This is a genomic window from Streptomyces sp. NPDC102406, from assembly GCF_044765725.1.
GTDB lineage: Bacteria > Actinomycetota > Actinomycetes > Streptomycetales > Streptomycetaceae > Streptomyces.
The window spans coordinates 1-115343 of the sequence record NZ_JBIWKP010000003.1 but is presented as its reverse complement, the minus strand read 5'-3'; the positions used below and the strand labels follow the sequence as shown (position 1 = coordinate 115343).

Below are 115343 nucleotides of genomic sequence, written 5' to 3'. Positions count from 1 at the left end.
TACGCCGCCGAGGTCAGCGCGGTGGCGCAGGTGCGGGGCGGTCGTCTTGAGGGCCACGGGGTAGCCGAGGGTGCGCGCGGCGTCGGCGGCCCGGTCGGCGTCGGGTGCGGGCAGTGTCTGCCGCACGGCGATGCCGTAGTGGGCGAGCAGGTCGCGGGCGTCGTCCGGGGCCAGCTCGACACCGCGCGGGTCCTCGTCCTTGGCCAGCAGCTCGGTGATGAGCGCGGCGGCCCCGGGCTCGTCGATGTCCTCGTACTCGGGCACCTTGCCGGGCTCGGCCGCGTCGTGCCGCCACTGGGCGTACTTCACGACCTCGGAGAGGGCGCGGACAGCGCGCTCGGCGGCGGGGTAGGCGGGGATGAGGCGCGGGGTGGCGCCGGGGGCCTCGGGCGCCGCGGGGGTGGGGCGGGTGGCCTGGTGATCGGATGTACCGGGGGCGCCGGGAGCGTTGGGGCCCGTGCTGGCCGCCGCGGAGAGGGCTTCGGCGAGACCGCCCAGCTCGACGTGGACGACGAGCACCGGCTTCGTGGGCGCCGCCGCGGCGGCCGCGCTCAGGGCGTCGGCCAGCTCCGCGTCCTCGGTCGGGCCCTCGCCCACGGCAGGCATCGCGGTGACGACGACGGCGTCGGTCTTGTCGTCGGCCAGCGCCTCCTCCAGCGCGGCGCGGAAGTCCGCCGCGGATGCCGCCGTGGTCAGGTCGCGTGGCGGCTTGGGACGCAGGCCCTCGGCGAGGCACACGTCGTAGGTGAGCAGGCCCAGCGACTCGGAGTTGCCGAGTATGGCGACGCGCGGGCCGGACGGCAGCGGCTGACGGGCCAGCAGGAGGCCCGTGTCGACGAGTTCCGTGATCGTGTCGACGCGGATGACACCGGCCTGGCGCAGCAGCGCGGAGACGGTGGCGTAGGGCAGGCGCGTGGCGCGTACGGCGTGCCCGGTGGGCGCGATGCCGCTGTGCCGGGCGCCCTGGACGACGACGAGGGGCTTGGCCTCGGCGGTACGACGGGCGAGGCGGGTGAACTTGCGCGGATTGCCGATGGATTCGAGGTACATGAGGGCGACATCCGTGTCGGGATCGTCGTACCAGTACTGGAGGACGTCGTTCCCGGAGACGTCGGCGCGGTTGCCCGCGGAGACGAACGTCGAGATGCCCGTGGCGCCGGTGACCCCTCCGCCCCTGCGGTGCAGGCGGGCAAGGAGGGCGATACCGATGGCGCCGGACTGGGCGAACAGGCCGATGCGGCCGGAGCGTGGCATCTCGGGGGCGAGCGAGGCGTTGAGCCGTACGTCCGCGGAGGTGTTGACGACGCCGAAGGCGTTGGGGCCGATGAGGCGCATGCCGTAGGAGCGGGCCCGGCGGACCAGTTCGCGCTGGCGTTCGCGGCCCTCCGCGCCGCTCTCGGCGTATCCGGCGGAGACCACGATCAGTCCTTGGACGCCGCGCTCGCCGCACTCGGTGACGACGTCGGGCACGTCCGGCGCGGGGACGGCGACGACGGCCAGGTCGACGCGCTCGGCCGGGTCGATGTCGCGGACGCAGCGGTGGGCGGGGACACCTCCGACCTCGGTCAGGTCCTCGGGGAACGCCTTGTTCACCGCATAGAGGCGGCCCGTGTACCCCGCGTCCTTGAGGTTGTCGAGCACACTGCGGCCCACTCCCCCGGGCGCCCGGCCCACGCCGATGACGGCGACGGAGCCGGGGGCGAGGAGGCGCTGCACGGAGCGGGCCTCGGCGCGCTGCTCGCGGGCGCGCTGCACCGCGACGGACGCCTCGGTGGGCTCCAGGCCGAACTCCAGGCGGACCACGCCGTCCTCGAAGCTGCGCTTCTGGGTGTATCCGGCGTCCGTGAACACCTTGATCATTTTGGTGTTGGCGGGCAGCACCTCGGCGGCGAACCGGCGGATGCCGCGCTCGCGCGCGACGGCCGCGATGTGCTCCAACAGGGCGGAGGCCACACCGCGCCCCTGATGGGCGTCCTGGACGAGGAAGGCGACCTCGGCCTCGTCGGCGGGCGCGGAGGCGGGCCGTCCTTGCGGGTCGATCCGGTCGTAGCGGACGGTCGCGATGAACTCGCCGCCCACCGTGGCGGCGAGCCCGACGCGGTCCACGTAGTCGTGATGGGTGAAGCGGTGGACGTCCTTGGCGGACAAGCGTGGGTAGGGCGCGAAGAAGCGGTAGTACTTCGACTCGTCCGAGACCTGCTCGTAGAAGCTGGTCAGGCGCTCGGCGTCCTCGGTGGTGATGGGCCTGATCCGGGCGGTGCCGCCGTCGCGCAGCACCACGTCGGCCTCCCAGTGGGCGGGGTAGGCGTGCCGGTCCGACGGGGTGTCCATGCCGCAAGGGTAGGGCCGGGCGCCGACAGTCGTACGGGTCGCGTCCCACGCGCGTGGGAGGCAGGCTGAGGAGGCCGGGCGGCGGCACGCTCGCGGGTCTGGGTCCGCGTCCTTCGCCGTCCACCGATGTGTGAGAATGGTCTAGACAACCGTGAGACACCTGAAGGGCAGCATCACATGGCTGAGCGCCGCGTCAACGTCGGCTGGGCCGAGGGCCTCCACGCCCGCCCCGCCTCCATCTTCGTCCGCGCGGCCACGGCGGCCGGCGTCCCCGTGACGATCGCCAAGGCCGACGGCAACCCCGTCAACGCGGGCTCCATGCTCGCGGTGCTCGGCCTGGGCGCCCAGGGCGGCGAGGAGATCGTCCTGGCCTCCGACGCCGAGGGTGCGGACGCCGCGCTCGACCGTCTGGCGAAGCTGGTCTCCGAGGGCCTGGACGAGCTCCCCGAGACGGTCTGACCGCTCGGTCCGATCGGATCGGCCTCACGAAGCCGCGCGTCTCCCCCGGGAGCGCGCGGCTTCGTCGTTCCCGCATTCCGTCCCGGGCCGTCCGGAATGCACGGCGAGCGAAATGGGCAGCACAATTCCCCGCAGCCGTATATTGAGCGTCGACCGGGCAGCAGAAATGCTTGCGCCCCATTCCTGGAATGCCGCGCTTCTTTGTATACGGCCCCTCTGTTAATGCCGGAGCCCCGCCGTGTTTACTGCGTGTTGCGAAGTCCTCACACGCTCACCCGCGCGCGGCACCCGCAGCCGATGGGCGACCGAGGCGCGCTCGGCGTGCAGGGCGGTCAGGGCGCGGGCGCGCTCGGCGTCGCCGCGGACCACCGCGTCCACGATGGCGCCGTGCTCGGCCCAGGACTCGGCCGGCTGGGCCGGCGTCTCCACCGTGTACATCCAGGCGATCTTGTGCCGGAGCTGGGTGAGCAGGGTGATCAGACCGGGGCTGCCGGAGGCCTGCGCGAGGGTCTCGTGGAACCAGCCGCCCAGTGAGCGCAGGTCCTCGTTCTGACCGCGCCTGGCGCGCTCCTGACCCAGCCTGACCAGGCCTCGCAGGACTTTGAGGTGGGCCTCGGTGCGGCGCTGCGCGGCGCGCGCGGCGCTCAGCGGCTCCAGCAGCATGCGGACCTCCAGGAGGTCCGCGGCCTCCTGGCCGGTGGGCTCGGCCACGCACGCGCCCGCGTGCCGCCGCGTGACGACGAAGCCCTCGGCCTCCAGGGTGCGCAGCGCCTCGCGGACCGGGACGCGCGAGACCCCGTAGCGGCGCGCGAGCAGTTCCTCGGTGAGTCTGCCGCCGCGCTCGTAGACCCCCGCGACGATGTCGTCGCGGATCGCCGTGCATACCGAGTGCGCGGGAATACGCATGACCCGACCTCCGCCTTAATCCCCGCGAAACGCGGTCGATCGACGCTTGTGCCAGCGCGAATGACGCCTCTTCGACGCGCTCGCCCCGTGACTCTATTCCACCGTTCCCGCATTTCCGACGCCGGGCCGGAATCCATGGATATTTTTTGGCCAGGAACGCCTTGCGCACGTGAAAGCCCCGGCTCGATGAGCCGGGGCTTTCACAGGGTGCCGCGCGGGCGAAGGACGCGTATCAGACGTTCACGCCGTGCGAGCGCAGGTACGCGACGGGGTCCATGTCCGAGCCGTAGTCGGGCGACGTGCGGGCCTCGAAGTGGAGGTGCGGGCCCGTGACGTTGCCGGTGGCGCCGGAGAGGCCTATCTGCTGGCCGGGGGTGACGGCCTGGCCGATGGAGACGCCGATGGACGACAGGTGACCGTACTGGGTGTATGTACCGTCATTCATCTTGATCACGATGTTGTTGCCGTAGGCACCGCCCCAGCCGGCCTCGACGACGGTGCCCGAGCCGACGGCGTGCACGGACGTGCCGCTGGCCGCGTGGAAGTCGATGCCGGTGTGGCTGCCGGAGGACCACAGGCCGCTGCTCGCCTGGTAGCCGGTGGAGACGTAGGAGCCGGAGATCGGCGCGACGAAGCTGTTGAGGCGCTTGCGCTCGGCCTCACGGGCGGCGCGCTCCCTGGCCTCGCGCTCCTTCGCGGCCTTCGCCTCGGCCTCGCGCTTGGCCTCCTCGGCCCTCTTTTGGGCCTCGGCCTCGGCCTTCGCCTTTGCCTTCGCCTCCGCGGCGGCCTTGTCGGCGGCCTTCTTCTGCGCGGCGGCCTGGGCGTCGATCTGGTCGGCCAGGGAGTCGCCGATGGCGATGGCCTGGGTCAGGCCGTTCTGGTCGGCGGCCGCGGTGTCGGCGGCGAGCGCGGGGGCGGCGAGGCCGCCGATGACACCGGTCGTGGTGAGCGCCGCGACACCCGCGACGTGCGCGGTGGTACGCGTGAGGCGACTCGGACGACGGTGCTTCCCGGTGGCACGGGTGAACGCCATGAAGTGGCTGGTCCTTTCCTTCCCTCTCGCCTACCGGGTTAGCTGACGGGTTCGGAGCAGGAAGGTCTCCTACGGGCCCTCTCCCCCAGGGGAAGAGCGTCCGATTCACCCCAGGGACTGCGATGGGTCCCCGGCTCCCCTGGCTCGCGCCGTGGGGGACTCGGCGATGACTGTCCGATGTCGCGGGCGCGACGCGTGTCTGGCGGACAGCCGGACCGACGCTAAGCGGGACATCTTTTAATCAACAAACGGATCCCGGCTTTTGTAGCGCATGCCACAGAGCAGACAGGCAACCTCCGCCCTAATTCGGACATAAGCGCTCCATCGTCGATCAAGGACGGACGTGAGCGACACCACGAAGCCCCGGTGAGGACCGTGTCCACCGGGGCTTCGTGCGGCGTGCTTCCCGCGCCTGCGGGACGGGGTCAGCCCGTGACGACGGTCACCTCGCCGATGCCGAGGGCCTTGACGGGCTCCTCGATCTGCGCGGCGTCGCCCACCAGGATCGTCACCAGGCGGTCCGCGGGGAAGGCGTTCACGACGGCCGCGGTGGCCTCCACGGTGCCCGTCTCCGTGAGCTGCCGGTACAGGCGCGCCTGGAAGTCGTCCGGCAGGTGCTGTTCGACCTGGTCGGCGAGGGTGCCCGCGACGGCCGCCGCGGTCTCGTACTTGAGCGGGGCCACGCCCACCAGGTTCTGCACGGCGGTGTCCCGCTCGGCGTCCGTGAGGCCCTCGGCTGCCAGCGTGCGCAGCACCTTCCAGAGGTCTTCAAGGGCCGGACCGGTGTTCGGGGTGTCCACGGAGCCGCTGATGGCGAGCATCGCGGCGCCCGTCCCGTCGGGCGCCGACCGCAGCACCTGGGCGAAGGACCGCACACCGTAGGTGTAGCCCTTCTCCTCGCGCAGGACGCGGTCCAGGCGCGAGGTGAGCGTGCCGCCGAGGCAGTACGTGCCGAGGATCTGCGCGGCCCACACGCGGTCGTGCCGGTCGGGTCCGATCCGGCCGATCAGCAACTGCGTCTGGACCGCTCCGGGGCGGTCCACGACGATGACACGGCCCGTGTCGTCGGCGGTGACCGGCGGCACCGGGCGCGGCTGCGCGGTGTCGCCGGTCCAGGCGCCGAGCGTGTCCGCGAGCAGCGCGTCGAGGTCGGTGCCGGTCAGGTCGCCCACGACGACGACCGTGCCGGTGGCGGGGCGTACGTGCTTCTCGTAGAAGGCGCGTACGGCCGCCGCGTCGATGGCGGCGACCGTCTCCTCGGTGCCCTGCCGCGGGCGCGACATGCGCGAGTCGGCCGGGAAGAGCTGCCTGGACAGCTCCTTGGCGGCGCGCCGTGCCGGGTTGGCGCTCTCGTGCGGGATCTCGTCCAGACGGTTGCGCACGAGGCGCTCGATCTCGCTGTCGGAGAAGGCGGGCGCGCGCAGGGCGTCGGCGAGGAGGGCGAGGCCCTTGGGGAGCCGGGAGACGGGCACTTCGAGGGAGACGCGGACGCCGGGGTGGTCGGCGTGCGCGTCCAAGGTGGCGCCGCACCGCTCCAGTTCGGCCGCGAACTCCTCCGCCGAGTGCTTGTCGGTGCCTTCGTTGAAGGCACGCGCCATGATCGTGGCGACACCGTCCAGGCCCGCGGGCTCGGCCTCCAGCGGCGCGTCGAGGTTGACCTCCACCGCGACGACCTGCTGGCCGGGCCGGTGGCAGCGCAGCACGGTCAGACCGTTGGGCAGCTCACCGCGCTCCGGGGCGGGGAACGCCCACGGCCTGGCCGTCCCGGCCTGCGGCTTGGGGTGGAATTCCATGGTCGCGAGCTGCTCGGTCACCGGCCCGCCTCCTCGTCGCTCAGGTCGCTCTCGTCATCGATGTCGGCGGGCGCCGTCGGCTCGTACACCAGGACCGCGCGGTTGTCGGGGCGCAGGCGCGCCTTGGCGACCTCCTGGACCTCGTCGGCGGTCACCGCGAGGACCCGCTGGACGGCGGTGAGGGCGAGCTGCGGGTCGCCGAACAGCACGGCGTAACGGCACAGTTCGTCGGCGCGGCCCGCCACCGTGCTGAGCCGGTCCAGCCACTCGCGCTCCAACTGGGCCTGCGCGCGCTCCATCTCCTCGGGCGTGGGGCCCTCCTCGGCGAACCGGGCGAGCTCCTCGTCGACGGCGGCCTCGATGACCGGCACCTCGACGTCTCCCGAGGTCTTCACGTCGAGCCAGCCCAGGGAGGGGGCACCGGCCAGGCGCAGCAGTCCGAACCCGGCGGCCACCGCGGTGCGGTCACGGCGTACGAGCCTGTTGTAGAGGCGCGACGACTCGCCGCCGCCGAGGACCGTCAGGGCGAGGTCGGCGGCGTCGCACGCGCGCGTGCCGTCCTCGGGGAGCCGGTAGGCGGCCATGAGGGCGCGCGCCGGGACCTCCTCCTCGACGACCTCGCGGACCTGGGCGCCGATCACGTCGGGCAGGGAGCCGTCGCGCGGTGCGGGCTTGCCGTCGTGGGAGGCGATCGAGCCGAAGTACTTCTCGACCCAGGCGAGCGTCTGCTCGGGGTCGATGTCGCCGACGACGGAGAGCACGGCGTTGTTGGGCGCGTAGTAGGTGCGGAAGAAGCTCCGCGCGTCCTCGAGGGTGGCCGCGTCCAGGTCGGCCATGGAGCCGATGGGCGTGTGGTGGTACGGGTGGCCCTCCGGGTACATGAGGGCGGTCAGCTTCTCGAAGGCGGTGCCGTAGGGGACGTTGTCATAGCGCTGACGGCGCTCGTTCTTGACGACGTCCCGCTGGTTCTCCATCGACTCCTCGTCGAGAGCCGACAGGAGTGAGCCCATGCGGTCCGCCTCCAGCCACAGCGCGAGTTCGAGCTGGTGGGCGGGCATGGTCTCGAAGTAGTTCGTACGCTCGAAGCTCGTCGTGCCGTTCAGCGAGCCACCGGCGCCCTGTACGAGTTCGAAGTGGCCGTTGCCGTGCACCTGCTTCGAGCCCTGGAACATCAGGTGCTCGAAAAGGTGAGCCAGGCCCGTACGGCCCTTGACCTCGTGGCGCGAGCCGACGTCGTACCAGAGGCAGACCGCCGCGACCGGGGTCAGGTGATCCTCGGAGAGCACTACTCGCAGGCCGTTGGCCAGCCGGTGCTCGGTCGCTGTCAGGCCGCCGGTGCCGGCCTCGGCGGTGGCCGTGTGACCCATGGGCATGTACGTCCCTTCGATCGCGGGGGGGGAACGGAGAACATCGGAATTGCTGGGAATGCTGAGAAACGCTGCGTACGCGGACAACACTGTGGCCACGGAACCGCTGCCAGTCCTGCCACTGTATGCAAGCGTGCGGGCGCCTGGCGAAGTTCCCGCCCGGGCTACGCCGTGAGCGAGCACGGCGACCCTCCGGCGGGTCGCCGACCACCCGCTTCGGACGGGTCGCGATCAGCGTTGTCAGTGGGGCGGTCCACAATGGTCCGCGACAGTTCCCGTAGATGTTGGTGAAGGAGCCGCAGCAGCGATGGCCCGCCGCAGCACGAAGACCCCGCCGCCCGACGATTTCGAGGAGAGGATCCTCGACATCGACGTGGTCGACGAAATGCAGGGCTCCTACCTGGAGTACGCGTACTCGGTCATCTACTCGCGCGCCCTGCCCGACGCACGCGACGGGATGAAGCCCGTCCACCGTCGGATCGTCTACCAGATGAACGAGATGGGCCTGCGCCCCGACCGCGGCTATGTGAAGTGCGCCCGCGTCGTCGGCGAGGTCATGGGTAAGTTGCACCCCCATGGCGACGCGTCGATCTACGACGCGCTGGTGCGTCTGGCCCAGCCGTTCTCCATGCGCGTACCGCTGGTCGACGGGCACGGGAACTTCGGTTCGCTGGGCAACGACGACCGGCCGGCCGCCATGAGGTACACCGAGTGCCGCATGGACCCGGCGGCCGGCCTGATGACGGAGTCGATCGAGGAGAACACGGTCGACTTCGCGCCGAACTACGACGGGCAGGAGCAGGAGCCCCTGGTCCTCCCGGCGGCGTACCCGAACCTGCTGGTGAACGGCGCGTCCGGCATCGCGGTCGGCATGGCGACCAACATGGCGCCGCACAACCTGGGCGAAGTGATCGCCGCGGCCCGGCACTTGATCAAGCACCCGGGCGCCGACCTCGAAACGCTCATGAAGTTCGTGCCGGGACCTGATCTGCCGACGGGCGGCCGGATCGTCGGCCTGTCCGGGATCAGAGACGCGTACGAGAACGGCCGCGGCACCTTCAAGATCCGGGCGACGGTCACCGTGGACACCGTGACGGCGCGCCGCAAGGGCCTCGTCGTCACCGAACTGCCCTTCGCGGTGGGACCCGAGAAGGTCGTCGCGAAGATCAAGGAGCTCGTCGGCTCGAAGAAGCTCCAGGGCATCGCCGACGTGAAGGACCTGACGGACCGCGAGCACGGTCTGCGCCTGGTCATCGAGATCAAGAACGGCTTCGTCCCGGAAGCCGTCCTGGAGCAGCTCTACAAGCTGACACCGATGGAGGAGTCCTTCGGTATCAACAACGTGGCGCTCGTGGACGGCCAGCCGCTCACGCTCGGCCTCAAGGAGCTGCTCGAGGTCTATCTGGACCACCGCTTCGAGGTGGTGCGCCGCCGCAGCGAGTTCCGTCGCACCAAGAAGAAGGACCGCCTGCACCTGGTCGAGGGGCTGCTCGTCGCGCTCCTGGACATCGACGAGGTCATCCGCCTCATCCGCTCCAGCGACAACAGCGCGCAGGCCAAGGAGCGCCTCATCGGGCGCTTCTCCCTGAGCGAGATCCAGACGCAGTACATCCTGGACACGCCGCTGCGCCGCCTCACCAAGTTCGACCGCATTGAGCTGGAGTCGGAGCGCGACAAGCTGAACGGCGAGATCGACGAGCTGACCGGCATCCTCGATTCCGACGCGGAGCTGCGCAAGCTCGTCTCCGCGGAACTGGCGGCCGTGGCCAAGAAGTTCGGTACGGACCGGCGCACGGTGCTGATGGAGTCCTCGGGCCCCGCGGTGGCCTCCGTCCCGCTCCAGGTGGCGGACGACCCGTGCCGGGTGCTGCTCTCCTCGACCGGCCTGCTGGCCCGTACGGCGAACGGGGAGCCGTTCGCCGCGGACGAGGACGGCAAGCGCACCAAGCACGACGTGATCGTCTCCGCGGTCCCGGCGACGGCACGCGGGGTGATCGGTGCGGTCACCTCCGCGGGCCGGCTGCTGCGCCTGAACGTGGTGGATCTGCCGCAGCTCCCGGACACGGCGGCCGCGCCGAACCTCTCCGGGGGCGCCCCCCTCTCCGAGTTCCTCTCCTCCCTGGAGGCGGACGAGACGGTCGTCTGCCTGACGACGCTGGACGAGTCGTCGCCCGGCATCGCCATCGGCACCGAGCAGGGTGTCGTCAAGCGCGTGACGCCCGACTACCCCTCGAACAAGGAGGAGTTGGAGGTCATCACCCTCAAGGACGGTGACCGGATCGTGGGCGCCGTCGAACTGCGGACCGGTGAGGAGGACCTGGTCTTCATCACGGACGACGCCCAACTGCTGCGTTTCCAGGCCTCCGTGGTGCGGCCCCAGGGCCGTCCCGCCGGTGGCATGGCCGGTATCAAGCTGGCGACCGGAGCGAAGGTCATCTCGTTCACCGCGGTCGACCCGGCGGCCGACGCCGTCGTCTTCACGGTGGCGGGTTCGCGCGGCACGCTCGACGACTCGGTGCAGACCACGGCCAAGCTCACCCCGTTCGACCAGTACCCCCGTAAGGGCCGGGCGACCGGCGGCGTGCGCTGCCAGCGCTTCCTCAAGGGCGAGGACTGCCTGAGCCTGGCGTGGGCGGGCCCGGCGCCCGCGCGCGCGGCGCAGAAGAACGGCCTGCCGGCCGAGCTGACCGAGATGGACCCGCGTCGCGACGGCTCGGGCATCTCCCTGCCGAAGACGGTGGCGGCGGTGGCCGGCCCGTTCTAGGCGATCGCTACGGGAGGTCGCCGAGGTCTCCGGCTTCGGCGACCTCAGCGGTTGCTTCCTCGGTGGAGCCCTTGTCCTGTACGTAGCGCAGAACGCCCCACATGCCGTGCTCGTCGACGGCGTGCGGGGCGTCGCTCGTTGCCCGGCACCCTTCGAGTTCCTTGCGGAGCGCCTCGGGGTCGATCCCCGCACCGATGAGGACGAGCTGGGTGAGCCGCGCCTCGCCGGTGGGCCACGGCTCGGGGTAGAAGCGCAGGAACCGGCCGACGGCGTGCACCGCGTACCGGTGGTCCGCGTCGGCCGCGCCGAAGTCGACGTACCCCTTGATGCGATACAGCCCTTCGGGCCGACTGTCGAGGAAACCCATCAACGCGCGCGGTTCCATGGGCACTTCGGAGGTGAACGCGACGCTCTCATAGGCGGAGTGCAGGTGCGCGTTCTGTGCCCCGGTCCCGTCATGCCGATGCAGGTCGTCGAAGGAGAGCTGGCCGACGCGCTCCCGCGAAGGGCGGCAGTCGAAAAGCAGCTCGGGGTCGACGCGCCCGTACGACGCGCTGACGACGGCGGCGCTCCCGGCCGACTCCCGCACGGCGCCCAGAACCCGCCGCCGTTCGGTGTCGGGCACCCGGTCGCTCTTGTTCACCACGACGAGATCGGCCATCCCCAGGTGCCGGTCCACCTCCGGATGCTTCTCCCGGGTCGCGTCGAACTCGGCCGCGTCGACGACCTCGATCAGCCCTCCGTAGACGATCCGCGGATTCTCACTGGCCAGCACCATGCGCACCAGTTCCTGCGGCTCCGCGATGCCGCTCGCCTCGATGACGATGACGTCCATGCCACGACGTCCAGGACTGGCATCACCACCCTGACCGCTGTCCCGGTCACTGTCGTGACCACCTTGAACGTCCTGACCACCTTGAACGTCACGACCGGCATTGATCGGGCGCGTCAACTTGTCCAGGTACGCATCGAGTTCGCCGGCATCCACCGCGCAGCACAGGCATCCGTTGCCGAGAGAGACCGTCGAGTCGCCCAACTGTCCCGCGACGGCCATCGCGTCGATCTCGATGGCCCCGAAGTCATTGACGATCGCGCCGATCCGCGAGCCCCCGCTGTGGTGCAGCAGGTGATTCAGCAGGGTGGTCTTCCCCGAGCCGAGGAAGCCGGCGAGGACGACGACGGGGATCTGCGGGCTCTCTTCGCTCAACGTGACCTCACTCGAAAGATGACAGCCGTTTCAGGATAGGCGCGCGTAGAAAGGCCGCGAAGTGAACGATTGTTAGCACCACTCGCGGGGCAGACGTTCGTCATGGCGCCGGTTTTCGCGACCCGAGCATGCTTCCGTGCGCCTCCTCTCCGCCTCCCTGCCGATCAGAGCCGCTCGGCATCCTGGGAGACGGCAAGCGCGCCGCCCATCGCTCGCCGGTCCCACGCCCGTCGACCCACACCCGACGACCGGCGGACGGTCGCCTGAATCGGGGGTTGACATGGCCACACAGAGTACGCGGACGTGGCGATCAGTAGTCGCCGCAATGATCACCGGCGGGCTCGCGGGGGCCGCCACGGCGCACACGTGGCAGCACCACGGCCCGAGCCGCGCGGGGGCCGCCGCGGAGTGGCGACGGCAGGCCCGGGCCCATCAGCAACGCATGCAGTGGGAACTGCTGAGCAAGGCCATCGACGACCCCGCGCTGGCCGTAGTGATCGACAACTACGGGCTGGACCTCTCACCGGAGAAGCGGCGGCAGTACCTGTACGCCAATCTCTGGTACATCAACGCCTTCCACCTCTACGAGTCCGGCGTACTGGACCGGCGTCAGCTCCGCGGACACCTGCGCGAACTCTTCCAGAGCGCGCACATCCGGGAGTACTGGGAGGCCACTCGGCCGCACCGCGCCTCCCTCGACCCGTCGTCCACGGAGGCGGAGGTCGGGCACATCGCCGAGACGCTGCTCCAGGAACGAGACGAGTCGGATACGGACGAGTGGTGGGTCGTGGGAGAACCGCCGCCACTCTGATGTTCGAGAGGATCCCTCGTGCTGATGAATTTTTTGGTTGCGAGCGCGCGGAATTGGGCGTTCGGGTACCGTCCAGCCCCTGGGGGCGCACTACTGTGACGCCGTAACGTCGCCCTTCCAGAAGGAACCGGTTCCCTTGAAGATCGTACGCCGCATCGGGGTGCCCCCGAGCGCTCGCGGAAGTGCCTCCGGCGCCACCTGCCCCGATGTTTTCGAACTCAGCGACGGGAACTTCGCCGTGATCGGCACGGAGGCCACCGCTGAGCTCAAGAAGGAACTTCCGGCGGACGCGGGGGTCGCCGACTACGAGCGCATCGTCATCGTGAACCGGGAGACGTTGCTGCGCGCAAAGAGCGACATCCCCGACGCCTGACGTCTCCTCGCGAGATACGCGCCACGGCCGCCCACCGGGTTCTCCGGTCGGCGGCCGTGGCATGTGCTCAACCCGGCAGCGGCACCGCCACCGGCGGCTCGGCGCCCACATAGCGCGCCGCCGGGCGAATGATCTTCGAGTCCTGGGCCTGTTCCAGGATGTTGGCGCTCCAGCCGACCACGCGTGCCGCGGCGAACGTCGGTGTGAACATCGAGCGCGGCAGCCCGCACAGCTCCATGACCACGCCCGCGTAGAACTCCACGTTCGTGTGCAGTTCCCGGCCCGGCTTGAGTTCCGCCAGGATCACCTCCACCCGGCGCTCGACCTCCACGGCGAACTCCACCAGCGGCCCACCGAACCCCTCCGCGATCCCGCGCAGCATCCGCGAGCGCGGGTCCTCCGTGCGGTAGACGGGGTGTCCGAACCCCATGATCCGATCCCCGGCCAGCACCCGTTCACGGACCCAAGGGTCGATGCGGTCCGGGGTGCCGATCGCGTCCAGGGTGTCGAGTGCGCGGCTGGGTGCCCCGCCGTGCAGCGGCCCGGACAGCGCCCCGATCGCACCGACCAGACAGGCGACGACGTCCGCTCCGGTCGACGTGATCACGCGGGCCGTGAACGTCGACGCATTGAAGCCATGATCAATGGTTGAGATGAGGTACTGCTCGATGGCCCGCGCGTGTCCGGGCTCCGGTTCCGCCCCCGTCAGCATGTACAGGTAGTTGGCCGCGTACGAGAGATCCGCCCGGGGCTCCACGGGGTCGAGCCCTTCGCCGAGCCGGTGCAGCGCGGTGAGCATCGTGGGGACCACGGCGGTGGCCAGGAGCGTGTCCTCCAGGCGCCGGTTCGCGTCGATGTCGTAGACGGGGCGGAAACCGCGTGAGGCGCCGAACAGCGAGAGCGCCGTGCGCAGACCGGCGAGCGGTCCGGACACGGACCCGGCGCGGGCGATGGCGGGCAGCGCCGCTCGCACCTCGTCGGGCAGGGTACGCAGCGCCGCGGTCTCACGCACGAAGGCTGCCGACCGCACCGGGTCGGGCAGTTCGCCGTGGATCATCAGGTGCCACACGTCCTCGAAGCTGCGGGTCCGCGCGAGCTCGACGGCGGAGTACTGGCGGTAGTGGTAGAAGCCCTCGCGCCCTCTGACGTCCCCGAGAGCGGTGTCGGTGACGACGACTCCCGCGAGTCCGCGCGGTACGTCGATGACGGGGGCGGCCGTGATCCCGTTGGTCGGCATGTTTCCTCCCTGAACTTGATTCGACTGTCCATCCTTGACGAAACTCCTGTCAATATTGATTGAATCAATGGTCATGGCTTCTCGCGCCCATGGATGCGGATACGGTGACGCGCATGAGGGATCAAGAACCCGCCCCGGTCGAACGGGCCACCCGCCGGCTGAGCACCAAGGAGACCGCCGAGCTGCTCGGCGTGAAGCCCGAGACCGTCTACGCGTACGTGAGCCGTGGGCAGTTGAGCAGTCGACGCGGGCAGGGCGGGCGCGGCAGCACCTTCGACGCCGCCGAGGTGGAGGCGCTCGCACGCCGCAACAGGCGGGAGAGCACGCCCGGTTCGAGTCCCGACGAGCTGTCCGTGCGAACCCGGATCACCCTCATCGACGAGGACCGGTACTACTTCCGGGGGGTCGACGCGACCCAACTGGCGGCCCGCCACACGTACGAGGAAGTCGCGGAGTGGCTCTGGACGGGCACGCTGCGGCCCGGCGCCCGGTTCACCGCCCCCAAGGAGTCCTTGGCCGCGGCCCGGCGCGCGGTGAGCGCGCTGCCCGAGCACAGCAGTCCCGTGGACCGGCTGCGGGTGGCGGCGGTCGCTGCCGCGACCGCGGACCCGCTGCGGTACGACCTGTCCGAGCAGTCCGTCCTCGGCGCCGCGCGCGCCCTCATCCCGACGCTCGCGACCGCGCCACCCCTCCTGCGGGCGACCTACACCGACGGCGCACCCATCGCCCGACGCCTGTGGGGTCGCCTGTCCCACAAGGAACCTGACGAGGCGTCACTGCGCGTCCTGGACATGGCGCTGGCCCTGCTGGTCGACCACGACCTGGCCGCCTCGACCCTGGCCGTCCGTGTCGCATCCTCGGCCCGGGCGCACACGTACGCGGCCGTCTCCGCGGGCCTGGGCGTCCTGGAAGGGCCCTTGCACGGGGCGGCCAGCGGCCTCGCGCACCGGATGCTCGTGGACGTGCTCGACCGGGGCAGCGCCGGTCTCGTGGTGGCCGACGAGCTGCGGGCCGGCCGACGCGTCCCGGGACTCGGCCATCGCCTCTACAAGGGTGAGGACCCGCGCGCGCAGGCGCTGTTCGCCGCCCTGGAGGAGTTGCCCGCCGCGCACGCCGCGCTGGCCGCCGCCCGTGACGTCGTCGCGACGACCGCCCGCCATACGGACCTGCACGCCAACGTGGATCTGGCCCTCGCCGTCCTCACCACCTCCCACGGCATGCCCGCCGAGGCGGGCGAGACCATCTTCGCCGTCGCCCGCACGGCGGGGTGGATCGCCCACGCCCTGGAGGAGTACGGGGAACGCCCTCTCCGTATGCGGCCCACAGGGCACTACGTGGGCGTGCGTCCACCGCAGCCCCTGCCGACGCAGACCGGCCGGGAGTGAACCGAGCGGGAGCATGCCAAGGGCGGCCCGGAGGGAACCCCGCCACCGGGTTAGGCTCGCCTTCGTGAGTACGTGCGCGACCTCCTCGATCGACCTTGCCGAACCCCTCGCGGGAACCGCGGCCACCGCCAGGACCTGGCTGTTGATCGAGCAGCCGGGTCCCTGGGGAGCGAAGGCCCTGACCTCCAGCCATCTCGACCCCGCAGTGGGCCGCGCCCTGGAGACCGCCGCCGCCGGCACCGGGGTGCGTGTCGCACTCGTACGGCGTCCCGGACGGCATGCCGACTCCCCCGCCCCGGCGCGCCGCCAGGTGTACGTGGCTCACACGGTCCCCGGCGACACGTGGTTGCGCGGCGCCACCGTCGAGACACCCGAAGAGTTGCTGCGACTCGACTTCGCCGCTCTGGGAGCCGGGGAGCACGGCGGTTTCGGAGCACCCTACGAAGGCGCGCCTCTCGCGCTCGTCTGCACCAACGGGAAGCGGGACCGCTGCTGCGCGCTGCTGGGACGGCCGCTCGCCTCCGAGCTCGCCCACTCCGTCGACGGCGTCTGGGAGATCACGCACCTCGGCGGCCACCGCTTCTCCCCCACCCTTCTGGTGCTGCCGTACGGCTACGCCTATGGGAGGGCCACCGCGGCGAAGGTGAAGGAGATCCTGGAGGCGGTGCGGGCCGGGCGGATCATGACCGAGGGCTGCCGCGGCAACTCCGCCTGGGACCGTCCGGGCCAGGCCGCCGAACTGGCCGTGCGCCAGGCGGCCGACGAACACGGGGCCGGCACCCTGACCGTCGTACGTACCGAGAGCGTCACGCGGTCGCAGGTCCCCGACGTGCCGCACTGGGACGTGACCGTCGCCCATACCGACGGCCGCCGGTGGCGGGTGACGGTCGCGCAGGGCACATCGCTCCCGCCCCGTCCGGAGAGCTGCGGCGCGGCCCTGGGGTCACCTGCCCGTATGGAGGTCATGGCTGTGCGTGAGGTCCCGGCGGCGCTCGGCTGACACGACGCAGGGCGATGGAGAGATCCCCGCCACAAGGGCTTCGACCGGAGGCGGAACGGCCCGTACCGTTCGTCACCATGAGCCCGACTTCCCGCGCCCGCCGTCTGCGCTTCGGTCTGCCCCGGCGTGTGTTCGCGCAGGTCCTGCTGATGCAGGTGGCGATCGCCGCCGGGGTGACCGTGCTGGCGACCGGGCTGTTCCTGGCTCCGCTGAGCGACCAGTTGGACGACCAGGCGATGCGGCGGGCCCTCGCCATCGCGCAGACCACGGCGGCGCAGCCGCGGATCGCCGACGACCTGCGCTCCTCGCGGCCGACCGCGGACGGTCCCGTGCAGGTCGAGGCGGAGCGGATCCGGCGGGCCAGCGGCGCCGAGTACGTCGTGATCATGAACAAGGAAGGGGTGCGCTGGTCGCACACCGACCGGGGTCAGATCGGCAAGGTCGTCTCGACGGACCCCAGTGACGCGCTGGCGGGCCGTGAGGTGATGGAGATCGACGACGGGACCCTGGGCCGCTCCGCGCGCGGCAAAGTGCCCTTGAGGGCCGCTGACGGGGCCATCGTGGGCGCGGTGTCGGTCGGCATCGAGTACGACAGCGTCCGCGCCCGGCTCATCCACGCCATCCCTGGCCTGTTCGCCTACGCGGGCGGCGCGCTTGCCGTGGGGGCGCTCGCCGCGTATCTGATCGCGCGGCGCGTGCAGCGGCAGACCCGCGATCTGGCGTTCTCGGACATCTCCGCGCTCCTGGCCGAACGTGAGGCGATGCTGCACGGCATCCGCGAGGGCGTCGTCGCCCTGGACAGGGCCGGGCGCATTCGGCTGCTGAACGACGAGGCGCAACGCCTGCTGAGCCTCGACGCCGAAGCGATCGGCCGGCCCCTGGAGGACGCGCTCGGCGAGGGAAGGACGACGGACGTGCTCACGGGCCGGGTCACCGGCACCGATCTGTTGACCGTGCGCGGTCAGCGCGTCCTGGTGGCCAACCGGATGCCCACCGACGACGGAGGCGCCGTGGCGACTCTGCGCGACCGCACGGAGCTGGAACAACTGGGCCGCGAACTCGACTCGACGCGCGGCCTCATCGACGCCCTGCGCGCCCAGGACCACGAGCACGCCAATCGCATGCACACGTTGCTGGGGCTGCTGGAGCTGGAGATGTACGAGGAGGCCGCGGAGTTCGTCGGCGAGGTGGCGGGCGCCCACCGGGTCACTGCCGAGCAGATCACCGAGAAGATCGAGGACCCTCTGCTCGCGGCCCTTCTGGTCGGCAAGGCGACGGTCGCGGCGGAGCGCGGCGTCGCCCTGGGGATCTCGCGCGACACCGGGCTGCCCGACCGGCTCGTCGACCCCCGCGGCCTGGTCACCATCGTCGGCAACCTGGTCGACAACGCCGTGGACGCGGCGGCCGGCTCGGGGCGCCACGCGCGCGTGGAGGTGGTGCTGCGCGCGGAGGGCGGCACCGTCGTCCTGCGCGTACGGGACACGGGGCCGGGGGTCCCCGCGGAGCAGCGCGAGAGCGTCTTCGTGGAAGGCTGGTCCACGAAGGAGCCACCGGCGTACGGCAGGCGCGGCATCGGGCTCGCTCTGGTGCGGCGGCTCGCCGAGCGGCAAGGCGGTACGGCCGAGGTGACCGCGTCACCTGGCGGGGGCGCCGAGTTCGTCGTCGTCCTGCCGGAGGCCTTCGCCGAAACCGTTCCGAGCGCGGCCGAGGAGGTCCGATGATCGAGGTCCTGGTCGTGGACGACGACACCCGCGTCGCCGATGTCAACGCCGCCTATGTGGCGAAGGTGCCCGGGTTCCGCGTGGCCGCCACCGCGCACAGCGCCGCCGAGGCGCTGCGACGTATCGAGGAGTGCACGGTCGACCTGGTCCTCCTCGATCACTACCTGCCGGACGAGACGGGCCTCGATGTCGCCCGCATCGTGCGCGAGCGGGGCCACCAGATCGACGTGATCATGGTGACCGCGGCGCGTGACGTGGCCACTGTGCAGGCCGCGATGCGGCACGGGGCCCTGCAGTACCTGGTCAAGCCGTTCTCGTTCGCGGGCCTGCGGGGCAAGTTGGAGGCGTACGCGGCACTGCGCCGCACCCTGGACAGCGGGGGTGAGGCCGAGCAGGCGGAGGTCGACCGGATCTTCGGCGCGCTCTCGGCCACCCCGGCGCCCGAGCTGCCGAAGGGGCACTCCCCGACGACGGCCGAGCTCGTACGCCGAGCCATGATGAACGCCGAGGGCCCGCTGTCGGCACAGGAGTTGGCCGATCTGACCCGGCTCAGCCGCCAGACCGCCCAGCGCTACCTGAAGCTGCTGGAGCGCACGGGGCGGGTCAGGCTGAGTCTGCGGTACGGCGACACGGGGCGGCCCGAGCATCGGTACGAGTGGGCCGCCGGCCGCTGAACCGGCCGCCCGGCTCGCCCCGGCTCAGACCGCTCCGGCGCCGGTCAGTGCCCGTACCTCCGTCTCCGCGTGCCTGGCCTCGTCCGGGGGCTCGTCGGAGGTCACGGTGCCCAGCCAGCCCGCGAGGAAGCCGAGCGGGATGGAGATGAGCCCCGGGTTCTCCAGCGGGAAGAACTGGAAGTCCACTCCGGGGAACAGGGAGGCCGGGCTCCCCGAGACCACCGGCGACAGGACGACGAGGACGAGCGCCGGGACGAGCCCGCCGTACACCGACCACACCGCCCCGCGCGTGGTGAAGTTCCGCCAGAACAACGAGTACAGCAGCACGGGCAGGTTGGCGGACGCGGCGACGGCGAAGGCCAGGCCCACGAGGAACGCCACGTTCAGATCGCGCGCCAGCAGCCCGAGCGCGATCGCGAGGACGCCGATCCCGGCCGCGGCGACGCGTGCCACCGCGACCTCGCTGTGCTGCTTCCCGCCGCGCCGGCGCAGCGAGGCGTACAGGTCGTGGGCCACCGATGCCGAGGAGGCCAGGGTGATGCCGGCCACGACGGCGAGGATGGTGGCGAAGGCGACGGCGGCGACGACCGCGAACAGCACCGTGCCGCCCGTGGAGTCCGCGCCGCCGCCCAGGTCGAGGGCGAGCAGCGGAACCGCCGTGTTCCCCGCGGCGTTCGAGCCGCGTACGGCGTCGGAGCCCACGAGGGCGGCCGCGCCGAATCCGAGCACGATCGTCATCAGGTAGAAGCTGCCGATGAGCCCGATGGACCAGACGACCGAGCGGCGGGCGGCCCGCGCGGTCGGCACGGTGTAGAAGCGCGACAGGATGTGCGGAAGTCCCGCCGTGCCCAGGACGAGCGCGAGGCCCAGGCTGATGAAGTCGAAGCGCGCGGTCCAGCTCCCGCCGTACTTCAGGCCGGGCACGAGGAAGTCGGAGCCGTGGCCGCTGCGCGCGGCGGCGGTGCGCAGCAGTTGGTCGACGTCACCGTGGAAGCGCGCCAGGACGAGCGCGGTCAGGGTGATCGTCCCGCCCATGAGCAGGACGGCCTTCACGATCTGGATCCACGTGGTGGCCCGCATCCCTCCCAACGACACATAGATCACCATGAGGGCGCCCACGCCGACGACGGTCCATGCCTGCGCAGCCCCGCTCTTCCCGCCGAGCAGCAGCGCGACCAGGCTGCCCGCGCCCACCATCTGCGCCACCAGATAGAGAACGGACACGGTGACCGAAGAAGTTCCCGCCGCGATGCGCACCGGGCGTTCCCGCATCCGCGACGCCACGACGTCGGCCATGGTGAACCGGCCGCAGTTGCGGACGAGTTCGGCGACCAGGAACAGCACGACGAGCCAGGCGACGAGGAAGCCGACGGAGTAGAGCAGGCCGTCGTATCCGAAGAGCGCGATCAGTCCGGAGATGCCGAGGAACGAAGCGGCCGACATGTAGTCCCCGGCGATGGCGAATCCGTTCTCCATCGGCGAGAAGAGACGGCCGCCCGCGTAGAACTCCTCCGCGGAACCGTGCCGTTTGCGCCCCACCCAGGTCGTGATGGCGAGGGTGACCGCCACGAACGCGCTGAACAGGACCAGCGCCAAGGTCTGATGCGTCACAGGAGTCCGTCCTTGCTCCGCGACGAGTCGCTCCCGTGACCGGCGTCGCCCGTGGGGGCCGGTACGGTCCACCGCGCCGAACCGTTCATGCCGACGGGATCGTCGATGCCGCGGGTCATCTCCTGGGTGTCCCAGCGCAGTTCGAGCGCGAGCCGGTCCCGGCGGAGCCGGGCGTGGCGCGCGTACAACCAGGTCAGCAGGAACGTGCTGGCGAACTGGCCGAGACCGGCCACCATCGCCACGTTCACCGCGCCCGCGACCGGCCGGGCCATCAGGGCGGGCGCGGTCGTGGCGGCCACGACGTACGCGAGGTACCAGGCGAAGAAGACCACGACGGCGGGGACCACGAACCTCCGGTAGCGCCCGCGCACTTCCTGGAAGGCGGCGCTGCGCTGCACCTCCAGGTAGACCCCCGCCGTGCTCCGCTCCCGGGGCGCGGGCCGGAGGGGTACGGCGGGCGCCGGGGCGCCGGCGCCGTCCCACTGGCCCCATCCCGAGGCCAGCGCGTCGTACCAGGGATCGCCGATGCCACCGCGATCACCGGTCAGGGCGGGCGCCGTCTCGCGCCCGTCGTGCTTCTCCACCGAACTCTCCTTGTCCGCGGCCCACTACGGCCGCGTGCCCAAGGATGGACAGAACGGGAAGATCCCGGACTCTCCTCGCAAGCCCTTCACCCCATTAGGTGATGGCCCCCGGTGATCGTCGATGCTCTGCCGCCGCGCACCGCGCGCGTGGCGGCTACGCGTCGATGCGTGAGCGGTCGAGCGTCGCCGCGGAGCTGCTGATGAACTCCTTGCGCGGTGCCACGTCGTTGCCCATGAGGAGGTCGAACACCTGCTCCGCGGCGTCGAGCTCGCCGATGTTGATCCTGCGCAGGGTGCGGTGGCGCGGGTCCATCGTGGTCTCGGCCAGTTGATCGGCGTCCATCTCGCCCAGGCCCTTGTAGCGCTGGATGGAGTCCTTGTACCGCACGCCCTTGCGCTGGAGTTCCAGCATCGTCTCGCGCAGCTCACGGTCCGAGTACGTGTAGACGTACTTGTCCTGGCCCTTCTTCGGCTGGACCAGTTCGATGCGGTGCAGGGGTGGCACGGCGGCGAACACGCGGCCGGCCTCGACCATGGGCCGCATGTAGCGCTGGAACAGCGTCAGCAGCAGGCAGCGGATGTGCGCGCCGTCGACGTCGGCGTCCACGAGCAGGATGATCTTCCCGTAGCGCGCCGCGTCAAGGTCGAACGTCCGGCCGGACCCGGCTCCTATGACCTGGATGATCGCGCCGCACTCGACGTTCTTCAGCATGTCCGAGACGGACGACTTCTGAACGTTGAGGATCTTGCCGCGGATCGGCAGGAGCGCCTGGAACTCGGAGTTCCGGGCGAGCTTGGCGGTGCCGAGCGCGGAGTCGCCCTCGACGATGAACAGCTCGCTGCGCTCCACATTGTCGCTGCGGCAGTCCGCGAGCTTCGCGGGCAGGGACGACGACTCCAGGGCCGTCTTGCGACGCTGCGCGTCCTTGTGCTGACGGGCCGCGATGCGGGTGCGGGCCGCGGCGACGGCCTTCTCCATGACGGCGCGGGCCTGCGCCTTGGCGTCGCGCTTGGTGGAGGTCAGGAACCCCTTGAGCTCCTTGGCCAGGACGTTGGCGACGATGCGGTTGGCCGCCGAGGTACCGAGGACCTCCTTGGTCTGGCCCTCGAACTGCGGCTCCGCCAGGCGCACCGTGACGACGGCCGTGAGGCCCTCCAGGGCGTCGTCCTTGATGACGTCGTCCTCGGCGACCCGCAGCAGCTTCTGGGCGCGCAGGACCTCGTTCACCGTCCTCGTGAGGGAGCGCTCGAAGCCGCTCACGTGGGTGCCGCCCTTGGGCGTGGCGATGATGTTGACGAACGACTTGATGTTCGTGTCGTAGCCGGTGCCCCAGCGCATCGCGATGTCGACACCGAGTTCGCGGGTCACCTCGGTCGGCGTCATCTGGCCGTGCTCGTCGAGGACGGGCACGGTCTCCTTGAAGGTGCCCTGCCCGGTGAAGCGCAGGACGTCGCAGACGGGCTTGTCCTGCGCCAGGTACTCGCAGAACTCGCTGATCCCGCCGTCGAAGCGGAAGCTCTCCTCGCCCTTGCTGCCGCCGTCGCCGAGGCCGAACTCGTCGCGGACGACGATGGTCAGGCCCGGCACCAGGAAGGCGGTCTGGCGGGCGCGCTGGTGCAGGTTCTCCAGCGAGAGCTTCGCGTCCTTGAGGAAGATCTGCCGATCCGCCCAGTAGCGGATACGCGTACCGGTGCGGTTCTTCGGCACCTTCTTGGCCTTGCTCAGCCGAGCGGAGGAGTCGAAGGGTGCGTCGGGTCCGGGCTTGGAGAAGGCGCCGGGGACACCGCGCCGGAAGCTGATCGCGTGCGTGTGCCCGCCGCGGTCGACCTCCACGTCGAGCCGCGCCGACAGGGCGTTCACCACGGAGGCGCCCACGCCGTGCAGACCGCCGGAGGCGGCGTAGGAGCCACCTCCGAACTTTCCGCCCGCGTGGAGCTTCGTCATGACGACCTCGACGCCGGACAGGCCGGTCTTGGGCTCCACGTCCACGGGGATGCCGCGGCCGTTGTCCCGCACCTCCACGGAGGCGTCGTCGTGGAGGATCACCTCGATGTGGTCGCAGAAACCGCCCAGGGCCTCGTCGACCGCGTTGTCGATGATCTCCCAGAGGCAGTGCATCAGCCCGCGGCTGTCGGTCGAGCCGATGTACATGCCCGGACGCTTGCGTACGGCTTCGAGCCCCTCGAGGACGAGAAGGTGCCGCGCGGTGTAGTTGGAACCGTCCCGGTCTGATGCGGTCAGCAACGCTGTGGACGGCACGGACGTGTCGGCGGTCACGCGGTTCGCTCCTCGCTGAATTTCAAGTGGGGCCCTCATGGGTAAGGGGTCGGCTTCGGTCGCCCGTCAGAGGGTACCGAGGCCTGGTAGAGCCGTTGTAACGCCACCCTCACCTCCGCCCAGACTAATCCACCGTCGCATGCGTGTTCGATCCCTCGATGGAGTGAAGCACACATCACGTTCCCTTCCAGGCATGAACCATTTAGGCTCCGGGCACGTCCTCATGAACAACCGGCAAGCCAGCCGGGGAGGACCGACCTGACAGAACGTGCGAACCCGTAAGACACGCAATACGGCACATTCGCCGCCACCCGGCAACAAACAGCCGGTCTCGAAGAGGAAAAGCCGCGAGCGGGAACGTTTTCGGCCTGGTTGGATGTTGACCCTGGTACGACAGCTCGTCGAGCTAGAGAAGAGGCGACGTGACTACTGTTCTGACCCCCGCGAGCCCGCTGACGGCGGCTGATCGCTGTGACCGTTGCGGCGCCCAGGCATATCTGCGCGTCCTTCTGACCAGCGGTGGTGAACTGCTCTTCTGCGCCCACCACGGACGCAAGTTCGAGCCGGAACTCAAGAAGATCGCCGCTGAGATACAGGACGAGACGGAGCGGCTCACCGCTGTTCCGGCAAGCTCCGAGACCGAGGAACGCTGACGCCTCGCACCCACGACGAGCCAGCTCCGGCATCAGGCCGGTGAACGGGCGGTCACCCTCACCAAGGGATGGCCGCCCGTCCTCGTATGCCCGTCCGCCTGTGGCGCCGCTCCTCGTCAGCGGTGCTGTTGCAGCACCTTGACCACGTCCGAGACCCGCGTGTAGACGCCCGGGCTCCGCGGGCGCCCGCAGCCGCTCCCCCAGGAGACGAGGCCGACGAGCCGCCCCTTGGCGACCAGCGGGCCGCCGCTGTCGCCCTGACAGGCGTCCTTGCCGCCGCCCAGCTCCCCCGCGCACAGCATCGTCTTCGGCAGGTACGTCCCCTCGTCGTTGCCGGGGTACGCCTGTTCGCAGACGGCGTCGGCGAGCACGTGCACCTTCGCCGCGCGCAGCGTGTTCGCGTAGGAGCCGGAGCCGGTCGTGTCGCCCCATCCGTAGACGGCCGCGGGGGTGCCCGCCTTGTAGGCAGGATCGCCCTCCTCCGCCATCGGGATCACGTCTCCCGCGGGCAGCGGTGTGGCCAGCGTGAGGACCGCCACGTCGCCCGAGTTCGACCGGGCGTCGTAGTTCGGGTTGACCCATTCGTCGCGGAGCGGGATCTCCGCGCCCTCCGACGTCCGCAGGTCGGTCCGTCCGGCGATCACCTTGAGGTCGCTCACCCGGTTGCGCGGCACTCCGAGCACCTCTTCGCTCATGCAGTGCGCCGCGGTGACGACCGTCGACCGTTCGACGACGACACCCCCGCAGAACTGCCCCGAGCGCGTACCCCCGAACCGGTCACGGCTGCTGAGGGCCACGACCCACGGGTGGTCGGACGTCTTGACGGGGTCGCCGCCGATGACCCCTTCGTCGGCGACCGCGGGGGCCGACGAGCCCAGCGGCAGCACGGCTGCCGCGACCAGCACGGCCAGCGGCCCGGTCAGTGCCCGGGCGAATGCACGACGCATACGATCTCCTCACTCCAGGTTGCTATGGAACACCCAGAGTGATCCAGCCCCCCGTCCGACGCACCGGGAGGATGCCTCCTGGAGCGCCTACGGCGAAGGCCCGGCCGCCGCCCCCGAGTGGGGGCCCGACCGGGCCTTCGTAGGGCCGTACAGCGCCGTACAGCGCTGTGTGGTGCCTAGTCCAGGTAGTCGCGCAGGACCTGCGAGCGCGACGGGTGGCGCAGCTTCGACATCGTCTTGGACTCGATCTGACGGATGCGCTCACGCGTCACGCCGTAGACCTTGCCGATCTCGTCGAGGGTCTTCGGCTGACCGTCGGTGAGACCGAACCGCATGGAGACGACGCCCGCCTCGCGCTCGGACAGGGTGTCGAGCACGGAGTGCAACTGCTCCTGGAGGAGCGTGAAGCTGACGGCGTCGGCGGGGACCACGGCCTCGGAGTCCTCGATGAGGTCACCGAACTCGCTGTCGCCGTCCTCGCCCAGCGGGGTGTGCAGGGAGATGGGCTCGCGGCCGTACTTCTGGACCTCGATGACCTTTTCGGGGGTCATGTCGAGCTCCTTGGCCAGCTCCTCCGGGGTGGGCTCGCGGCCCAGGTCCTGGAGCATCTGGCGCTGCACGCGCGCGAGCTTGTTGATGACCTCGACCATGTGCACCGGGATACGGATGGTGCGGGCCTGGTCGGCCATCGCGCGGGTGATCGCCTGACGGATCCACCACGTGGCGTACGTGGAGAACTTGTAGCCCTTGGTGTAGTCGAACTTCTCGACCGCGCGGATGAGACCGAGGTTGCCTTCCTGGATCAGGTCCAGGAAGAGCATGCCGCGACCGGTGTACCGCTTGGCCAGGGAGACCACCAGGCGGAGGTTGGCCTCCAGGAGGTGGTTCTTGGCTCGGCGGCCGTCCTCGGCGATGATCTCCAGCTCGCGCTTGAGCTTGGGGGCGAGCTTGTCGGCGTTGGCCAGCTTGTCCTCGGCGAACAGTCCGGCCTCGATGCGCTTGGCGAGCTCCACCTCCTGCTCGGCGTTGAGCAGCGGGACCTTGCCGATCTGCTTGAGGTAGTCCTTGACGGGGTCGGCGGTGGCGCCGGCGGCCGCGACCTGCTGGGCGGGCGCGTCGTCCTCGTCGTCGTCGGACAGGACGAAGCCCTGGCCCTCCTCGGCGGGCTCGCCTTCGGCGGCCTTGCCCGCGGCGGGGGTCTCCTCCGCGGCCTCGTCCTCCAGGAGCTCGTCGTCCTTCTTGCCGCCCGCCTTCTTGGCGGTGGCCTTCTTGGCGACGGTCTTCTTGGCGGTGGCCTTCTTGGCGACCGTCTTCTTGGCGACGGTCTTCTTGGCCGACTCGGTCTCGTCGGCCTCGGTGGCCGTCGGCTCGGGAGCGGCCGTGGCGGCGACCTTCTTGGCGGTGACCGTCTTGGCCGCGACGGTCTTGGTGGCGGTGCGCTTGACCGGACTCTTGGCTGCGACGCTCTTTCGGGGACGCTTGGGTTCAGCGGCACTGACCATCAGCGTCACACCCTCTTCCTCGAGGATCTGGTTGAGGCTGCGCAGAACGTTCTTCCACTGAGTGGCCGGAATCTGGTCGGCTTCGAACGCACGGCGTACGTCATCGCCGGCGATCTGGCCATCAGCCTTTCCCCGCTCAATGAGCGCCATGACAGAGACGGACTCGGCGATCTCCGGCGGGAGCGTACGGGATGTGCTGGCCGACACGAACAACCTCTCGGAACGTTGGAAAACGGCTTCCGGCCCCTGTCCTGTGTGGACCGGAGCCGACGACCGACGACTTGGGGATGGGCCGACGGCGCGCGGGCGGAGGCCGGGGGAGAAGGACAGCGCCACGAACGGCTGCTGTATTCCCTCCTCGGCCATCACCTCTTAGGTCATCGCGTGGCCCCGAGGAGCGTTACGCCCAATCTGCGTGGCCCGAGTCACATCGCGTAAACGGTCAAAAACTGACTGACAAGGGCAGAGCGGCACATCAGGGGCGAGCGTGACGAGGCTGTCCGGCCGCGATCCACCGGCGGTCTGTGCGAGCGGCGGTCCCGAGCGAACACGCCCACACAGCCGGGTCGCCGAATGGCGCCCGCTCACACATGCCAGGGCACGTGGGGCGGACGCCGTCCGGCGACACCAGGTTCGTACTCCCCCGCTCCGCTACCGCCCCGGGGTGGTCAGTGCTCGCGCGGCGCGGGCACCACACGCTCCACCTCGGGGTGGACCAGGAGCAGGTGGCGCATGGCCGCCTCCGCGCCGGAGCTGTCGCCCGCGGCGAGCGCGTCGGCGATGCGGGCGTGGTGCGCGATGGCCGTCTCGTTGGGCCGGTCACAGCCGGTGACGGGTCCGCCGGACACGTGGAGGGCGGCGGAGACGATGCCCGCCAGGTGCTCCAGCATGCGGTTGCCCGCGAGCTGGATGAGCAGCGAGTGGAACTCGGCGTCGGCGCGGGAGAACGTGATCGAGTCTCCCTGCGCGTGCGCGTGCCCCATGATCTCGACCATGTCGACGAGGCGCTGCTGCACGTCCTCACGGCCGTGACCGGCGGCGAGGCGCGCCGCGAGCGGCTCGATCGTCCAGCGCATCTCGCTCAGCTCGCGGCGCTGGTCATCACGCTGCGGGCCGAAGGCGCGCCACTCGATGATGTCGGGGTCCAGCAGGTTCCAGTCGCTGACCGGACGCACCCGCGTGCCCACGTTCGGTCGGGCACTGACCAGGCCCTTGGCCTCCAGGACGCGGAGGGACTCGCGGACGACGGTCCGGGACACCTCGAATCGCTGGCCGATCTCCTCGGGCACCAGTGGGCGGTCCGCGCCCAGGTCGCCGGAGACGATCATCTGTCCCAACTGCTGGACGAGTTGGCCATGCAGACCGCGGCCCCGGCCGCCCGCGGCGCGTCGGCCCACACGGCCGAGGTCCTGGTCCGGGCCGTCCCAGACGGGGGCGCCGGCGCGGTCGCCGGTCGATCCCGTGTAGGGGTAGCGGTCGAGTTCGCCCGGTCCGGCGAGGCCTGAGTCGGCGGAGCGGGCGGCGGTCATCATGGTGTGCGCAAGGGTACTCACGGAATGTGTTGTCGGCTCCGTCCCCAACTCCCTTGAGGTCTTTGGTGAAAAGCACACGAAAGGGTGATCTCCCCCCTCGTGGCAATTGACGCCTTATCGGAAGGAAGCGGGCGCGACGAAGGCAGTTGCGTACAACCGAGGTCCTGAAGGCGCCGAACGGTCGTCATCGCACCCTGGGACGCAGCACTGTGAGCAGATACGCGCAGAGCAGAGCGCCGAGCGACAACGTCAGTGCGCCGCCCACCGGTTGGGCCACCATCCGCACCCCGGCGGCGACGATCCGCTCCGCGCCGAACGGCCAGTGCACCAGTGCGAGGTCTCGCAGCCTGGCGGGCAGACCCGCCGCGGTTCGCACTGACGGTCCCTCCCACGCCTTTTGTACGAGCGGCACGATGGCGACGGGGACGGCCACCACGGCGGCGAGTCCCGCCGCGGTGGACCGGAACACCCCGGACGCCAGGACTCCCGCCCAGGCGCACGCGATGACGAGCGACAACCAACTCGCCGCCGCCGAAGGCCAGTAGGCGGGAACTTTCGTGGGTCCCGATCCGTATACGAGGTGGAGCAGTGCGGCGTCGCAGACGACGACCAGGACGGCCAGGAGGGAGGCGGTCGCGGCGCTGACGAGCAGCTTGGCGGTGAGCAGGCCCAGTCGGCGCGGGACGGTGCCTCGGTCGGCGGCGAGCGCGGGGTGCCGGAATTCGTCGCCGAAGGCGAAAGCGCCCAGCAGCCCTGCGCCGAGGGCTGCGGGTGGCAGGGGCAGCTCTTCGGGCCAGGCCGCGAGCAGGCGGGGTTGCGGAGTGTGTCCCACGCGAGCGAGCAGGAGGCTCAGGAGCGCGGAGACGGCGAGGACCAGCGCGACCGTCGCGTACCCGGTGGCGATGCCGGTCGCGCGGTGCAGTTCGTAGCGCAGAGGCCGCAAGGGGCTGGGGGCCGGGCGGACGGTGATGGGGGGTGGCAGCGGAGAGAGGGCGGCTGCCCGAGTCTCGGGTGTGGCGCCTCCACGGTGGTCGTGCTCCCTGCGGATGTTCTCTGCCTGGACGCGTTCTCCGTGGGCCGGGGGCTCGGCGCTCAGAGGTGCGGCGGTCGGTGGTTCGGCCTTCGGTGGTGTGCCAGTCGCGGGACCCACGGCGGCCCGGGGACCGGCCGAGGGCAGGGGCCGGGCCGCCGTGGGTCCCGCGTCCCCGGTCTCGTCGGCGAGTTGGTGCACGAGGATGCCGTGCCGGAACGCCGTCTCCCCCACGTCCGCGCAGGTGCTGCCGTACACCGAGAGGCGGTTGCCGTCCTCCGGCACCACTTCGACCGTGCGTTTCGCGGCGCGCGCCTCCTTGGCCAGCACGGCACCGAGACGGGCGGCGTACGGGCTGCGCACGGCGACCCGGGGCCGCAGCCGGGTGCGCGCGAAGTCGGCGACCTCCTGGTCCGCCACCACCTTTCCCCCGGCGAGGGTGATGACCCGGTCCGCTGTCCGCGCCGCCTCCTTGGGGTCGCTCGTGGTGAACAGGATCGTGCCGCCGAGACCGGCGTGCGCGCGCAGAATGCCGTGCAACCACTTGCTCTCACGGTTCGACAAACCGTCCGCCGGGTCGTCGAGGACCAGCGTGTGAGGGTCGGCGAGCAGGGCGCAGGCCAGGCCGAGGCGCCGGTCCATGCCGCGGGAGAGCGTGCCGAGGCGTTGGTCGCGCAGGCTCACCAGACCGACGGCTTCGAGGACTTCGTCGGCGCGCCGGACGGGCACCCCTGCCGCCGCGCACAGCATGCGCAGTTGACCGCGGACCGTGCGGGCCGGGTGGCCGGGCACATCGCCGAGCAGGACGCCCACTTCGCGGGCGGGGTGGGGGAGGTGGTGCAGGGGTCGGCCTCTGAAGTAGGTGATGCCGCGTCCCTGTTGGAGTTCGAGCATGAGCCGCACCACGGTCGTCTTGCCCGCTTCCCGGGCCCCGAGCAGTGCCGTGACACGACCTGTCCGCGCGACGAAGGACACGTCGTCGACCGCGGGCGGGCGCTCCTTACGGGCGTTGCTGGTCAGTCCGATGGCCTGGATCATCGCTTCTCTCGCAGGATGGGCGACCGCGCGGCGGCCGGGGTCTGCCCGCCGCCCGGGCGGCGGGCAGACCCCGTCGTACCCCTGCAAGATAACGCTATATTTCCGGCTTTTCGGGCAGGAACGGACACGGATGTCCGGTGACGCGCTCAGATACGACACGCGCGCGCCGAGCGCCGCTGAGGTGCCCGGCCGAAGGAGCCGGAGCGGGATCGTCCCGCCAGGTCGGCGAGTCGGTCAGACTTCCGGTCGCAGCATCGGCGGGTTGAGCAGCGTGGCACCGCCCGCGCGGAAGAGCTGGGCGGGTCTGCCGCCCTGACGTGTGGTGGTGCCCCCGGTCGGCACCAGGAAGCCAGGTGTGCCGGTCACCTTGCGATGGAAGTTGCGCGGGTCCAGGGCGACGCCCCAGACCGCTTCGTACACGCGGCGCAGCTCACCGACGGTGAACTCCGGCGGGCAGAACGCCGTGGCGAGCGAGGAGTACTCGATCTTCGACCGGGCCCGCTCGACACCGTCCGCCAGGATCCGCGCGTGGTCGAAGGCGAGCGGTGCGGGCAGCTCGCCCTCGCGCCCGTACCCGTTCTGATTGAGCAGCGCCTCGACGGGGGCCCAGCGGGCGCTGTGCGCGTCGCCGCCCGCGCGCGGCGCGGGCAGGTCGGGTGCGAGCGCGAGGTGGGCGACGCTCACGACACGCATCCGGGGATCACGCTTCGGGTCGCCGTAGGTCCCCAACTGTTCCAGGTGCGCGCCGTTGTCCTGGGCCGGCGCGGCGGGGTCGTGGGCGCACAACCCCGTCTCCTCGACCAGCTCGCGGGCGGCGGCCGCGGTCAGGTCCTCGTCGTCCCGCACGAACCCGCCCGGCAGCGCCCATCGCCCCTGAAACGGCGGTTCACCGCGGCGCACCGCCAGCGCGCACAGCGCATGGCGGCGCACGGTGAGCACGACCAGGTCGACGGTGACAGCGAAGGGCGGGAAGGCCGACGGGTCGTAGGGCGACATGGAACGATCATAGTCGTCTGCCTGACGATAAACAGTCCCTTCGCTCGTTGCTTCCCGCGTTGCTTCCTGGTTCGTGGGGCGACACGCACCTGCTGTCCATGCGGCCGTCCCGGTGCCGGTCTCCGGCAGGTCGCGCCTCTCGTCGCACAGCCCGACGGGCCACCGGCGCCGCCCTGTTCATCCGTCGTCCCTGCTGCGCCGCCTCCCCACGCGTCGGCTGCCGGAAGGTCGCCGTGGTGCGCGCGCCCCGGCCCGGGGCGGCCTGGTGCCCGCCCGCTGACGACGCTCGCCGCGACGCCTCAGCGCGGCCTCCAGAGTGCGGGCCGCCCGGGACATCGCCGGGTCCACTGTGCCTCCCGGAGGCGTGGTGATCACGGGTGCGGAGCCTCCGGCGCCGTCCTCGCCCGCCGAGCGCTCGGCTTCGGGCTCGGCCTCACGGTCCGCCCGCCTCCCGCGCAGCGAGCGGCGCACCGGCTCCACATCGATCCCATCGGCGCGTGCCGCGTTGAGGAGCTGGGCGAACGTGTAGCGCGGGTCGACAGTGAGCGCCATCTCAAGGGCCTGGTCCGCCTCGACGGTGTCGCCGAGCGACCAGGCGATCCAGCCCGCGAGGGTCAGGGGCGCTGCGGCGTGCTCCTTGTAGGGGCCGACGCAGCGCCGCGCCAGTGCCCTCCACAGACGGAGCGCGCAGGCGGCTTCCGCTCCCTCCATCCATTCCGCCGCCCGGTCCCTCGTCACGCGGTCCTGGAGACCGAGGATGAGGCTCGCGGCCTCGTCGTGCGCCACCAGTTCGTCGTCCCTGAGGTCGGCTTCGAGGTCCGCGTCCTCGCGCGGGGCGTCCGAGAGCCTGCGCATGACACGGCGCGCCAGGTCGAGCGTCTCCGCCTCCACGTCCTCGCGCGAGACACCGGCGAGGATTCTCGGCACCAGGTCCATCGCCGCCGCGTCCAGGGCCCGCGTCTGCTCCGGGACGAGTGCCGTCTCCAGCGGGGCCAGCCGCGCCCGTACCTCCTGCACCGGCCCGCGCACGTGAATGCCCGCGTATGCCGCCGTGGCCGCCATCACCGAGGTGCCACCGGTGACGATGACGTTGCCTTCCGGCGGACAGCAGTCGGGGCGCGGACAGCAGTAGGACCAGTACCGGCCGTCCGAGAGGCACAGCGCTTCGGTGACCGGCACGTCCAGGCCGCCGCAGGCCGTGCGCAGGAGCTGGGCGAGCGGGCGCAGCCGATCCACCACCCGCTGGGCGGGAGCCGTGTCCGAGGTCGCCGACGCGTCCTGGCAGAGGAACGCGACGACGCTGTCCGGCCGCCCGTCCCGGCGCTCGCACTCGCCGATCAGGCACCCTGCCATCTGCTGAGCCACGGACGGCCAGTCCTCCGCCCGCTCCGGGATGCCCAGACGCACCCGGCCGCCGAACCGCCCTTGGTGCAGAGCGACGAGGACGACGCTGTCGTCCGGGCGGAACCCGAGCAAGTACGGCAACGCCTCGGCGAGTTCGCTCGCCGTGCGCAGGGTGATCCTCGCCTGGCCGGTCGCGCCGGCGGGCTCGATGTGATTCGTCATGGGACGACCATGCCGCGGATCGACAGACTCCGTTTCTGCCTGTGGATAACCTCGATCAGGGACACGACACGAGTTGTCCACAGGAGGTCGCCTCGTTCGCGCGATGTCAGTGCCATCGGGTTGCATAGGGGCATGAGCAACGAAGAGCTGCGAACGGCCGCCGATGCCGTGCTCGCACGTCTGGTCTCGGACCCGAGCGGGACGGCCCGCCTGCGCGAGGACCAGTGGCGTGCGATCGAGGCGCTGGTCGCCGATCACAGACGTGCCCTGGTCGTGCAGCGCACCGGCTGGGGCAAGTCCGCGGTGTACTTCGTCGCGACCGCGCTGCTGCGGGAGCGCGGCAGCGGCCCGACCGTGATCGTCTCCCCGCTGCTCGCGCTCATGCGCAACCAGGTGGAGGCCGCGGCACGCGCGGGCATCCGGGCCCGCACCATCAACTCGTCGAACGTCGAGGAGTGGGACGCCGTCCGGGCCGAGGTCGCGGCCGGTGACGTCGACGTGCTCCTGGTCAGCCCCGAGCGGTTGAACAACCCCGACTTCCGGGACAACGTTCTGCCGCAACTGGCCGCCGCGACCGGCCTGCTCGTCGTCGACGAGGCGCACTGCATCTCGGACTGGGGACACGACTTCCGTCCCGACTACCGCCGCCTGCGCACGATGCTGGCCGAGCTCCCCCAGGGCGTTCCCGTCCTGGCCACCACGGCGACGGCCAACGCGCGCGTGACGGCGGACGTCGCCGACCAGCTCGGCACCGGCGGCGGCACGGACGCCCTCGTGCTGCGCGGCCCGCTCGACCGCGAGAGCCTGAGCCTCGGAGTGCTGCAACTGCCGGACGCGGCCCACCGGTTGGCCTGGCTGGCCGGCCACCTCGACGAGCTGCCCGGCTCGGGGATCATCTACACCCTCACGGTCGCCGCCGCCGAGGAGGTCACTGCGTATCTGCGTCAGTGCGGCCACACCGTGACCTCGTACACGGGGAAGACGGAGAACGCCGATCGGCAGCAGGCCGAGGAGGACCTTCTGGCGAACCGGGTGAAGGCACTGGTCGCCACCTCCGCGCTCGGCATGGGCTTCGACAAACCGGATCTCGGGTTCGTGGTGCACCTGGGCTCGCCCTCCTCCCCGATCGCGTATTACCAGCAGGTGGGGCGCGCGGGGCGCGGGGTCGAGCACGCGGAGGTGCTGCTGCTGCCGGGCAGGGAGGACGAGGCGATCTGGCATTACTTCGCCTCCCTCGCGTTCCCGCCGGAGGAGCAGGTGCGGCGCACTCTCGACGTGCTCGCGCAGTCCGACAGGCCGGTCTCGCTCCCGGCCCTCGAACCCCTGGTGGAGCTGCGCCGTTCGCGCCTGGAGACCATGCTCAAGGTTCTGGACGTGGACGGCGCGGTGCACCGGGTGAAGGGCGGCTGGGTCGCCACGGGCAGGCCGTGGACGTACGACACCGAGCGTTACGCGTGGGTCGCCAAGCAGCGGGAGGCCGAGCAGCAGGCGATGCGCGATTACGTCACGACGACCGACTGCCGCATGGAGTTCCTGCGGCGGCAGTTGGACGACGAGGCCGCGACGCCGTGCGGGCGCTGCGACAACTGCGCGGGAGCACGTTTCGAGGCCGCCGTCTCGCCGGACGCGCTGAACGCGGCGCGGGGGGAACTCGGACGCCCAGGTGTCGAGGTGGAGCCCAGGAAGATGTGGCCGACCGGTCTGGCGGCCGTCGGCATCGACCTCAAGGGACGTATCCCGGCAGGCGAACAGATGGGCGCCGGCCGGGCCCTCGGGCGCCTTTCGGACATTGGCTGGGGCAACCGGCTGCGCCCGATGCTCACGCCCCAGGCCGCGGACGGCCCGGTGCCGGACGATGTCGCGCGGGCCGTCGTGGAGGTCCTGGCCGACTGGGCGAAGGGGCCGGGCGGATGGGCGAGCGGGGGCCCCGACGCACAGCCCCGGCCCGTGGGCGTCGTCACGCTGGCCTCTCATACGCGGCCCCAGCTCATCGAGTCGCTCGGGTCGGGCATCGCGCAGGTGGGCCGCATGCCGCTGCTCGGGCGCATCGAGTACGCCCCGGGCAGCGACACCGCGCACATCCCGCGGAGCAACAGCGCCCAGCGCCTCCGCGCCCTGGACGGCACCCTGTCGTTGCCGCCCGAGCTGGCCGAGGCTCTCGCGCGCGCGGGCGGCCCGGTTCTCCTCGTCGACGACTACACGGAGACGGGGTGGACGCTGGCGATGGCCGCGCGGCTGCTGCGCCGAGCCGGTGCCGAGGCGGTGTTGCCGCTGGTCCTGGCGGTACAGGGCTGAGCCACGCGTCGAGAGCTGCACCTTTGGGCAGGGATATAGAAGACGCATCGCCAGATACCGGCACGGGGCCGCAATTGCTCGTTGCCGTGCGCGAGCGCGACGGGAAGAATTGGCGGTGCCCCTCGCATGGCTCCGCCATGATCCCGTAGTGCCGTGCCGCGGTGCGCTCCCCCTGTCCGACCCTGCCCGCGTCCGGGCGTGTAGCCGAAGGGAGGAACGTGACCTTCGGATTCGCCTCGTCCTCGGCCGCGTCGCTGTCCACGTCGTCGACGCGCACCGACAGGTCCGCCGGTTCCGTCAACCGGCCGACCAGGCTGCTGGAGCCCGCGGAGTGGGCGGCGGCGGGCATCCCGCTGCTGCGCAACCCGCGCGAGGTCGTCAGCGGCCTGCACACGCGTCATCGGCCGACGCCGCGGACCGCTGTGGTGGCCGTCCTCGACCCGGAGGAGCGGCTGCGCGCCAGCGCCTCGTTCACCTGCCGTGAGAACGCCGCCGACGGCTGGACGTTCCGCAACGCCCTGCTCTCCCAGTTGCGCCGGATCATCCCGCACGACCTGCGTCGCCGCACTCCGGTGCGGACAGCGGTCCTGCTCCACTGCCGTGAGGGCAGCACGCGTTGGACGGAGGAGGACGGAGCGTGGATGTGGGGGCTGCGGGACGCCTGCACGTTGCACGGCCTGCGCTGCGGGGCGTACATCACGATGACGGGCGACGGCTGGCAGGTGCTCGGCGAGGGCCGTGGCGGTCGGCGCCCGAGCGTGGGCTCCGTGGCCGAGGTCCTCGGCGGCGACGAGCAGCCGGCGCCGCGGACCGGCGGCGCCGCGACCGAGATGCTGCGCCGCGCCGCGGCTCGCTGATCCGCGCCGCCGCGGTCCCGCACCGGCCTGCCGGACTCCCCGGACACCGCGAGGCGGTGCGGGCAGCCGGCAAGCGGCGCGTCAGACCCCGGCGCCGAGCAGCGCGTTGACGCGCTGCGGGTCGCCGCACACGATCAGCAGGGCGGCGGCCCGGCGAAGGGCGAGCGGCAGCACCGTCGTGGCCGTCTCGTCGGCGCCGCCGTTCACGGCGACGACGACCACCGGCCGCGCCGCGGCACGGTCGAGGGCGGAGGCATCGGCGTAGAAGACGTCGTCGCCGGCGTCGTGCTGCGCCCAGTAGGCGTTCTCGCCGAACGACAGCTCGTGAGCGGCCCACGGGTGCGGCTGACCCGTGGTGATCACCAGGATGTCGCCGGGCGCGCGGCCCGTGTCGAGCAGCAGGTCGACAGCCTCCTCCGCCGCGTCCAGCGCACCGTCGGCCGGGGCCGGGACGAGCTGGATCTGCGGCTGGGCGGCCGAAGTCGAGGGAACGGCAGGGGCCTTGGGCCCCGGCTCGGCGGCGGGGGCCGACTCGCGCGGGGTGCGCTGCACGGGCGGCGCGGGCCTTGCGGGACCTGGACGGCCGGGTCGCGGCGGCGCCGCGGGACGCGGGCCGGGTACGGGGCGAGGGGTCGGCGCGGTGCGGGGACCCTGGGCACTCTCGTGAATCTGAGGCTCCTCGGGAATGAGAGGCATGAGCTGATATCTATCAAACGCGGGTACGGCTCGCGTCAGAGGGTGGCACATTTGTGCGAACGCAAGGGTCAGAAGTCGAAGCCGAGCTGGCCCTCGATTTCCGGAACGCTTGCCTCCGCCCAACTGCGGGCCTTCTTGAGGTGCCGCCACTGGGGCAGCGCATCAAGATACGCCCACGAAAGCCGGTGGTGCGGGGTGGGCCCCCACTCCTCCAGCGCGGCGCGATGCACCGGCGACGGGTATCCGGCGTTGGCCGCAAACCCGAAGTCTGCATGGTCGATGCCCAGTTCGGCCATCATTTTGTCGCGGCGAACCTTGGCGATCACCGATGCGGCGGCGACAGCGACGCAGGAACGGTCCCCCTTGATCACCGTGCGGACCTGCCAGGGGGCGCCCAGGTAGTCGTGCTTCCCGTCCAGGATCACCGCGTCCGGCCGCACCGGCAGCGCCTCGAGAGCGCGGACGGCGGCGAGCCGCAGTGCCGCGGTCATCCCCAGGTCGTCGATCTCCTCGTGCGAGGCGTGTCCCAGGGCATGCGCGGTGACCCAGCTCTCGAGCTGCTCCGCGAGCGCCTCGCGGCGCTTGGGGCTGATCAGCTTGGAGTCGGTGAGCCCTTCCGGCGGGCGCCGCAGTCCGGTGATCGCGGCGCAGACGGTGACCGGACCCGCCCAGGCGCCGCGGCCGACTTCGTCGACACCGGCGACGATCTTGGCACCGGTGAGGGCGCGCACGGAGCGCTCGACGGCGTGGGTGGGAGGTTCGTACGGCATGGCGGAAAACAGCGTACGCCGCCCGCGTCGGGCCCCTCCACCCGGCCGGGCTCAATCCACGTGACGCCGCACGAGGGGGACCATGACCTGGTCGATCAACGCGACCAGATCCGCCTCTCCCCATTCGCTTCCGCACACCTTGGAGCGGTACATCATCATCGCGGGGATGATGTCGTACACCGCGCCGTCCGCGGCCTCGGGCCGCACCTCACCCCGCGCGATCCCCCGGCGCACGACCTCCTCGATCAGTTGGACGCTGGGCTGGACGACGCCTTCGATGATCACCGTGTGGAAGCGCTCGGCGGTGAACGTGTCGCACTCGTGAAGGACGGAGCGAAGCGCGAAGCCCGGCCGGGAGTACATCGCCTCCCGCATCTGCCGGCACAGCTCCAGCAGATCGTCGCGCACGTTGCCGAGGTCCGGGGCGGAGTCCAGTTTGGGCAGGCCCGCCTGAAGGGCGTCGACCACCAGGTCCTCCTTGGAGGGCCAGCGCCGGTACACCGCAGCCTTGCCCGTCTGGGCGCTCGCGGCCACGCCTTCCATGGTCAGCCCGTTCCAGCCGACCGTGCTGAGCTGATCGAGCGCGGCGTCCAGGATGGCCCGTTCCAGCACGGGACCGCGCCTGCGCACAGGGGTGGCCGATCGAGCGGAAGCGGCCGTCCAGCGCGAAGTAACCATCGTCATCTCTCCGTTGAGCGGGTCGAGCGGCACGAGACGCACGGCAACAAGTGCAGTGAACGGTTGCGTTCACTGTAGGGGAGTCACTACCGTTGACGCGACAGTGAACGGCTACGTTCACTAATACGCTCGTGGGGGATCCATAGTGTCAACCTCTCAGTTAACGCAAGATCGGAAGCCGGGAGCAGCCCGCCGGGAGGGGCATCCGGGCATCGCACTCGCCGTCATCGCCGCCTGCCAACTCATGGTGGTCCTCGACGCGACGATTGTGAACATCGCGCTCCCGCACATTCAGAACGCCCTCAGTTTCTCGACCACCGACCTGACATGGGTCGTCAGCGCCTACACGCTCACCTTCGGCGGGCTGCTCCTTCTCGGCGGCCGGGCCGGTGACATCCTCGGTCGCCGCCGGGTCTTCATGACCGGCATCCTGCTGTTCACCTTCGCCTCCCTGTTGGGCGGACTCGCCCAGGAACCCTGGCAGTTGCTGGCCGCGCGCGCCCTTCAGGGTGTCGGTGGCGCCATCGCGTCACCCACCTCACTGGCCCTCATCACGACCACGTTCCCCGAAGGGCCTGAGCGGAACCGCGCGTTCGGCGTCTTCGCGGCGGTCTCCGCGGGCGGCGGCGCCGTCGGTCTCCTCGCCGGCGGGATGCTCACGGAGTGGCTCGACTGGCGCTGGGTGCTGTTCGTGAACGTGCCCATCGGCGTCCTGATCGCCGTCCTCACCCCGAGGTACATCAGCGAGTCCGAGCGTCACCCGGGACGGTTCGACATATCCGGCGCGCTCACCTCCACGCTCGGTATGGCCGCCCTCGTGTACGGCTTCATCCGGGCCGCCGAGGAGGGCTGGAGCGACAAACTCACCATCGCCTCGTTCGGCTCGGCCGTCGTGCTGCTGGTGGCGTTCGTGGCCATCGAGAGCAGGGCCAAGGAGCCGATCACGCCGCTGAGGATGTTCGCCGACCGCAACCGGTCGGGGACTTACGTGATCATGCTGAGCCTCGCCGCGGCCATGTTCGGCATGTTCTTCTTCATCGTCCTGTTCGTGCAGAACGTGCTGGGCTACTCGCCGATCAAGTCCGGTCTCGCCTTCCTTCCCGTGACGGTGGCGATCGCGCTCGGCGCCGGGCTGTCGCAGCGGTTCCTGCCGGTTCTGGGGCCGAAGCCGTTCCTGGTGGCAGGATCGGCGTTCGTGGTGGTCGGGCTCGCCTGGCAGACGCTCATCAGCCCCGACAGCTCCTACACGGGCGGGGTGCTCGGCCCCATGGTGATCTTCGGCTTCGGCATGGGCCTGAACTTCGTGACGGTGACCCTCACCGCGGTCTCCGGAGTGGCACCGCACGAGGCGGGAGCGGCGTCCGGGCTGCTCAACACCACGCAGCAGGTGGGCGGTTCGCTGGGTCTCTCCATCCTGACCACGGTCTTCGGCACGGCGAGCCGTGACGAGGCGAAGAGCCAGGTGGCCGACTTCATGGCCAACGCCTCACCGGAGCAGAAGGCCACGTTCGCCAAGACCCATGAGCTGCCCAGCCCATGGAGCCATGAGGTGCTGGCACACGGCATCTCGACGGCCTTCATACCGGCGGCGGCCATGGCGGTCCTCGCCCTGGTCGTCGCCGTACTGGTGATCAGGGTGCGCAAGAGCGACCTGGAGGCCCTCTCCGGCACCGCGAGCGCAGCCGCGCCCGTAGGAGGCTGAGGACCCGGCGGGAGGACGTGGATGCCGGGCGGGCCCGCACGGTCGGGGCCCGCCCGGCATCCCCACGGCCGCGCCCCTACGTGGGCGAACTGCCCGGCGCCCAGCCGGGAAGGGCCTCCGTACGGGCCAGCCAGTCGTCCGGAGGCGCGACGTCCTTGCCGGCGGCGACGACACCGCCCACGATCGCGCAGGTCGTGTCCATGTCCCCGCCCACCTGCGCGGTGCTCCAGAAGGCCCGCTCGAAGTCGCCGAGCCCGCGCGCGGCCGACCACAGGGCGAACGGCACGGTGTCGTGCGCCGTCGTCCGGCGCCCGCTCCCGAGCACCGCGGCCACGGTGACCGGGTCCCCGTAGTCGAGCATGCCCCTGGCCCGGCGCAGCCCCGCCTCCACCGCACTGCGCGGCACGAGCGCGATCACCCCGTCCAGCAGGTCCTGCGGGCTCGGCGGTCCCGCCGGGTCGGCCACGAGCGCCGCGGCGGCGGCCACCGCCATCGCGCCGACGACGGCCTCGCGGTGCTGATGTGTCGGGTAGGCCGAGATCTCGGCCTGGTGCGTGGCCTGCTCCGGGTCGTCGGCGTAATAGGCCCCGAGCGGCGCGATCCGCATAGCCGCCCCGTTGCCCCACGAGCCATGCCCCTTGAACAGCGCGGAGGCGAGAGTCCGCCAGTCGCCGCCCTCCCGGACCTGCCGCAGCAGCCGGTCCACCGCGGGCCCGTACCCGCGGTCGACGTCGTGGTGGTGGGCGAACGAGTGCGCCAGGGCGTCCTGGTCGACGCGGCCGTGCGCGGCCAGGACGGCCACGACGGAGCACGCCATCTCGGTGTCGTCGGTCCACTGCCAGGGGGCGTCCGGAAGCTCCTGGCGCTTGAGCAGCGGATAGTTCACCGGGACGAAGAACTGCGATCCCAGCGCATCGCCCACGGAGAGTCCGCGCAGGCTGGCCAGGGCGCGGTCCAAGCGCCGGTCGGGAGAGGAATCAGCGATCATCGGCCTGCCACTCTATCCAAGGGCCCCGTAGGAGACCGGGTCGCACCAGCGTTCGAATGGCCGGTTCATCTCGTACTTCCCGTTCTCCCCGAGAACGAGCGCCCGCATCTCGCCGTTCCCGGGATTCGACAGCGACTCGAATTCCGCGACCGTCCAGTGGAACCAGCGCATGCAGAACAGCCGCATCGTCAGCCCGTGCGTCACGAGCAGGACGTTCGGCGGGTGGTCCGGGTGCTCGAAACTGCGGTACAGACTCTCCAGGAACGCCCCTACACGGTCGTACACGTCCGCCCCGGACTCGCCCTGGGCGAAGCGGTAGAAGAAGTGGCCGTAGGCGTCGCGATACGCCTTCTGGAGCCGTACGTCGTCGCGGTCCTGCCAGTTTCCCCAGTCCTGCTCCCTGAGGCGGGGCTCCTCGCGCACCCGTACGAGATCAGGGTCGAGACCGAACGCCTGGAACGTCTCGTGGGTACGCCGGTACGGCGAGACGTAGACGCTGACGCGCTCATCGCCGAACAGTTCCCGCAGCTCTCTGCCGGTCTCCTCGGCCTGCAGCCGGCCCGTCTCGGTGAGCGCCAGGGCATGGTCGGGCTCGCGCTCGTACACGGTGTCGTCGGCATTGCCTTCCGACTCGCCGTGCCGGACCAATACGATGCGCCGCGGTCGTGCCATGCCCAAACACTAGATCGGTTCGGCCGGTTTCGAGTACTCGTACGGTCTCCGTCCGGCGGACGCGGGGCGCCACGCGCGCGTGCTCACGCGTACCCTCGCTCCTTCACACCGTCCAGGTCGGCTCCAGTTGCACGATGTCGCCGCTGATGGCCTCGATGTCGTCCTCGGTCCGGGCCCGCGTGGACAACCGCTCCACCCGGTCGACCTGGTACTTCCCGTGCTCCGCGGCGGACAGCCACATCGACAGGACCAGGAACTCGTCGCCCGGGGCCCCTCCGAAGAGGCCCCGGACCATCCCGGGCGAACCGGCCATCGCCGGGTTCCACACCTTCTGCTGCATCAGGGTGAAGTGCTCCGCCCGCTCGGCCCGGACCTTGCAATGCGCGATCCGGACGACGTCCGCGTCGGTGAACCTCGGCTCGAACCCCGTCTTCAGATCGAAGAGGTGGTCGAACAGCTTCGCCCGCATGTCCTTGTAGGTCCCCGTCTGGGCCGCGGCGAGCCGATCGTGGGAGCGGGCCATGAAGGAGTCGTAGAAGGCACGACTCTCCCAGAAGCCGAAGACATGGGCCACATCGGGCCGTTTCCTGCTCCAGCCCCCGCCCTGCCCCCGGAACCCCGGCTCCCCGAGGAGCCCCGCCCATTTCCGCTGTCCCCGCTCGAACCCCCGTCGGTCCACAACGGCGCAGCGAATCCACTTGACCAGCACCGCGCCATCGTACGGCGCGGTGCGTGACGCGGGGTCACTCTCCGGCGTAGTGCGCCCGTACCAACGCGGTGAGTTCGGCCGCGCTCAACTCGATCCCGAACTCACGATCGAGCACCGAACCCAACTCCCCTGCCTCCACCTCGCGTTCGGTCCGACGGCCGTCCGCGTACTCGACGACGAACTCCGACCCCGTGAGCAGGCGACGGGCGTCCCCGATGCCGTACTGCACCACAGGACGCCGGATGAACCCGGACCTGGGATGCGTGGAGGTGTAGTGATTCAGCACTACGTAGTCGACAGGAAGGCGCTCCTCCAGCGTGAAGGCGTACACATCACGCCAACCGTCCGGCTGTCGGCTGCGCAGCACCCAGGCGCCGTCCCCTTCCCTTTCCTTCTCGACGCCGAACTCCCATGCACCCTGCGTTCCTTGCGCACCGTCCTCCAGCGGTATCGGCTCCCGCAGTCCCGACGCGCCGAAACCGACGTCGCACAGCCACTCCCGTTCACCGGCCCATACGCGCGTCAGCATGTGCGTCACCGGTCGTACGGAGCCGGCCCCTAGGCGTACGCGGGCGCCGAGTCCGCGCACGGGGAAGCCGATGCGCTCCAGCACAGCGGCGAACAGCAGGTTGTGCTCGTAGCAGTAGCCTCCGCGGCGCCTGTTCACCAACTTGTCCTGGAGAGCGGGCAGATCGAGCGGCACCGGCCTGCCCAGCATCATCTCCAGGTTCTCGAACGGGATCGCGTCCACATGAGCGCGGTGCAGGCCGCGCAGCGTCTCCGCGTCCTGCTTGAGGTCCCCCGTATAGCCGATCCGCGCCGTGTAGGCGTCCATATCCAGTTCTTCCGCGTTCCAGGTCATGGCTCAATGATCCTTTGTCGGTGGGAGGACGTAGCGTGTTCGGCAGCACGCAATACCGCGCCGTGAAGGGGGAGTTCGGTGAGCAGTCTCCGCAAGGGGATCGAGAAGATCGAGGTCGGCCTGAAGTGGGATCCGAGTCCGCTGGGTTCGCCGCCTCATGACCTGGACCTCATCGCCGCGGCGTACACCGGCGAGGACCCGCACGGGAGCCCCGCCTACGTCGTCCACTTCGACAGCCGCTCCCCCGACGGGACCATCAACCTCAACCGGGACAGCAGGACCGGCCAGGGCTTCGGTTTCGACGAGGTCATGACCCTCGAACTGGACCGGCTCGCGCCTCGCTACGCGCGCGTGGTCGTGGGCGTGGTCATCCAGCAGAGCGAGCAACAGTCGGGCGCGGCCATCGTGTTCGGCGATGTGGCGAACACGGCGGTCCGCGTCCGGGAGGGCTACACCGACCTGTCGCAGCACGACCTCGCCGCGGTGGGGGGCAGCTCGGCGGCCACGTTCGCCGAGTTCACCAGAGGCAGCGACGGCGAGTGGGCGTTCCACGAGACCGTCCGCGGCTTCGACGGCGATCTCGCGGCGTTCGCCGCCGCGATGGGCGCCCTCTAGCGGGTGCGGCCGAGGACGCCGAAGGGGCGGCGGGACCGTGCAGGTCCTACCGCCCCTCCGGGTCGGACGGTCAGCTGCAACCGCTGGTCGAGCCGCAGCCCTCGCAGATGTAGCAGGAACCGGCGCGCTGCATCTTCGTACCGCAGGAGAAGCAGAGCGGGGCGTCCGCCTGGATGCCCAACTGCATCTCGACGAGCTCGGCGCTGGTGTGCGCCTGCTGCGGCGCGGGCTGCACCGCGGCCGCCTCGGCCTTGGGCGTCTCGACGGCCTTCAGGGGCTCGGCCTGCGCCTGGACGGGCGCCGACTGCGCCAGACCCTCGACGTCGACCTCGTCGTCGGACGGCTCGTAGGAGCCCGTCTCCAGGTGGCGCTGACGCTCCTCCGCGGAGTGGATGCCGAGCGCGGAGCGCGTCTCGAAGGGCAGGAAGTCGAGCGCCAGGCGGCGGAAGATGTAGTCGACGATCGACTGCGCCATCCGCACGTCCGGGTCGTCCGTCATACCGGCCGGCTCGAAGCGCATGTTCGTGAACTTCGAGACGTACGTCTCCAGCGGCACGCCGTACTGGAGACCCACGGAGACGGCGATGGAGAAGGCGTCCATCATGCCCGCGAGGGTCGAGCCCTGCTTGGACATCTTCAGGAAGACCTCGCCGAGACCGTCGTCGGGGTAGGAGTTGGCGGTCATGTAGCCCTCGGCGCCGCCCACCGTGAAGGAGGTGGTGATGCCGGGACGGCCCTTGGGGAGGCGCTTGCGGACCGGGCGGTACTCGACGACCTTCTCGACCGCCTTGCGGATCTCCGCCTCGGTCTTCTCGGTCACCTCGACCTTCTCCTTCTCCTTGGTCTTCGCGGAGAGGGGCTGGCCGACCTTGCAGTTGTCGCGGTAGATGGCGAGCGCCTTGACGCCCATCTTCCACGCCTCGAAGTAGACCTCCTCGACGTCCTCGACCGTCGCCGTCTCCGGCAGGTTGACGGTCTTGGAGAGGGCGCCGGAGATCCACGGCTGGATCGCGGCCATCATGCGGACGTGGCCCATCGCGGAGATGGAACGCTCGCCCATGGCGCAGTCGAAGACCTCGTAGTGCTCGGTCTTCAGGCCCGGGGCGTCGATCACATTGCCGTGGTCGGCGATGTGGGCGACGATCGCCTCGATCTGCTCCTCCTGGTAGCCCAGGCGGCGCAGGGCCTGCGGGACGGTGCCGTTGACGATCTGCATCGAGCCGCCGCCGACCAGCTTCTTGAACTTGACCAGGGCGAGGTCGGGCTCGAGGCCGGTGGTGTCGCAGGACATCGCGAGACCGATGGTGCCGGTCGGGGCGATGACGGACGCCTGCGAGTTACGGAAACCGTTCTTCTCGCCGAGGCGGAGCACGTCCTGCCAGGCCTCCGTGGCGGCGGCCCAGATCGGCGTGTCCAGGTCGTCCATGCGGACGGCCGCCGTGTTGGCGTCGGCGTGCTGCTTCATGACGCGCTGGTGCGGCGTGGCGTTCTTGGCGTAGCCGTCGTAGGGACCGACGACCGCGGCGAGCTCGGCGGAGCGCTTGTAGGACGTGCCCGTCATGAGCGAGGTGATGGAGCCGGCGAGGGCGCGGCCGCCGTCCGAGTCGTAGGCGTGGCCGGTCGCCATGAGCAGGGCGCCCAGGTTCGCGTAGCCGATGCCGAGCTGGCGGAAGGCGCGGGTGTTCTCGCCGATCTTCTGCGTCGGGAAGTCGGCGAAGCAGATGGAGATGTCCATCGCGGTGATGACCAGCTCGACGACCTTGGAGAAGCGCTCGACGTCGAAGGACTGGTTGCCCTTGTTGTCGTCCTTCAGGAACTTCATCAGGTTCAGCGAGGCGAGGTTGCAGGACGTGTTGTCCAGGTGCATGTACTCGCTGCACGGGTTCGAGCCGTTGATGCGGCCGGACTCCGGGCACGTGTGCCACTGGTTGATGGTGTCGTCGTACTGGATGCCGGGGTCGGCGCAGGCCCAGGCGGCCTCGGCCATCTTGCGGAAGAGCGACTTGGCGTCGACCTCCTCGATGACGTCACCGGTCATCCGGGAGGTGAGGCCGAACTTGCCGCCCTCCTCGACCGCCTTCATGAACGTGTCGTTCACACGGACCGAGTTGTTGGCGTTCTGGTACTGGACGGACGTGATGTCGTCGCCGCCCAGGTCCATGTCGAAGCCCGCGTCGCGCAGGGCGCGGATCTTCTCCTCCTCCTTCACCTTGGTCTCGATGAAGTCCTCGATGTCGGGGTGATCGACGTCGAGGATGACCATCTTGGCCGCGCGACGGGTGGCGCCACCGGACTTGATCGTTCCCGCGGAGGCGTCGGCACCGCGCATGAAGGAGACGGGGCCCGAGGCGTTGCCGCCGGAGGAGAGGAGCTCCTTGGAGGAGCGGATACGGGAGAGGTTCAGGCCGGCGCCGGAGCCGCCCTTGAAGATCATGCCCTCTTCCTTGTACCAGTCGAGGATCGACTCCATGGAGTCGTCGACGGCCAGGATGAAGCAGGCGGAGACTTGCTGGGGCTGCGGGGTGCCGACGTTGAACCAGACCGGCGAGTTGAAGCTGAAGATCTGGTGCAGGAGGGCGTAGGCCAGCTCGTGCTCGAAGATCTCGGCGTCAGCGGGGGAAGCGAAGTACTTGTAGTCCTCGCCGGCCTTCCGGTACGTCTTCACGATGCGGTCGATGAGCTGCTTGAGGCTCACCTCGCGCTGCGGGGTGCCGACGGCGCCCCGGAAGTACTTGCTGGTCACGATGTTGACCGCGTTCACCGACCAGAACTCGGGGAACTCGACGCCACGCTGCTCGAAGTTGATCGAGCCGTCGCGCCAGTTGGTCATGACGACGTCGCGATACGCCCATTCCACCTCGTCGTACGGATGCACGCCGGGGGTGGTGTGGATGCGCTCGATACGCAGGCCCTTGCTCGCCTTGGCACCCTTTGCGCGGGAACCCCGTGCCGGGCCGCTCGCCGTCTCTGTCATGCCGCCTCCCATATACCGGGCTAAAACGCCCTAAAGTGCCGCGTGATTCCCGTGGCACGGTGTGTGTCTTGTACTGCGACCGCCGCTCTCGCCGCCCGCAGCAGGTCCTTGTTGGCCGCCGACCGCCCCTGGCCGGTCAGTCGGCGGCGTGTGCGGGCACGGGGACTCCTACCGTCCCGCCGGGCCCGCCGTCACTCTCCACGCGCTCGCCGCCCGCGCGGCCCGCCTCCGCGCCGGGCCCCTGCTCCCTCAGCTCCGCGATCGCCGACTCGAAGTCCTCCAGCGAGTCGAAGGCCCGGTACACGGACGCGAAACGCAGGTAGGCGACGAGGTCCAGCTCCTGAAGGGGGCCCAGTATGGCCAGGCCCACGTCATGGGTGGTCAGTTCGGCGCTGCCGGTGGCCCGCACCGCTTCCTCCACGCGCTGGCCGAGCAGAGCCAGGGCGTCCTCGGTCACCGGGCGCCCCTGGCACGCCTTGCGCACTCCGTTGATGACCTTGGTGCGGCTGAAGGGTTCGGTGACCCCGCTCCGCTTGACCACCATCAGTGAACACGTCTCCACCGTCGTGAAACGACGGGAGCAGTCCGGACACTGACGGCGCCGGCGGATCGCTGTGCCGTCGTCGGTGGTGCGGCTGTCGACGACACGGCTGTCGGGGTGCCTGCAGAAGGGACAGTGCATGAACTCCCAACCCTCCTTCACGGCACGACTCGATAGCCCCAAGAGGCGGTTTCCGCCCCTCGAAGCAGCCCCAAGCATAGGCGATGACCTGGGTCGCGAAACCACCGGGACCACAACCCCTGGGCTGCTGATGCCATCCAACCACTAGATGTGGTGCTCGGCTGCCTTTGGGGTACTAGAGCGTGTCGAGGAAGCGGAGTCGACCGCACACAGCCCGGAAACACCACAGGCCACAGCCTTCGACCGGCACGGCGCACGCGAGAAGGGGCCGGTATCCGGAGGGCGAAGCCACCAATGGCAGACTGGGACGGCCCTAGGAGCGGGCCGCGGGCTCGGCGGTGAAGCGTACCGGATTGAACCGAAATGCCGCTCTCCGGTCGCCGGTCATACACCCAGGCACATGATCACGACAAGTAATCTACGGTTTTTCACTCGAACGTGTGTTTGGCGCAACCTTTCGAAAGGAACTACCGTTGGCTAGCTAGGGAGACATTCGAGAGGGGCCTAACGACGTGACCACGACCGCAGACAGTGCCACCATCACTGCCCAGGGCCGCGCCCAGGGCCGACTCGAGCCGGTGCATGCCATGAATGACGCGCCCATGAGCCCGGAGGGGCCGAAGCCAGGCCGCTCCTTGCCCGGCCGACCTCCGGGTATCCGCGCGGACAGTTCGGGGCTCACCGACCGCCAGCGGCGCGTCATCGAGGTCATCCGGGACTCGGTGCAGCGTCGCGGGTACCCGCCGTCGATGAGGGAGATCGGTCAGGCGGTGGGCCTGTCCAGCACGTCGTCGGTCGCGCACCAGCTCATGGCTCTCGAACGCAAGGGCTTCCTCCGCCGCGACCCGCACCGCCCGCGCGCCTACGAGGTCCGCGGCTCCGACCAGCCGAGCGCGCAGCCCACGGACACGACGGGCAAGCCGGCCGCCTCGTACGTGCCGCTGGTCGGCCGGATCGCCGCCGGTGGGCCGATCCTGGCCGAGGAGTCGGTCGAGGATGTCTTCCCGCTCCCCCGGCAGTTGGTCGGCGACGGCGAGCTGTTCGTCCTGAAGGTCGTCGGTGACTCCATGATCGAGGCCGCGATCTGCGACGGCGACTGGGTCACGGTCCGCCGCCAGCCCGTCGCGGAGAACGGCGACATCGTCGCCGCCATGCTCGACGGCGAGGCCACCGTCAAGCGGTTCAAGCGCGAGGACGGCCACGTGTGGCTCCTCCCCCACAACGCCGCGTACCAGCCGATCCCCGGTGACGAGGCGACGATCCTGGGCAAGGTCGTGGCTGTGCTGCGCCGGGTCTGACCCCTCCCTGACCGGGCCCCGGAACCAACTGCGCCGGTTCCGGGGCCCTGCGCTGTCCGCAGCGGCCCCGGTCCTCGGCGGGACCGCCCCGCGGGGCGGTCCCGCGGGGCTACTTCCCGTCCGCCGTCGCCGTCGCGTCGATCGCCGCGAGTGAGCGACGCGCCTGAGTCCGGTCCGTCGTGTACCAGAAGTCCGGCATCGAGGCCCGCAGATAACTGCCGTAGCGGGCTGTCGCCAGACGGGGGTCGAGGACGGCGACGACCCCACGGTCACCGGTCGCGCGCACCAGGCGGCCCGCTCCCTGCGCCATCAGCAGCGCCGCGTGGGTCGCGGCCACCGCCATGAAACCGTTGCCCCCCGCGTCCTCCACCGCCTTCTGCCGGGCGCTCATCAGCGGGTCGTCGGGCCGGGGGAACGGGATCTTGTCCATGACGACGAGCTGGCAGCTCGCGCCCGGTACATCCACGCCCTGCCACAGCGACAGCGTGCCGAAGAGACATGTCTTCGGATCCGCCGCGAAATTCTTGATCAGCTCGCCGAGGGTGTCCTCGCCCTGCAACAGGATCGGGAACTCGGGGATCCGCTCACGCAGCTCCTCGGCAGCCGCCTGAGCGGCGCGCATCGAGGAGAACAGGCCCAGCGTCCTGCCGCCCGCGGCCTGCACCAGCTCGGTCAGCTCGTCCAGCATGTCGCTCCGCGTGCCCTCGCGGGCGGGGCGGGCCAGGTGCTTGGCGACGTAGAGGATGCCCTGCTTCGGGTAGTCGAAGGGGGAGCCGACGTCGACGCCCTTCCAGACGGGCAGGTCGTCGCCCTGGGTGCCTTCGGGAGCGAGGCCCAGGGAGGCGCCCACGCCGTTGAAGTCGCCGCCGAGTTTGAGGGTCGCCGAGGTCAAGGTGACCGAGCGCTCCGAGAACAGCTTCTCCCGGAGCAGGCCCGACACGGACATGGGTGCCACCCGCAGGGAGGCGCCGCTCTGCCGGAAGGAGGATCCGGCGCGGGGCTCATGGCGCTCGTACCAGACGACGTCCCACTCCGACCCGTTCGTGATCCGCTCCGCGACGTCGTGGATCGTCTCCACGGAGGCGAGCGCCTGCTTGCGTACGGCGTCCTCGTCCTGGACGGACTTGTCGCGCGTGGAGCCGATGGCGGTGATCACCGTCCGCGCGGCGTCACGCAGCGCCATCAGGGCATAGCCCAGGTCTTCGGGGATCTCCTCGAGTCGGCCCGGCAGGGCCAGCTCCATGAGCCGCTCGAAGCCCTCGGCGGCGGTCTGGAGCTGGTCCGCGGCCTTCTCGTTCACCAGCTTCGCGGCGCGCCGGACCGCGCGGTTGACCTGGCCGGGGGTGAGCTCGCCCGTCGCCACCCCGGTCACCCTGGACACCAGCTCATGGGCCTCGTCCACGATGAGGACCTCGTGCTCGGGCAGGACCGGAGCGCCCTCGATGGCGTCGATCGCGAGCAGCGCGTGGTTGGTCACGATGACGTCGGAGAGCTTGGCCCGCTCCCGGGACATCTCCGCGAAGCACTCCTGCCCGTACGCGCACTTCGACGCGCCGAGACATTCTCGCGAGGAGACGGAGACCTGGGACCAGGCCCGGTCGGAGACACCGGGCGTGAGGTCGTCCCGGTCGCCGGTCTCCGTCTCGTCCGCCCAGTCCCGCATACGCAGCAGGTCCTGGCCGAGCTTGCTGGTCGGTGCCGCCGCCTCGAACTGGTCGAAAAGGCCCTCTTCCTCGTCCTGCGGCATGCCTTCGTGGAGGCGGTGCAGGCACAGGTAGTTCGACCGGCCCTTGAGCATGGCGAAGGTGGGGCGGCGGCGCAGCAGCGGATGCAGGGCCTCGACCGTGCGCGGCAGGTCCCGCTCGACGAGCTGGCGCTGGAGGGCGAGCGTGGCCGTGGCCACCACGACGCGCTCCCCGTGGGCCAGGGCCGGCACGAGGTATCCGAGGGACTTTCCGGTACCGGTGCCCGCCTGGACCAGGAGGTGGGAACCGTCGTCGATCGCCTCGGCGACGGTCTCGGCCATGGTCACCTGGCCAGGGCGCTCCGTGCCGCCGACAGCGGTGACGGCGGCGTGCAGGAGCTCGGGGAGTGAGGGCTTCGTCATAGCTCGACCACCCTAGACGGCCCCACTGACAATCCCGCGATCACCACTGGTGCAGGGGGTTGGCGACGGTGCCGTGGACGGCGGCGTGCGGGCGGTGCGACCGGTCGCGGTAGCCGTCGAGGTGGAGGCGGTTGCGGTTGAGGCACAGGCGCTCGATCCGGGGGGTGAGCAGGTCGAACATCTCGTACCGCTCCTTCAGCTCCGGGAAGCGGGCGTGGTGGCGCAGGATCTCGGCGCGTACCAAGGACCAGAACTCCGCCTCCGGGACGCCGAGTTGTGCTTCGCACAGGGGTGCCAGGAAGCGGAAGACGCCGATGAAGAGGCCGGAGTGGATGAACTGGGTGAGGAAGCCGGGACTCTCCGTGAGCAGCACGTCGCGTACGGCCTGCGGCATGGAGGCGTGTTCCGGCAGCGGCTCGGCGCTGACATTGACGTCGTCGACGAAGTCCTTCACGGCGAGGCGCACGGGTACCTCCTGTTCGTCGAAGACGACGATGGCGTTCTCCCCGTGCGGTGAGAAGACGGTCCCGTAGCGGTACAGGAAGCGCAGCAGGGGCGGCAGGAGCGCGGCGAAGAGCCTGCGCAGCCAGGTTTTCGCATCGAGTCCCGAGCGCTTCACGAGTTCTGCGGTGAACGCGCGTCCGCGCGGGTCGACGAGTAACAGGGAGGCGAGCGTGCGGGCACGCTCTCCGGGGGCGAGGTGGCGGGTCACGGGCTCTCGCCAGATGGCGCCGAGCAATTCCTTGTACTGGTACGGGACTTCGTCGAGGCCGCCGTAGACGGGGTGCTGCACCGCCACGGAGGCGACCTCCCCCAGCAGGATGACTCCGCACTCGTCCTTGAGGAAGGAATCTTCGTCCCGCAAGGCGTGCATCCAGGTGGTGACGGCGGGGGCGGCAAGGGTGCGCTCCGTCGGGAGCCCGCGCCAGACAAGGGTGTTGAGCACGGACAGGGGCAGTTTGACGGTGTGCCGTTCCGGGTGGGTGGTGTTCAGGAACGTACGGATCGACTGTTGGGGAAGTCGCTGGTCGCCGTCGGTGGGGAGCGGCACGATCATGTCGCCGGCGACGGCGGGCGCGAAGAGCGGAAGCACGGTGTCGTCCCACTGCCAGGGGTGAACCGGCAGATAGAGGTACGCGGCCGGGTCCAGGCCCCGCGCGCGCAGGCGCTCGGCGAACAACTGGCGGATGGGCGGGTCGAGTTCCTTGGAGTACAGCGAGTCGGCGGTCTCCAGTCCCGCGGTGCCCCGGTAGGTGGCGAGGCTGGTGTGGACGGCGATCCAGGGGAGGCTGGTGGGTCGGCGCGCCTCGGGGGCCCAGCGGGCGGTGTCGGTCGCCGTGAAGCCGAGGCGGCCTTTGTTGAGGACGATCCAGGGGTGGCCGGTCTGGTGGCCTTCGAGTGCGGCGTATCCGAGGTCGGCGAGTTCGGGTGCGGTCAGGGCGGTGTGGTCGAGCCGGGTGTCGGCGGCGAGGGTGACGGAGAGTTCGCGCACGAAGTGGCCGAGGGTGGTGCCGTCGAGGCCGAGGAGGTCTTTGGTACGCAGGAGGAAGGCAAGGGGGTCGGTGCAGGGTTCGGGGGCGGGAGGGTCGGTCGTTTCGCCGTCGGAGGTGCTGGGTCCGGCGGCCCACATGAGGCTTTCCGGGTCCACCTGCCAGCTTCCGTAGGCGCCGCGGCGGGCGGTGAACCGGAGTCGGCCGCCGGGGTCCTCGCCCCGGCCCGGCACCGTCAACGTGTAGGCGTGGCCGCCTGACTCCGGGGTGGGGCCCTCGGGCTGCGGCCGGAGGATCTCCTCGTACGCGAACTCGCCGACCAGCTTGGCCAGCAGGCGTGCGCCCGCCCTGTCCCAGTTCTCACGCGTGAGCTCGGGCGGGTCGTAGAGCACGGGCGGTTCTGCGGGGTTCGGGACGACGGACGGATTCGGCACGGGAACTCCTCGCGAGGGAACCGGGTCGGGTCGAGCGGGGTATCGGCGGTGGCGCGCTCACAGCAGGGTGCGCAGGGCTCGGTCACGGACCATGAGCGCGGCCCGCTTGTCGGGGAGGTCGACCTCGGCGGCGAAGCGGAAGCCGGCACTCAGGAAGGCGGAGACGGACGGGGTGTTGCGAAGGTCGGGTTCCGCGATGACGCGCGCGCACGCCGGGCGGTGGTCGAGGACGAGGTCGGCGACGGCTTTGAGGAGCGTGGTCCCGAGGCCGCGGCCGCGATGAGCGACGCCCCCGATGAGGAGGTGGACGCCGGTGTCGTGCGGGCGGGCGGGGTAGTGGCGGGCCAGCGGGTCGAGGTCGGCGCGGTAGATCTCCCAGTAGCTCATTGGTCTGCCGTCCAGGACGCCGAGGCAGGGCACGCTGCGGCCGTCGCCGTCGAGCTGCGGGGCGAGGTGGTCCGCGGTGACCTTCTCGGGGCCCGCCAGCTCCCAGAAAGCGGCGACGGCGGGGTCGTTCATCCAGCGGCTGATGAGTCCGAGGTCGCGGTCGACGCGGGCCGGGACGAGCTGGAACACGCCTGAGGGGGTGGTGACGGGCCCCCACTCCCCCACACGGTCGAGCAGGTCGTCCGTCGCGTCGGCGTCCGTCCCGTCGGCGGGTCGCGGCCCGCCCTGGTCGGCGATGAACTCGATCAGTTCGTCGGGCAGGCGCAGGTCCAGGGTGTCCTGGCCGTCCGGGTCGGCGGCGGGGGCCGCGTCGGTGTCGGTGCTCGCGTCGGTGGGGGGCACGGCGGCGCTCCTCTCGTGACGTGGTGCGGGGCGTGGTCCTCGGGTGGCCGGGATGTGAGGAGCGGGATGTCAGAGGTGCAGGGGGTTGGCGATGGTGACGTAGACGGACTGGGTGTCGACGGGGCCGACGAGTTCGTCGAGGCCGTGCAGGCGGGTGAGGAGGTTCGCCTTGCAGCGCAGGGTGGGCGAGTCGAGGAGGCGGGCGGGCAGGGGGCTGCGCAGTCGCTCCGGGCCGGTGACGGCCTCGCCGAGGAAGCGGCGGAACGCCGCGAGCAGCAGGCGTTCGTCGGCGAGTCGCTGGGAGCCGAAGGCGCCGATGAGGCCGAAGACGTTGTTGATGCCGAGGTAGTAGGCGAAGCGTTCGTCGGTGACCTCGTCGGAGACGATGGTGTCGCTGAGCGCGCCGATGCCGGGCAGTCGGGCGTCGAGCGCGGCGCGGTGGGACTCGCGGAAGTAGTAGCCCTGGTTGTCGCGGTAGCGCCCGCCGGTGGGCCATCCGTCGGCGTCGAGCAGGAGGAGGGTGTTCTGCTGGTGCGCCTCCAGGGCGATGCCGGCTTCGCTGTCGAGCCAGAGCACGGGACGTACCACGTGCCGGAGATAGCGCAGGAACCACTCGGTCGCCACGGCGCCGCGAGGGCGTCCGGTCCGCGCCGCGAGGCGGGTGATGATGTCGGCGAGCCGGGAGCTCATCGGGGCGCGGTCGAGGGGGTCGGCCGGGTCGTGGGGCGGCCGGGGCGAGACGAGTCCGGCGATGCAGGAGACGTCGTCGCCCGGTCCGAAGGGGTTGTTGCGGATCATGACGTCGAGGCCGGGGACGGGGTCGCCCGCCGGGTCGTCGACCGCGAGCCAGGCGGGGTCGCGGACGATGTCGAAGCGGGGGTGGACGGCGTGCCACTGCTCGGCGAGGCCGTTGCGCAGCAGGCGGTGGACCTCGACGCCGCGGTGCAGTTCCTTGCGGAGGTTCTCCCGGCGGGAGTTGGTGATCCGCAGGCCGAGCGAGAGTTTCAGCATCGCCGGCGCGCCGGGCCGGTACAGGGTCCGTACGGAGGAGGTGGGGAACCAGGGTTCGCCGTGCGGGCCGAGGTCGCGCAGGACGCCCTCGTCCAGGAGCGCGGCGGTGCCGGGGCGGTGCTGGAGCTCGCGGAGTTGCCAGGGGTGCAGGGGCAGGGCGGCGTGGCCGGGGGGCAACGGGAGGTCGCTTCCGGCGAGTCGGGCGGTGAGGTGGGGGGCGGGGACGGCGCGACCGCGTTCGGTCCAGGCCGAGTCGTGGGCGAGGACGTCGGGCGCGACGGCGATCCAGTGCAGGGGGAAGGAGCCGCGCAGTTCCGGGGAGTAGAGCCGGGCTTCGGCCTCGGAGAGTCCTTCGCGGCTCTTCGGGGTCGGGTGCAGCGGGTGGCCGAGGAGCAGGGCCTGTTCACCGGCGAGGAAGCGGTCGGGGTCGTCGGCGCGGTGACGGCGCCGGTCGGCGATGAACCCGGCCGTGCGGCGCACGGAGTCGGCGACGCGTCCGACCAGGTCGCCGCCGTCGCCGGAGGGAGCCTGCGCGGGGAGTTCGGTGATGTCGCCGAGGACGGTGGTCGTCGGGGCGGATTCGCGGCTCAGCAGGGCGGCGAGCGTCACGGCGTCGACGCACGGGGCGCCTTGGGGACCGTCCTCCAGGTAGGGCAGGCCGAAGCGGTGCCAGCCGGTGGGTGACCAGTGGTGGACCGGGACGAGGAGGGCGGTGCCGCTCGCGGGGAGGGCGACGCGCAGGGCGCCGACGGAAGGTGGAGCGAGGTCGTTCTCGCGCACCCAGCAGCGCAGCAGGTTCTCCACTGCCGCGACCTGGGCGGCGGTCCCGGCATCGGGGTGTTCCAGCAGGTCGACGGGGGCGGTGTGCGGATGGTCGGCCTCTTGGACGCCGCTTTTCTGCCAGGGGACGGTGTCGCCCTCCGGCGCGGGCGGGGCCTGCGTGTCGCAGGCTCCTCCGACAGGGGGGAGGGGACGGCCGTCGGATGCGGGAGTGGCGTTCAAGAGTGCTTCCTTGCGTGGGGTGGGGGCTCCGAGATGCGGTGGTCCGGCTGGTCCGGTTGCCGCGGTTGTCGCTGGGGCGGGGCGTGCCGCCTGGTCCGAAGGGGGCGGCTGGGGCGTGCGGGGGGCGCGGCGTTCGGTGTTCGACACGCTCCTAGGTGTGCGCGCGGGCCACCGCGGTGAGCGCGTCCGCGAGCCGGTCGACGACCGCCGCCGCCTGTTCGTCGGTGATGGTGAGCGGGGGCAGGAGGCGTACGACGCTGGAGTGCCGGCCGCCGAGCTCGACGATCAGGCCCCGGTCCAGGCAGGCGTCGCGGACGGCCGCGGCCAGGTCGGGCGCGGCGGGGAGCGGTGTGCTGGTGGGTCCGCCGAGGAGCGGGTCGGCCGAGAGGTCGTCGTCATCGACGATGCCCGGGGTGCCGGTGAGGCCGGTGGTGCGGGGCGCGCCGGCGCAGCTCGGGGCGCCTTCCGGGTCGACGATCTCCACCCCGATCATGAGTCCCCGGCCTCGTACGTCGCCGATGCACGGGAACTCCTTGGCCAGGGACTGGAGTTGGCCGATCATGCGGGCGCCGAGTTCGCCGGCGCGGTCGGCGAGGCCGTTCTCCCGTACGTGGGCCAGGGTGGCCGCCCCGGCGGCCATCGCGAGCTGGTTGCCCCGGAAGGTGCCCGCGTGGGCGCCGGGCTTCCAGACGTCGAGGTCGTCGCGGTAGACGATCACCGCGAGCGGGAGGCTGCCGCCGATCGCCTTGGACAGCACCATCACGTCCGGCACGACACCGCTGTGGTCCACGGCCCAGAACGCGCCGGTCCTGCCGACCCCGGTCTGCACCTCGTCGGCGATCAGCGGGATCGAGCGGGACTCGGTGATCGTCCGCATGCGGCGCAGCCAGGTGTCGGGGGCCGGGATGACACCGCCTTCGCCCTGCACCGGTTCGAGGATCATGCCTGCCGGGCGCGGCACCCCCGACTTGGTGTCGTCCAGGAGCGATTCGGTCCAGCGGGCGGCGAGTTCGGCCCCGCGCGGTCCGCCGATGCCGAAGGGGCAGCGGTAGTCCTGCGGGTAGGGCAGGCGCGCGACGCGGACGTCCTGCGCCCCGCTCGATGCTTCGAGAGCCCCGGCGGTCATGCCGTGGTACGCGCCGGTGAAGGCGAGCAGACCGGTGCGGCCGGTGGCGGTGCGGACCAGTTTGAGGGCGGCCTCGACGGCGTCCGTGCCGGCCGGTCCGCAGAACTGGATGCGGGCCCGGTCGGCGAGGGCGGGCGGCAGCGTACGGAACAGTTCGGTGGTGAAGGCGTCCTTGACGGGGGTGGCCAGGTCGAGGACGTGCAGGGGGGCGCCCGAGTCGAGCACCGCGCGGATGGCCTCCAGCACCACCGGGTGGTTGTGGCCGAGGGCGAGGGTGCCGGCGCCGGAGAGGCAGTCCAGGTAACGGCGGCCGTCGGCCCCCTCGATGGTGAGGCCACGGGCCCGTACCGGCACGATCGGCAGGGCGCGCGCATAGGTGCGCGCCGCCGACTCCCGCGCGGACTGGCGGAGCAGGATCCCTTCGTGCACGGCACTTCCGGGTGCGGCGCTTTCGGTCACGGCCACGGCTGCTGGTCCTCCCGCTGGGGATACGGCCGACTGGTCTTGTCGACTCACCGGTGGGCGGGGCGGGTCGGCGGGTGCGGCAACCGAAGGACCGCCCTGGCGGCACACCAGGACGGCTCCAGGGCTGAGCACCGACCGCGGGCCCCCCGTACGCACTAACGACGGGGAGGCGGGAGGAACACGGGCCGCGCGAAGACTGCGAAACGAGACCTTCGCCACATGCGCCGCGCTCGCCGCGGAAGCGTCACACGCGGCACGACCGCGTTGCGGGGCGTGGGGGGGGTGAGCGCCATGATCCCTCCGTGACGGAACCGTTGCGGTTCCGTCGGTCGTCCCCCACGGCACCGGCATAGTGTGGGGTGCCGTTCGGGGAGGGGCCGCACATCCGTCCACCGCACCTGTTCGGCAGTGCAACGATCTCGAAGCCCAGGGGGATTTCACACCATGCGACCCATACGTCCGCTGTCCGCCGTTCGCCGTGCCGGGAGCACGCGCGGCAGAACGACCCCCGTGGCGGCGGCCGTCGCTCTCGGGGCGGTGCTCGCGCTGACCGCCACCGCCTGCGGTCCGTCCGAGGACGGCGCGAGTGACAAGGCGTCGTCCTCCGCGGCGGCGGGCGGCGACTCGATCAAGATCCCGGACCACATCAAGGAGAAGCTCAAGGAGCACGGGATCGATCCGGACAAGTGGAGGCACGGCGCGTGGAAGAACTGGGACAAGGACAAGTGGCTGCGTGAGGCGCAGGACTTCGTCAACCCGATCATCGACGGTCTGTGGGACTCCGACCGGATGCGCGACGCCGACAAGAACCCCGGCGGAGAGGTCGACGAGAACGACCTCTCCGGCGATCAGGGCGTGACGGACCCGACGCCGCGGCCGGTGCGGGCGGCGGACGCCGGGAGCCCATATCACGAGAGTGCGCCGTACGCGGGCAAGTTGTTCTTCGACGGTCCCGAGGGATCGATGGTCTGCTCGGCCACTGTGGTCTCCGACCCGGCCCACCCCGGCAAGTCCGACATGATCTGGACGGCCGGTCACTGCGTGCACGCGGGCAAGAAGGGCGGCTGGTACCGCAACATCGCCTTCGTGCCCTCGTACAACAACGGTGGCAAGAGCGCGGCGGAGTTGCAGGGGGCGCCCAAGAGCGAGGTCGCTCCGTACGGCGTGTGGTGGGGCAACTGGGCGCAGACGTCCGACCAGTGGATCGAGCAGGGCGGGCCGACCGGCGGGCTCGGCGCGCCCTACGACTTCGCCGTCATCCATGTGACGCCGGAGAAGGGCAGCACGGGCAAGTCCCTGGAGGAGACGGTGGGTTCGTCGCTCCCGGTGAACTTCGCCGCACCGGCGGTGCCGAAGATCTCCCAGCTCACGGCGAAGGGGTATCCGGCGGCTCCGCCGTTCGACGGCCAGAAGCTGTTCCAGTGCGCGGACAAGCCGGGGCGTCTGTCGCTGAACACGACGGACCCGACGATGTACCGGATCGGCTGCACGATGACGGGTGGCTCGTCAGGCGGCGGCTGGGTCGGGCTGGGCGCCGACGGCAAGCCGGCGCTGGTCTCCAACACCTCGATCGGCCCGGTGTCGGCGGGCTGGCTCGCCGGTCCCCGGCTGGGCAAGGAGGCCAAGGGGATCTACGACGCCGTGAGCAAGAAGTTCGCCGGCCAGTAAGTCCCATAGCGGACGCCAGTAGTCCCATAGCGGACGCCACGCCAGTAGTCCCGTCGCGACGCCGACAGTCCCGTCGCGACGCCGGTAGGCACGTAGTGACGCCGGTAGTTCCGCAATGACGACGGCGGTGGGTGCGGAAACCTTCACCGTCCCACCGCCGTTCGTCCTCGACCCCGCAGGCATAGTGGGGTGCTGTGTCATCAGGGGTGCGCGCGGATGCCCGCGCCATCGATGACACGCTCATGACAGAACTCGCGCGCCGACGTCCGCGGCGGACCACCGCCCCGGACGCGTCGCGCGCCGCATTTCTCGGGGGTTACCGCACCATGCGTTCCATACGTCCGTCAGCCGCCCGTGGCCGACGGCACCGCACCGTCCTCGCCGCGACCGGGCTCGCCGCCGCGCTGGCGCTCACCGCCACCGCCTGCGACGACGGCAAGGACAGCAAGACCGGCAACGACACGGCCGGGGGCGCCGCCGCCTCGTCGCAAGGGTCCGACGGTGGGGCCGGACTGTCGGCCGATATCGCCGGCCGGCTGAGGCAGCACGGCATCGACCCCGACGAGTGGAAGAACGGGGCCTGGAAGAACTGGGACAAGGACGACTGGCTGCGCGAGGCCGAGGACTTCGTCAACCCGGTCATCGACGGGCTGTGGAAGCCCGAGCGGATGAAGTCCGCCAAGGACCCGGACAAGACGATCGCCGCGCAGGACGCCGCCGGTGACCAGGGCATCTCCGACCCGGAGCCCGCGCCCGTCCGGGCGCAGGCCGAGAAGGTGCCGTACCACGAGAACGCGGCGCCGGTCGGCAAGGTCTTCTTCGACTCCCCCGAGGGATCGATGGTCTGCTCCGGCACCGTCGTGAAGGACCCGCGCCACCCGGGGAAGTCGAACATGGTGTGGACCGCGGGCCACTGCGTGCACGCGGGCGCGGCGGGCGGCTGGTACCGCAACATCGCGTTCGTGCCGTCCTACAACGACCAGGGCAAGTCGGCGGACGCGCTGCGCGGCGCGACGCGGACGGAGATCGCCCCGTACGGCACCTACTGGGCCGACTGGGCCTCCACCTCGAACGAGTGGATCGAGCAGGGCGCCGGATCGGGCGGCGCGGGCGCCCCGTACGACTTCGCCGTGCTGCACGTGAAGCCGGAGCAGGGCACCAAGTCCCTTGAGGAGACGGTCGGGAACGCGCTCGACGTGGACTTCTCGGCGCCGTCCGTCCCGTCGGTCGCCTCGATGGGCGCGTGGGGGTACCCGGCCGCTCCGCCCTTCGACGGGCTGCTGATGAACAAGTGCGTCGACCGGCCGGGACGGCTCTCCCTCAGCCCCGAGCAGCCGACGATGTACCGCATCGGCTGCACGATGACGGGTGGTTCGTCGGGCGGCGGCTGGTTCCGTGTCCGTGACGGCAAGACCGTCCTGGTGTCGAACACCTCGATCGGCCCGGCCGACAACACCTGGCTGGCCGGACCGCAGTTGGGCCGGGAAGCCGAGCAGGTCTTCGACACGATGAGCCAGAAGCACGGCAGCCAGTAGGAGCGCGCCTTGAAGGCGTGCGACTGCCTCTCGGCCCGCATGTGAAGGAGCCCCGCCCGAGTTCGCCCGGGCGGGGCCCCTTCACATGCGGCAGGTCAGCTCGCGGCCGCCGCGGGAACGTACGGCGCGAGATCCGCCGCGAGTTCCTCGTGGACGCGGGCCTTCAGCAGCGTGCCCTCCGGGGTGTGCTCCTCGGAGATCACGTCACCGTCACTGTGCGCCCGCGCGATCAACTGGCCGTGCGTGTACGGCACGAGCGCCTCGATCTCGACCTCGGGCCGCGGCAGTTCGACGTCGATGAGTTCGAGCAACTCCTCGATGCCCATGCCCGTACGGGCCGAGACGGCGATCGAACGCTTCTCCTGGCGCATCAGGCGCTGGAGCACCAGCGGATCCGCCGCGTCCGCCTTGTTGATCACCACGATCTCGGGGACCTCGGTGGCACCGACGTCACGGATGACCTCGCGCACGGCGGCGAGCTGCTCCTCGGGCGCCGGGTGCGAACCGTCGACCACGTGCAGGATCAGGTCGGAGTCACCGACCTCCTCCATCGTGGAGCGGAACGCCTCGACGAGGTGGTGCGGCAGGTGCCGGACGAAGCCGACCGTGTCGGCCAGCGTGTAGAGCCGTCCGCTCGGGGTCTCGGCTCGGCGTACGGTCGGGTCGAGGGTGGCGAACAGTGCGTTCTCCACCAGGACGCCCGCGCCGGTGAGGCGGTTGAGCAGGGACGACTTGCCCGCGTTGGTGTACCCGGCGATGGCGACCGAGGGCACCTTGTGGCGACGGCGCTCCTGACGCTTGATCTCGCGGCCCGTCTTCATGTCCGCGATCTCCCGGCGCATCTTCGCCATCTTCTCGCGGATGCGTCGCCGGTCCGTCTCGATCTTGGTCTCACCAGGACCACGGGTGGCCATACCACCGCCGGAACCGGAGGAGCCACCGCCACCCATCTGACGGGAGAGCGACTGACCCCAGCCGCGCAGTCGCGGCAGCATGTACTGCATCTGCGCGAGCGCGACCTGCGCCTTGCCCTCTCGGGACTTGGCGTGCTGGGCGAAGATGTCGAGGATCAGGGCGGTCCTGTCGACCACCTTGACCTTGACGACGTCTTCGAGGTGGATGAGCTGGCCGGGGCTCAGCTCACCGTCGCAGACGACGGTGTCGGCCCCGGTCTCCAGGACGATGTCCCGCAGCTCCTGAGCCTTGCCCGAACCGATGTACGTCGCCGCGTCCGGCTTGTCGCGGCGCTGGATGACACCGTCGAGCACCAGGGCGCCCGCGGTCTCGGCGAGGGCGGCCAGCTCCGCGAGCGAGTTCTCCGCGTCGTCGACCGTGCCCGACGTCCAGACACCGACGAGCACCACGCGCTCCAGGCGGAGCTGTCGGTACTCGACCTCGGTGACGTCCTCCAGCTCGGTGGAGAGGCCCGCCACTCGGCGCAGGGCCGCGCGCTCGGAGCGGTCGAACTGGTCGCCGTCCCGCGCGGTGTCGATCTCATGGCTCCAGGCGACGTCCTCTTCCATCAGGGCATCGGCCCGAAGACCTTCGGTGTGGTTCTGCGCGAGGCTCTGCGCTTCCTGGGAAGGGGAAGAAGAGGAGGTCATTGGATCCTTACGTCGCTCGGATGCGGTGGAGATGACGGGCACCGGGCCCGTCATGTGTGACAACGCGCGATCGGGCTCCGGGATTCCCGGCGGGCCGATCCGGCCGCGGACCTGAAGATGTTCGCACGGGACGGGCCGTCTCGTCACCCGGGTTATTTCCCGTGCGGGCCGGGGCGAAGCCTCCTCGCGGTCTACTTCTGCTTCTGCGGCTTCTGCTGCTTCTCCGGAGGCTGGGGCTTCCAGTCGGGGTGGCCGGGCATCGGCGGCGTCTTCTTCCCGTAGAGCCACGCCTGGAAGAAGCCGGTCAGGTCGCGTCCGGTGACCTGCGAGGCGAGCGAGACGAAGTCGGCGGTCGTGGCGGAGGAGTCCCGGTGGGTGCTCACCCACGTGCGCTCCAGACGCTCGAAGGCGTCCTTGCCGATCTCCTGGCGCAGCGCGTACAGGACGAGGGCGCTGCCGTCGTAGACGACCGGCCGGAAGATGCTGATCTTCTCGCCGTGCTTGGGGCCCTTGGGCGCGGCGGGCGGGCCACCGGCCGCGCGCCAGCCGTCGGAGGCGCGGTAGGCGTTGTACATCCGCTTCTCGACGGGCGCGTGCGCCTTCTCCTCGGTGTACAGGGCCTCGTACCAGGTGGCGTGCCCCTCGTTCAGCCACAGGTCCGACCAGGTGCGGGGGCTGACGCTGTCGCCGAACCACTGGTGCGCCAGCTCATGCACCATGATCGACTCGACGTACCACTTCGGGTACTCGGGGCGGGTGAAGACCTCGCGCTCGAAGAGGGAGAGCGTCTGCGTCTCCAGTTCGAAGCCGGTGCTCGCCTCGGCGATGAGCAGGCCGTAGTTCTCGAAGGGGTAGCGGCCGACCTTGCCCTCCAGCCAGGCGATCTGGTCGGGTGTCCTGGCGAGCCAGGGCCGTAGCACCTTGGCGTCCTTGGCGGGGACGACGTCGCGGACGGGCAGGCCGTGGGGTCCCTTGCGGTGCAGGACGGCCGAGCGGCCGATGGAGACCTGCGCCAGCTCGGTGGCCATGGGGTGGGCGGTGCGGTAGACCCGGCTGGTCGTGGCTCCGGCGCGCTTCGTCTCGACGGGGAGTCCGTTGGCGACGGCCTGGAGGTTCTTGGGCGTGGTGATCCGGAACGTGAAGAAGGCCTTGTCCGACGGGTGGTCGTTGGACGGGAACACCCGGTGCGCGGCGTCCGCCTGGTTGGCCATGGCGAGCCCGTCCTTGGTGCGGAGCCAGCCGACGTCCACCTTGCCGGGCATGGGGTTGCTGGTGTGCCGCACGGTGATGTGCAGCGGCTGCCCCGGTAGCACCGGGCTGCCGGGCGTGACGATCAGGTCCTCGTCGCTGGTCGCGAAGCGCGCGGGGGCGCCGTCGACCTCCACGGAGCGCACGGTGCCGTGCGAGAAGTCGAGGTTGATCCGGTCGAGCCGGTCGGTCGCCCGGGCATCGATCTTGGTGACGGCGGAGAGCGGCTTGCTGTTGTCACCGCTGTAGGTGAAGGAGATGTCGTACGACGCCACGTCGTACCCGGGGTTGCCCAGGTGCGGGAAGAGGCGGTCGCCGATGCCGAGCGGGGTGGCCGACTGGGGCGAGGCCGCCGCGAGGAGGGCGACGGAGACACCCGCGGCGAGGAGCGCGGCGGTGCGGGGCGTTCGGGAGCTGAGCAGCATGATCTACGGCTACCAGCGCGGTCCCCCGCGGCGGGGCGGTACACGCCACTCCCACCCGAACGAGACCCCGACGGGCGCCGAGGGCCGCCGACGCACACGGCGGCCTGCCGACGGTCAGGGTGCTCCGGCCGTGGCGTGCTGGGCACGTCCCACGTCGTACACACCCGGCACGTTCCGCATCGCCCGCATGAGGCCCGGGAGGTGGGCCGCGTCCGGGAGCTGGAGCGTGTACGTGTGCCGGACGCCGCCCTGGGCGGGCGGTTCCACGTTCGCCGAGATGATGGCGACGCCCTCCAGCGCTATGGCTTCCGTGAGGTCGGCGAGGAGGTGCGGGCGGCTGAACGACTCGGCGACGAGCGTCACCCGGTACTCGGCGCTCTCCACGTCGGCCCAGCGCACACCGACCTCCGTGCGCCCGGCGCTCTTCATACGCGTCACGCCGGGGCACGCGACGCGGTGCACGGTGACGGCGCCGCCGCGCACGACGAAGGCGGTGATCTCGTCGGGCGGTACGGGCGTACAACAACCGGCCAGGCGCACGGTCGCGTCCGGCTGCTCGTCGACCACGGCGTTGGCCGCCGCGGGCCGCGCGGAGGGGCCGCTGTAAGGGGCCCGGGGCGGGGCCTGGGGAGCGCTCGGCCCCTCCGGGTGGGCGGTCAGCCAGCGCCGGATGGCGATGCGCGCTGCGGGCGTACGGGCGTGGTCGAGCCAGTCGCGGGACGGCTCGGAGGCACCGGCGCCCTCCATACGGTCCATCAGGAGCTGCACCGTGTCACCGTCGGCGAGGACCGTGCCGAGCGTCGCCAGGCGGCCGTTGACCCGCGCCCCGATGCAGGCGTGGGCGTCCTCGCCGTACTGGGCGTAGGCGGCGTCGACACAGCTCGCTCCCGCGGGCAGGCCGATGGTGCCGCCGTCCGGTCGGAAGACGGTGATCTCGCGGTCCTGGGCGAGGTCCTCGCGCAGGGTGGACCAGAACATGTCGGTGTCGGGCGCGGACTGCTGCCAGTCGAGGAGGCGGGAGAGCCAGCCGGGACGCGTGGGGTCGGCGCGCTCGCCGACCGTGTCCAGGTGTTCCTCGCCGGAGGGCGCGTAGGGATTGCCGAGGGCGACGACGCCCGCCTCCGCCACCTTGTGCATCTGGTGGGTGCGGATGAGGACCTCGGCGACCTCGCCGTCGCCGCGGGCGACGGCGGTGTGCAGCGACTGGTACAGGTTGAACTTCGGTACGGCGATGAAGTCCTTGAACTCGGAGACCACCGGCGTGAAGCAGGTGTGCAGTTCGCCGAGGACGCCGTAGCAGTCCGCGTCCTCCGCGACGAGGACGAGGAGCCGTCCGAAGTCGGAGCCGCGCATCTCGCCGCGTTTGCGGTGGACGCGGTGGACCGACACGAAGTGCCGGGGACGGATGAGGACCTCGGCGTTCAGGCCCGCCTCGCGCAGTACGCCGCGCACCTCCTCGGCGATGGCGGCGAGCGGGTCGTCCTCCCGTGCCGCGTTGGCCGCCATGAGCTGGTGGGTCCTCGCGTACTCCTCCGGGTGGAGGATCGCGAAGACGAGGTCCTCCAGCTCGGTCTTCAGGGCCTGGACGCCCAGGCGCTCGGCGAGCGGGATGAGGACGTCGCGGGTGACCTTCGCGATCCGTTCCTGCTTCTCCTGGCGCATCACGCCGAGCGTGCGCATGTTGTGCAGGCGGTCGGCGAGTTTGATCGACATGACGCGTACGTCGTTGCCGGTGGCCACGAGCATCTTGCGGAAGGTCTCGGGTTCGGCGGCGGCGCCGTAGTCGACCTTCTCCAGCTTGGTGACGCCGTCGACGAGGTAGGCGACCTCCTCGCCGAACTCCGTGCGCACCTGGTCGAGGGTGACGTCCGTGTCCTCGACGGTGTCGTGGAGCAGGGAGGCGGTCAGCGTCGTGGTCTCCGCGCCCAGTTCGGCGAGGATCAGCGTCACCGCGAGCGGGTGCGTGATGTAGGGCTCGCCGCTCTTGCGCATCTGGCCGCGGTGCGAGGACTCGGCCAGTACGTAGGCGCGGCGCAGCGGGTCGAGCTCGGCGTCCGGGTAGTGCGCGCGGTGCGCCTCGACGACGTGCCCGATGGCGTCGGGGAGCCGGCCGCGGGAGGCCGTGCCGAGGAGCGCGGCGCGGCCGAGTCGGCGCAGATCGATCCGGGGCCGGCCGCGCCTGCGGTGTGCTCCGGGCATGATCGCCCCTGGTGTGGCGGGGTTGGTCGCCTCCGCACTCATGAGCACCTCCGGCTTGCTCGACCCGGCGGCGGGCTGGCGGGGGAACCCGTCCGGACCGGTGCTTGATGCTACCGAGCCCATCACGTGGCGCCGTCCAGCTCTCGCCCAGCGTGAAACGGATCACCCATTCGAGCGACAGTTCACGTGTTTACGGTTTCGATCTCCGCGAACCAGTCCGCGTCGATCACGCCCTCGGCCACGATCTCGGCCGGGCCGGTCATCTCGATCTCGCCACCGGGCCGTTCGGTGATCGTCAGCCGACCGCCGGGCAGATCGATCTCGTACGTCACGGGGGACCCGGTCAGGTCCGGGTCGAGGCCGTCTCTGCGGGCCGCGGCGACGGCCACCGCGCAGGCGCCGGTGCCGCAGGACCGGGTCTCGCCCGAGCCGCGCTCGTGCACGCGCATGGCGACGTGGCGGGGGCCGCGGTCGACGACGAACTCGACGTTCACGCCGTGCGGGTAGGCGCTGTCCGGCGCGAAGGCGGGCGGGGCGTGCAGCGTGCCGGCGTGCGCCAGGTCGTCCACGAAGGCGACGGCGTGCGGGTTGCCCATGTTCACGTTCGTCGCGGGCCAGGTGCGGTCGCCGACGGACACGGTGACGTCGCCCGCGGGCAGCGCCGCCTTGCCCATACCGACCGTGATCAGGCCTTCCTTGTCGATGTGGACGCGCTTGACGCCGCCGCGCGTGGCCACGGCGATGTCGCCCTCGCCGACGTGTCCCGCACGCTGGAGGTAGTGGGCGAAGACCCGCACCCCGTTGCCGCACATCTCGGCGATCGAGCCGTCCCCGTTGCGGTAGTCCATGAACCACTCGGCCTCGGCCGCCATGTCCCGCGCCTCGGGGTGGGCCGCGGAGCGCACGACGTGCAGGACGCCGTCCGCGCCGATACCGGCACGGCGGTCGCACAGCGCGGCCACGGCGGCAGCGGAGAGCTCGATGCCGTTCTCCGGGTCCGGGATGATCACGAAGTCGTTCTGTGTCCCGTGGCCCTTGAGGAAGGTGGTCATTTCACGATCGTACGAGATCGGTGCGACATCGCGGTCAGCGGAGTCGCGCCACGCGCCAGACCGCAAGGACGGCCACCGCCGCCACGACGACCACGTACGCGCCCACGACGCGCCAGTCCGGCCGTCGGCCCGAGCCGCGCGGCGGGAAGCCGGGCAGGGCGTAGCCCACGCGGCGGGCGGCCATCATGCCCCAGCCGGCCGCGCACGAGCTGATCAGCAGGCCGAGCATCGCGACGACCGCGCCACCGTCCCCGAACTCGAAGAACAGCGGGAAGGCGAACATCAGCGAGCCGATGGTGGCCAGGATCACGATGGGGGCGAGCTGCCAGATGCGGAGTCTGCGCTGCGGGCGCAGTTCGATCTCGACCTCGGCCGCCTCGTCCTGCGCGGTGAGCTCGTCGGCGGTCGGCCCGTCGGCGATCACGCCGTCCGGGATCGCCTCTGGACCGTCGGGGCTCAACTGCTCCCCGCCTGGTGCGGTGTCACGAGGGCCGGCCTCCATCGCCACGCGCCCTCCCACTTCGGACTCCACTGGTCGATCGTCGCTCGATGATGGCACGGCCGAAGAGGCCGGGATGACGGCCGGGGCGTCCCGATGCCATCACGTGATCAGGCTGTGACCGGTCGTTCGATCAACGCCATTGCGCGGGCCCGGAGTTCCCCGCGCTCGGCGAGGGCCCCACTCAGCCAATGCACCCGTGGATCGCGCCGGAACCACGAATCCTGGCGGCGCGCGAAGCGCTTGGTGGCACGGACGGTCTCCGCGCGCGCCTCCTCCTCGGTGCACTCCCCCGCGAGAGCGGCGAGGACCTGCTGGTAGCCGAGGGCGCGCGAGGCCGTACGTCCCTCGCGCAGGCCCTCGGCCGCGAGCGTGCGCACCTCCTCGACGAGGCCCGCCTCCCACATGCGGTCCACGCGCGTGGTGATGCGTTCGTCGAGTTCGGGGCGCGCGACATCGACGCCGATCTGGACGGTGTCGTAGACGGAGTCGTGCCCCGGGAGGTTGGCCGTGAACGGCTTGCCGGTGATTTCGATGACTTCCAGGGCGCGCACGATGCGCCGGCCGTTGCTCGGCAGGATCGCGGCGGCGGCCTGCGGATCGGCGGCGGCCAGGCGGGCGTGGAGGGCGCCCGAGCCGCGCAGGGTCAGCTCGTCCTCCAGGCGGGCGCGGACCTCGGGGTCGGTGCCGGGGAACTCCATCTTGTCGACGGCGCCGCGGACGTAGAGCCCGGATCCGCCGACCAGGACGGGCCAGCGGCCGTCCGCGAGGAGGCGGTCGATCTCGGCGCGGGCGAGCTTCTGGTACTCGGCGACGCTCGCCGCCTGCGTCACGTCCCAGATGTCCAGAAGGTGGTGCGGGACCCCGGCGCGCTCCTCGGGCGTCAGCTTGGCGGTGCCGATGTCCATTCCCCGGTAGAGCTGCATGGAGTCGGCGTTGACGACCTCGCCGCCTAGTTCCTCGGCGAGGAAGACACCGAGATCTGACTTTCCGGCCGCGGTCGGACCGACGACGGCGATGACCCGCGGGGCGGGAGCTGCGCTACTCACCGTCCCAGTCTCGCAAACCCCGGGCCCGCTCCTCGAACGAGCTACGTGACGCCACAGGGCCGGGGTCGTTGCCTGTTGCGAGGTTCCAGCCGCCGGTTCTGAGGACCGGTGACCCGGGCGACGCAATGGGACGCACCGGGCAGGGCGGAATTTCGCCCACACGAGTACCCTATGGAGTTGAAATGGGCGTTTTTTCCATGTTTCGCCGGAAAGCCAAGGACAGTGACGCGGCACCGTCCGCCGAGGCACAGGCCGCCGAGCCGACCGCCGAGCCGGAGGCCGAGGCCGAGGCGGCAGAGGGCTCCCCGTCCGAGGTGACCGCGGAGGCCAGCGAGGTCACCGAGGCCACCGAGCGTGCGGAGGCCGGCGAGACGGCCGGGGCCATCGCTACGGAGAACGTGGAGATCCCGAAGCAGCAGTCGGCGCAGCAGGCCGCCGACAACGAGGCGGCAGGCGAGGGCGCCCGCAAGTAGCCGCCGCGAGGAAAGGTGGATCCATGGGCTTCCTGGACAGCGTGAGAGCCAAGCTCGGCCCGGCCAAGGACAAAGTCGCCGACCTCGCGCAGCAGCACGGGGACACGATCGACCAGGGTCTGGAGAAGGCCGCCAAGGCGGTCGACGAGAAGACCAAGGGCAAGTACAGCGACAAGATCCGGCACGGCACGAGCAAGGCGAAGGACGCCCTGGACCGTCTCTCCGCGGACGGCAAGGACGGCGGCGCCCCGCCGTCACCTCCCACGGCGCCCTGACGGCGCCGACGCACGCAGAGGACATGGCGGACGGCCGCGAAGCCCGAGGGCTTCGCGGCCGTCGCCGTGTTCCGGGAGCGTCGCGCTATGTCCAGGAGGCCACGAAGTAGCCGACGCCGTAGGGCGCGTCCTCGTACAGGAGGCGGCTCGTGCCGCCGTCGTCGTTGTCGGCGATCCAGGCCGCGGAGAGGATCTGCCAGGGGTCGCGGCCGGAGATCTTGAGGTCGGCGGCGAGATCGGCGTCCAGTTGCGCCAGGTGACCGTCCTGGTCATAGGTGCGCAGGGCCTCGGCGATCCGCGCGTCCACTCCCTCGGCCCGCTCGTCGAGGTAACCCGGCGCCTTGACCGTGCGGCAGGCGGTGCCGTCGCCCATGACGAGCAGGCCCACGCGATCCGCCCAGGCGGCGATGCGGGTGCCGTCCTCGCCGTTGGTGGGCCAGGAGCGGCCCGGGGCCACCTCGTAGCCGCGTACGGGGCCTTCCCAGCCCGCGCGCGCGAGCAGCCACGCGCCCACGCTCAGCGACGGCGGCAGGACGCCGTCCCCGCTGCCGGGGCCGGGGCCCAAAGCCACCTCGACATCGACGCCGAAGGGGCGGAAGGAGCCGCGGGCGCCCGCCTCGTACAGTGCGTCGCGCGCGCCCTGGCCGACGACCGCGATCAGGTCGGGCCCGGCCGCGAGGAGGGCGCTCAGCGCCTCGTCGCACGCCTCGCGCGCGGCGTCCAGCTCGGGCGCGGCGCCGGCCGCGACCTCCGGCACGAGCAGGGGCGGGCAGGGGCACACGGCGGCGGCGACAAGCATGATCGCCAGCTTACTGGCCCGCGGACGGCACGCCCCCGCTTCCGGGATCAGTCGACGGCGCAGCCCCCGGTGACCGCCGGCAGCGGCTCCGGGACGCCCACCTTGGGCAGGCCGAGCAGGACGCCCTGCTTCTTGTCCTGCTGCTCCTTGGTGCGCCGCTCCCAGGCGTCGCCCGCGCGCGTGGGGCGTACGTTCAGGACCGGTCCCTCGGCGAGCAGGTGGTGCGGGGCCGCGTAGGTGATCTCGACGGTGACGACGTCGCCGGGGCGGACCTCGGTGTCGGGCTTGGTGAAGTGGACCAGGCGGTTGTCGGGGGCGCGGCCGGAGAGGCGGTGCGTCGTGCCGTCCTTGCGGCCCTCGCCCTCGGCGACCATCAGCTCCAGGGTGCGGCCGACCTGCTTCTTGTTCTCCTCCCAGGAGATCTCCTCCTGGAGGGCGACGAGGCGCTCGTAACGGGCCTGCACGACCTCCTTGGGGATCTGGCCGTCCATGGTCGCGGCCGGGGTGCCGGGGCGCTTGGAGTACTGGAAGGTGAAGGCGTTGGCGAAGCGGGCCTCGCGCACGGCGTGCATGGTCTGCTCGAAGTCCTCCTCGGTCTCGCCGGGGAAGCCCACGATGATGTCGGTGGAGATCGCCGCGTCCGGCATGGCGGCGCGGACCTTCTCGATGATGCCGAGGAAGCGCTCCTGGCGGTACGAGCGGCGCATCGCCTTGAGGACCGTGTCCGACCCTGACTGCATCGGCATGTGGAGCTGCGGCATGACGTTCGGCGTCTCGGCCATGGCGGCGATCACGTCGTCGGTGAAGTCGCGCGGGTGCGGGGAGGTGAAGCGCACGCGCTCCAGTCCCTCGATCTGCCCGCAGGCGCGCAGCAGCTTGCTGAAGGCCTCGCGGTCGCCGATGTCGCTGCCGTAGGCGTTGACGTTCTGGCCGAGCAGCGTGATCTCGGAGACGCCCTCGGCGACCAGTGCCTCGATCTCCGCCAGGATGTCGCCGGTCCTGCGGTCCTTCTCCTTGCCACGCAGGGCGGGGACGATGCAGAAGGTGCAGGTGTTGTTGCAGCCGACCGAGATGGAGACCCAGGCCGCGTACGCGCTCTCGCGGCGGGTCGGCAGCGTCGACGGGAAGGCTTCGAGGGACTCGGCGATCTCGACCTGTGCCTCTTCCTGGACGCGGGCGCGCTCCAGGAGGACGGGCAGCTTGCCGATGTTGTGCGTGCCGAAGACGACGTCCACCCAGGGCGCCTTCTTCACGATGGTGTCGCGGTCCTTCTGAGCGAGGCAGCCACCGACGGCGATCTGCATGCCCGGGCGCTGCGTCTTGCGCGGAGCGAGCCGGCCGAGGTTGCCGTAGAGCTTGTTGTCCGCGTTCTCGCGCACCGCGCACGTGTTGAACACCACGACATCGGCGTCGCCGTCGGAGCCCTCGGGGGCGCGGACGTAACCGGCGTCCTCCAGGAGGCCCGACAGGCGCTCGGAGTCGTGGACGTTCATCTGGCACCCGTAGGTGAGCACTTCGTACGTCTTGGCGGGATTGGGTGAACGATCGTCCACGGACGGACGCGGGTGGCTGCTGCTCATGACAACAAGGGTATGGGGTGCGCGGGGGCGCCCCATGCCGCCCCCGCGCCCCGCCCCCACCACCTCCGGCGGTCGGCGACGGCCCCGATCCAGCGGATGAGGTCACGACCCCGACGCGTACGCGGAGCTCACCACGGCCGTCGAGCCGGTCCCTGGTCAGCAACCGGTCGGGACTGGCAGGATCGCGCCCATGCCCCAGCCGCTCACCCGTCTCACCCGCAGCCGCGCGCTCACCGGCGCCGCGGCCGGGCTCGTCGTGTTCGGACTGCTGCTGTGGTGGCTGCTGCCGCTGGGCGACCCGGAGCAGAGCGGTCGGGTCACGATCAGCACCGGCGCCAGGACCGGCGTCTACGAGCGGTACGGCAACCTGCTCAAAACGGCCCTGTCCCGCGACATCCCCAAGCTCGACGTGACCCTGACCGGCAGCGAGGGCTCGTGGGACAACGTGGACCGGGTGGCCACCGGCAAGGCGGACTTCACCATCGCCGCGGCCGACGCGGTCGCCAAGTACCAGTACGAGGACCGGCCGGGCGCGGCCCGGCTGCGCGGCTGCGCCCGCCTCTACGACGACTACATGCAGCTCGTCGTGGCCCGTTCGTCACCCGTGAAGAAGGTCGCCGACCTGCGCGGCAAGAAGGTCGCCGTGGGCGGTGACCGGTCAGGGGTGCGACTCATCGCCGACAAGGTGCTGCGCGCGGCGGGCCTGGACATCAACCGGGACGTCACGCCGGTGGGCATCGGCATAGACACCATGCCGAAAGCCCTCAAAGCGGGGGAGATCGACGCGTTCTTCTGGTCGGGCGGGCTGCCGACCAACCATGTCCGCGCGCTCTCCGAGGAGTTCCCGGTCCGGCTGGTGGAGCTCGGCAGCCTCGTCGACAAGCTCCACGCGCAAGGGGAGTCGTCCCGCTACTACCGGGCCGCCGTGATGCCCGCCGACGCCTATCCGGCCGCGCAGGAGGGCAAGGTCGTCAGGACCCTGGCCGTGGCGAACCTCCTGGTCACCACCGACCGCACCGATCCGGGACTGACCGAGGCCATGACTCGTACGGTCATCGACAGCCGCGACCACATCGGCACCGAGGTGCACGCGGCGCAGCTCGTCGATCTCAGGACAGCCGTCTACACGGACCCGCTCTCCCTGCACGAGGGCGCGCGCCGCTACTACCGCTCCGTCAAGCCCTGACGGGCGTCGCGCGAGGTCGGCACCGGCGCGGTCCTCGGCACGCGGACCGTCACCTCCAGTCCGTGCGGTTCGTTGGGCGCGTACGCGATCGAGCCGCCGCCGGCCGTCAGCAGGGCCCGGGAGATGGACAGCCCCAGACCCGAGCCCTTGATGTTCTGGTGCCGTCCGCTGCGCCAGAACCGGTCGCCGACCCGGGCGAGTTCGTCCTCGCGCAGGCCGGGGCCGCCGTCGGCGACCACGACCGCGGTGGTCTCGCCGTTCGCCGCGACGGTGACCGTGACCTCCTCGCCCTCGGGCGTGAACTTCAGGGCGTTGTCGACCACCGCGTCCAGCGCGCTGGACAGCGCGACCGGGTCGGCCCAGCCGGTCACCGCGGGGCAGTCGGCGACCAGCCGCACCCCCTTCTCGTCGGCGGTCGGGCGCCAGGCCTCGACCCGCTCGGCGGCCAGCTCCCCGATGTCGGTCAGCCGCAGGTCCGCGGGGGCGTGCTCGGCCAGGGCCAGGTCGAGCAGGTCGTCGAGGACCCGGGCCAGGCGCTTGCCCTCGGCCCGTACGGACGCGATCGCCTCATTGCCCTCCGGCAGTTCGTACGACAGGACCTCGATGCGCAACAGCAGGGCCGCGAGCGGGTTGCGCAGTTGGTGCGAGGCGTCCGCGACGAAGGCGCGCTGCTGCTCCAGCACGTCCTCGACGTTGTCCGCCATCTCGTTGAACGAGCGGGCCAGGCGCTGGAGTTCCGGGGGCCCTCCGGCGGCCGCGACCCGTGACTTCAGCCGTCCCGTGGCGATGTCGTGGGTGGTCGCGTCCAGGACACGTACGGGACGCAGCACCCAGCCGGTCAGGCGCAGCGCCGCCCCCACCGCGAGCAGCATCGCGGCGACCTCGCCCGCCACGACGACGAGCCAGCCCCGCAGTGTCGCGGCCCGCATCGCCCCGGTGGGCGAGTCGGTGACGACGACGGCGACCACGTCGCCGTCCCTGATGACCGGCGAGGCGACGACGATCCGGCCCCCCTGCTGCCACGGCCACACCTGCGACGGGTCGTGGCTGCCGCGCGAGTACAGGGCCTCGTCGAACGCGGCCCGCACGGCGCCGTATCGGGGCACCTCGAAGTCGCTGGGCGCCCGTCCCATCGGCTCGCGGTCGCGGTAGAAGACACCGGCCTTGATGCCGTACACCTCGTGATAGCGGGCGATCTCCTTCTGGAGCGTCTGCTGCCGCTCGTCCGCCACGACCTCCCCGTCCTCGTCGGGCCTGGCCGTGACGAACTGGGCGAGCGAGGCGAACCGGGCCGTGTCGTCGATCCGGTCGACGACGACCCTCTGCTGCTGCGCGGAGGCCACGCTCACCGCCAGCGGAAATCCGAGCGCGAGCAGCACGCCCGCCATGAGGACGATGAGCAGCGGAAGCAGACGGGCGCGCACCCGGCGACTCTACGGCGTCCGCTACGCGGCCGGCACGACGAGCCGGTAACCGACGCCCCGCACCGTCTCGATGAGCGCGGGCATCCGCAGCTTGGAACGCAGGGAGGCGACATGCACCTCCAGGGTGCGTCCCGTCCCCTCCCAACTCGTGCGCCACACCTCGCTGATGATCTGTTCCCGCCGGAAGACGACACCCGGCCGCTGCGCGAGGAGGGCCAGCAGGTCGAACTCCTTGCGGGTGAGCTGGACGACGGCGCCGTCCACCGTGACCTGCCGGGTGGGCAGTTCGATCCGTACGCCGCCGAGGCGCAGCCCGCTCTCGGCCGCCGGTGTGCTCTCCCCGCCGGTGTTGCGCCGGCTCACGGCGTGAATGCGGGCGAGCAGTTCCCCGGTGTCGTACGGCTTCACCACGTAGTCGTCGGCGCCGAGATTGAGGCCGTGGATGCGTGAGCGTACGTCCGCGCGCGCGGTGACCATGATGACGGGGGTCGTCGTGCGCTTGCGGATCTTGCCGCAGACCTCGTAGCCGTCCTGGTCGGGCAGGCCCAGGTCGAGCAGTACGACACCGAACGCGTCGGGTGCGGGGACCAGCGCCTGGAGCGCCTCCTCACCGCTGCGGGCGTGCAGCACCGAGAAGCCGTGCCGGGCCAGCACCGCGGACAGGGCCGCGGCCACATGGTCGTCGTCCTCGACGAGCAGCAGTCTCATTCCGGCCCCCTCACACGTCTCGGCCTCTTCGAGTTCACTGAGGCATCCACGCCGATGCGGCAGGACGACGTCAAGAGCCTTCCTGTTACGTCCGTGTTCCGTTATGGAGCCGGTACGCGCGGCCGCCGCCCCCTTCACGCATAGTGTCCGGTTGCGGCCGGATCGTTATGCTCAATTTCCCCTCAGATGTAATGACGCTGGTCGCATGGCGTTACTAATGTCCTCCCAACCGAGGAGGATGGAGCAAGACCCCGATGACCGAAGTTTCGGTGACCAAGGACGCCACTCCCCCTGCGGGCGACGCACTGGTCGCGCTGAGCGAAGTGAACAAGCACTTCGGAGCGTTGCATGTGCTCCAGGACATCGACCTGTCCGTCGCGCGGGGTGAGGTCGTCGTCGTCATCGGCCCCTCCGGCTCCGGCAAGTCGACCCTGTGCCGCACGATCAACCGCCTGGAGACCATCGACTCCGGCAGCATCACGATCGACGGCAAGCCGCTGCCCCAGGAGGGCAAGGAACTGGCCAGGCTGCGCGCGGACGTGGGCATGGTGTTCCAGTCCTTCAACCTCTTCGCGCACAAGACGGTGCTCGAGAACGTGACGCTCGGCCAGGTCAAGGTCCGCAAGACGGACAAGAAGCAGGCCGATGAGAAGGCCCGGGCGCTGCTCGACCGGGTCGGGGTGGGCGCGCAGGCGGACAAGTACCCCGCGCAGCTCTCCGGAGGCCAGCAGCAACGCGTCGCCATCGCCCGGGCGTTGGCGATGGACCCGAAGATCATGCTCTTCGACGAGCCGACGTCAGCGCTCGACCCCGAGATGATCAACGAGGTCCTCGAGGTGATGCAGCAGCTCGCCCGGGACGGCATGACGATGGTGGTGGTCACGCACGAGATGGGCTTCGCCCGCTCGGCGGCCAACCGCGTCGTGTTCATGGCGGACGGCCGGATCGTCGAGGAGTCCGCCCCCGACCAGTTCTTCAGCAACCCGCGCAGCGATCGGGCCAAGGACTTCCTGTCGAAGATCCTGCACCACTAGTTCTCTGCCGAATCTGCCGACATGAAGGATGTTCACATGAAGTTCCGCAAGGTCACCGCCGCGGCCTCCGTCGCCCTCGCCCTCGCCGTCACCGCCACCGCGTGCGGTGGTGACGACAGCGACGACAAGGGTTCCGGCGGCGGCAAGAAGATCACCATCGGGATCAAGATCGACCAGCCCGGTATCGGCCAGAAGACCCCGGACGGCGAGTACAAGGGCTTCGACGTCGACGTCGCCACGTACGTCGCCAAGCAACTCGGCTACGACGCCGGCGACATCGAGTGGAAGGAAGCCAAGAGCGCCGACCGCGAGACGATGCTGCAGCGCGGCGACGTGGACTTCATCGCCGCCTCGTACTCGATCAACGACGAGCGCGCGGCCAAGGTCGACTTCGCCGGCCCGTACCTCCTGGCCCACCAGGACGTCCTGCTGCGCGCCGACGACAACACCATCAAGGACCCGAAGGACCTGAACAGCAAGAAGCTGTGTTCGGTGACGGGTTCGACGTCGGCGCAGAACGTCAAGGACAAGCTGGCCCCCAAGGCCCAGCTCCAGAACTACGGCGGCTACTCGGAGTGCCTGACGGGCGTCGAGAACAAGGCGATCGACGCGCTGACCACCGATGACTCGATCCTCGCGGGCTACGCCTCGCAGGCCGAGTTCAAGGGCAAGTTCAAGCTCGGTGGCTTCAAGATGACCAACGAGAACTACGGCATCGGCGTCAAGAAGGGCAGCGACCTCAAGGCCAAGATCAACACGGCCCTGGAGAAGATGGTCTCGGACGGTTCCTGGGAGAAGGCCGTGAAGGCCAACTTCGGCCCGGCGGGCTACAAGAACGAGCCTGCTCCGAAGATCGGCAACATCGTCAAGTGACGTGGTGACGCAGGGCGCGGCGACCCCTCCGACGGAGGGGACCGCCGCGCCCTGGCCACATCCGGCAGCCCTCCAGACACGCGGAAGCGCGGGAGATCGTGTTCGACTTTCTAGAAGGTTACGACCTGCTGGGAGCGTTCTGGGTGACGGTGAAACTCACCGCTCTCTCAGCCGTCGGCTCCCTCATATGGGGAACCGTCCTCGCCGGCATGCGAGTCGGCCCGGTCCCCCTGATGCGAGGCTTCGGCACCTCGTACGTCAATGTGGTGCGGAACATTCCGCTGACCGTCATCATCGTGTTCACCTCGCTCGGCATCTTCCAGACGCTGGGCATGAACATGGGCTCCGACCAGTTCGAGACCATCAACTTCCGCCTGTCGGTGCTCGGACTGACCGCGTACACCTCGGCGTTCGTCTGTGAGGCGCTGCGCTCCGGCATCAACACGGTGCCCCTCGGCCAGGCGGAGGCGGCCCGCGCGATCGGGCTGAGCTTCAATCAGGTGCTGCGCCTGATCATCCTGCCGCAGGCCTTCCGCTCCGTCGTGGCCCCGCTCGCCAACGTCCTGATCGCGCTCACCAAGAACACCACGGTGGCCGCCGCGATCGGTGTCACCGAGGCCGCGCTCCTGATGCGGGAAATGATCGAGAACGAGGCCCAGCTCATCCTCATCTCCGCCGTCTTCGCGTTCGGCTTCATCTGCCTGACGCTGCCGACCGGCCTGATCCTCGGCTGGGTGAGCAAGAAGGTGGCGGTGAAGCGATGACCTCGATCCTCTACGACGCCCCCGGCCCCCGGGCCAAACGGCGCAATGTCCTGTACTCGATAGGCTTCCTCGTCGTCTTCGCTCTCGTCATCTGGTGGGTGATCAGGAAGCTCGACGAGAAGAAGCAGCTCGACTGGGTCAAGTGGAAGCCGTTCTTCACGGACATCCGCCCGTGGGAGACCTACATCTGGCCGGGTCTGCAGAACACCCTCACGGCGGCGGCGTTCGCCATGGTCATCGCGCTGCCGCTGGGCGCGTTCTTCGGTATCTCGCGCCTCTCCGACCACCGGGCGGTCCGCGTCCCCTCGGGCGTGGTGATCGAGTTCTTCCGCGCCATCCCGGTCCTCATCCTGATGCTCTTCGCGAACGCGGCGTACTCGGAGTTCACCGACGTCTCCTCGGACGACCGCCCGCTGTACGCCGTCGTCACCGGCCTGGTGCTCTACAACGCCTCGGTCCTCGCCGAGATCGTCCGCGCGGGCATCCAGTCCCTGCCCAAGGGACAGACCGAGGCGGCCTACGCCATCGGCCTGCGCAAGGGCCAGACGATGCGGTCGATCCTGCTCCCGCAGTCGGTGACCGCGATGCTGCCGGCGATCGTCAGCCAGCTCGTCGTCATCGTGAAGGACACCGCGCTCGGCGGCGCGATGCTCACCTTCTCCGAACTGCTTGCCTCGGTACGTCCGATGAGCGCCGCGTACGGCGCGAACACCATCGCGTGCTTCACGATCGTGTCCCTCATCTTCATCGCGATCAACTTCGCCCTGACCACGTTCGCCTCGTGGCTGGAACGCCGGCTGCGGCGGGCGAAGAAGTCCACCGGCGCGGTCCTTCCGGCGGCGGCCGTCGGTGGCACCGAGTCCACGGGCGCCGTCGTCTGAACCTGACGGCTCGTCCGGATTCGCGCGCGGACCACGGCATCTGACGGGCGCTCGACCGTTGCGGTACACGGAGGCAGTGGCGTGATCGCCACTGCCTCCGTCACTTGACGCAAGCACCGGCAATGGGTTGCATACGCTCTGTGAACGTGCACCCCGCTCCAACTGCCCCTTCTTGTACGTCCAGTACGCCACCCGCACCGCGCGGGACGCTTTTCGGCGGGCTTTCCGGGGCAGGAGGAGCCGCGCCGTGGATCCGGTGATCGTCGTCGGCGCGGGCCCCGTCGGGCTCACGCTGTCCCTCGCCCTGGCCCGCCACGGCGTCCCGTCCGTCGTGCTCGACGAGGGCCCCGGCAAGGACGAGCAGCGACTCGCGCGCACGGTCGTACTGCGCGAGGACACCGCCGCGCTCACCGAGCGGCTGGCGCATACGTCGTTCGACGGGGTCGGCGCCCGGTGGGCCGGATGGCGTTCCATGCGCCGCAGGCAGGAGATGCGTACGCTCACCTTCGGTGAACCCGGGGAGTCACTGTCCGCTCCGCTCCACATCCCCCAGCACGCGCTGACCGGCGCGCTGCGCGAAGCCGTCGCACAGGAGCGGCTCATCAAGGTCGCCGTCGACAGCCGCCTCGACGCGATCGAGGAGGACGGGGCCGGGCTCACCGCGCACACCCGCGGCCCCAAGGGCACCTGGTGGCGCGGCAGTTACCTGGTGGGCTGCGACGGACCCCGCTCCACGGTCCGCAAACTCCTCGACATCCGCTTCCCCGGCCGCACCGCCGTCGAACGGCACGCGGTCGCCGCCCTGCGCACGGAACTTCCCTGGCCCGGTCAGGCGTTGCTCCACCGGAGCCCCCCTTGGCGGACCTCGGGCCCCGCGGGACCGGAGATCGTCGGCCGCCCCCTCGCCGACGGCGTCTGGCGCCTGGACTGGCTGCTGCCACCCCGCAGCGACCTGGTCACCCCCGATGTGCTGGTGACGCGCATCCGGGAGACCCTCGCGGGTTGGTGCGAAGGCTCCACGCCGCCGTACGAGCTGCTGGACACGGGCGTCCACACCGTCCACCACCGTCTCGCCCGCCGCTGGCGCGTGGGCCGCGCCTTCCTCGCCGGGGACGCCGCTCACCTGCTGGGCGCGCTCGGCACCCAGGGCCTGGACGAGGGGCTGCGCGACGCGGACAACCTCGCCTGGAAACTGGCCCTGACGTGGCACGAAGGGCCGCACCCCGCCCCGGCCGCGCTGCTCGACAGCTACCAGGCCGAGCGCCGCGCCGTCGTCGCGGCCCGGTTGCGCGCCGCGGACCAGGCGCTGCCCGCACTGCGCGGCGGCAAGGGAGCCAAGGGGCTGCGCGCGTACGTTCCCGGCGGCGCCCGCAATCACGACGCACTGCTCACGGAAGGTCACCTGGGGCTCGGCCCGCTCGGCGCACCCGGGACGTACACCGACTCGCCCCTCGCGCCGCCGCCCACCGAGTCCCAGGTCGAGGTGGGCACGGTGCCCGGTGCCCCGGTCGACGATGTGCGCGTGACGGCGCCCGACGGTTCGTTCGTACGGCTGCGGGACCGGCTCGGCATGAGCCGGCTCCTGGTCGTCCTCGTCGCGCCGGGCACCGGCGTGTGGGAACGCAAACACTGGATGTCCGCCGGGCTCATGCCCCGGCTGTCGGAGGCCGTCGACGCGCTCCCGCACGAGGCCGAACTGCTCGTGGCGGAGAGCTACCCTGCGGCCCCCGCCCACGCCGTGCTGCTGATCCGGCCCGACGGACATCTGGTGACGGCGCTCAGCGGAGTCCGACCGGCCGAACTGTACGAGGCGGCGCGGGCCGCGCTCGGCGGGTCCGCGCCCGATGGCGAACCGATGGAGACGGCGGCGGGGACGGGGACGGCGAAGACGGCGAAGGCGGGCGGCCCGGCCTGAGTCGTTGCCCGCACCTGTAGTCGCCAACCCGTCGAGGCCATGGGAGGAGGGCCGGGGCGTCCTCAAGCCTTCCTGGAGGTGAGTTGACCGGTATCCACCTCCATGGTGTACTCCGGAGCGTGACGATCGACACCGATGTGCGCCTGTGGCGGAGGGTCCATATGGACCTCGTCCGCTACGCGGGCTGCGTGTGTCGTCCGTCCTGCTGAATTCGCCTTCTCCGCTTTCCGCGTACCCGCCCGGTGCGGCCGATCCATCGGCCCCGGCGGCGCGCGTCCTTCGCGAACTCCAGGACGGTACCCGTGTCTCTTTCCACGTCTTCCGCGTTTTCCGGATCCTCCGCGCCTTCCGCGTCACGCACGTCCCAGAGGTCTGACCAGGCCTCTCAAGCCTCCCCTGACGTGATCGCGGCCGACACCGCGCCCACCCAGGCCGAGTTGCTCGACTTCGTCCGCCGCACGGCCGCGGACCATGACCTCATCGCCTCCCTGCCGCTGGACCCCGAAGGCCGTACGTGGGTACGGCTCGAAGGCCCCGGCGGCAGCGAGGCCTGGCTCATCGGCTGGCCGCCAGGCACCGGTACCGGCTGGCACGACCACGCCGAGTCCGTCGGCGCCTTCCTCACCGCGTCCGGCGAACTCAAGGAGAACGCCCTGGCCGCCAGGTTGCCCGCCGACGGCTGGAAGACCCTGGAACTGTCCGAAGGAGTCGACAGGAAGCGGCGGTTGACCGCCGGACAGGGCCGCGCCTTCGGCCGCCACCATGTGCACGAGGTCCTGAACGAGTCCCTGACCGAACACGCCGTCTCCGTCCACGCCTACTACCCGCCGCTCCCCCAGATCCGCCGCTACAGCCGCATCGGCCAGGTGCTGCGCCTGGAGTCGGTGGAACGCCCGGCGGACTGGCAGTGAGCGCCGCCGAGCAGCGCCCGGTGAGCATCGACGAGCTGCTGGAACAGGTACGGTCCGGGCTCGACCGGGTCGAGCCGCGCGAGGCGTTCGCCGCGGCCTCCGCCGGTGAGGCGCTCCTCGTCGACATCCGGTACGCGGCACTGCGCGAGCGCGACGGGCTGATCCCCGGCGCGCTGGTCGTCGAACGCAACGAACTGGAATGGCGCCTCGACCCGCACGGCAGCCACCGTGCCCCCGAGGCCACCCATCACGGTCTGCGCGTCGTGGTCATCTGCAACGAGGGCTACGCCTCCAGCCTGGCCGCCGCTTCCCTTCGCCAGTTGGGGCTGCACCGGGCGACCGACCTGACGGGCGGCTTCCAGGCGTGGCGAGCAGCGGGGTTGCCGGTCGAGGGGGTGTGAGAGCGCTGGGGAGGCAGGCCGCGCGCCGGGACAGCGGCACGGCAACGTGCCTCGCTGTCACACCGTGGGGAAGGGGAGCCAGCCCACCCGGGCCCCCTGCCCCTGCCCCTGCCCCTGCCCCTGCCCCTGCCCCTGCCCCTGCAATCACCATTACTATCCGTCACCCCCCGAAGTCCAAGTCCTCGGTCTCCTCCCCCTCCTCTTCCAGGGCCTGGCGCACCACCCGGAGTGCCAGGCCCTCGGGATATCCCTTGCGGGCGAGCATCCCCGCGAGGCGGCGCAGCCTCTTGTCGCGGTCGAGGCCGCGTGTGGAGCGGAGTTTGCGCGCGACGAGTTCCCGCGCGGTCTCCTCCTCCTGCTCGGCGTCCAACTGCCCGACCGCCTCGTCGATGACCGTGGAGTCCACACCTTTGGTGCGCAGCTCCCGGGCGAGCGCCCGACGGGCCAGGCCCCGCCCGTGGTGCCGGGACTCCACCCAGGCGTCCGCGAAGGCGCTGTCGTTGATCAGTCCGACCTCCTCGAACCGGGACAGCACCTCCTCGGCCACCTCGTCGGGGATCTCCCGCTTGCGCAGGGCGTCGGCCAGTTGCTTGCGTGTGCGCGGGGTCCCGGTGAGCAGGCGCAGGCAGATGTTCCGCGCCCGCTCCGCCGGGTCCCCTGACGGTTCCCCCCGCTCGGCCCTCGACGAGGCAGGAGGGCCGTCGTCCTGTGCGGCGCCGGGCGAGTCCCCGAACCCGCCCCCGCGTCGGCGTCCGCGCGGCCCGGCCCCGCCTCGCGAACGTCTCCCGCGACGCGGCCCGTCCGCCGCGTCGTCCCCCGGATCGATCTCGTGCCCGGCCTCCCCGTACGCGGCATCGTCGTCCCCGTGCCCCCGGCCCACGGGGACGGGGGGACCGGCGTCGTACTCGGCCCAGTCGGTTCGTCGTGTCACGGACTAGCTCTTGGCCGCCGCGGTCTTGGTCTTGGCGGTCTTGGGCGCGGGCACCGTCTTCGCGGCGTCCTCGACGGGCGCCCCGGCCACCGCGTCCGCGACCGGCTCGACGGCCGGCTCCTCCGGGCGGACCCCGACGCCCAGCTTCTCCTTGATCTTCCTCTCGATCTCGTTGGCCAGGTCGGGGTTGTCCTTCAGGAAGTTGCGCGCGTTCTCCTTGCCCTGGCCAAGCTGGTCGCCCTCGTACGTGTACCAGGCACCGGCCTTGCGGACGAAGCCGTGCTCCACGCCCATGTCGATCAGGCCGCCCTCGCGGGAGATGCCCTGGCCGTAGAGGATGTCGAACTCGGCCTGCTTGAAGGGCGGCGCCACCTTGTTCTTGACGACCTTGACGCGGGTGCGGTTGCCCACCGCGTCCGTGCCGTCCTTCAGGGTCTCGATGCGGCGGATGTCCATGCGCACCGAGGCGTAGAACTTGAGCGCGCGGCCACCGGTCGTGGTCTCCGGCGAGCCGAACATCACACCGATCTTCTCGCGGAGCTGGTTGATGAAGATCGCCGTGGTCTTCGACTGGTTGAGCGCGCTGGTGATCTTCCGCAGGGCCTGGCTCATCAGACGGGCCTGGAGGCCCACGTGCGAGTCACCCATCTCGCCCTCGATCTCCGCACGCGGCACGAGCGCGGCGACGGAGTCGATGACGATGAGGTCGAGGGCGCCGGAGCGGACCAGCATGTCGACGATCTCCAGAGCCTGCTCGCCGTTGTCCGGCTGGGACAGGATCAGGTTGTCGATGTCGACGCCGAGCTTCTTGGCGTACTCGGGGTCGAGGGCGTGCTCGGCGTCCACGAAGGCCACCGCGCCGCCCGCCCGCTGGGCGTTGGCCACGGCGTGCAGGGTCAGGGTCGTCTTGCCGGAGGACTCCGGGCCGTACACCTCCACCACACGGCCGCGGGGGATGCCGCCGACGCCGAGTGCGACGTCGAGGGCGGTCGACCCGGTGGGGATGACCTCGATGGGCTCGTTGGGCCGCTCGCCCATGCGCATGACCGCGCCCTTGCCGAATTGCCGTTCAATCTGTGCGAGCGCGGCTTCGAGAGCCTTCTCGCGGTCGGTTCCTGCCATGGGTTCCACCCGGTTTGCTTGTGTCGATCGCTTCACGTCAAAGACGCTAACGCCTGCCACTGACAATCGGCCTCGACGCCCGTCCGCCTGTGGATAACTCGAGGCTCGCCGCCCGGCCGCTCTCTCCGGATCCCTTGGGATTCCTGGGAGGAAAGCCCCTGGACGCTCCATAAGAATGGATGTTCGATTTTGGTGTCAAGCGCACCACGCGGGGGGGGCGGAGGGTCTCCTAGCGGTCCTCGGCGCCGGGCTCGTTCGGCCCTCGCAGAGCGCGTCGCGCCCGGACGAGCACCGACGCGCCGCCGCGCCTGCGGTGCCCGTGCACACGGGGATCATCGGTGACGTCGTACCGCTTCACGTACGCCCCCAGGAACGCCTGGAGCGTCGCGACGGCGGGAATCGCGATCAGCGCGCCCACGGCGCCGAGCAGGGCCGTGCCCACGATGACCGACCCGAAGGCGACCGCGGGGTGGATGTCCACCGTCTTCGCGGTCAGCTTCGGTTGCAGCATGTAGTTCTCGAACTGCTGGTACACGACCACGAAGATGAGCACCCACAGCGCGTACCAGGGGTTCACGGTGAAGGCGATCAGCATCGGCAGCGCGCCCGCCAGGTAGGTGCCGATGGTCGGGATGAACTGGGAGACGAGGCCCACCCACACGGCGAGCACCGGCGCGTACGGTACCCCGAGCGCCTGGAGCAGGACGTAGTGCGCGATCCCGGAGATCAGCGCCATCAGGCCGCGCGAGTACAGGTAGCCGCCCGTCTTGTCGACGGCGATCTCCCAGGCGCGCAGCACCTCCGCCTGCTTGGCGGGCGGCAGCACCGAGCACAGCGCGCGCCGCAGCCGCGGCCCGTCCGCGGCGAAGTAGAACGAGAAGAGGGCGATCGTCAGAAGCTGGAACAGCCCGCCGAGCACCTGCGCGGACACGTCCAGGACGCCGCTCGCGCTGTTCTGCACGTACTTCTGGAGCCAGTCCGAGTGCAGCAGGCTGTCCTGGACCTCGACCCGGTTCAACTCGGTGTGGAAGGTCTGGTTGACCCAACTGATGACCTGGTCCAGGTACTTCGGGAAATCCTCGACCATGTCCACGATCTGGCCCGCGAGCATCGACCCCATCAGGACGACGAAGCCCGCGCACGCGATCATCACCGCGAGGAAGACGAGGCCCGTGGCCAGGCCGCGGCGCAGGCCCCGCGCCGACATCCAGCTCACGGCGGGCTCCACCGCGAGGGCGAGGAAGAACGCGATCAGGACATTGATCAGCAGTCCGGTGATCTGGTGGAAGGCCCAACTGCCGAGCTGGAAGCAGGCGATGAGGGCCAGGGCGAGCACCATGGCACGCGGCAGCCAGTGCGGCATGCGCGCCTGCGGGGAGGGCGCCGGGCCGGGCGGCCCCTCGGGGGGCGTCGTGCCGGGCGGTGTCGCGTCGGCCGTCACCGGGATGGTCTCGTCTGTCGCTGCCACGGAGCCAGTCTCACCCACGCGGCGGCCGATCGGTGACTTCCCCCCTGTCCACCATCGCGATCAGCGCTTCTCGGCGGGCACGTCCATCGTGGTGCACACCACACGCCAGACGTCCTTCGCCTCCCAGCCGGAGTCGAGCGCCTCGTTCACCGTGCGCCCGCCCAGCCCCGCCATCACATGGTCGCGCGCGAACGTGTCGGCGTACCCGGAACCGAAGTGATCCGCCATCCGCTGCCAAAAGACCGTCAACCGCATGCCTCCAGTATCCCGCCCCTGAGAGTGGGGCCCGGCCGGGGAGGCTCTTCGCGCACGCTTTCCGCCCTACGGTCGCTGCATGGCCGAAACCGGAGCTTCCGCACTCCCCTCGTCATCGTCGGAACCTTCCCCGCTCACCCGTGCCGAGTGGTTCGTCTGGCAGAACGCGCGCGTCCTGGAACAGCGCCGCTTCGTCTACCACTTCCGGGACGGATCGCCTGTCGCGGCCGATGCCGTCGAAACCGCCCTGACCGCCTATCGCAACGAGGACGACGGCTACGGGCACGCCCTCGAACCCGATCTGCGCGGACCCGCCAGCCAGCCCCTGCACATCGGTCACGCGCTGTACGTCCTGGACTCGATCGGGCGGTGCGCAGGGCGGCGTGTGGACCGCGTGGGCCGCTATCTGACCGCCGCCTCGACGCCGGAAGGCGCCCTTCCGGCGGTGCATCCCAGCCAGTGCCGCTACCCGCACGCCCCGTTCGTGCCCGTGGTGGCCGATCCGCCGGGAGAACTGCTGGCCACCGGGCCCGTGGTCGGTCTGCTGCACGGCAACGAGGTGTGGCACGCCTGGCTGTTCCGGGCCACGGAGTTCTGCTGGTCCGCCGTGGAGTCCCTGACCGCGTCGCACCCCTACGAGGTCGAGGCCGCGGTCGCCTTCCTGGACGGTGTGCCGGACCGCCCACGCGCGCGGGCCGCCGCCGACCGGCTCGGCCGGCTCGTCCGCGATCAGCGGCTGGCGGTGCTCGATCCCGCGCGCAAGGACGACTGCCCGGTGGCTCCCGGCTACGCACCGGGCGAGCACCACTTCCCGTACGACTACGCGAGGACGCCCGCGTCGCTGGCCCGCTCCTGGTTCACCGACGAGGAGATGGACCGTGCCCTCGCCCACCTGGAGAGCGAACAGCAGGACGACGGTGGTTGGCCCGTCAACTGGCGCCCATGGGCGCACAGTGCCTCGCTGGAGGCGCGTTCCATGGTGACGATCGAGGCGCTGCTCACGCTCCGGGCCTACGGGCGTCCCTTGTAGGGCGTCCCCCTCACTCCTCGGAGTCGCGCAGGAGCAGCGCCGCGAGCGCCAGGGCGGTGCCGCGCGGTGACGACAGATCGATGCCGGTCTGCTCGGTGATCTTCGCGAGCCGGTTGTCGACGGTGTTGGGGTGCAGCGCGAGCGCGGCGGCGGTGGCCCTGCGGTCCTGTCGGTGGGACAGGTGGGTGCGCAGTGTCTCCAGGAGTTCGGGCCGCTCGGCGACCGGGTCGAGCAGGGCGGCGATGCGGTGGCTGCTCTCATTGCGCCGCGAGAGGTGGTACTCGAGCAGGACGTCGTCGAGACGGTGCAGGCCGGTCGGCAGGCCGCACGCGCGCGCGATGCGCAGGATCTCGGTGGCGGTGCCGGCCGCCTCGGGGATGTGCTCCGGCCCGTCGGACCGCACCGCGGCCACCCGCACGCGCAGCCCGCTGGCCTTGCTCAGGAGCTGCGGCAGGTCGTCCGGCGGTGCGCCGTCCCCGGGGACGATGACGCGGCCCCCGGCGCCGTCGAGGAGCGCCGGTACCTCCTGGCCGAAGACGCGGTCGAGGACGGTCTGGACGCGCCGCAGCCGACGGCGTACCGCGACGGGCCCTTCGGGCGGCGGCGCGTCGAGGCCCAGCGCGAGGACGAGGGCGGGTCCACGGAGCCGTAGCCGGTCGAGCAGCACCTGTCCGGGCGGGACCACGCCGTCGAGCAGTCCGCGCAGCAGTGAGCGTTGCTGGGCCCGCTGTTCGGCGTCCATGGCGGAGCGTTCGTCCAGGTACGTCTCGGCGACCGCGCCCATGACGGCGGGGTGGCTCCGGAGCAGGACGTCGACCAGCTCGATGAGGGCGGCCTCCTCACCGGGGCGGGCGACGTCGCGCAGCGCCTGCCACAGGACGTAGACGCCGAGCGCGTGGGTGCGCAGCAGGAGGTGCAGCGGCATGCCCTCCTCGGCGCGCTGGGCGGCCCTCTCGCGGAACAGCCGGTGGGTGCCGGGCCGGGCCGCCTCGGGGTCGCTGACGCGGCGCAGGAACAGCCGTACGCCGTGCCGGGCGGTCGCGGCGATCTCCAGGTCCTTCACGTCGTCGGGCAGATCCGCGTATCCGGGCAGATCCTCGAAGGACTCGCGGGCCATGCGGCGTGCCAGTTCGTTGACGCGCGGCTCACAGCGCGCGGCCAGGGAGCGTGCCGCGGACGACAGTGGCACGCTCCCCTCCTCCGTCCGGGACGCGTGCTCCGTACGCGACTGCGCGTGGCTCCGTGCGCGACTGCTCATGGTGACGTGCCACATTACCCAGCCGTCGTGCCGTGCGGAGCGTCACCCCGCAAGGGCGCGCAGCCCCGCCGTGACCGCCACGGCGACGGCGACGACCACGAGGAACGGCGCGCGCAGCACCAGCGCGACGGCGGCGGCGGCCAGCCCCGCGGCCTTGGCGTCCAGGATCAGGACGCGTCCGTCCGCGAACGTCTGCTGAGCCGTGAGAGCGGCGAGCAGCGCGACCGGCAACAGCGCGGCGAGCCGCTTCACCATGGGTCGCTCCAGGGCGCCCGCGGGAACGAGCAGCCCGATCAGCTTGACGGCGTAGCAGCCCACCGCGGTGACGCCGATGGCTATCCAGATGTTCAACGGTCTCCTCCTTGCGGGGTGCCGGAGGCGGCGGAACGACGGCCTTCTATGCAGAGCACGGCGGGTGCGGCGAGCGCGGCCGCCAGGACGGGGACCCCGGCGGGCAGCACAGGGAGCAGTCCGAGCCCCAGTACGACGGCGACGGCCGCGACGGCGCGCTCCCTGATGGTCCTGAGCATCGGCGCCAGCAGCGCGAGGAAGACGGCGGGCCCGGCCGCGTCGATCCCCCAGGCGTCGGTGTCCCCGATGGCCTCCGCGCCCAGGGCGCCGAGGAGCGTGGTCAGGTTCCACAGGACGTACAGGGTCAGCCCGGTGACGGTGAAGCCCATCCGCACGCTGCGTCGCGTCGGCTGGGCCAGGGCGACGGCCGCCGTCTCGTCGATGACCCAGTGCGCGGCGAACGGTCGTACCGCGCGCGGAAGGGCCAGCAACTGGGAGAGACGCAGCCCGTAGAAGGCGTTGCGCACGCCGAGGAAGAAGGCGCCCGCGGCGGCGGTGAAGGGGTTGCCGCCGGCCGCGAGCGCGCCGACGAGCGCGAACTGCGAGGCCCCGGTGAAGACGAGGAGGCTGAGCGCACAGGTCTGCAGCACGCTGAGGCCGCCGCCCGCCGCGGTCACTCCGAAGGCGAAGCCGGACAGGCCGACGGCGATGCCGACGCCGAGCGCGTCGCGGACGACGGCCGCGTCGGGTTTGCCGGCCTTGTCCGTGCTCCCGGGATCAGGGCCGTGCGTCGTGCGTGTGTCTGCGGGTGTCGTCTGTTCTGCCACGCCTCGAACCGTAGGAGAGGTGCCGTCAGAGGTCTTGTACGTTCTTGCGCTCGCGCTGGTAGGCGCCTGGAGGCACGCCGACGATCCGGGTGAAGTGCCGGTTCAGGTGCGGTTGGTCGGTGAATCCGACGGCCACGGCGGCATCGGCGGGCGCCGTGCCCTTCTCCAGGAGACGGCGTGCGGCGCGCACGCGCGCGTTGGTGAGCCAGGCGTGCGGCGGCATCCCGTAGGCGTCGCGAAAGCCCCGTAGGAGCGCGAACGGGCTGGTGCCCAGGCCCGCCGCGAGGCGTTCCAGGGACGGCGGGTCGGTCAGGTCCGCTTCGAGGACCTCACGCGCGCGTGCCGCGGCCGTGTCCCCCGCCGACCGGCGCGGTCGTGGGCCGAGCGCCGTGCCGTGGCGTCGCAGCAGCCGGGCGAGCAGGATCCGCAGCACGCTGTCGGCCGCCAGCGCGTTGCCTTGCTCGGCGGCCCGGTGGACCTCGGCGATCAGGTGCGCGGCCTGCGGGTCGGTGACGATCGTCTCGCCGAACGCCACGGTGCCGCGGACCGAGGTGGTCTCCGCCGCGACCTCGGCGACGACCTGCGCCGACGGGTAGAGCGTGGAGTACGACCAGCCGTCGGGGTCGCCCGCGCGCGCGGTGTGCGCCACCTCGGGGTTGATCATGACGACGGTGCCCGGTCCGGCGTACACGGTGTCGTCGGGCATGCCGACCTCCTCGACGCCGCGGGAGACCGCCCCGAACACGTAGCCGTCGTGGCTGTGGCGCGGGAAGGTGTGCCGCAGGTAGCGGGCCCGCAGCAGGTCGAGGCCCGGCAGCCGCTCGTACCGCCAGTGCCGTGCCCACTCGCCCTTCCCCGCCATCCCTCCATTCTGCGCCACGTCACCCCGATGAACCAGTCATTTCCGCAGGTCACGGCCTTTGTCAGTGGTGGGGTGCAGGATGAGGGCATGGTCAGGTCCAGGCAGGGAGCGCACGGCGGCTCGGATGCCCGTAGCGCTCTCGACGCGTTCTCCCCCGCGACCCGCGGTTGGTTCACGGGGGCCTTTTCCGCGCCCACGTCCGCGCAGACCGGGGCGTGGCAGGCGATCGGCGAGGGGTCGGACGTGCTGGTCGTCGCGCCGACCGGCTCGGGCAAGACCCTCGCCGCGTTCCTGGCCGCCCTCGACCAGCTCGCCTCCACACCGCCGCCCGCCGACCCGAAGAAGCGGTGCCGCGTTCTGTACGTGTCACCGATGAAAGCCCTCGCCGTCGACGTCGAGCGCAATCTGCGCAGCCCTCTGACCGGAATCCGACAGGAGGCCGTGCGTCTGGGACTGCCCGAGCCCGAGGTGAAGGTCGGCATCCGCTCCGGGGACACCCCGCCGGCCGAGCGCCGCGCGCTGGCCACGCGCCCGCCGGACATCCTGATCACGACACCGGAATCGCTGTTCCTGATGCTGACGTCCGCCACGCGGGAGGCGCTGACCGGCATCGAGACGGTGATCCTGGACGAGGTGCACGCGGTGGCGGGCACCAAGCGCGGCGCGCACCTGGCGCTCTCCCTGGAGCGCCTGGACGAGCTGCTGCCCCGCCCGGCCCGCCGCATCGGCCTGTCCGCGACGGTGCGGCCGGTCGACGAAGTGGCGCGCTATCTGTCGCCGCAGCGCAAGGTGGAGATCGTCCAGCCGCCCTCCGGCAAGCGGTTCGACCTGTCGGTGGTCGTCCCGGTCGAGGACCTGGGCGAGCTCGGCGGTTCCCCGGTGGCCGACTCCGACCAGGGTGCCGAGCGACCGTCGATCTGGCCCTCGGTGGAGGAGCGCATCGCGGACCTCATCGAGGCCCACCGTTCGACGATCGTCTTCGCCAACTCCCGGCGCCTGGCGGAGCGCCTGTGCAACAGGCTGAACGAGATCGCGTACGAGCGCGCCACCGGCGAGGCCCTCCCGGAGGACCACTCCCCGGCCGAGCTGATGGGCGGCTCGGGCACCGCGACGGGCGCCCCGCAGATCCTCGCCCGCGCGCACCACGGCTCGGTCTCCAAGGAGCAGCGCGCGCTCGTCGAAGAAGATTTGAAGGCGGGCCGGCTGCCCGCGGTCGTCGCCACGTCCAGCCTGGAGCTCGGCATCGACATGGGCGCCGTCGACCTCGTGGTGCAGGTGGAGTCGCCGCCCTCGGTGGCGTCCGGCCTCCAGCGCGTGGGGCGTGCGGGCCACCAGGTGGGCGCGGTCTCCACGGGGGTCGTGTTCCCGAAGTACCGCGGGGATCTGGTGCAGTCGGCCGTGGTGACCGAGCGGATGCGGGCGGGCGCCATCGAGTCGCTGCGCGTCCCGGGCAACCCCCTGGACGTGCTCGCCCAGCAGTTGGTCGCGATGACGGCCATGGACACCTGGCAGGTCGACGACCTCCTCGCGCTCGTCCGCAGGGCGGCCCCCTTCGCCTCGCTCCCCGAGTCGGCGTTCACCGGCGTCCTCGACATGCTCGCGGGCCGCTATCCGTCCGACGCCTTCGCCGAGCTGCGCCCGCGGGTCGTCTGGGACCGCGTCGCGGGTACCGTCACGGGCCGCCCCGGTGCCCAGCGCCTGGCCGTCACCTCCGGGGGCACGATCCCCGACCGCGGCCTGTTCGGCGTCTTCCTCGCGGGCACCGACCCCAAGAAGGGCGGCGGCCGCGTCGGCGAGCTCGACGAGGAGATGGTCTACGAGTCCCGCGTCGGTGACGTCTTCACGCTGGGCACCAGCTCGTGGCGGATCGAGGACATCACCCGCGACCGCGTCCTCGTCTCCCCCGCCCCCGGCGTCCCCGGCCGGCTCCCGTTCTGGAAGGGCGACCAACTGGGCCGTCCGCTCGAACTGGGGCGCGCGGTGGGCGCGTTCCTCCGCGAGATCGGCTCGCAGAAGCCCGACGACGCGCGCGTACGCCTCGCCGCGGCCGGCCTCGACACCTGGGCCGCGGAGAACGTGCTGTCGTACCTGTCCGAGCAGCGCGAGGCGTGCGGCCACATCCCGGACGACCGCACCATCGTGGTGGAGCGCTTCCGCGACGAGCTGGGCGACTGGCGTGTCGTCGTCCACTCCCCGTTCGGTGCCCAGGTGCACGCTCCGTGGGCGCTCGCCCTCGGTGCCCGCCTCAGCGAGAAGTACGGCATGGACGCCCAGGTCATGCATGCCGACGACGGCATCGTGCTGCGCCTGCCCGACGCCGACCTGATGGGCATGGACCTCCTCGACCAGGAGCCGACGAAGCCGGGCCTGGAGTACGACTCCGATCAGGCTCCCCTCGGCGCGGCCGACGTCGCCTTCGACAAGGGCGACGTCGACCAGCTCGTCACCGACGAGGTGGGCGGCTCGGCGCTGTTCGCGTCCCGCTTCCGCGAGTGCGCCGCCCGCGCGCTCCTGCTCCCGAAGCGCAACCCCGGCAAGCGCACCCCGCTGTGGCAGCAGCGCCAGCGCGCCTCGCAACTGCTCCAGGTGGCCAGCGAGTTCGGCTCCTTCCCCATCGTCCTGGAGGCGGTGCGCGAGTGCCTCCAGGACGTCTTCGACGTACCGGGCCTGACCGAGCTGATGGGTGACATCGAGTCCCGCAAGGTCCGCCTCGTCGAGGTCACCACACCGGAGGCCTCGCCGTTCGCCCGCTCGCTCCTGTTCGGTTACGTCGCGCAGTTCCTCTACGAGGGTGACTCCCCGCTGGCCGAGCGCCGCGCGGCAGCGCTGTCTCTGGACTCCCGGCTGCTGGCCGAACTCCTCGGCCAGGCCGAGCTTCGCGAGCTGCTCGACGCGGACGTCCTCGCGGAGCTGGAGCAGGAACTGCAATGGCGCACGGAGGACCGCCGCGTCAAGGACGCCGAGGGGGTCGCGGACCTGCTGCGTCTCCTGGGCCCGCTCACGGAGGCCGAGCTGTCGGAGCGGGGCGCCGAGCCCGGCTGGGCCGAGGAGCTGGCGTCCGCCCGGCGGGCCATCCGGGTCCGCGTCGCCGGCGGCGACCACTGGGCGGCGATCGAGGACGCGGGCCGCCTGCGCGACGCCCTGGGCACGGCGCTGCCCGTCGGCGTCCCCGAAGCCTTCACCGAGCCGGTCAAGGACCCGCTCGGCGACCTCCTGGCCCGCTACGCGCGCACGCACGGGCCCTTCACCTCCACCCAGGCCGCGGCCCGCTTCGGCCTGGGCACGGCGGTCACGGAGGGCGCTCTCCAGCGCCTGGCGGCGAACGGGCGGGTGGTACAGGGCGAGTTCCACCCCGCGGGCATCGGCCAGGAGTGGTGCGATGCCGCCGTGCTGCGCCGCCTGCGCCGCCGTTCCCTCGCCGCGCTGCGGCACGAGCTCGAACCGGTGCCGCCCGCCGCCCTGGCCCAGTTCCTGCCGCAGTGGCAGCACCTGGGCGGCCATGGGCTGCGCGGCGCGGACGGCCTGGTCCGGGCCATCGAGCAGCTTCAGGGCGCCTCCGTGCCCGCGTCCGCCCTGGAGAAGCTGGTCCTGCCCTCCCGCGTCTCCGGGTACGCCCCGGCGATGCTCGACGAACTCACGGCGTCCGGCGAGGTCTTGTGGGCCGGTGCCGGATCGCTTCCCGGCAAGGACGGCTGGGTCTCCCTCTACCTCGCCGACGCCGCCCCACTCCTCCTGCCGCCTCCGCACCCGCTGGAGCTCACACCGCTGCACCAGGCGGTCCTGGACAGCCTCTCCGGTGGTTACGGCCTGTTCTTCCGGCAGATCGCCGACCAGGTCCGCGCCCTGACGGCCGCGCAGGGTCCCGACGCCCAAGGCGGCGCCCCCGCCGCCCCCACCGATCCCCAACTGGCCGACGCCCTGTGGGAACTGGCCTGGTCGGGCCGGCTCACGAACGACACGCTCGCCCCGATGCGCTCCCTCCTGGGCTCGGGCCGCACCGCGGGTTCCACGGCGCATCGCGCGCGTAGAGCCGTGCCGCGCGGCCGGTACGGGAGCCTCACGGCCGCCGCCCGGGCCACCTCGCGCACGGGCCCGCCCACGGTCGCCGGCCGCTGGTCGCTCCTGCCCGCCCTGGAGCCCGACCCCACGGTGCGCGCCCACGCCCTGGCCCGCACCCTGCTGGACCGGCACGGCGTGGTGACCCGCGGCGCGGTCGCCGCCGAGGGGGTCGAGGGCGGCTTCTCGGCGACGTACCGCATCCTGTCCGTCTTCGAGGAGAGCGGGCAGGCCCGGCGTGGCTATGTGGTGGAGGGGCTCGGCGCCGCCCAGTTCGCGATGGACGGCGCGGTGGACCGCCTCCGCGCGGCGGCCAACGCCCAGGAGCGCGGCGCGCCCCTGCCCGACCCCTTCGCCCAGGCCGACGCCCCGACGGCCAAGAGCACCGCCCCTCGCGCCCTGGTCCTCGCCGCCGCCGACCCGGCCAACGCGTACGGTGCGGCCCTCCCCTGGCCCGAGCCGCCCGCACGCGCGGGCCACAAGCCGGGCCGCAAGGCGGGCTCCCTGGTGGTCCTGGTCGACGGCGAGCTGACGCTCTACATGGAGCGCGGCGGCAAGAGCCTCCTCGCCTGGCCCGGCGCCGCGTCCGACTCGGCCCCGCCGTCCGCCGCCGACGTCGCGGACGACCCGCGTCTGCCCGCCGCCGCCCGGTCCCTGGCGGAGGCGGCCCGCTCGGGCGCCCTCGGCACGATCACCGTGGAGCGGATCAACGGCGAGGCCGCGCTCACCGCCCCGTACGCCCCCCTCCTGGAAGGAGCCGGTTTCCACGCGACACCCCGCGGTCTGCGGCTGCGTGCCTGAGGCGACGCCGCCAGCACTCTCCGGGCAGCCGGCGCACCTCGCCGTCCCGGCCGCCGCCGTGACCATGTGCCGCCTACCCTGGAGTCATGCCCGAAGGAGACACCGTCCTACAGGCCGCGAAGAGGCTGCACACCGCGCTCGCGGGCCAGATCCTGGTCCGCTCCGACCTGCGTGTCCCCCGGTTCGCCACGGCTGACCTGACCGGGCGCACGGTCGTGGACGTCATCGCGCGCGGCAAGCACCTGATGACCCGGATCGAGGGTGGCCTCACTCTCCACTCGCACCTGCGGATGGACGGCTCCTGGAAGATTTACGCCCCGGGTGAGCGCTGGCGCGGCGGCCCCACCCACCAGATCCGGGCCATTCTCGCCAACGCGTCGCACGCGGCCGTGGGCTACCGGCTCCCCGTGCTCGAACTGCTGCGCACCAGCGAGGAGTCCAAGGCCGTCGGCCATCTCGGCCCCGACCTGCTCGGCCCGGACTGGGACCCCGACAAGGCCCTGAGCAACGTGCTGAGGGACCCCGCCCGCGCCGTCGGCGAGGCCGTCCTCGACCAGCGCAACCTCGCCGGGATCGGCAATGTCTTCAAGTCCGAGCTCTGCTTCCTCCTCGGCATCACGCCCTGGCTCCCGGTCGGCGAACTGGCCCCGGAAACCGCGCGGCAGCTCCCGCTGCTCTGCAAGAAGCTCCTCGAAGTCAACCGCGACCGCCCCAACCGGATGACCACCGGCCGCGACCGCCCCGGTGAGCGCCTGTACGTCTACGGGCGGGCCGCACGGCCCTGCATGCGGTGCCGCACGCCGATCCGGGTGGCCGAGCAGGGCGACGGCTCCCGGGAACGCCCCACCTACTGGTGCCCCACCTGCCAGCCGGGACCACACCCCACCAGGTGAGCCACGCACACTAATTGACGGGTCGTCAGGAAAGCTCGTACGGTCCCCTCATGCCCGTCAAGGCGTACGACCTCACCGGACGCACCGCATTCGTCACCGGCGCCGCGAGCGGTATCGGACGCGCCTCGGCCGTGCTCCTCGCCGAGGCGGGCGCGACCGTGCACTGCGCGGACCGGGACGCGCAGGGCCTGCACGAGACGGCGGCCCTCATCAAGGAGAACGGCGGCACGGCCCACACGCACGCCCTCGACGTGTCCGACCGCACCCAGATCGCCGAGGCCGTCGCCACCGCCGTCACCGCCGCCTCGACCGGGCCCAGCGGCGGCCTGGACATCATGGCCGCCATCGCGGGGATCATGCACAGCAGTCCCGTCCTGGAGACCCGCGAAGAGGATCTCGACCGCGTACTCGCCGTCAACTTCAAGGGCGTTCTGTACGCGTGCCAGGCAGCGGCCCGCTCGATGATCGCGACCGGCACCCGCGGTTCGATCATCACCATGGCCTCGGGCGCGGTCGACACCGGCGGTGCCGGCCTGCTCTGCTACGGCGCCGCCAAGGCCGCCGTCGTCCAGCTCACCAAGACGCTCGCCACGGAGGTCGGTGGGCACGGCATACGCGTCAACGCCGTCGCCCCGGGCTGGATCCGCACCCCGATGACGACCCGCCACGATCAGAGCGCCCAGGCCCACACCGAATCCGTGATGGTGCGCATGGCGCCGCTCGGCCGGGTCGGAGAACCCGAGGACGTCGCGCACGCGGTGCTGCACCTGGCCTCGGACGCCTCGGCGTTCACCACCGGCCAGATCCTCCGCCCGAACGGCGGCGTCGCCATGCCGTGGTGATCGGCCGCCACGCCCTGCCCCCGCAACGCGGTGACGACGCGTTCACGCCCCGCCCGAACGGCGCCGCCGCCACACCTGCATGATCCGCCCCCGCATCCCGAAGCTCCACCGCCCCCGCGCTCCCGCCCCGCCGTCCCCCTCTCCTTCCACCGCCCGCGTCCGCCGCGCCCCGCCCCGACGCCCCGATGTCCCCGCGACCCCCGTCGCCCGCGCCTTCGGCAGCGCGTGCACCGGCAGCAGGCTCAGACCCCAGCCCCCGGCGGCCACCGCCCCCTCCAACGCCCCGGCGTCCGGCGCGAGGGCCAGGCGCAGCACGCCCCACCACCACAGCGCGCCGAGCACCAGCCCCGGTATCCAGCGCAGCGCGCCGAGCATCACACCCGGTATCCGATGCGGCGCCCCCGGCGCCCCACCCGGTATCCAGCGCAGCAGCCGCCCTGCCACGACCGCTCACCTCCGCCCGTCAGCCGGACCTCGCCCACCGCGCTTCACCCACCGCACCCCGTGACACGCCCCACGCTCCACACCGCCCGGCGCACGGACCGGATACCGCGTTCAGCCCCGGTTCTCGGCCTGGAACATCCAATGGTGCTTCTCCAGATCGGCCGTGATGCCGATGAAGATGTCCTGGCTCACCGGGTCCGCCTCGCCGGTCGCCTCGATCCGCCCGCGCATCCTGGTGATCACCGCGCCGAGCGCCTCGACGAGCGTGTTCACGGCGTCCGTGTCCTTCACCCAGCCGTCGGACACCGTGCCGATGCCGCTGCTGGCGGCGACGGTCTTCGCCCGCCCGTCCGGCGGGACGCCCAGCGTCGAGGCCCGCTCCGCGACGGTGTCGGAGTGCTGGCGGGCGGTGTCCACGACCTCGTCGAGCTGAAGGTGGACCGAACGGAACCGGGGACCCACCACGTTCCAGTGGACCTGCTTCGCCACGAGGGAGAGGTCCACGAGATCGACGAGCGCGCCTTGCAGCGCTTCGGCGACAGTCTTCAGGTCAGCGTCGGACAGCGGACTCTTCACGTACATCCCTACCTCCGTGTGGAATCACGACCAACGATGGCACAGATGCACTATTCCGGACACACGAAGCGACAACGGGTCACTGTGCGCGCACAGCCGAAAGCCCCGACCGAACTCCGGCCGGGGCCTTGCACACTTCACACTGCACCAGGGGCTACGCCGCTACGACGTCGACCGCCTCGGCAGGTGCCTTGATCGTCACTCGTTCCGGCGGGACACCGGTCACGGAGACAGAATTGAGCATCGGACGAACCGGCGTGCGCACCGGCTCCGACGGGACCGCTGCTGCCGACTCGGCCAGCTCCGCGAGAGCGAGCTCGTCGCTCACCTCGCGCATCAGCTCGGACATCCGTACGTCAAGCGCGTCGCAGATAGCGGAAAGCAGTTCGGAGGAAGCCTCCTTCTGCCCCCGCTCAACCTCGGAGAGATAGCCGAGCGAGACTCGGGCGGACGAGGAGACTTCGCGCAGAGTACGGCCCTGGCGCTGGCGCTGCCGACGCAGCACGTCACCCAACAGGCGACGGAGCAGAATCATCGGTGGCTCCCTCCTCGGACCGCGTAGCCGCATCCTTCACGCCCCACCGTACCGCCTCGTGCCGCGGCCGTGCGGGGAGCGATGTCGTGTTCACTCAGGGCTGCAAACATCAAAACCCCCCGTTCTGTTCCGTATCCTGTGCCCGCGCATTCTCACCATGTTCGCCGGAACGCCCTCCGACCAGCTCATCCGTGAGCAGGACGAGCACGCTCCGTACACTCTCCCTACGGATTTCCGTCCGGCCGCCGTTCAACCGCAGCTCCAGCACTTTGCGGCTACCAGCGAAATTCCGGGTGCCCTGCGCAGCGCTGCCCACCGGCCCCACGGCGGCCACGTAGACGGTGCCCACCGGCTGTCCGTCCTGCGGTTCGGGACCGGCGACGCCGGTCGTGGCGATCCCCCAGTCCGCACCCAGTACCTCCCGCACACCCGCCGCCATCTGCAACGCGACCTCGGGATGGACGGGCCCGTGCGCGGCGAGCAGAGCGTCGTCCACTCCGAGCACCTTGTGCTTGAGTTCGGTCGCGTACGCCGTGACGGACCCGCGCAGGACCTTCGAGGCCCCCGGCACCGCGACCAGCTCCGCGGCGACGAGCCCACCGGTCAGCGACTCGGCCACCGCAAGGGTCTCCCCCCGCTCCGCCAGCAGCCGCAGCACCTCGGCAGCCTCACCCGTCACTTCTCGGCCGCCTCCGAGGACGCCGCCTGCTCCGAGGACGCCGCCTGCGACACCGCCGCCGCGGCCGCCACCTCCGCCAGGCCCGCGCGCCGCAGCACGACCGCCTGCCGTACGTAGTCGAGGCCGGTCAGCACGGTCAGCGCGACCGCCACGGCCATCACCCAGAACCGGAGCGTGGCCAGCGGCCCGGTCAACGCCAAGACGTACATGCCGACGGCCGTGCCCTGGGCGAGCGTCTTCATCTTGCCGCCGCGGCTGGCCGGAATGACTCCGTACCGGATGACCAGGAAGCGCATCAGCGTGATCCCGATCTCACGCCCCAGGATGACGCCGGTCACCCACCACGGCAGGTCCCCGAGCGAGGACAGGCAGATCAGCGCCGCGCCCATGATCGCCTTGTCGGCGATGGGGTCGGCGATCTTCCCGAAGTCGGTGACCAGGTTGTACGTACGCGCCAGATGCCCGTCGAAGATGTCGGTGATCATGGCGACGGCGAACGCGGCCCAGGCCCAGGCCCGCCACGCCGGGTCGTACCCGCCGTCGGCCAGCATGAGCATCACGAACCCGGGCACGAGCAGCAGCCGCACCATGGTCAGGATGTTGGCGATGTTCCACAGGCTCGCCTGGTCGACGGCCGCAGCGCCCAGCTTGCCGCCGGGCGCCGGCGTGCCGGTCCCGCCCGTGGCGGATGCCGGGGCTCCGGTCATCTGGCCGCCTCCTCAAGCCCCTCGATCGGCTCCGCGACGAGGTCCACGCCCTCGGTCCCGACCACCTTCGCCACGACCATACGGCCGATGCCGAACTCGGCGCCCCCCGTGAGACGCACCTGCCCGTCCGTCTCGGGCGCCTGGTGCGCACCGCGCCCGACGACACCGTCCTCGGCGTCCACGGACTCCACGAGCACCTCGACGGTCTCGCCGAGGCGCTCCTCGGCCCGCTGCGACACCAGTTGCTCGGCAAGGCGGGACACGCGCGCGAGGCGCTCGGCGACGACGTCCTCGTCCAGCTTGTTCTCGTACGTCGCCGCTTCCGTGCCCTCCTCGTCGGAGTAGCCGAAGACGCCGATGGCGTCCAGACGTGCCCCGTTCAGGAAGCGCTCCAGCTCGGCGAAGTCGGATTCGGACTCGCCGGGGAAGCCCACGATGAAGTTCGACCGGACACCGGCCTGCGGCGCCTTGCTCCGAATGGTGTCGAGGAGCTCCAGGAACCGGTCCGTGTCACCGAAGCGCCGCATCGCGCGCAGCACGCCGGGCGCGGAGTGCTGGAAGGAGAGGTCGAAGTACGGGACGACCTTGTCGGTCCCCGTCAGTACGTCGACGAGTCCTGGCCGCATCTCGGCCGGCTGGAGGTAGCTGACGCGGACTCGCTCGATCCCGTCGACGGCGGCCAGCTCGGGCAGCAGCGACTCCAGGAGGCGGATGTCGCCCAGGTCCTTGCCGTACGAGGTGTTGTTCTCGGAGACCAGCATGACCTCCTTGACGCCCTGCTCGGCCAGCCAGCGCGTCTCGTTCAGTACGTCGCTGGGGCGGCGCGAGATGAAGGAGCCGCGGAACGACGGGATGGCGCAGAACGAGCAGCGGCGGTCGCAGCCGGAGGCCAGCTTCACGGAGGCGACGGGCGCTCCGTCGAGGCGGCGGCGCAGCGGCGCGCGCGGCCCCGAAGCGGGCGCGACCCCGTCGGGCAGGTCCGCGGGGGCGTGGCCGGGCAGCGCGACGGCGGCTCCGGCCTCCTGACGCTCGGCAGGGCTGATGGGCAGCAGCTTGCGCCGGTCGCGCGGGGCGTGCGCCTCCACGCTGCCACCGGCCAGGATGGTCTGGAGACGGCCGGAGATGTCCTCGTAGTCGTCGAATCCGAGTACGCCGTCGGCCTCGGGCAGCGCGTCGGCCAGTTCCTTGCCGTATCGCTCGGCCATGCAGCCGACAGCGACGACGGCCTGGGTTCTGCCGTGGCCCTTCAGATCGTTGGCCTCGAGCAGGGCGTCGACGGAGTCCTTCTTGGCGGCTTCGACGAAGCCGCAGGTGTTGACGACGGCGACATCCGCGGCCTCGGCGTCCTCGACGAGCTCCCAGCCGTCCGCCTCCAAGCGGCCTGCGAGCTCCTCCGAGTCCACCTCGTTACGGGCGCAGCCAAGGGTGACAAGTGCGACGGTACGGCGTTCGGGCATGGACTCAAGACTACTTCGTTCCTCTGACAGCCCTCGCCTCGAGGGTTGCCGAAGATCGTCCGGGCCGTCCGTCAGCCGACTTCCGGGTCGCCCTTCGTGTACGTGAGCCGCTCGACCTGGCCCGGCTGGAACGCGTCCTCGATCTGCTTGCCGTTCACGAAGAGCTGTATGGCACCGGCGTCACCGAGCACGAGATCGATCTTCGTGCTGTCCTGGAAGGTCTTCGTCTGCCCCTTTTCGAGCAGTCCGTCGAACATGATCCGCCCGTTGTGATCCTTCGCGGAGATCCAGCTACGCCCCTGCGCGGCGTTGAGCTTCACGGTGACCTTGTCCTGAGGGGCGGCCGCGATCGCGCTGTCCGACAGGTCCGGCTTGGGGTCGACGGGCTTCTTCGTGCTCGGCTTGGGGGCGGGCTTGCTGGTCGCGGGCGTGGCGCCCTCCGCGGCCTGCTGCTTGTCACCGCTGTCGTCGCCCCCGCGGGCCACCGTGTACCCCACGAAGGCGATGACGGCCACGATGGCGGCGACCATGGCGGCGGTCCAGTTGGGCCGGCGCGGCTCGGAACGGATGCGTTCGGCCTCGAACAGCGGGGCGGCCGACGTGGGCGCGGGACGCCCGCCGTGCCCGTCGCCGTACCGCGTCACGAGCGGCTCCGGGTCGACGCCCACCGCGCGCGCGAGCGCCCGGATGTGACCGCGCGCGTACACGTCGCCGCCACAGCGGGAGAAGTCGTCGTCCTCGATGGCGTGCACGATCGGGACGCGTACCCGGGTCGACTGGCTGACCTGGTCGACGGTCAGCCCCGCGGCGATACGTGCCTGCTGGAGGGCACGACCGATCGAGGGCCCGTCGTCCGTGGGCGGGGTGCTGTCTTCCGAAGGACGGTCTTGTGAAGGACGGTCGTCTTCAGGGGAGTTGCCGATGGACACGGGGGCGCCTTTCGAGCGTGTAACCACCTGCTGGAGGTTCAGTCTAGGGGGGGTACGAAAGGGTGGGGCAACCGGGCGGTCGGACTTTGTACGCCATCGGAATGGCCCGACATCCTGATGGTGGGACAAGAAGTCGTCCCTTCCCTCAACTTGACGTACTCGTCGGGGAAACGGTTGCCCTGGATCCCCGTACGAGTGACATCAAAGCGAAAGATCCCTCAGGATTCGGCCTCCCCGCGGATGACCGCGAGTACTCCGTCCAGTTCGTCCGGTTTGACGAGGACGTCGCGGGCCTTGGAGCCCTCGCTCGGCCCGACGATGTTGCGCGACTCCATGAGGTCCATCAGGCGCCCTGCCTTGGCGAAGCCCACCCGGAGCTTGCGCTGGAGCATGGACGTGGAGCCGAACTGGGTGGAGACGACCAACTCGGCGGCGGCGCACAACAGCTCCAGATCGTCGCCGATGTCCTCGTCGATCTCCTTCTTCTGCTTGGTGCCCACGGTGACGTCGTCCCTGAAGACGGGCGCCATCTGGTCCTTGCAGTGCTGCACGACGGCGTGGATCTCGTCCTCGGTGACGAAGGCGCCCTGCATTCGGGTCGGCTTGTTCGCGCCCATCGGCAGGAACAGGCCGTCGCCCTTGCCGATGAGCTTCTCGGCGCCGGGCTGGTCCAGGATGACGCGGCTGTCGGCGAGCGAGGAGGTGGCGAAGGCGAGACGGGAGGGCACGTTCGCCTTGATGAGACCGGTGACCACGTCGACCGAGGGACGCTGCGTGGCGAGCACCAGGTGGATGCCGGCCGCGCGCGCGAGCTGCGTGATCCGCACGATGGCGTCCTCGACGTCCCGCGGCGCGACCATCATCAGGTCGGCGAGCTCGTCGACGATCACCAGCAGGTACGGGTAGGTCTTCAGCTCCCGCTCGCTGCCCTCGGGTGTCTTGAGCTTGCCGTCGCGGATGGCCTGGTTGAAGTCGTCGATGTGCCGGTAGCCGAACGCCGCGAGGTCGTCGTAGCGCAGATCCATCTCACGCACGACCCACTGGAGCGCTTCGGCGGCCTTCTTGGGGTTGGTGATGATCGGCGTGATGAGGTGCGGGATCCCCTCGTACGCGGTCAGCTCGACGCGCTTGGGGTCGACGAGGACCATCCGTACGTCCTCGGGGGTCGCTCGCACCATGATCGAGGTGATGAGGCAGTTGATGCAGGACGACTTGCCCGAACCCGTGGCGCCGGCGACGAGGATGTGCGGCATCTTCGCCATGTTCGCCATCACGTAGCCGCCCTCGACGTCCTTGCCGAGCGCGACCAGCATCGGGTGATCGTCCTCGGCCGCGTCCGCGAGGCGCAGCACGTCCCCGACGTTGACCATCTCGCGGTCGGTGTTCGGGATCTCGATGCCGACCGCGGACTTGCCCGGGATGGGGCTGATGATTCGGACGTCCGGGGAGGCGACGGCGTAGGCGATGTTCTTCGCCAGGGCCGTGATCTTCTCGACCTTCACGGCGGGGCCGAGCTCGACCTCGTAGCGCGTGACCGTCGGTCCGCGCGTGAAGCCGGTGACGGCCGCGTCGACCTTGAACTCGGTGAACACGGTCGTGAGCGACGCGACGACGGCGTCGTTGGCGGCGCTGCGCGACTTGCCGGGTCCCCCGCGCGTCAGCAGGTCGAGTGAGGGCAGCGCATAGGTGATGTCGCCCGCGAGCTGGAGCTGCTCGGCGCGCGGCGGCAGGTCCCGCTCCCGCCTGTCCTCGGGCGAGGACTTGGTCAGGTCGGGCACCGCGAGCGTCGACGGGGTCGGCTCGGAATCCGGCTCGGGCCCGGCGGCGACGGGCTCGGGCTTCTTCCCGCGGGCCGTCGGCACCGGCGTGCGCGCCGGCGCGGGGACCTCCCCGGAGCGCTCCCCGCGGTCCGTGCCGACACCCTGTGTGAGGTCGGCGACCAGCGGGGACGGCGGCATGCCGTGCAGCACGGCACCGTCCAGCGCGGCGGCGGCAGCAGCGGCCACGTCGACGGCGTCCATGGGGCGGTCCATGGCGGGCTGCCCGGAGGTGCGCCGGGGCCTGCGCCGCTTGGAGAGGGCGTCCTCCTCTATGCGCTCGGGGTCGTACACCGCGGGGGTCGCGGCGCGCCGCCTCGCGGGCGAAGACCCGGCCGGACGGTACTCGTCGTCGTACTCCTCCCCCGCGAACTCCTCGACGGCGAACTCGTCGTGCACGATGCCGAGCCGTACGCCGAGCAGCCGAAGCCGCTGCGGGATCGCGTTGACCGGCGTCGCGGTGACCACGAGCAGCCCGAAGACGGTGAGCAGGACGAGCAGCGGGACCGCGAGCACCTCGGTCATCGTGAAGCTGAGGGGCGTCGCGGCGGCCCAGCCGATGAGCCCGCCCGCGTCCCTTATGGCCTGCATGCCGTCATCGCGCGCGGGTGAGCCGCACGCGATGTGGACCTGGCCGAGCACACCGACGACGAGCGCGGACAGACCGATGACGATGCGCCCGTTGGCCTCGGGCTTCTCGGGGTGGCGGATGAGGCGTACGGCGATGACGCCGAGCAGTATCGGCACGAGCAGGTCGAGTCGGCCGAACGCGCCGGTCACCAGCATCTCGACCAGGTCGCCGACCGGACCCCGCAGATTGGACCAGGTACCGGCCGCGCAGATCAGCGCGATGCCGAGCAGCAGCAGCGCGAGACCGTCCTTGCGGTGCGCCGGGTCGAGCCCCTTGGCGCCACGCCCTATGCCGCGGAACATCGCTCCCACGCTGTGCGCGACACCGAGCCACAGGGCGCGCACGAGCCGGTACAAGCCCCCCGTGGGGCTGGGCGCCGCCTTGGGCGCGGGCTTCTTCGCCGCCGCCTTCCGGGCGGGCGCCTTCGCCACGGCCTTCTTGGCGGGGGCCTTTTTCGCAGGGGCCTTCCTCGCCGGAGCCTTGGTCGGCGCGGCCACCTTTTTCGCGGGCGGCTTCTTGGCTGCGGGACGTGGGGCCATAGGTGTGAGGTTACCGGGGGAGGCGTCCGCGTACACGTGTGCCCAGTGCTTCACTCTTTCGTGTCGCGTCCTGACGGGGCTTGAACTGACGCGACCTCAGAACCGGCTCGGAGACTCAGCTCTGGGACGGCAGGGACGGGGCGCCGCTACCCGTGCCGGGCTCAAGGGCGTCAAGGGCCCTGCGCAGGCCGGTGAGTTTGCGCTCCAGGTGGGCGGCGGTGGCCACGGCCGCCGCGTCCGCCGAGTCGTCGTCGAGCTGCTTGGACAGCGCCTCGGCCTGCTCCTCGACCGCGGCGAGCCGCGCCGACAGCTCCGCGAGCAGCCCCGCGGGCTCCTTCGTCTCGCCGACGGCCCTGCCACCGCCTTCCAACTGGAGGCGCAGCAGCGCGGCCTGCTCCCGGAGCTGGCAGTTCTTCATGTACAGCTCGACGAAGACCGAGACCTTCGCGCGCAGCACCCAGGGGTCGAACGGCTTGGAGATGTAGTCCACCGCGCCGGCCGCGTACCCGCGGAACGTGTGGTGCGGCCCGTGGTTGATCGCGGTGAGGAAGATGATCGGGATGTCGCGTGTCCGCTCCCGGCGCTTGATGTGCGCGGCGGTTTCGAATCCGTCCATTCCGGGCATCTGAACGTCCAACAGAATGACCGCGAAATCGTCCGTGAGCAGCGCTTTGAGCGCTTCCTCCCCGGACGATGCCCGCACCAGCGTCTGATCGAGCGCAGAGAGGATGGCCTCCAGCGCCAGCAGATTCTCCGGCCGGTCATCGACCAGGAGGATCTTGGCCTTCTGCACCATGGCCCGCCCTCCTCGCCCCGGCATGGGGCCGCCCCTGTCCGCAGGAATCGGGGAGGCTCCTGTCGCCGCCCCAGGGGACGACTCCCTTGCGTCGTCCGTCCTTGTGCCGGTCATCGTAGCCGCACCCCGCCTGCCACCACACCCTGTCACCGAGATGTCACTGTGCACGTAGCAGAAACGCAGCGGGAGACCAGAAGGTTCCCCGGTTACCGCACTCTTACACGGGCGCGGCCACACTCAGTCAGCAACCCCGCGTGAATCTCTCTGATTCCGGTCACTCACCGCGCATCCACTGCTCCATCACGGACAACAGGTGATCAGGGTCCACCGGCTTCGTGACGTAGTCGGAAGCGCCGGACTCGATCGCCTTCTCCCGGTCCCCCTTCATGGCCTTGGCGGTGAGCGCGATGATCGGCAGTCCGGCGAACTGCGGCATCCTGCGGATCGCCGTCGTCGTCGCGTAGCCGTCCATCTCCGGCATCATGATGTCCATCAGCACGACGGTCACGTCGTCGTGCTGCTCCAGGACCTCGATGCCCTCCCGCCCGTTCTCCGCGTACAGGACCGAGAGGCCGTGCTGCTCCAGGACGCTGGTGAGCGCGAAGACGTTGCGGATGTCGTCGTCCACGATCAGCACCTTCTCGCCGCCGAAGCGGAACGAGCGGCGCGGCACGGGAGCGCTCAGCCCCTCGCCGTCCTCCCAGTGCTGCGCGGGCGCCGGCTGCCCGGAGAGCGCCGAACGGGACTCGGACGAGGGTGCGGGCCTGCGGCGCCGCCGGAAGAGCGCCGCGGCACCGCTCTGCGTCTCCTGGTACGACGTCACCTCCGCCGGGGCCTGCGCCTCGGCGGACTCGGACGCCTCGGCGGACGTCTCCGCTTCGGCCGACTCCGGCACGGCGTCCAGGGCGAGCGGCCGGCCGGGCTCGACGGCCGGTGCGAGCTGCGTGTAGCCCTGGGGCGGCAGTTCGCTCGCGTGCAGCGGCAGGTACAGCGTGAATGTGGAGCCGCGGCCCGGCTCGCTCGCCGCGTGGATCTCACCGCCCAGCAGGCGGGCGATCTCACGGCTGATGGAGAGCCCGAGGCCCGTGCCGCCGTACTTTCGGCTGGTGGTGCCGTCGGCCTGCTTGAACGCCTCGAAGATGACCCGCATCTTGCTGGCCGCGATCCCGATGCCGGTGTCGGTCACAGAGAAGGCGATCAGATCACCGTCCGCCTCCCGCAACGAGCCCGCTTCCAGGAGCTGTTCCCGGATCGCGTTCGGCACGTCGGCACCCGCCGGCCTGATGACGAGCTCCACGGCACCGGAGTCGGTGAACTTGACCGCGTTGGAGAGCAGGTTGCGCAGCACCTGGAGAAGGCGCTGTTCGTCGGTGTGCAAGGTGGTGGGCAGCTCCGGGGAGACCCGAACGGAGAAGTCGAGCTGCTTCTCCGCGGTCAGCGGCCGGAACGTCGCCTCCACGTAGTCGACGAGCTGCACCAGCGCGATCCGCGTCGGCGAGACGTCCATCTTGCCCGCCTCGACCTTCGACAGGTCCAGGATGTCGTTGATCAACTGGAGCAGGTCGGAACCGGCCCCGTGGATCGTCTCGGCGAACTCCACCTGCTTGGGCGTGAGGTTCGCGTCGGCGTTGTCGGCGAGCAACTTGGCGAGGATCAGCAGCGAGTTGAGCGGCGTACGCAGCTCGTGCGACATGTTGGCGAGGAACTCGCTCTTGTAGCGCATCGACACCGCGAGCTGCTCGGCACGCTCCTCCAGGACCTGCCGCGCCTCCTCGATCTCGGTGTTCTTCACCTCGATGTCGCGGTTCTGCTGGGCGAGCAGTTCGGCCTTCTCCTCCAGTTCGGCGTTGGACGCCTGGAGGGCCTTCTGCCGGTTCTCCAACTCGGCCGAGCGCTCCCGCAGTTGCTCGGTCAGCTCCTGCGACTGCTTCAGCAGCACCTCCGTCTTGGTGTTCACGGAGATCGTGTTGACGCTCGTCGCGATCATCTCCGCGATCTGCCCGAGGAAGTCCTTCTGGATCTGCGTGAACGGCGTGAAGGACGCCAGCTCGATCACACCGAGCACCGTCCCCTCGAAGAGCACGGGGATCACGATGACCTGCGCCGGCGGCGCCTCGCCGAGCCCGGAGGAGATCTTCAGGTAGCCGCTGGGCGCGTTGTCCACGAGGATCGTGCGCCGCTCCTGGGCGGCGGTCCCGATGAGCGTCTCGCCGGGCCGGAAGGACGTCGGCATGGAGCCCATGGAGTAGCCGTAACTGCCGCACATCCGCAGTTCGTACGCGTCCTCGGACGCCGCCGTCGCGTCGGCGCCGTCCTCCAGGGGCACGGCCAGGAAGAACGCGCCGTGCTGCGCCGAGACCACCGGCGTCAGCTCGCTCATGATGAGCGAGGCCACGTCGTCGAGGTCGCGCCGGCCCTGCATCAGACCCGAGATACGGGCCAGGTTGCCCTTCAGCCAGTCCTGTTCCTCGTTGGCGATCGTGGTGTCGCGCAGGTTCGAGATCATCTTGTTGATGTTGTCCTGGAGGACCTGGATCTCGCCCGCCGCGTCGACGTCGATCTTCAGGTTGAGGTCGCCACGGGTCACCGCGGTGGCGACGGCCGCGATGGCGCGCACCTGACGGGTCAGGTTCCCCGCCATCTCGTTCACGGACTCGGTCAGGTCGCGCCAGGTGCCGTCCACGTCGCGCACGCGCGCCTGGCCGCCCAACTGGCCCTCGGTACCCACCTCGCGGGCCACCCGGGTGACCTGCTCGGCGAACGACGAGAGCTGGTCGACCATCGTGTTGATCGTCGTCTTCAGTTCGAGGATCTCACCGCGCGCGTCGATGTCGATCTTCTTGGTCAGGTCGCCCTTGGCGATGGCCGTCGTGACCATCGCGATGTTGCGTACCTGGCCGGTGAGGTTCGAGGCCATGCCGTTCACGGACTCGGTCAGGTCCTTCCACGTACCGGCCACACCGGGTACGCGGGCCTGGCCGCCGAGGATGCCGTCCGTGCCCACCTCGCGGGCCACCTTGGTGACCTGGTCGGCGAACGAACTCAGCGTCTTCACCATCGTGTTGAACGTGTCGGCGAGTTGCGCGACCTCGCCGCGCGCCTCGATGGTGACCGTCCGGGTCAGGTCGCCGTTGGCCACGGCGTTGGCGACCTGCGAGATGTTGCGCACCTGCATGGTCAGGTTGTTGGCCATCAGGTTGACGTTGTCGCTCAGGTCCTTCCAGATGCCGGTGACACCGGGCACCCGCGCCTGACCGCCGAGCTGCCCCTCGGTGCCCACCTCGCGGGCCACCCGGGTGACCTGCTCGGCGAACGACGACAACTGGTCGACCATCGTGTTCACCGTGGTGACGAGTTCGAGGATCTCGCCCTTGGCGTCGACGGTGATCTTCTTGGAGAGGTCGCCGCGCGCCACCGCCGTGGTGACCTCGGCGATGTTGCGGACCTGGAGGGTCAGGTTGTTCGCCATGCCGTTCACGGACTGCGTCAGGTCCTTCCACGTACCCGACACGCCCTGCACCTCGGCCTGACCGCCGAGGATGCCGTCCGTACCCACCTCGCGGGCCACCCGCGTCACCTGCTCGGCGAAGGCCGAGAGCTGGTCCACCATCGTGTTGAGGGTGTTCTTCAGCTCAAGGATCTCCCCGCGCGCGTCCACGTCGATCTTCTGCGACAGGTCACCACGCGCGACCGCGGTGGCGACCTGCGCGATGTTGCGCACCTGCGCGGTGAGGTTGCCCGCCATGCCGTTCACGGAGTCCGTGAGGTCGCGCCAGACACCGGCGACGCCGGGCACCTGCGCCTGCCCGCCGAGGCGCCCCTCCGTGCCCACCTCGCGGGCCACGCGGGTCACCTGGTCGGCGAAGGCGGAGAGCTGGTCCACCATCGTGTTGATGGTGTTCTTCAGCTCAAGGATCTCCCCGCGCGCGTCCACGTCGATCTTCTGCGACAGGTCACCACGCGCGACGGCCGTGGTGACCTGGGCGATCTGCCGTACCTGGGAGGTCAGGTTCCCCGCCATGAAGTTGACGGAGTCGGTGAGCTCCTTCCACGTACCGCTCACCCCGTCCACCCGGGCCTGACCGCCGAGGCGGCCCTCCGTGCCCACGTCGCGGGCCATCCGGGTCACCTGGTCGGCGAAGCTGGAGAGCTGGTCCACCATCGTGTTGACGGTGTTCTTCAACTGAAGCATCTCGCCGGAGACGTCGACGGTGACCTTCTGCGACAGGTCGCCGTTGGCCACCGCCGTCGTCACCTGGGCGATGTTGCGGACCTGCCCGGTGAGGTTGCGGAACGCCGTGTTGACGGAGTCCGTCAGGTCCTTCCACGTACCGGCGGCGCCCACCACCAGGGCCTGGCCGCCCAGCTCACCCTCGACGCCGATCTCCCGCGCCACACGAGTGACCTCGGAGCCGAAGGCCGACAACTGGTCGACCATCGTGTTGACGGTGTTCTTCAGCTCCAGCATCTCGCCGGCGACGTCGACCGTGACCTTCTGGGAGAGATCACCGTTGGCCACCGCCGTCGTGACAGTGGCGATGTCACGCACCTGCGTGGTGAGGTTCCTGAAGACCGTGTTGACGGAGTCCGTCAGGTCCTTCCAGGTCCCCGCCGCGCCCGGCACGTTCGCCTGGCCGCCGAGCTGCCCCTCGGCCCCGACCTCGTTGGCCACACGCGTGACCTCGTCGGCGAACGTACGGAGGGTCTCGGTCATCTGGTTGATGGTCTCGGCGAGCTGGGCGACCTCGCCCCGCGCCGACACCGTCACCTTCTGCGAGAGGTCACCGTTGGCCACGGCCGTGGTGACCTGAGCGATGCCACGCACCTGGGCGGTCAGATTGCCCGCCATGAGGTTCACCGAATCGGTGAGGTCCTTCCACACGCCGGCCACACCGGGCACCTGCGCCTGCCCGCCCAGCTCGCCTTCCGTGCCCACCTCGCGGGCCACCCGGGTGACCTCGGAGGAGAACGACGAGAGCTGGTCCACCATCGTGTTCACGGTGTTCTTCAGCTCGAGCATCTCGCCCGCGACGTGAACCGTGACCTTTCGGGACAAGTCACCCTTGGCCACCGCGGTGGTGACGAGAGCAATGTCACGCACCTGAGCCGTGAGCCGGTACGCCATCGTGTTGACCGAATCCGTGAGGTCTTTCCACGAACCGGACATTCCACGTACGCGCGCCTGGCCCCCCAGCTTGCCCTCGGTGCCCACCTCACTGGCCACGCGCGTGACCTCGTCCGTGAAGGTGGAGAGCTGGTCGACCAGGTTGTTGACCGTCCGCCCGACCTTGAGGAACTCGCCCCGCAGCGGATGCCCCGTCCCGTCCGGCACCTGGGAGCGCAGCTCCATGCGCGGCGACAGATCACCCTCCGCGACCGCCGTGAGCACCCGGCCGACCTCGGAGACGGGCCGTACGAGATCGTCGACCAGCGCGTTCGAGGCGTTGATGGCGGCGGCCCAGGAGCCCTCGCAAGCGCCCGTCTCCAGGCGTTCGGTGAGCTTGCCCTCCCGCCCGACCATCCGCCGCACGCGTGACAGTTCCCCGGTCAGGTGCAGGTTCCGGTCCGCCACCTCGTTGAAGACAGCCGCGATCTCGGACATGACGCCGTCGCCGCTGACCGTGAGCCGCTTGCGGAAGTTGCCGTCCCGCATCGCCACGAGACCTGCCAACAGCCTGTTCAGCGCCGCGGTATCCACCGTTGTGGTGCCATTGCGCGACTTGTGCTGTTTATTCAGGGACTGTCCGCCTTCCGCGCGCGCTTTCCTGCCCCGCGTCGCTGCGCCAGACTCCACTGTGTCCCTCCCGCAGGGGTCGACCTGAACTGCTTGGGTTGCTCGGGTTCGCTTCTACCGCCGCATCGGCTGACCAATGCGTTTCTCTTCGGAAGCTTGCCCAGTGTTTCACCCTGGCTGAACCAGGCCATAACAGTTCGGCAGCTTCGCACACCCTCCGCACACCCTCCGGACGGAAACACTGGCGACCGGCATCCGCATGGACGGCGAAGGTAAGTAACCTTGGCAGCGGCTGTCCACCCACCCCGGCCCGCCCGGCCTGGGCGGTGGCGGAAATCGAGCGGGCATCGGAGGGGCGGCCGCGACATGGGTACGGGAGACGTGGGCCTCGACACTCGTACAGCGAGTACAACTCGTACAGGGAGTTCTGTGATCACCGCGCGCGCGGCTGCGACCTTCGAACCGGTCGGACGATCCGTCGCGACCGCCCGCTCCTTCGTGCGCGACACCCTCCAAGGCTGGGGCTACGCCGACATCATCGACGACGCCGTGGTCCTCACCAGCGAACTCGTGACCAACGCCGTGGTCCATGCGGGTACCTCCGCCGAGGTCCTGTGCCTGCGCGGCGATGACCACGTCCGCATCGAGGTCTCCGACCGCTATCCGGAGCGCGAGATCCCGCTTCAGTCCGCGGCGATCAACATGGGCAGCCCGGACCGGGAGGGCGGACGCGGCCTCCAGCTCTGCGCCGCGCTCGCGGGCCGCTGGGGCGTCGACTATTCGGCCACGCACAAGCAGGTCTGGTTCCAGATCGACCTCCCCGGCCGCTCGGTGGGCACCCGCGCCGCAGGGCCCGCCCTCCCCACGGAACTCCTGCCCCTCGCCGACGAGCGGGTCCGCGTCGCCGTCGTACAGATCGACAAGACCGGTGCGATCACCGCTTGGAACGAGGACGCGGAGCACCTCTTCGGCTACTCCGCCGATCACGTCATCGGCAAGCCGCTCACCGACCTCGCCGCCTGGCCCCACACGCCCGGCACCAGTACGGGCATCGTCGACGCACTGCAACTCTCGCGCTGGGAGGGCAGCTACGGCATCCGCGGCGCCAGCGGCCGCGTCTGCCCGGTCTACGCCTCGCACCTGCGCGTCCGCGACACCGACGGCGACCCTTCCACGGTCTGTCTCCTCGTACGCGACCACGAGCGCGCCGTGCTCCAGACGCCGCTGCGCCTGCCCACGCCGGACAGCGCCGGGTCCGAGAGCCAGGGCGCGGACGCCTTCGAGATCTTCATCGGCTCCCCCGCCCCGGACGACCTCGACGGGCTGCTCCAGCGCACGGTGGAGCGCGCCCGCGACATGCTCGACGCCGACGCGGCGTTCCTGCTCCTGGCGACCGACGACGAGACGGAGTTGGAGGTCCGCGCCTCCACCGGCCTCCCATCGGCCCGCCAGCGCTTCGCCAGGGTCCCGGTCGAGGTCGGCCCCGGCCGCTACGGTTCGGCGCGGATGCCGGCCGTCCATGAGGACCTCACTCAAGTCCCGGGCGCGGTGCCTTTGTTGAACGGCACGGGGATGCGTTCGGTCGTCACGGTTCCGCTGAAGGTCGAGGGCCGTCTCACCGGTTCCCTCGGCGTCGCGGCCGAGGCTCCCGACCGCTACTCGAACGAGGAGGCGCTGCGCCTCCAGTTCGCCGCCGACCGCATCGCCATGGCCGTCGAGTCGGCCCGCCTCGGCGAGCTCGAGAAGCTTCGCCGCGGTTCCCTCAGCTTCCTCGTCGAGGCCTCCGACCTGCTGGCCGGCACCCTCGACCGGGACCAGACCCTGGCGCTCATGGCCCAGATGACGGTCCCCACGCTCGCCACCTGGTGCGCGGTCTACATGATCGCCGACCAGGCCTCGGAGCCGTACCTCTCCTACGTCCTGCACGAGGACGAGGACCGTATCGACGGCCTCAAGGCGCTCCTCTCCAAGATCACCCCACCGGAGCCCGTGCCGACCCCGGGCGCCCGCATCTGGGCGGCTCCCGCGGAGGCGGCCCACCAGGCGGCTCTTCGGACGTCCATGCGCAGTCTGGGTCTTGGCGAGCCCGCCAACGTCAGCTCGGGCATCGGCACCACTCTCGCGACCGCGTCCGCGGTCGGTGGCGAGACGGTGGTGCTCCCGCTCGTCGCCCGTAACCGCGTCATCGGCATGCTCACGCTCGGCAAGCCCACGGACGAGCACTTCCGGCAGGAGATCCTGGAGCTGGCCGAGGACTTGAGCCGCCGGGCGGCGCTGGCCCTGGACAACGCGCGCCTGTACTCGGAGCGCATGGCCATCAGCCAGTCCCTCCAGCGCAGCCTCCTCCCGCCGGAGCTTCCGGACGTCCCGGGCGTCGAGGTGGAGGTCATCTACCGCGCGGCCGGCGAGGGCAACGAGGTGGGCGGTGACTTCTACGACCTCTTCCCGATCCGCGACGGCGCGTACGGCTTCGCGATCGGCGATGTCTGCGGCACGGGCCCGGAGGCGGCGGCCGTCACGGGCCTCGCCCGCCACGCGCTGCGCCTGCTGGCCCGCGAGGGCTTCGGCGGCCCGGCGGTCCTGGAGCGCCTGAACGCGGCGATCCTCGACGAGGGCGCCCGCAGCCGCTTCCTGACGCTGCTCTACGGGGAGTTGTGGCCGCAGGAGGACGGTTCGGCGGTCCTGAAGATGGTCTGCGCCGGCCATCCGCTTCCGCTGCGTCTGCGGCAGAACGGTTCGGTGGAGCCGTTCGCTGAGCCGCAGCCGCTGCTGGGTGTCATGGACGATCTGGAGCTGTACGAGCAGACGATGACGCTCGATCCGGGGGATGTCCTGCTGTGCGTCACGGACGGCATCACGGAGCGCCGCGAGGGCACGCGCATGCTCGGTGACGACGGCCTGGCCGAGGTTCTGTCGGGCTGCACCGGTCTGACGGCGGGCGCGGTGGCGGCCCGCATCATGCGGGCGGTGGAGCGTTTCGCCGCGGACGCCCCGTCGGACGACATGGCGATCCTCGCGATGCGTGTGCCCGGTATCCAGCACGACTGATACGGCACCGCGGGCGCCGTTGAGAGACGAGCGGGGCAATAAAGAAAGGCTCTCGTCCTGTGATTCAGGACGAGAGCCTCAATTATTGAGCCCCCAAGCGGAATCGAACCGCTGACCTTCTCCTTACCATGGAGACGCTCTACCGACTGAGCTATAGGGGCCTGTCGCTTGTGCGGTTTCCCGCCCGGCAACGGAATAAAGCATACCTGAAGTTCAGGCCCTCTCGAACCGCCCCTTCAGAAGGCTGGTTGGAGCAGTCCGCCCAGTGCGTTGCACGCGGACACCACTCGTTGGAGTTGCTTCCGCGTCATCGTGCCGTCGACGGGCAGGGCGAGTGTCTCGTCGGCGGCCCGTTCGGTCTCGGGCAGGGTGATGTCGCGCCGGAACGCCGACAGGCGGTGGACGGGCGTCTTCACCGGCACGCTGCATTCGACGCCTTTGCCTCGCAGTACGCGTGCGAACGCGTCCCTGTCGGGCCGTCCGTTGCCAGGAACACGCACGACGTACTGCTGGTACGTGTGCTCGTCGTGTGCGGCGGGCGTGCGCACCCCGCTCAGCCTGGCGCTCAAGTAGGTGGCGTGTGCCCGCCGTTGCGCCATTTCGTCGTACGGCTTCTGGGACTCGCCCTGTTCCAGTACGAGCAGGCCGTGTCGGCTGCCGAGGTGTCGAAGGCGCTCGATGTCGGCCCGGTGTCCGAAGCGGTGGACGGCGATGACGGCGGCGGTGCGCGCGCTGAGACGGTAGGCGACGTCTGTGGGGTCGATGCAGTAGGTGTCCGGGTCTATGTCGGCGAAGTGGGGTGCCGCGCCGGCCTGTACGACGGCTTCGGCGACCTCGGGGTTTCCGTAGGCCGGCACGATCACTTCGTCCCCGGCTCCGACGCCTGCGGCTTGCAACATTGCGACTGTGCCCATGCGCTGGATGCTGCTGGCGCAACGTGAACGCATGGTGACGGGCAACAAAAAAGCCGCTGGCTTCGAGCGTAATGCTCGAAGCCAGCGGCTTTCTTCAATATGAGTTCGGCGGCGTCCTACTCTCCCACAGGGTCCCCCCTGCAGTACCATCGGCGCTGTGAGGCTTAGCTTCCGGGTTCGGAATGTAACCGGGCGTTTCCCTCACGCTATGACCACCGAAACACTATGAAACTGTCAACCGGAGCCGTGGCATAGCTACGACGGTTGTTCGTGGTTTCAGAACCAACACAGTGGACGCGAGCAACTGAGGACAAGCCCTCGGCCTATTAGTACCAGTCACCTCCACCCGTTACCGGGCTTCCAGATCTGGCCTATCAA

General features: G+C 70.8%; 91 protein-coding genes, 1 tRNA gene, 1 rRNA gene and 1 riboswitch (1 of these 94 running past the window's edge). Of the genes, 32 read left to right on the top strand and 61 right to left on the bottom strand.

Going from position 1 to position 115343, the window contains the following annotated elements; genetic code table 11:
• Positions 1-2331 carry the 5' portion of a GNAT family N-acetyltransferase gene (locus tag ACIRF8_RS14100; protein WP_404214445.1) on the bottom strand. The gene continues 507 nt to the left of window position 1, outside the view, so only the first 2331 of its 2838 coding nucleotides appear in the window; it begins with the start codon at positions 2329-2331; its stop codon lies off the left edge, out of view.
• A gap of 177 nt (positions 2332-2508) precedes the next feature.
• On the opposite strand from ACIRF8_RS14100, the gene ACIRF8_RS14095 reads away from it, so the two are divergent.
• The gene (locus tag ACIRF8_RS14095) at positions 2509-2790 is read left to right on the top strand and encodes an HPr family phosphocarrier protein (protein ID WP_404214443.1); all 282 of its coding nucleotides are present in this window, start codon (positions 2509-2511) and stop codon (positions 2788-2790) included.
• A gap of 219 nt (positions 2791-3009) precedes the next feature.
• Here the strand turns inward: ACIRF8_RS14095 and ACIRF8_RS14090 are convergent, their stop codons facing one another.
• The 4 genes from ACIRF8_RS14090 to ACIRF8_RS14075 all read right to left on the bottom strand — a co-directional run bounded on the left by ACIRF8_RS14090 (position 3010) and on the right by ACIRF8_RS14075 (position 7895).
• Positions 3010-3696 carry a GntR family transcriptional regulator gene (locus tag ACIRF8_RS14090; protein WP_404214441.1) on the bottom strand — a complete coding sequence of 229 codons (687 nt, stop codon included), beginning with the start codon at positions 3694-3696 and terminating at the stop codon, positions 3010-3012.
• A 232-nt stretch (positions 3697-3928) separates the two neighbouring features.
• Entirely contained in the window at positions 3929-4729 is an 801-nt protein-coding gene (locus tag ACIRF8_RS14085; protein WP_404214439.1) for a M23 family metallopeptidase, read from the bottom strand.
• Between the two features lie 12 nt (positions 4730-4741).
• A riboswitch (cyclic di-AMP (ydaO/yuaA leader) is annotated at positions 4742-4905 on the bottom strand.
• A 249-nt stretch (positions 4906-5154) separates the two neighbouring features.
• Positions 5155-6522, bottom strand: a complete 1368-nt coding sequence (locus ACIRF8_RS14080) for a M16 family metallopeptidase (RefSeq protein ID WP_404215888.1) — start codon at positions 6520-6522, stop codon at positions 5155-5157.
• Between the two features lie 17 nt (positions 6523-6539).
• Entirely contained in the window at positions 6540-7895 is a 1356-nt protein-coding gene (locus ACIRF8_RS14075; RefSeq protein ID WP_404214437.1) for a M16 family metallopeptidase, read from the bottom strand.
• A gap of 301 nt (positions 7896-8196) precedes the next feature.
• On the opposite strand from ACIRF8_RS14075, the gene ACIRF8_RS14070 reads away from it, so the two are divergent.
• Positions 8197-10653: a DNA topoisomerase (ATP-hydrolyzing) subunit A gene (locus ACIRF8_RS14070; RefSeq protein ID WP_404214435.1), complete on the top strand. Its 2457-nt coding sequence runs from the start codon at positions 8197-8199 to the stop codon at positions 10651-10653.
• 7 nt (positions 10654-10660) lie between these two features.
• Here ACIRF8_RS14070 and ACIRF8_RS14065 read toward each other — a convergent pair whose 3' ends face one another.
• Positions 10661-11860 carry a CobW family GTP-binding protein gene (locus tag ACIRF8_RS14065; protein ID WP_404214433.1) on the bottom strand — a complete coding sequence of 400 codons (1200 nt, stop codon included), beginning with the start codon at positions 11858-11860 and terminating at the stop codon, positions 10661-10663.
• A 325-nt stretch (positions 11861-12185) separates the two neighbouring features.
• Between ACIRF8_RS14065 and ACIRF8_RS14060 the strand changes: the two genes are divergently transcribed.
• Both ACIRF8_RS14060 and ACIRF8_RS14055 read left to right on the top strand, forming a co-directional pair.
• Positions 12186-12671, top strand: coding sequence for a DUF6082 family protein (locus ACIRF8_RS14060; protein ID WP_404214431.1), 486 nt, complete (start codon positions 12186-12188; stop codon positions 12669-12671).
• Positions 12672-12807: 136 nt separating this feature from the next.
• Positions 12808-13044, top strand: coding sequence for a hypothetical protein (locus ACIRF8_RS14055; protein WP_324769141.1), 237 nt, complete (start codon positions 12808-12810; stop codon positions 13042-13044).
• 67 nt (positions 13045-13111) lie between these two features.
• Here ACIRF8_RS14055 and ACIRF8_RS14050 read toward each other — a convergent pair whose 3' ends face one another.
• Positions 13112-14281: a citrate synthase gene (locus ACIRF8_RS14050; protein WP_404214428.1), complete on the bottom strand. Its 1170-nt coding sequence runs from the start codon at positions 14279-14281 to the stop codon at positions 13112-13114.
• Positions 14282-14394: 113 nt separating this feature from the next.
• Between ACIRF8_RS14050 and ACIRF8_RS14045 the strand changes: the two genes are divergently transcribed.
• The 4 genes from ACIRF8_RS14045 to ACIRF8_RS14030 all read left to right on the top strand — a co-directional run bounded on the left by ACIRF8_RS14045 (position 14395) and on the right by ACIRF8_RS14030 (position 19061).
• Complete coding sequence (locus tag ACIRF8_RS14045) at positions 14395-15666, top strand: citrate synthase family protein (RefSeq protein WP_404214426.1); 1272 nt, start codon at positions 14395-14397, stop codon at positions 15664-15666.
• Between the two features lie 64 nt (positions 15667-15730).
• On the top strand, positions 15731-16666 hold the full coding sequence (locus tag ACIRF8_RS14040; RefSeq protein WP_404214424.1) for a sucrase ferredoxin: 936 nt from the start codon (positions 15731-15733) through the stop codon (positions 16664-16666).
• A gap of 77 nt (positions 16667-16743) precedes the next feature.
• Positions 16744-18387, top strand: a complete 1644-nt coding sequence (locus ACIRF8_RS14035) for an ATP-binding protein (RefSeq protein ID WP_404214422.1) — start codon at positions 16744-16746, stop codon at positions 18385-18387.
• Positions 18384-19061 carry a response regulator gene (locus tag ACIRF8_RS14030; RefSeq protein WP_404214420.1) on the top strand — a complete coding sequence of 226 codons (678 nt, stop codon included), beginning with the start codon at positions 18384-18386 and terminating at the stop codon, positions 19059-19061. Before ACIRF8_RS14035 ends, ACIRF8_RS14030 begins: the two co-directional genes overlap by 4 nt.
• Before the next feature lie 24 nt (positions 19062-19085).
• Here the strand turns inward: ACIRF8_RS14030 and ACIRF8_RS14025 are convergent, their stop codons facing one another.
• The 3 genes from ACIRF8_RS14025 to ACIRF8_RS14015 all read right to left on the bottom strand — a co-directional run bounded on the left by ACIRF8_RS14025 (position 19086) and on the right by ACIRF8_RS14015 (position 23534).
• Positions 19086-20672, bottom strand: a complete 1587-nt coding sequence (locus ACIRF8_RS14025; protein WP_404214418.1) for a cation acetate symporter — start codon at positions 20670-20672, stop codon at positions 19086-19088.
• A complete protein-coding gene (locus ACIRF8_RS14020; RefSeq protein WP_404214416.1) occupies positions 20669-21256 on the bottom strand; it encodes a DUF485 domain-containing protein in 588 nt (195 codons plus the stop codon). Before ACIRF8_RS14020 ends, ACIRF8_RS14025 begins: the two co-directional genes overlap by 4 nt.
• Before the next feature lie 154 nt (positions 21257-21410).
• Complete coding sequence (locus tag ACIRF8_RS14015; protein WP_404214415.1) at positions 21411-23534, bottom strand: type IIA DNA topoisomerase subunit B; 2124 nt, start codon at positions 23532-23534, stop codon at positions 21411-21413.
• Positions 23535-23956: 422 nt separating this feature from the next.
• On the opposite strand from ACIRF8_RS14015, the gene ACIRF8_RS14010 reads away from it, so the two are divergent.
• Positions 23957-24187: a hypothetical protein gene (locus ACIRF8_RS14010; protein WP_363197805.1), complete on the top strand. Its 231-nt coding sequence runs from the start codon at positions 23957-23959 to the stop codon at positions 24185-24187.
• Between the two features lie 116 nt (positions 24188-24303).
• On the opposite strand, the gene ACIRF8_RS14005 is transcribed toward ACIRF8_RS14010, so the two are convergent.
• The 6 genes from ACIRF8_RS14005 to ACIRF8_RS13980 form a co-directional block, all read right to left on the bottom strand.
• Positions 24304-25134: a serine protease gene (locus ACIRF8_RS14005; protein WP_404214413.1), complete on the bottom strand. Its 831-nt coding sequence runs from the start codon at positions 25132-25134 to the stop codon at positions 24304-24306.
• 176 nt (positions 25135-25310) lie between these two features.
• A complete protein-coding gene (locus ACIRF8_RS14000; protein ID WP_404214411.1) occupies positions 25311-26849 on the bottom strand; it encodes an RNA polymerase sigma factor in 1539 nt (512 codons plus the stop codon).
• A 455-nt stretch (positions 26850-27304) separates the two neighbouring features.
• Positions 27305-28189, bottom strand: coding sequence for a FadR/GntR family transcriptional regulator (locus ACIRF8_RS13995; RefSeq protein WP_404214409.1), 885 nt, complete (start codon positions 28187-28189; stop codon positions 27305-27307).
• A gap of 163 nt (positions 28190-28352) precedes the next feature.
• Positions 28353-30236 carry an ATP-binding cassette domain-containing protein gene (locus ACIRF8_RS13990; protein WP_404214407.1) on the bottom strand — a complete coding sequence of 628 codons (1884 nt, stop codon included), beginning with the start codon at positions 30234-30236 and terminating at the stop codon, positions 28353-28355.
• Between the two features lie 234 nt (positions 30237-30470).
• Positions 30471-31232, bottom strand: coding sequence for an NUDIX domain-containing protein (locus ACIRF8_RS13985; RefSeq protein WP_404214406.1), 762 nt, complete (start codon positions 31230-31232; stop codon positions 30471-30473).
• Between the two features lie 177 nt (positions 31233-31409).
• Positions 31410-32798 (bottom strand): DUF4192 domain-containing protein, encoded by a 1389-nt coding sequence (locus tag ACIRF8_RS13980; protein WP_404214404.1) that lies wholly within the window; start codon positions 32796-32798, stop codon positions 31410-31412.
• A 132-nt stretch (positions 32799-32930) separates the two neighbouring features.
• Here ACIRF8_RS13980 and ACIRF8_RS13975 point away from each other — a divergent pair, with 132 nt between their 5' ends.
• Complete coding sequence (locus ACIRF8_RS13975; protein ID WP_404214402.1) at positions 32931-35093, top strand: RecQ family ATP-dependent DNA helicase; 2163 nt, start codon at positions 32931-32933, stop codon at positions 35091-35093.
• A 218-nt stretch (positions 35094-35311) separates the two neighbouring features.
• The gene (locus ACIRF8_RS13970) at positions 35312-35950 is read left to right on the top strand and encodes a hypothetical protein (RefSeq protein WP_404214400.1); all 639 of its coding nucleotides are present in this window, start codon (positions 35312-35314) and stop codon (positions 35948-35950) included.
• Between the two features lie 81 nt (positions 35951-36031).
• Here the strand turns inward: ACIRF8_RS13970 and ACIRF8_RS13965 are convergent, their stop codons facing one another.
• The 3 genes from ACIRF8_RS13965 to ACIRF8_RS13955 form a co-directional block, all read right to left on the bottom strand.
• Positions 36032-36646 (bottom strand): hypothetical protein, encoded by a 615-nt coding sequence (locus tag ACIRF8_RS13965; protein WP_404214399.1) that lies wholly within the window; start codon positions 36644-36646, stop codon positions 36032-36034.
• A gap of 68 nt (positions 36647-36714) precedes the next feature.
• The gene (locus ACIRF8_RS13960) at positions 36715-37416 is read right to left on the bottom strand and encodes a ribonuclease HII (protein WP_404214397.1); all 702 of its coding nucleotides are present in this window, start codon (positions 37414-37416) and stop codon (positions 36715-36717) included.
• Between the two features lie 51 nt (positions 37417-37467).
• Positions 37468-38094, bottom strand: a complete 627-nt coding sequence (locus tag ACIRF8_RS13955) for a TetR/AcrR family transcriptional regulator (RefSeq protein ID WP_404215886.1) — start codon at positions 38092-38094, stop codon at positions 37468-37470.
• A 145-nt stretch (positions 38095-38239) separates the two neighbouring features.
• Between ACIRF8_RS13955 and ACIRF8_RS13950 the strand changes: the two genes are divergently transcribed.
• Complete coding sequence (locus ACIRF8_RS13950; protein ID WP_404214395.1) at positions 38240-39796, top strand: MFS transporter; 1557 nt, start codon at positions 38240-38242, stop codon at positions 39794-39796.
• 76 nt (positions 39797-39872) lie between these two features.
• Here ACIRF8_RS13950 and ACIRF8_RS13945 read toward each other — a convergent pair whose 3' ends face one another.
• From ACIRF8_RS13945 to ACIRF8_RS13930, 4 genes are all read right to left on the bottom strand, one after another.
• Positions 39873-40784: an ADP-ribosylglycohydrolase family protein gene (locus tag ACIRF8_RS13945; protein ID WP_404214393.1), complete on the bottom strand. Its 912-nt coding sequence runs from the start codon at positions 40782-40784 to the stop codon at positions 39873-39875.
• 12 nt (positions 40785-40796) lie between these two features.
• Positions 40797-41456, bottom strand: coding sequence for a histidine phosphatase family protein (locus tag ACIRF8_RS13940; protein ID WP_404214391.1), 660 nt, complete (start codon positions 41454-41456; stop codon positions 40797-40799).
• A gap of 103 nt (positions 41457-41559) precedes the next feature.
• Positions 41560-42165, bottom strand: a complete 606-nt coding sequence (locus ACIRF8_RS13935) for a YdbC family protein (RefSeq protein ID WP_404214389.1) — start codon at positions 42163-42165, stop codon at positions 41560-41562.
• A gap of 34 nt (positions 42166-42199) precedes the next feature.
• Positions 42200-43027, bottom strand: coding sequence for an arylamine N-acetyltransferase (locus ACIRF8_RS13930; protein WP_404214388.1), 828 nt, complete (start codon positions 43025-43027; stop codon positions 42200-42202).
• A 78-nt stretch (positions 43028-43105) separates the two neighbouring features.
• On the opposite strand from ACIRF8_RS13930, the gene ACIRF8_RS13925 reads away from it, so the two are divergent.
• Positions 43106-43642, top strand: coding sequence for a TerD family protein (locus ACIRF8_RS13925; RefSeq protein WP_404214386.1), 537 nt, complete (start codon positions 43106-43108; stop codon positions 43640-43642).
• 70 nt (positions 43643-43712) lie between these two features.
• Here the strand turns inward: ACIRF8_RS13925 and ACIRF8_RS13920 are convergent, their stop codons facing one another.
• Positions 43713-46616, bottom strand: coding sequence for a vitamin B12-dependent ribonucleotide reductase (locus tag ACIRF8_RS13920; protein WP_404214384.1), 2904 nt, complete (start codon positions 46614-46616; stop codon positions 43713-43715).
• A 136-nt stretch (positions 46617-46752) separates the two neighbouring features.
• Complete coding sequence (gene nrdR, locus ACIRF8_RS13915) at positions 46753-47298, bottom strand: transcriptional regulator NrdR (RefSeq protein WP_404214382.1); 546 nt, start codon at positions 47296-47298, stop codon at positions 46753-46755.
• 512 nt (positions 47299-47810) lie between these two features.
• On the opposite strand from nrdR, the gene lexA reads away from it, so the two are divergent.
• Positions 47811-48596, top strand: coding sequence for a transcriptional repressor LexA (gene lexA / locus ACIRF8_RS13910; protein ID WP_404214380.1), 786 nt, complete (start codon positions 47811-47813; stop codon positions 48594-48596).
• A gap of 109 nt (positions 48597-48705) precedes the next feature.
• On the opposite strand, the gene ACIRF8_RS13905 is transcribed toward lexA, so the two are convergent.
• From ACIRF8_RS13905 to ACIRF8_RS13885, 5 genes are all read right to left on the bottom strand, one after another.
• Positions 48706-50703, bottom strand: coding sequence for an ATP-dependent DNA helicase (locus tag ACIRF8_RS13905; protein ID WP_404214378.1), 1998 nt, complete (start codon positions 50701-50703; stop codon positions 48706-48708).
• Positions 50704-50743: 40 nt separating this feature from the next.
• On the bottom strand, positions 50744-52627 hold the full coding sequence (locus tag ACIRF8_RS13900; protein WP_404214376.1) for an IucA/IucC family protein: 1884 nt from the start codon (positions 52625-52627) through the stop codon (positions 50744-50746).
• A 57-nt stretch (positions 52628-52684) separates the two neighbouring features.
• Positions 52685-53416, bottom strand: coding sequence for a GNAT family N-acetyltransferase (locus ACIRF8_RS13895; protein ID WP_404214374.1), 732 nt, complete (start codon positions 53414-53416; stop codon positions 52685-52687).
• 69 nt (positions 53417-53485) lie between these two features.
• The gene (locus ACIRF8_RS13890) at positions 53486-55429 is read right to left on the bottom strand and encodes an IucA/IucC family protein (RefSeq protein WP_404214372.1); all 1944 of its coding nucleotides are present in this window, start codon (positions 55427-55429) and stop codon (positions 53486-53488) included.
• 151 nt (positions 55430-55580) lie between these two features.
• Entirely contained in the window at positions 55581-57020 is a 1440-nt protein-coding gene (locus tag ACIRF8_RS13885) for a diaminobutyrate--2-oxoglutarate transaminase family protein (protein ID WP_404214370.1), read from the bottom strand.
• Between the two features lie 444 nt (positions 57021-57464).
• On the opposite strand from ACIRF8_RS13885, the gene ACIRF8_RS13880 reads away from it, so the two are divergent.
• Entirely contained in the window at positions 57465-58688 is a 1224-nt protein-coding gene (locus ACIRF8_RS13880; RefSeq protein WP_404214368.1) for a trypsin-like serine peptidase, read from the top strand.
• A gap of 326 nt (positions 58689-59014) precedes the next feature.
• Positions 59015-60223 (top strand): trypsin-like serine peptidase, encoded by a 1209-nt coding sequence (locus ACIRF8_RS13875; protein ID WP_404214366.1) that lies wholly within the window; start codon positions 59015-59017, stop codon positions 60221-60223.
• A 95-nt stretch (positions 60224-60318) separates the two neighbouring features.
• Here the strand turns inward: ACIRF8_RS13875 and hflX are convergent, their stop codons facing one another.
• The 6 genes from hflX to miaA form a co-directional block, all read right to left on the bottom strand.
• Positions 60319-61827 carry a GTPase HflX gene (gene hflX / locus ACIRF8_RS13870; protein WP_404214364.1) on the bottom strand — a complete coding sequence of 503 codons (1509 nt, stop codon included), beginning with the start codon at positions 61825-61827 and terminating at the stop codon, positions 60319-60321.
• A gap of 191 nt (positions 61828-62018) precedes the next feature.
• Positions 62019-63500 (bottom strand): M1 family metallopeptidase, encoded by a 1482-nt coding sequence (locus ACIRF8_RS13865; RefSeq protein ID WP_404214362.1) that lies wholly within the window; start codon positions 63498-63500, stop codon positions 62019-62021.
• A 114-nt stretch (positions 63501-63614) separates the two neighbouring features.
• Complete coding sequence (locus ACIRF8_RS13860; protein WP_404214360.1) at positions 63615-65741, bottom strand: RelA/SpoT family protein; 2127 nt, start codon at positions 65739-65741, stop codon at positions 63615-63617.
• 140 nt (positions 65742-65881) lie between these two features.
• Entirely contained in the window at positions 65882-66751 is an 870-nt protein-coding gene (dapF, locus tag ACIRF8_RS13855) for a diaminopimelate epimerase (RefSeq protein ID WP_404214358.1), read from the bottom strand.
• Between the two features lie 34 nt (positions 66752-66785).
• The gene (locus ACIRF8_RS13850) at positions 66786-67253 is read right to left on the bottom strand and encodes a hypothetical protein (protein WP_404215884.1); all 468 of its coding nucleotides are present in this window, start codon (positions 67251-67253) and stop codon (positions 66786-66788) included.
• Between the two features lie 107 nt (positions 67254-67360).
• Complete coding sequence (gene miaA / locus ACIRF8_RS13845; protein ID WP_404214356.1) at positions 67361-68299, bottom strand: tRNA (adenosine(37)-N6)-dimethylallyltransferase MiaA; 939 nt, start codon at positions 68297-68299, stop codon at positions 67361-67363.
• Positions 68300-68496: 197 nt separating this feature from the next.
• Between miaA and ACIRF8_RS13840 the strand changes: the two genes are divergently transcribed.
• Together ACIRF8_RS13840 and ACIRF8_RS13835 are read left to right on the top strand one after the other, a co-directional pair.
• Positions 68497-68772, top strand: a complete 276-nt coding sequence (locus ACIRF8_RS13840; protein ID WP_404214354.1) for a hypothetical protein — start codon at positions 68497-68499, stop codon at positions 68770-68772.
• 23 nt (positions 68773-68795) lie between these two features.
• The gene (locus ACIRF8_RS13835) at positions 68796-69047 is read left to right on the top strand and encodes an antitoxin (RefSeq protein WP_404214352.1); all 252 of its coding nucleotides are present in this window, start codon (positions 68796-68798) and stop codon (positions 69045-69047) included.
• Positions 69048-69132: 85 nt separating this feature from the next.
• On the opposite strand, the gene ACIRF8_RS13830 is transcribed toward ACIRF8_RS13835, so the two are convergent.
• Both ACIRF8_RS13830 and miaB read right to left on the bottom strand, forming a co-directional pair.
• Positions 69133-69846, bottom strand: a complete 714-nt coding sequence (locus tag ACIRF8_RS13830; protein ID WP_404214350.1) for a class III extradiol dioxygenase subunit B-like domain-containing protein — start codon at positions 69844-69846, stop codon at positions 69133-69135.
• Positions 69847-69893: 47 nt separating this feature from the next.
• Positions 69894-71426: a tRNA (N6-isopentenyl adenosine(37)-C2)-methylthiotransferase MiaB gene (miaB, locus tag ACIRF8_RS13825; protein WP_404214348.1), complete on the bottom strand. Its 1533-nt coding sequence runs from the start codon at positions 71424-71426 to the stop codon at positions 69894-69896.
• Between the two features lie 190 nt (positions 71427-71616).
• Between miaB and ACIRF8_RS13820 the strand changes: the two genes are divergently transcribed.
• Positions 71617-72612, top strand: coding sequence for a TAXI family TRAP transporter solute-binding subunit (locus ACIRF8_RS13820; RefSeq protein ID WP_404214346.1), 996 nt, complete (start codon positions 71617-71619; stop codon positions 72610-72612).
• Here the strand turns inward: ACIRF8_RS13820 and ACIRF8_RS13815 are convergent.
• Both ACIRF8_RS13815 and ACIRF8_RS13810 read right to left on the bottom strand, forming a co-directional pair.
• Positions 72591-74036 (bottom strand): ATP-binding protein, encoded by a 1446-nt coding sequence (locus tag ACIRF8_RS13815; protein ID WP_404214344.1) that lies wholly within the window; start codon positions 74034-74036, stop codon positions 72591-72593. The genes ACIRF8_RS13820 and ACIRF8_RS13815 overlap by 22 nt on opposite strands.
• 21 nt (positions 74037-74057) lie before the next feature.
• Positions 74058-74744 carry a response regulator transcription factor gene (locus tag ACIRF8_RS13810; RefSeq protein WP_404214342.1) on the bottom strand — a complete coding sequence of 229 codons (687 nt, stop codon included), beginning with the start codon at positions 74742-74744 and terminating at the stop codon, positions 74058-74060.
• 254 nt (positions 74745-74998) lie between these two features.
• Between ACIRF8_RS13810 and ACIRF8_RS13805 the strand changes: the two genes are divergently transcribed.
• The 8 genes from ACIRF8_RS13805 (at position 74999) to ACIRF8_RS13770 (ending at position 81523) form a co-directional block, all read left to right on the top strand.
• Positions 74999-75778, top strand: a complete 780-nt coding sequence (locus ACIRF8_RS13805; protein ID WP_404214340.1) for an amino acid ABC transporter ATP-binding protein — start codon at positions 74999-75001, stop codon at positions 75776-75778.
• Between the two features lie 36 nt (positions 75779-75814).
• On the top strand, positions 75815-76651 hold the full coding sequence (locus ACIRF8_RS13800; RefSeq protein ID WP_404214338.1) for a glutamate ABC transporter substrate-binding protein: 837 nt from the start codon (positions 75815-75817) through the stop codon (positions 76649-76651).
• A gap of 98 nt (positions 76652-76749) precedes the next feature.
• Positions 76750-77415, top strand: a complete 666-nt coding sequence (locus ACIRF8_RS13795) for an amino acid ABC transporter permease (RefSeq protein WP_404214336.1) — start codon at positions 76750-76752, stop codon at positions 77413-77415.
• A complete protein-coding gene (locus ACIRF8_RS13790) occupies positions 77412-78296 on the top strand; it encodes an amino acid ABC transporter permease (protein WP_404214334.1) in 885 nt (294 codons plus the stop codon). Before ACIRF8_RS13795 ends, ACIRF8_RS13790 begins: the two co-directional genes overlap by 4 nt.
• A 247-nt stretch (positions 78297-78543) precedes the next feature.
• Positions 78544-80211, top strand: coding sequence for an FAD-dependent monooxygenase (locus ACIRF8_RS13785; RefSeq protein ID WP_404214332.1), 1668 nt, complete (start codon positions 78544-78546; stop codon positions 80209-80211).
• A gap of 119 nt (positions 80212-80330) precedes the next feature.
• A complete protein-coding gene (locus tag ACIRF8_RS13780) occupies positions 80331-80420 on the top strand; it encodes a putative leader peptide (RefSeq protein WP_344442854.1) in 90 nt (29 codons plus the stop codon).
• Positions 80421-80612: 192 nt separating this feature from the next.
• Entirely contained in the window at positions 80613-81122 is a 510-nt protein-coding gene (locus tag ACIRF8_RS13775; protein WP_404214330.1) for a cysteine dioxygenase, read from the top strand.
• A complete protein-coding gene (locus tag ACIRF8_RS13770; protein ID WP_404215882.1) occupies positions 81113-81523 on the top strand; it encodes a rhodanese-like domain-containing protein in 411 nt (136 codons plus the stop codon). Before ACIRF8_RS13775 ends, ACIRF8_RS13770 begins: the two co-directional genes overlap by 10 nt.
• 160 nt (positions 81524-81683) lie before the next feature.
• On the opposite strand, the gene recX is transcribed toward ACIRF8_RS13770, so the two are convergent.
• The 4 genes from recX to ACIRF8_RS13750 all read right to left on the bottom strand — a co-directional run bounded on the left by recX (position 81684) and on the right by ACIRF8_RS13750 (position 85299).
• Complete coding sequence (gene recX / locus ACIRF8_RS13765; protein ID WP_404214329.1) at positions 81684-82454, bottom strand: recombination regulator RecX; 771 nt, start codon at positions 82452-82454, stop codon at positions 81684-81686.
• Between the two features lie 3 nt (positions 82455-82457).
• Complete coding sequence (gene recA, locus ACIRF8_RS13760) at positions 82458-83576, bottom strand: recombinase RecA (RefSeq protein WP_404214327.1); 1119 nt, start codon at positions 83574-83576, stop codon at positions 82458-82460.
• Positions 83577-83805: 229 nt separating this feature from the next.
• Positions 83806-85044: an AI-2E family transporter gene (locus tag ACIRF8_RS13755; RefSeq protein WP_404214325.1), complete on the bottom strand. Its 1239-nt coding sequence runs from the start codon at positions 85042-85044 to the stop codon at positions 83806-83808.
• A 60-nt stretch (positions 85045-85104) separates the two neighbouring features.
• Positions 85105-85299, bottom strand: a complete 195-nt coding sequence (locus tag ACIRF8_RS13750; RefSeq protein ID WP_404214323.1) for a DUF3046 domain-containing protein — start codon at positions 85297-85299, stop codon at positions 85105-85107.
• Between the two features lie 79 nt (positions 85300-85378).
• On the opposite strand from ACIRF8_RS13750, the gene ACIRF8_RS13745 reads away from it, so the two are divergent.
• On the top strand, positions 85379-86329 hold the full coding sequence (locus tag ACIRF8_RS13745; RefSeq protein ID WP_404214321.1) for a hypothetical protein: 951 nt from the start codon (positions 85379-85381) through the stop codon (positions 86327-86329).
• Positions 86330-86339: 10 nt separating this feature from the next.
• Here ACIRF8_RS13745 and ACIRF8_RS13740 read toward each other — a convergent pair whose 3' ends face one another.
• From ACIRF8_RS13740 to ACIRF8_RS13725, 4 genes are all read right to left on the bottom strand, one after another.
• A complete protein-coding gene (locus ACIRF8_RS13740) occupies positions 86340-87518 on the bottom strand; it encodes a PucR family transcriptional regulator (protein ID WP_404214319.1) in 1179 nt (392 codons plus the stop codon).
• Between the two features lie 111 nt (positions 87519-87629).
• The gene (locus ACIRF8_RS13735) at positions 87630-87938 is read right to left on the bottom strand and encodes an AzlD domain-containing protein (protein ID WP_404214317.1); all 309 of its coding nucleotides are present in this window, start codon (positions 87936-87938) and stop codon (positions 87630-87632) included.
• Positions 87935-88705, bottom strand: coding sequence for an AzlC family ABC transporter permease (locus ACIRF8_RS13730; RefSeq protein WP_404214315.1), 771 nt, complete (start codon positions 88703-88705; stop codon positions 87935-87937). The genes ACIRF8_RS13735 and ACIRF8_RS13730 overlap by 4 nt, the downstream gene beginning before the upstream one ends.
• Before the next feature lie 25 nt (positions 88706-88730).
• Positions 88731-89567: an AraC family ligand binding domain-containing protein gene (locus tag ACIRF8_RS13725; protein ID WP_404214313.1), complete on the bottom strand. Its 837-nt coding sequence runs from the start codon at positions 89565-89567 to the stop codon at positions 88731-88733.
• A gap of 87 nt (positions 89568-89654) precedes the next feature.
• Here ACIRF8_RS13725 and ACIRF8_RS13720 point away from each other — a divergent pair, with 87 nt between their 5' ends.
• The 3 genes from ACIRF8_RS13720 (at position 89655) to ACIRF8_RS13710 (ending at position 96159) form a co-directional block, all read left to right on the top strand.
• Positions 89655-94424 carry an ATP-dependent helicase gene (locus ACIRF8_RS13720; RefSeq protein WP_404214311.1) on the top strand — a complete coding sequence of 1590 codons (4770 nt, stop codon included), beginning with the start codon at positions 89655-89657 and terminating at the stop codon, positions 94422-94424.
• Positions 94425-94510: 86 nt separating this feature from the next.
• Complete coding sequence (locus tag ACIRF8_RS13715; protein ID WP_404214309.1) at positions 94511-95317, top strand: Fpg/Nei family DNA glycosylase; 807 nt, start codon at positions 94511-94513, stop codon at positions 95315-95317.
• 50 nt (positions 95318-95367) lie between these two features.
• Positions 95368-96159, top strand: a complete 792-nt coding sequence (locus ACIRF8_RS13710; protein ID WP_404214307.1) for an SDR family NAD(P)-dependent oxidoreductase — start codon at positions 95368-95370, stop codon at positions 96157-96159.
• A gap of 42 nt (positions 96160-96201) precedes the next feature.
• On the opposite strand, the gene ACIRF8_RS13705 is transcribed toward ACIRF8_RS13710, so the two are convergent.
• The 10 genes from ACIRF8_RS13705 to ACIRF8_RS13660 all read right to left on the bottom strand — a co-directional run bounded on the left by ACIRF8_RS13705 (position 96202) and on the right by ACIRF8_RS13660 (position 111063).
• Positions 96202-96603, bottom strand: coding sequence for a hypothetical protein (locus tag ACIRF8_RS13705; protein ID WP_404214305.1), 402 nt, complete (start codon positions 96601-96603; stop codon positions 96202-96204).
• A gap of 111 nt (positions 96604-96714) precedes the next feature.
• On the bottom strand, positions 96715-97185 hold the full coding sequence (locus ACIRF8_RS13700) for a Dps family protein (RefSeq protein ID WP_404214303.1): 471 nt from the start codon (positions 97183-97185) through the stop codon (positions 96715-96717).
• A 148-nt stretch (positions 97186-97333) separates the two neighbouring features.
• Positions 97334-97714 (bottom strand): helix-turn-helix domain-containing protein, encoded by a 381-nt coding sequence (locus tag ACIRF8_RS13695; RefSeq protein ID WP_404214301.1) that lies wholly within the window; start codon positions 97712-97714, stop codon positions 97334-97336.
• A 109-nt stretch (positions 97715-97823) separates the two neighbouring features.
• Positions 97824-98393: a CinA family protein gene (locus ACIRF8_RS13690; RefSeq protein WP_404214299.1), complete on the bottom strand. Its 570-nt coding sequence runs from the start codon at positions 98391-98393 to the stop codon at positions 97824-97826.
• On the bottom strand, positions 98390-99100 hold the full coding sequence (gene pgsA / locus ACIRF8_RS13685) for a CDP-diacylglycerol--glycerol-3-phosphate 3-phosphatidyltransferase (protein ID WP_404214297.1): 711 nt from the start codon (positions 99098-99100) through the stop codon (positions 98390-98392). The genes ACIRF8_RS13690 and pgsA overlap by 4 nt, the downstream gene beginning before the upstream one ends.
• Positions 99097-100557 carry a 30S ribosomal protein S12 methylthiotransferase RimO gene (rimO, locus tag ACIRF8_RS13680; protein ID WP_404214295.1) on the bottom strand — a complete coding sequence of 487 codons (1461 nt, stop codon included), beginning with the start codon at positions 100555-100557 and terminating at the stop codon, positions 99097-99099. Before rimO ends, pgsA begins: the two co-directional genes overlap by 4 nt.
• Before the next feature lie 71 nt (positions 100558-100628).
• A complete protein-coding gene (locus ACIRF8_RS13675) occupies positions 100629-101486 on the bottom strand; it encodes a helix-turn-helix domain-containing protein (RefSeq protein ID WP_404214293.1) in 858 nt (285 codons plus the stop codon).
• Positions 101487-101704: 218 nt separating this feature from the next.
• A complete protein-coding gene (locus ACIRF8_RS13670; protein ID WP_404214291.1) occupies positions 101705-104473 on the bottom strand; it encodes a DNA translocase FtsK in 2769 nt (922 codons plus the stop codon).
• Between the two features lie 115 nt (positions 104474-104588).
• The gene (locus ACIRF8_RS13665) at positions 104589-105269 is read right to left on the bottom strand and encodes a two-component system response regulator (protein WP_404214289.1); all 681 of its coding nucleotides are present in this window, start codon (positions 105267-105269) and stop codon (positions 104589-104591) included.
• A gap of 274 nt (positions 105270-105543) precedes the next feature.
• Positions 105544-111063, bottom strand: a complete 5520-nt coding sequence (locus ACIRF8_RS13660) for a HAMP domain-containing protein (RefSeq protein WP_404214287.1) — start codon at positions 111061-111063, stop codon at positions 105544-105546.
• A gap of 369 nt (positions 111064-111432) precedes the next feature.
• Between ACIRF8_RS13660 and ACIRF8_RS13655 the strand changes: the two genes are divergently transcribed.
• Positions 111433-114051, top strand: coding sequence for a SpoIIE family protein phosphatase (locus ACIRF8_RS13655; RefSeq protein ID WP_404214286.1), 2619 nt, complete (start codon positions 111433-111435; stop codon positions 114049-114051).
• An 88-nt stretch (positions 114052-114139) separates the two neighbouring features.
• On the opposite strand, the gene ACIRF8_RS13650 is transcribed toward ACIRF8_RS13655, so the two are convergent.
• The 3 genes from ACIRF8_RS13650 to rrf all read right to left on the bottom strand — a co-directional run bounded on the left by ACIRF8_RS13650 (position 114140) and on the right by rrf (position 115185).
• A tRNA-Thr gene (locus ACIRF8_RS13650) sits at positions 114140-114212 on the bottom strand.
• Positions 114213-114287: 75 nt separating this feature from the next.
• Positions 114288-114950 carry a DegT/DnrJ/EryC1/StrS family aminotransferase gene (locus ACIRF8_RS13645; RefSeq protein WP_404215880.1) on the bottom strand — a complete coding sequence of 221 codons (663 nt, stop codon included), beginning with the start codon at positions 114948-114950 and terminating at the stop codon, positions 114288-114290.
• Between the two features lie 118 nt (positions 114951-115068).
• Positions 115069-115185: ribosomal RNA gene (gene rrf / locus ACIRF8_RS13640) — 5S ribosomal RNA — on the bottom strand.
• Positions 115186-115343 lie beyond the last annotated feature (158 nt).

Bases quoted from the DNA above. Each gene is read 5' to 3' on its own strand.
- ACIRF8_RS13955 (WP_404215886.1), bottom strand. From the start codon at position 38,094: ATGGTTACTTCGCGCTGGACGGCCGCTTCCGCTCGATCGGCCACCCCT.
- ACIRF8_RS13975 (WP_404214402.1), top strand. From the start codon at position 32,931: ATGAGCAACGAAGAGCTGCGAACGGCCGCCGATGCCGTGCTCGCACGT.
- ACIRF8_RS13710 (WP_404214307.1), top strand. From the start codon at position 95,368: ATGCCCGTCAAGGCGTACGACCTCACCGGACGCACCGCATTCGTCACC.
- ACIRF8_RS13750 (WP_404214323.1), bottom strand. From the start codon at position 85,299: ATGCGGTTGACGGTCTTTTGGCAGCGGATGGCGGATCACTTCGGTTCC.
- recA (WP_404214327.1), bottom strand. From the start codon at position 83,576: ATGGCAGGAACCGACCGCGAGAAGGCTCTCGAAGCCGCGCTCGCACAG.
- ACIRF8_RS13695 (WP_404214301.1), bottom strand. From the start codon at position 97,714: ATGATTCTGCTCCGTCGCCTGTTGGGTGACGTGCTGCGTCGGCAGCGC.
- ACIRF8_RS14035 (WP_404214422.1), top strand. From the start codon at position 16,744: ATGAGCCCGACTTCCCGCGCCCGCCGTCTGCGCTTCGGTCTGCCCCGG.
- ACIRF8_RS13865 (WP_404214362.1), bottom strand. From the start codon at position 63,500: ATGCTGCTCAGCTCCCGAACGCCCCGCACCGCCGCGCTCCTCGCCGCG.
- ACIRF8_RS14080 (WP_404215888.1), bottom strand. From the start codon at position 6,522: ATGGAATTCCACCCCAAGCCGCAGGCCGGGACGGCCAGGCCGTGGGCG.
- pgsA (WP_404214297.1), bottom strand. From the start codon at position 99,100: ATGACCGGAGCCCCGGCATCCGCCACGGGCGGGACCGGCACGCCGGCG.
- ACIRF8_RS13805 (WP_404214340.1), top strand. From the start codon at position 74,999: ATGACCGAAGTTTCGGTGACCAAGGACGCCACTCCCCCTGCGGGCGAC.
- ACIRF8_RS13715 (WP_404214309.1), top strand. From the start codon at position 94,511: ATGCCCGAAGGAGACACCGTCCTACAGGCCGCGAAGAGGCTGCACACC.
- hflX (WP_404214364.1), bottom strand. From the start codon at position 61,827: ATGACCTCCTCTTCTTCCCCTTCCCAGGAAGCGCAGAGCCTCGCGCAG.
- ACIRF8_RS13965 (WP_404214399.1), bottom strand. From the start codon at position 36,646: ATGCCTCTCATTCCCGAGGAGCCTCAGATTCACGAGAGTGCCCAGGGT.
- ACIRF8_RS13990 (WP_404214407.1), bottom strand. From the start codon at position 30,236: ATGATCCAGGCCATCGGACTGACCAGCAACGCCCGTAAGGAGCGCCCG.
- ACIRF8_RS14045 (WP_404214426.1), top strand. From the start codon at position 14,395: ATGAGGGATCAAGAACCCGCCCCGGTCGAACGGGCCACCCGCCGGCTG.
- ACIRF8_RS13700 (WP_404214303.1), bottom strand. From the start codon at position 97,185: ATGTACGTGAAGAGTCCGCTGTCCGACGCTGACCTGAAGACTGTCGCC.
- ACIRF8_RS14095 (WP_404214443.1), top strand. From the start codon at position 2,509: ATGGCTGAGCGCCGCGTCAACGTCGGCTGGGCCGAGGGCCTCCACGCC.
- ACIRF8_RS14060 (WP_404214431.1), top strand. From the start codon at position 12,186: ATGATCACCGGCGGGCTCGCGGGGGCCGCCACGGCGCACACGTGGCAG.
- ACIRF8_RS13810 (WP_404214342.1), bottom strand. From the start codon at position 74,744: ATGAGACTGCTGCTCGTCGAGGACGACGACCATGTGGCCGCGGCCCTG.
- ACIRF8_RS14090 (WP_404214441.1), bottom strand. From the start codon at position 3,696: ATGCGTATTCCCGCGCACTCGGTATGCACGGCGATCCGCGACGACATC.
- ACIRF8_RS13645 (WP_404215880.1), bottom strand. From the start codon at position 114,950: ATGTTGCAAGCCGCAGGCGTCGGAGCCGGGGACGAAGTGATCGTGCCG.
- ACIRF8_RS13745 (WP_404214321.1), top strand. From the start codon at position 85,379: ATGGCCGAAACCGGAGCTTCCGCACTCCCCTCGTCATCGTCGGAACCT.
- ACIRF8_RS14050 (WP_404214428.1), bottom strand. From the start codon at position 14,281: ATGCCGACCAACGGGATCACGGCCGCCCCCGTCATCGACGTACCGCGC.
- miaB (WP_404214348.1), bottom strand. From the start codon at position 71,426: ATGAGCAGCAGCCACCCGCGTCCGTCCGTGGACGATCGTTCACCCAAT.
- ACIRF8_RS13960 (WP_404214397.1), bottom strand. From the start codon at position 37,416: ATGCCGTACGAACCTCCCACCCACGCCGTCGAGCGCTCCGTGCGCGCC.
- ACIRF8_RS14075 (WP_404214437.1), bottom strand. From the start codon at position 7,895: ATGCCCATGGGTCACACGGCCACCGCCGAGGCCGGCACCGGCGGCCTG.
- ACIRF8_RS13980 (WP_404214404.1), bottom strand. From the start codon at position 32,798: ATGACGAATCACATCGAGCCCGCCGGCGCGACCGGCCAGGCGAGGATC.
- ACIRF8_RS13945 (WP_404214393.1), bottom strand. From the start codon at position 40,784: ATGATCGCTGATTCCTCTCCCGACCGGCGCTTGGACCGCGCCCTGGCC.
- ACIRF8_RS14070 (WP_404214435.1), top strand. From the start codon at position 8,197: ATGGCCCGCCGCAGCACGAAGACCCCGCCGCCCGACGATTTCGAGGAG.
- ACIRF8_RS13850 (WP_404215884.1), bottom strand. From the start codon at position 67,253: ATGGAGGCCGGCCCTCGTGACACCGCACCAGGCGGGGAGCAGTTGAGC.
- ACIRF8_RS13920 (WP_404214384.1), bottom strand. From the start codon at position 46,616: ATGACAGAGACGGCGAGCGGCCCGGCACGGGGTTCCCGCGCAAAGGGT.
- ACIRF8_RS13940 (WP_404214391.1), bottom strand. From the start codon at position 41,456: ATGGCACGACCGCGGCGCATCGTATTGGTCCGGCACGGCGAGTCGGAA.
- ACIRF8_RS13840 (WP_404214354.1), top strand. From the start codon at position 68,497: ATGTTTCGCCGGAAAGCCAAGGACAGTGACGCGGCACCGTCCGCCGAG.
- ACIRF8_RS13800 (WP_404214338.1), top strand. From the start codon at position 75,815: ATGAAGTTCCGCAAGGTCACCGCCGCGGCCTCCGTCGCCCTCGCCCTC.
- dapF (WP_404214358.1), bottom strand. From the start codon at position 66,751: ATGACCACCTTCCTCAAGGGCCACGGGACACAGAACGACTTCGTGATC.
- ACIRF8_RS14005 (WP_404214413.1), bottom strand. From the start codon at position 25,134: ATGCGTCGTGCATTCGCCCGGGCACTGACCGGGCCGCTGGCCGTGCTG.
- ACIRF8_RS13860 (WP_404214360.1), bottom strand. From the start codon at position 65,741: ATGAGTGCGGAGGCGACCAACCCCGCCACACCAGGGGCGATCATGCCC.
- ACIRF8_RS13790 (WP_404214334.1), top strand. From the start codon at position 77,412: ATGACCTCGATCCTCTACGACGCCCCCGGCCCCCGGGCCAAACGGCGC.
- rimO (WP_404214295.1), bottom strand. From the start codon at position 100,557: ATGCCCGAACGCCGTACCGTCGCACTTGTCACCCTTGGCTGCGCCCGT.
- ACIRF8_RS14085 (WP_404214439.1), bottom strand. From the start codon at position 4,729: ATGGCGTTCACCCGTGCCACCGGGAAGCACCGTCGTCCGAGTCGCCTC.
- ACIRF8_RS14030 (WP_404214420.1), top strand. From the start codon at position 18,384: ATGATCGAGGTCCTGGTCGTGGACGACGACACCCGCGTCGCCGATGTC.
- ACIRF8_RS13905 (WP_404214378.1), bottom strand. From the start codon at position 50,703: ATGACGAAGCCCTCACTCCCCGAGCTCCTGCACGCCGCCGTCACCGCT.
- ACIRF8_RS13665 (WP_404214289.1), bottom strand. From the start codon at position 105,269: ATGGTGCAGAAGGCCAAGATCCTCCTGGTCGATGACCGGCCGGAGAAT.
- ACIRF8_RS13720 (WP_404214311.1), top strand. From the start codon at position 89,655: ATGGTCAGGTCCAGGCAGGGAGCGCACGGCGGCTCGGATGCCCGTAGC.
- nrdR (WP_404214382.1), bottom strand. From the start codon at position 47,298: ATGCACTGTCCCTTCTGCAGGCACCCCGACAGCCGTGTCGTCGACAGC.
- ACIRF8_RS13820 (WP_404214346.1), top strand. From the start codon at position 71,617: ATGCCCCAGCCGCTCACCCGTCTCACCCGCAGCCGCGCGCTCACCGGC.
- ACIRF8_RS13880 (WP_404214368.1), top strand. From the start codon at position 57,465: ATGCGACCCATACGTCCGCTGTCCGCCGTTCGCCGTGCCGGGAGCACG.
- ACIRF8_RS13725 (WP_404214313.1), bottom strand. From the start codon at position 89,567: ATGGCGGGGAAGGGCGAGTGGGCACGGCACTGGCGGTACGAGCGGCTG.
- ACIRF8_RS13985 (WP_404214406.1), bottom strand. From the start codon at position 31,232: ATGTCGCCCTACGACCCGTCGGCCTTCCCGCCCTTCGCTGTCACCGTC.
- ACIRF8_RS13835 (WP_404214352.1), top strand. From the start codon at position 68,796: ATGGGCTTCCTGGACAGCGTGAGAGCCAAGCTCGGCCCGGCCAAGGAC.
- ACIRF8_RS13875 (WP_404214366.1), top strand. From the start codon at position 59,015: ATGCGTTCCATACGTCCGTCAGCCGCCCGTGGCCGACGGCACCGCACC.
- ACIRF8_RS13830 (WP_404214350.1), bottom strand. From the start codon at position 69,846: ATGCTTGTCGCCGCCGCCGTGTGCCCCTGCCCGCCCCTGCTCGTGCCG.
- ACIRF8_RS13930 (WP_404214388.1), bottom strand. From the start codon at position 43,027: ATGACCTGGAACGCGGAAGAACTGGATATGGACGCCTACACGGCGCGG.
- ACIRF8_RS13670 (WP_404214291.1), bottom strand. From the start codon at position 104,473: ATGGCCCCACGTCCCGCAGCCAAGAAGCCGCCCGCGAAAAAGGTGGCC.